The sequence below is a fragment of the Halomonas kalidii genome (genome assembly GCF_030010475.1).
Lineage (GTDB): Bacteria > Pseudomonadota > Gammaproteobacteria > Pseudomonadales > Halomonadaceae > Halomonas > Halomonas heilongjiangensis.
On record NZ_JASCQN010000025.1, the window covers coordinates 225,692 to 336,134 of the forward strand.

104 protein-coding genes, 1 other RNA gene and 1 pseudogene (2 of these 106 cut by a window edge) are annotated in these 110,443 nt (G+C 68.1%); 66 read left to right on the top strand and 40 right to left on the bottom strand.

Annotated features, from left to right (window positions below; translation table 11 throughout):
- Window positions 1-766 carry the 3' portion of a methylenetetrahydrofolate reductase gene (locus QLQ85_RS05695; RefSeq protein WP_282738097.1) on the top strand. Its footprint begins 149 nt before the window's first position, so 766 of the gene's 915 nt are visible here — the last part of the coding sequence; the start codon falls outside the window, past its left edge; it ends in the stop codon at window positions 764-766.
- Window positions 767-999: 233 nt separating this feature from the next.
- A complete protein-coding gene (locus tag QLQ85_RS05700) occupies window positions 1,000-1,581 on the top strand; it encodes a glycine zipper 2TM domain-containing protein (RefSeq protein WP_282723581.1) in 582 nt (193 codons plus the stop codon).
- Between the two features lie 74 nt (window positions 1,582-1,655).
- Here the strand turns inward: QLQ85_RS05700 and QLQ85_RS05705 are convergent, their stop codons facing one another.
- Both QLQ85_RS05705 and QLQ85_RS05710 read right to left on the bottom strand, forming a co-directional pair.
- Entirely contained in the window at window positions 1,656-3,140 is a 1,485-nt protein-coding gene (locus QLQ85_RS05705) for a Na+/H+ antiporter NhaC family protein (RefSeq protein ID WP_282738098.1), read from the bottom strand.
- Between the two features lie 88 nt (window positions 3,141-3,228).
- Window positions 3,229-4,605 (bottom strand): glutamine synthetase family protein, encoded by a 1,377-nt coding sequence (locus QLQ85_RS05710; RefSeq protein ID WP_282738099.1) that lies wholly within the window; start codon window positions 4,603-4,605, stop codon window positions 3,229-3,231.
- A gap of 260 nt (window positions 4,606-4,865) precedes the next feature.
- Between QLQ85_RS05710 and QLQ85_RS05715 the strand changes: the two genes are divergently transcribed.
- Genes QLQ85_RS05715 through QLQ85_RS05725 form a run of 3 tightly spaced genes read left to right on the top strand, consistent with a single transcriptional unit; the run spans window position 4,866 to window position 8,601 of the window.
- A complete protein-coding gene (locus QLQ85_RS05715) occupies window positions 4,866-5,642 on the top strand; it encodes a gamma-glutamyl-gamma-aminobutyrate hydrolase family protein (RefSeq protein ID WP_282738100.1) in 777 nt (258 codons plus the stop codon).
- Between the two features lie 32 nt (window positions 5,643-5,674).
- Entirely contained in the window at window positions 5,675-7,093 is a 1,419-nt protein-coding gene (locus tag QLQ85_RS05720; RefSeq protein WP_282738101.1) for an aspartate aminotransferase family protein, read from the top strand.
- Entirely contained in the window at window positions 7,090-8,601 is a 1,512-nt protein-coding gene (locus QLQ85_RS05725) for an aldehyde dehydrogenase (RefSeq protein ID WP_282738102.1), read from the top strand. The genes QLQ85_RS05720 and QLQ85_RS05725 overlap by 4 nt, the downstream gene beginning before the upstream one ends.
- A gap of 71 nt (window positions 8,602-8,672) precedes the next feature.
- Here the strand turns inward: QLQ85_RS05725 and aguA are convergent, their stop codons facing one another.
- The 3 genes from aguA to QLQ85_RS05740 all read right to left on the bottom strand — a co-directional run bounded on the left by aguA (window position 8,673) and on the right by QLQ85_RS05740 (window position 12,784).
- Complete coding sequence (aguA, locus tag QLQ85_RS05730) at window positions 8,673-9,797, bottom strand: agmatine deiminase (RefSeq protein WP_282738103.1); 1,125 nt, start codon at window positions 9,795-9,797, stop codon at window positions 8,673-8,675.
- An 8-nt stretch (window positions 9,798-9,805) separates the two neighbouring features.
- A complete protein-coding gene (locus QLQ85_RS05735; protein WP_282738104.1) occupies window positions 9,806-11,152 on the bottom strand; it encodes a Na+/H+ antiporter NhaC family protein in 1,347 nt (448 codons plus the stop codon).
- Window positions 11,153-11,359: 207 nt separating this feature from the next.
- Window positions 11,360-12,784, bottom strand: a complete 1,425-nt coding sequence (locus QLQ85_RS05740; RefSeq protein ID WP_282738105.1) for an aminotransferase — start codon at window positions 12,782-12,784, stop codon at window positions 11,360-11,362.
- A 174-nt stretch (window positions 12,785-12,958) separates the two neighbouring features.
- Here QLQ85_RS05740 and QLQ85_RS05745 point away from each other — a divergent pair, with 174 nt between their 5' ends.
- Together QLQ85_RS05745 and QLQ85_RS05750 are read left to right on the top strand one after the other, a co-directional pair.
- A complete protein-coding gene (locus tag QLQ85_RS05745; protein ID WP_282738106.1) occupies window positions 12,959-14,206 on the top strand; it encodes a M20 family metallo-hydrolase in 1,248 nt (415 codons plus the stop codon).
- Window positions 14,203-15,720, top strand: a complete 1,518-nt coding sequence (locus QLQ85_RS05750) for an aldehyde dehydrogenase (protein WP_282738107.1) — start codon at window positions 14,203-14,205, stop codon at window positions 15,718-15,720. The genes QLQ85_RS05745 and QLQ85_RS05750 overlap by 4 nt, the downstream gene beginning before the upstream one ends.
- 157 nt (window positions 15,721-15,877) lie before the next feature.
- Here the strand turns inward: QLQ85_RS05750 and QLQ85_RS05755 are convergent, their stop codons facing one another.
- The 5 genes from QLQ85_RS05755 to QLQ85_RS05775 form a co-directional block, all read right to left on the bottom strand.
- A complete protein-coding gene (locus QLQ85_RS05755) occupies window positions 15,878-16,909 on the bottom strand; it encodes a M29 family metallopeptidase (protein ID WP_282738108.1) in 1,032 nt (343 codons plus the stop codon).
- 188 nt (window positions 16,910-17,097) lie between these two features.
- Window positions 17,098-18,624, bottom strand: coding sequence for a sodium:solute symporter family protein (locus QLQ85_RS05760; protein ID WP_282738109.1), 1,527 nt, complete (start codon window positions 18,622-18,624; stop codon window positions 17,098-17,100).
- The gene (locus QLQ85_RS05765) at window positions 18,617-18,805 is read right to left on the bottom strand and encodes a hypothetical protein (protein WP_282738110.1); all 189 of its coding nucleotides are present in this window, start codon (window positions 18,803-18,805) and stop codon (window positions 18,617-18,619) included. The genes QLQ85_RS05760 and QLQ85_RS05765 overlap by 8 nt, the downstream gene beginning before the upstream one ends.
- A gap of 24 nt (window positions 18,806-18,829) precedes the next feature.
- Window positions 18,830-21,829, bottom strand: coding sequence for a c-type cytochrome (locus tag QLQ85_RS05770; RefSeq protein WP_282738111.1), 3,000 nt, complete (start codon window positions 21,827-21,829; stop codon window positions 18,830-18,832).
- Window positions 21,822-22,316 carry a (2Fe-2S)-binding protein gene (locus QLQ85_RS05775; RefSeq protein ID WP_282738112.1) on the bottom strand — a complete coding sequence of 165 codons (495 nt, stop codon included), beginning with the start codon at window positions 22,314-22,316 and terminating at the stop codon, window positions 21,822-21,824. Before QLQ85_RS05775 ends, QLQ85_RS05770 begins: the two co-directional genes overlap by 8 nt.
- 446 nt (window positions 22,317-22,762) lie before the next feature.
- Between QLQ85_RS05775 and QLQ85_RS05780 the strand changes: the two genes are divergently transcribed.
- Genes QLQ85_RS05780 through QLQ85_RS05795 form a run of 4 tightly spaced genes read left to right on the top strand, consistent with a single transcriptional unit; the run spans window position 22,763 to window position 26,161 of the window.
- Window positions 22,763-23,929, top strand: a complete 1,167-nt coding sequence (locus QLQ85_RS05780; RefSeq protein ID WP_282738113.1) for an FAD-dependent monooxygenase — start codon at window positions 22,763-22,765, stop codon at window positions 23,927-23,929.
- The gene (locus QLQ85_RS05785) at window positions 23,926-24,744 is read left to right on the top strand and encodes an alpha/beta fold hydrolase (RefSeq protein WP_282738114.1); all 819 of its coding nucleotides are present in this window, start codon (window positions 23,926-23,928) and stop codon (window positions 24,742-24,744) included. Before QLQ85_RS05780 ends, QLQ85_RS05785 begins: the two co-directional genes overlap by 4 nt.
- 15 nt (window positions 24,745-24,759) lie before the next feature.
- A complete protein-coding gene (locus tag QLQ85_RS05790; protein ID WP_456070205.1) occupies window positions 24,760-25,512 on the top strand; it encodes a maleate cis-trans isomerase family protein in 753 nt (250 codons plus the stop codon).
- A 10-nt stretch (window positions 25,513-25,522) separates the two neighbouring features.
- A complete protein-coding gene (locus QLQ85_RS05795; protein ID WP_282738115.1) occupies window positions 25,523-26,161 on the top strand; it encodes an N-carbamoylsarcosine amidohydrolase in 639 nt (212 codons plus the stop codon).
- A gap of 33 nt (window positions 26,162-26,194) precedes the next feature.
- Here the strand turns inward: QLQ85_RS05795 and QLQ85_RS05800 are convergent, their stop codons facing one another.
- Window positions 26,195-26,677, bottom strand: coding sequence for a MarR family winged helix-turn-helix transcriptional regulator (locus QLQ85_RS05800; RefSeq protein ID WP_282738116.1), 483 nt, complete (start codon window positions 26,675-26,677; stop codon window positions 26,195-26,197).
- A 436-nt stretch (window positions 26,678-27,113) separates the two neighbouring features.
- Here QLQ85_RS05800 and QLQ85_RS05805 point away from each other — a divergent pair, with 436 nt between their 5' ends.
- Genes QLQ85_RS05805 through QLQ85_RS05815 form a run of 3 tightly spaced genes read left to right on the top strand, consistent with a single transcriptional unit; the run spans window position 27,114 to window position 30,776 of the window.
- A complete protein-coding gene (locus tag QLQ85_RS05805) occupies window positions 27,114-29,207 on the top strand; it encodes a xanthine dehydrogenase family protein molybdopterin-binding subunit (protein ID WP_407650352.1) in 2,094 nt (697 codons plus the stop codon).
- Window positions 29,207-30,184, top strand: coding sequence for an XdhC family protein (locus QLQ85_RS05810; protein ID WP_282738118.1), 978 nt, complete (start codon window positions 29,207-29,209; stop codon window positions 30,182-30,184). The genes QLQ85_RS05805 and QLQ85_RS05810 overlap by 1 nt, the downstream gene beginning before the upstream one ends.
- Window positions 30,174-30,776, top strand: coding sequence for a nucleotidyltransferase family protein (locus QLQ85_RS05815; RefSeq protein ID WP_282738119.1), 603 nt, complete (start codon window positions 30,174-30,176; stop codon window positions 30,774-30,776). Before QLQ85_RS05810 ends, QLQ85_RS05815 begins: the two co-directional genes overlap by 11 nt.
- On the opposite strand, the gene QLQ85_RS05820 is transcribed toward QLQ85_RS05815, so the two are convergent.
- Window positions 30,737-31,045 (bottom strand): formate dehydrogenase subunit delta, encoded by a 309-nt coding sequence (locus tag QLQ85_RS05820; protein ID WP_282738120.1) that lies wholly within the window; start codon window positions 31,043-31,045, stop codon window positions 30,737-30,739. The genes QLQ85_RS05815 and QLQ85_RS05820 overlap by 40 nt on opposite strands.
- A 23-nt stretch (window positions 31,046-31,068) precedes the next feature.
- Here QLQ85_RS05820 and QLQ85_RS05825 point away from each other — a divergent pair.
- A pseudogene (locus QLQ85_RS05825) lies at window positions 31,069-31,540 on the top strand (substrate-binding domain-containing protein); the annotation flags it as partial.
- On the opposite strand, the gene QLQ85_RS05830 reads toward QLQ85_RS05825, so the two are convergent.
- The 6 genes from QLQ85_RS05830 to gatC form a co-directional block, all read right to left on the bottom strand.
- Window positions 31,537-32,385, bottom strand: coding sequence for a helix-turn-helix transcriptional regulator (locus tag QLQ85_RS05830; RefSeq protein ID WP_282738121.1), 849 nt, complete (start codon window positions 32,383-32,385; stop codon window positions 31,537-31,539). The pseudogene QLQ85_RS05825 and the gene QLQ85_RS05830 overlap by 4 nt on opposite strands.
- 145 nt (window positions 32,386-32,530) lie before the next feature.
- On the bottom strand, window positions 32,531-33,007 hold the full coding sequence (locus QLQ85_RS05835; protein WP_282738122.1) for a hypothetical protein: 477 nt from the start codon (window positions 33,005-33,007) through the stop codon (window positions 32,531-32,533).
- Between the two features lie 184 nt (window positions 33,008-33,191).
- Window positions 33,192-33,743: a cupin domain-containing protein gene (locus QLQ85_RS05840; protein WP_102628509.1), complete on the bottom strand. Its 552-nt coding sequence runs from the start codon at window positions 33,741-33,743 to the stop codon at window positions 33,192-33,194.
- A gap of 70 nt (window positions 33,744-33,813) precedes the next feature.
- Window positions 33,814-35,268 (bottom strand): Asp-tRNA(Asn)/Glu-tRNA(Gln) amidotransferase subunit GatB, encoded by a 1,455-nt coding sequence (gatB, locus tag QLQ85_RS05845; RefSeq protein WP_282738123.1) that lies wholly within the window; start codon window positions 35,266-35,268, stop codon window positions 33,814-33,816.
- Window positions 35,268-36,728, bottom strand: coding sequence for an Asp-tRNA(Asn)/Glu-tRNA(Gln) amidotransferase subunit GatA (gene gatA, locus QLQ85_RS05850; protein ID WP_282738124.1), 1,461 nt, complete (start codon window positions 36,726-36,728; stop codon window positions 35,268-35,270). The genes gatB and gatA overlap by 1 nt, the downstream gene beginning before the upstream one ends.
- A 50-nt stretch (window positions 36,729-36,778) precedes the next feature.
- Window positions 36,779-37,066, bottom strand: a complete 288-nt coding sequence (gene gatC, locus QLQ85_RS05855) for an Asp-tRNA(Asn)/Glu-tRNA(Gln) amidotransferase subunit GatC (RefSeq protein WP_102628506.1) — start codon at window positions 37,064-37,066, stop codon at window positions 36,779-36,781.
- A gap of 181 nt (window positions 37,067-37,247) precedes the next feature.
- Here gatC and QLQ85_RS05860 point away from each other — a divergent pair, with 181 nt between their 5' ends.
- From QLQ85_RS05860 to tldD, 7 genes are all read left to right on the top strand, one after another.
- Window positions 37,248-38,285 (top strand): rod shape-determining protein, encoded by a 1,038-nt coding sequence (locus QLQ85_RS05860; protein ID WP_102628505.1) that lies wholly within the window; start codon window positions 37,248-37,250, stop codon window positions 38,283-38,285.
- A gap of 83 nt (window positions 38,286-38,368) precedes the next feature.
- Window positions 38,369-39,253, top strand: coding sequence for a rod shape-determining protein MreC (gene mreC / locus QLQ85_RS05865; protein WP_407650345.1), 885 nt, complete (start codon window positions 38,369-38,371; stop codon window positions 39,251-39,253).
- Window positions 39,253-39,741: a rod shape-determining protein MreD gene (gene mreD, locus QLQ85_RS05870; RefSeq protein ID WP_282723596.1), complete on the top strand. Its 489-nt coding sequence runs from the start codon at window positions 39,253-39,255 to the stop codon at window positions 39,739-39,741. The genes mreC and mreD overlap by 1 nt, the downstream gene beginning before the upstream one ends.
- A 10-nt stretch (window positions 39,742-39,751) precedes the next feature.
- Window positions 39,752-40,351 (top strand): Maf family protein, encoded by a 600-nt coding sequence (locus tag QLQ85_RS05875; RefSeq protein ID WP_282738125.1) that lies wholly within the window; start codon window positions 39,752-39,754, stop codon window positions 40,349-40,351.
- Between the two features lie 33 nt (window positions 40,352-40,384).
- Window positions 40,385-41,848, top strand: a complete 1,464-nt coding sequence (gene rng / locus QLQ85_RS05880; RefSeq protein ID WP_282723598.1) for a ribonuclease G — start codon at window positions 40,385-40,387, stop codon at window positions 41,846-41,848.
- Window positions 41,849-41,852: 4 nt separating this feature from the next.
- The gene (locus QLQ85_RS05885) at window positions 41,853-45,710 is read left to right on the top strand and encodes a YhdP family protein (protein WP_282738126.1); all 3,858 of its coding nucleotides are present in this window, start codon (window positions 41,853-41,855) and stop codon (window positions 45,708-45,710) included.
- On the top strand, window positions 45,707-47,161 hold the full coding sequence (gene tldD / locus QLQ85_RS05890) for a metalloprotease TldD (RefSeq protein WP_282738127.1): 1,455 nt from the start codon (window positions 45,707-45,709) through the stop codon (window positions 47,159-47,161). The genes QLQ85_RS05885 and tldD overlap by 4 nt, the downstream gene beginning before the upstream one ends.
- Window positions 47,162-47,350: 189 nt before the next feature.
- Here tldD and yjgA read toward each other — a convergent pair whose 3' ends face one another.
- Window positions 47,351-47,881: a ribosome biogenesis factor YjgA gene (gene yjgA / locus QLQ85_RS05895; protein WP_282738128.1), complete on the bottom strand. Its 531-nt coding sequence runs from the start codon at window positions 47,879-47,881 to the stop codon at window positions 47,351-47,353.
- A gap of 116 nt (window positions 47,882-47,997) precedes the next feature.
- Here yjgA and pmbA point away from each other — a divergent pair, with 116 nt between their 5' ends.
- Complete coding sequence (gene pmbA, locus QLQ85_RS05900) at window positions 47,998-49,338, top strand: metalloprotease PmbA (protein ID WP_282738129.1); 1,341 nt, start codon at window positions 47,998-48,000, stop codon at window positions 49,336-49,338.
- Here pmbA and QLQ85_RS05905 read toward each other — a convergent pair.
- From QLQ85_RS05905 to QLQ85_RS05955, 11 genes are all read right to left on the bottom strand, one after another.
- Complete coding sequence (locus QLQ85_RS05905; protein ID WP_282738130.1) at window positions 49,335-49,604, bottom strand: HPr family phosphocarrier protein; 270 nt, start codon at window positions 49,602-49,604, stop codon at window positions 49,335-49,337. The genes pmbA and QLQ85_RS05905 overlap by 4 nt on opposite strands.
- 3 nt (window positions 49,605-49,607) lie before the next feature.
- On the bottom strand, window positions 49,608-50,528 hold the full coding sequence (gene rapZ / locus QLQ85_RS05910; RefSeq protein WP_282738131.1) for an RNase adapter RapZ: 921 nt from the start codon (window positions 50,526-50,528) through the stop codon (window positions 49,608-49,610).
- 49 nt (window positions 50,529-50,577) lie between these two features.
- Window positions 50,578-51,048, bottom strand: coding sequence for a PTS IIA-like nitrogen regulatory protein PtsN (ptsN, locus tag QLQ85_RS05915; protein WP_282723605.1), 471 nt, complete (start codon window positions 51,046-51,048; stop codon window positions 50,578-50,580).
- A gap of 6 nt (window positions 51,049-51,054) precedes the next feature.
- Window positions 51,055-51,363, bottom strand: a complete 309-nt coding sequence (hpf, locus tag QLQ85_RS05920) for a ribosome hibernation-promoting factor, HPF/YfiA family (RefSeq protein ID WP_102628493.1) — start codon at window positions 51,361-51,363, stop codon at window positions 51,055-51,057.
- Window positions 51,364-51,464: 101 nt separating this feature from the next.
- On the bottom strand, window positions 51,465-52,880 hold the full coding sequence (locus QLQ85_RS05925) for an RNA polymerase factor sigma-54 (RefSeq protein ID WP_282723606.1): 1,416 nt from the start codon (window positions 52,878-52,880) through the stop codon (window positions 51,465-51,467).
- 150 nt (window positions 52,881-53,030) lie between these two features.
- Entirely contained in the window at window positions 53,031-53,756 is a 726-nt protein-coding gene (lptB, locus tag QLQ85_RS05930; RefSeq protein WP_282738132.1) for an LPS export ABC transporter ATP-binding protein, read from the bottom strand.
- Between the two features lie 8 nt (window positions 53,757-53,764).
- A complete protein-coding gene (lptA, locus tag QLQ85_RS05935; protein ID WP_282738133.1) occupies window positions 53,765-54,292 on the bottom strand; it encodes a lipopolysaccharide transport periplasmic protein LptA in 528 nt (175 codons plus the stop codon).
- Window positions 54,289-54,891, bottom strand: a complete 603-nt coding sequence (lptC, locus tag QLQ85_RS05940; protein ID WP_282738134.1) for an LPS export ABC transporter periplasmic protein LptC — start codon at window positions 54,889-54,891, stop codon at window positions 54,289-54,291. Before lptC ends, lptA begins: the two co-directional genes overlap by 4 nt.
- A 4-nt stretch (window positions 54,892-54,895) precedes the next feature.
- Complete coding sequence (locus QLQ85_RS05945; protein WP_282738135.1) at window positions 54,896-55,453, bottom strand: KdsC family phosphatase; 558 nt, start codon at window positions 55,451-55,453, stop codon at window positions 54,896-54,898.
- Window positions 55,454-55,478: 25 nt separating this feature from the next.
- Window positions 55,479-56,471, bottom strand: a complete 993-nt coding sequence (locus tag QLQ85_RS05950) for a KpsF/GutQ family sugar-phosphate isomerase (RefSeq protein ID WP_282738136.1) — start codon at window positions 56,469-56,471, stop codon at window positions 55,479-55,481.
- Window positions 56,472-56,526: 55 nt separating this feature from the next.
- Window positions 56,527-57,486 carry a calcium/sodium antiporter gene (locus QLQ85_RS05955; RefSeq protein ID WP_282738137.1) on the bottom strand — a complete coding sequence of 320 codons (960 nt, stop codon included), beginning with the start codon at window positions 57,484-57,486 and terminating at the stop codon, window positions 56,527-56,529.
- A gap of 146 nt (window positions 57,487-57,632) precedes the next feature.
- Here QLQ85_RS05955 and QLQ85_RS05960 point away from each other — a divergent pair, with 146 nt between their 5' ends.
- From QLQ85_RS05960 to hisD, 9 genes are all read left to right on the top strand, one after another.
- Entirely contained in the window at window positions 57,633-58,445 is an 813-nt protein-coding gene (locus QLQ85_RS05960) for an ABC transporter ATP-binding protein (protein ID WP_282738138.1), read from the top strand.
- Entirely contained in the window at window positions 58,442-59,224 is a 783-nt protein-coding gene (mlaE, locus tag QLQ85_RS05965; protein WP_282723614.1) for a lipid asymmetry maintenance ABC transporter permease subunit MlaE, read from the top strand. Before QLQ85_RS05960 ends, mlaE begins: the two co-directional genes overlap by 4 nt.
- Window positions 59,225-59,261: 37 nt before the next feature.
- The gene (mlaD, locus tag QLQ85_RS05970) at window positions 59,262-59,726 is read left to right on the top strand and encodes an outer membrane lipid asymmetry maintenance protein MlaD (protein WP_282738139.1); all 465 of its coding nucleotides are present in this window, start codon (window positions 59,262-59,264) and stop codon (window positions 59,724-59,726) included.
- A gap of 47 nt (window positions 59,727-59,773) precedes the next feature.
- Window positions 59,774-60,427, top strand: a complete 654-nt coding sequence (locus QLQ85_RS05975; protein WP_407650346.1) for an MlaC/ttg2D family ABC transporter substrate-binding protein — start codon at window positions 59,774-59,776, stop codon at window positions 60,425-60,427.
- Complete coding sequence (locus QLQ85_RS05980; protein ID WP_282738140.1) at window positions 60,424-60,756, top strand: STAS domain-containing protein; 333 nt, start codon at window positions 60,424-60,426, stop codon at window positions 60,754-60,756. The genes QLQ85_RS05975 and QLQ85_RS05980 overlap by 4 nt, the downstream gene beginning before the upstream one ends.
- Before the next feature lie 146 nt (window positions 60,757-60,902).
- The gene (locus QLQ85_RS05985; RefSeq protein WP_282723617.1) at window positions 60,903-61,157 is read left to right on the top strand and encodes a BolA family protein; all 255 of its coding nucleotides are present in this window, start codon (window positions 60,903-60,905) and stop codon (window positions 61,155-61,157) included.
- A 12-nt stretch (window positions 61,158-61,169) separates the two neighbouring features.
- Complete coding sequence (gene murA, locus QLQ85_RS05990) at window positions 61,170-62,432, top strand: UDP-N-acetylglucosamine 1-carboxyvinyltransferase (RefSeq protein WP_282738141.1); 1,263 nt, start codon at window positions 61,170-61,172, stop codon at window positions 62,430-62,432.
- 21 nt (window positions 62,433-62,453) lie between these two features.
- Complete coding sequence (gene hisG, locus QLQ85_RS05995) at window positions 62,454-63,113, top strand: ATP phosphoribosyltransferase (protein ID WP_282738142.1); 660 nt, start codon at window positions 62,454-62,456, stop codon at window positions 63,111-63,113.
- Between the two features lie 73 nt (window positions 63,114-63,186).
- Entirely contained in the window at window positions 63,187-64,509 is a 1,323-nt protein-coding gene (gene hisD, locus QLQ85_RS06000; RefSeq protein ID WP_282738143.1) for a histidinol dehydrogenase, read from the top strand.
- Window positions 64,510-64,588: 79 nt separating this feature from the next.
- Here hisD and QLQ85_RS06005 read toward each other — a convergent pair whose 3' ends face one another.
- Window positions 64,589-65,818, bottom strand: coding sequence for a Do family serine endopeptidase (locus QLQ85_RS06005; protein ID WP_282738144.1), 1,230 nt, complete (start codon window positions 65,816-65,818; stop codon window positions 64,589-64,591).
- 101 nt (window positions 65,819-65,919) lie between these two features.
- Between QLQ85_RS06005 and QLQ85_RS06010 the strand changes: the two genes are divergently transcribed.
- Window positions 65,920-66,678, top strand: coding sequence for a Nif3-like dinuclear metal center hexameric protein (locus QLQ85_RS06010; RefSeq protein WP_282738145.1), 759 nt, complete (start codon window positions 65,920-65,922; stop codon window positions 66,676-66,678).
- Window positions 66,679-66,724: 46 nt separating this feature from the next.
- Here the strand turns inward: QLQ85_RS06010 and QLQ85_RS06015 are convergent, their stop codons facing one another.
- On the bottom strand, window positions 66,725-67,168 hold the full coding sequence (locus QLQ85_RS06015; protein ID WP_282738146.1) for a YhcB family protein: 444 nt from the start codon (window positions 67,166-67,168) through the stop codon (window positions 66,725-66,727).
- A gap of 209 nt (window positions 67,169-67,377) precedes the next feature.
- On the opposite strand from QLQ85_RS06015, the gene zapE reads away from it, so the two are divergent.
- From zapE to QLQ85_RS06055, 8 genes are all read left to right on the top strand, one after another.
- A complete protein-coding gene (gene zapE, locus QLQ85_RS06020; RefSeq protein ID WP_282738147.1) occupies window positions 67,378-68,544 on the top strand; it encodes a cell division protein ZapE in 1,167 nt (388 codons plus the stop codon).
- A gap of 347 nt (window positions 68,545-68,891) precedes the next feature.
- A complete protein-coding gene (gene rplM / locus QLQ85_RS06025) occupies window positions 68,892-69,320 on the top strand; it encodes a 50S ribosomal protein L13 (protein ID WP_102628472.1) in 429 nt (142 codons plus the stop codon).
- A gap of 13 nt (window positions 69,321-69,333) precedes the next feature.
- Window positions 69,334-69,723, top strand: coding sequence for a 30S ribosomal protein S9 (gene rpsI / locus QLQ85_RS06030; protein WP_102628471.1), 390 nt, complete (start codon window positions 69,334-69,336; stop codon window positions 69,721-69,723).
- 220 nt (window positions 69,724-69,943) lie between these two features.
- Complete coding sequence (petA, locus tag QLQ85_RS06035; protein ID WP_282738148.1) at window positions 69,944-70,543, top strand: ubiquinol-cytochrome c reductase iron-sulfur subunit; 600 nt, start codon at window positions 69,944-69,946, stop codon at window positions 70,541-70,543.
- Window positions 70,543-71,802: a cytochrome b gene (locus tag QLQ85_RS06040; protein WP_282723631.1), complete on the top strand. Its 1,260-nt coding sequence runs from the start codon at window positions 70,543-70,545 to the stop codon at window positions 71,800-71,802. The genes petA and QLQ85_RS06040 overlap by 1 nt, the downstream gene beginning before the upstream one ends.
- A complete protein-coding gene (locus tag QLQ85_RS06045) occupies window positions 71,802-72,569 on the top strand; it encodes a cytochrome c1 (RefSeq protein ID WP_282738149.1) in 768 nt (255 codons plus the stop codon). Before QLQ85_RS06040 ends, QLQ85_RS06045 begins: the two co-directional genes overlap by 1 nt.
- A gap of 166 nt (window positions 72,570-72,735) precedes the next feature.
- Entirely contained in the window at window positions 72,736-73,362 is a 627-nt protein-coding gene (sspA, locus tag QLQ85_RS06050) for a stringent starvation protein SspA (protein WP_282738150.1), read from the top strand.
- Window positions 73,363-73,414: 52 nt separating this feature from the next.
- Window positions 73,415-73,885, top strand: coding sequence for a ClpXP protease specificity-enhancing factor (locus QLQ85_RS06055; protein WP_282738192.1), 471 nt, complete (start codon window positions 73,415-73,417; stop codon window positions 73,883-73,885).
- A 74-nt stretch (window positions 73,886-73,959) separates the two neighbouring features.
- Here QLQ85_RS06055 and QLQ85_RS06060 read toward each other — a convergent pair whose 3' ends face one another.
- From QLQ85_RS06060 to QLQ85_RS06075, 4 genes are read right to left on the bottom strand one after another with little or no spacing between them, the layout of a single operon-like run.
- Window positions 73,960-74,538 (bottom strand): BON domain-containing protein, encoded by a 579-nt coding sequence (locus tag QLQ85_RS06060; protein WP_282738151.1) that lies wholly within the window; start codon window positions 74,536-74,538, stop codon window positions 73,960-73,962.
- 5 nt (window positions 74,539-74,543) lie between these two features.
- The gene (locus QLQ85_RS06065; protein WP_102628465.1) at window positions 74,544-75,137 is read right to left on the bottom strand and encodes a phosphoheptose isomerase; all 594 of its coding nucleotides are present in this window, start codon (window positions 75,135-75,137) and stop codon (window positions 74,544-74,546) included.
- A gap of 51 nt (window positions 75,138-75,188) precedes the next feature.
- Entirely contained in the window at window positions 75,189-75,557 is a 369-nt protein-coding gene (locus tag QLQ85_RS06070; RefSeq protein ID WP_282738152.1) for a YraN family protein, read from the bottom strand.
- Window positions 75,541-77,334, bottom strand: coding sequence for a penicillin-binding protein activator (locus QLQ85_RS06075; protein WP_282738153.1), 1,794 nt, complete (start codon window positions 77,332-77,334; stop codon window positions 75,541-75,543). Before QLQ85_RS06075 ends, QLQ85_RS06070 begins: the two co-directional genes overlap by 17 nt.
- Before the next feature lie 38 nt (window positions 77,335-77,372).
- Between QLQ85_RS06075 and rsmI the strand changes: the two genes are divergently transcribed.
- The 17 genes from rsmI to lpxC all read left to right on the top strand — a co-directional run bounded on the left by rsmI (window position 77,373) and on the right by lpxC (window position 96,233).
- A complete protein-coding gene (rsmI, locus tag QLQ85_RS06080; RefSeq protein ID WP_282723637.1) occupies window positions 77,373-78,230 on the top strand; it encodes a 16S rRNA (cytidine(1402)-2'-O)-methyltransferase in 858 nt (285 codons plus the stop codon).
- A 32-nt stretch (window positions 78,231-78,262) separates the two neighbouring features.
- An RNA gene (gene rnpB, locus QLQ85_RS06085) (RNase P RNA component class A) lies at window positions 78,263-78,628 on the top strand.
- 50 nt (window positions 78,629-78,678) lie between these two features.
- Window positions 78,679-79,635: a 16S rRNA (cytosine(1402)-N(4))-methyltransferase RsmH gene (gene rsmH, locus QLQ85_RS06090; protein WP_282738154.1), complete on the top strand. Its 957-nt coding sequence runs from the start codon at window positions 78,679-78,681 to the stop codon at window positions 79,633-79,635.
- Window positions 79,636-79,644: 9 nt separating this feature from the next.
- A complete protein-coding gene (gene ftsL / locus QLQ85_RS06095) occupies window positions 79,645-79,965 on the top strand; it encodes a cell division protein FtsL (RefSeq protein ID WP_282738155.1) in 321 nt (106 codons plus the stop codon).
- A complete protein-coding gene (locus tag QLQ85_RS06100; protein ID WP_282738156.1) occupies window positions 79,962-81,671 on the top strand; it encodes a peptidoglycan D,D-transpeptidase FtsI family protein in 1,710 nt (569 codons plus the stop codon). The genes ftsL and QLQ85_RS06100 overlap by 4 nt, the downstream gene beginning before the upstream one ends.
- A gap of 37 nt (window positions 81,672-81,708) precedes the next feature.
- A complete protein-coding gene (locus QLQ85_RS06105) occupies window positions 81,709-83,217 on the top strand; it encodes a UDP-N-acetylmuramoyl-L-alanyl-D-glutamate--2,6-diaminopimelate ligase (protein WP_282738157.1) in 1,509 nt (502 codons plus the stop codon).
- Entirely contained in the window at window positions 83,214-84,593 is a 1,380-nt protein-coding gene (locus tag QLQ85_RS06110; RefSeq protein ID WP_282738158.1) for a UDP-N-acetylmuramoyl-tripeptide--D-alanyl-D-alanine ligase, read from the top strand. Before QLQ85_RS06105 ends, QLQ85_RS06110 begins: the two co-directional genes overlap by 4 nt.
- A gap of 9 nt (window positions 84,594-84,602) precedes the next feature.
- Window positions 84,603-85,685, top strand: coding sequence for a phospho-N-acetylmuramoyl-pentapeptide-transferase (mraY, locus tag QLQ85_RS06115; protein WP_282738159.1), 1,083 nt, complete (start codon window positions 84,603-84,605; stop codon window positions 85,683-85,685).
- A gap of 31 nt (window positions 85,686-85,716) precedes the next feature.
- A complete protein-coding gene (murD, locus tag QLQ85_RS06120; protein ID WP_282738160.1) occupies window positions 85,717-87,093 on the top strand; it encodes a UDP-N-acetylmuramoyl-L-alanine--D-glutamate ligase in 1,377 nt (458 codons plus the stop codon).
- On the top strand, window positions 87,090-88,304 hold the full coding sequence (gene ftsW, locus QLQ85_RS06125; protein WP_282738161.1) for a putative lipid II flippase FtsW: 1,215 nt from the start codon (window positions 87,090-87,092) through the stop codon (window positions 88,302-88,304). Before murD ends, ftsW begins: the two co-directional genes overlap by 4 nt.
- Window positions 88,305-88,333: 29 nt before the next feature.
- On the top strand, window positions 88,334-89,389 hold the full coding sequence (gene murG, locus QLQ85_RS06130; protein ID WP_282738193.1) for an undecaprenyldiphospho-muramoylpentapeptide beta-N-acetylglucosaminyltransferase: 1,056 nt from the start codon (window positions 88,334-88,336) through the stop codon (window positions 89,387-89,389).
- A gap of 58 nt (window positions 89,390-89,447) precedes the next feature.
- The gene (gene murC / locus QLQ85_RS06135; protein WP_282738162.1) at window positions 89,448-90,860 is read left to right on the top strand and encodes a UDP-N-acetylmuramate--L-alanine ligase; all 1,413 of its coding nucleotides are present in this window, start codon (window positions 89,448-89,450) and stop codon (window positions 90,858-90,860) included.
- Window positions 90,857-91,786, top strand: a complete 930-nt coding sequence (locus QLQ85_RS06140) for a D-alanine--D-alanine ligase (RefSeq protein WP_282738163.1) — start codon at window positions 90,857-90,859, stop codon at window positions 91,784-91,786. The genes murC and QLQ85_RS06140 overlap by 4 nt, the downstream gene beginning before the upstream one ends.
- Window positions 91,783-92,508: a cell division protein FtsQ/DivIB gene (locus QLQ85_RS06145; RefSeq protein WP_282738164.1), complete on the top strand. Its 726-nt coding sequence runs from the start codon at window positions 91,783-91,785 to the stop codon at window positions 92,506-92,508. Before QLQ85_RS06140 ends, QLQ85_RS06145 begins: the two co-directional genes overlap by 4 nt.
- A gap of 199 nt (window positions 92,509-92,707) precedes the next feature.
- Window positions 92,708-93,997 (top strand): cell division protein FtsA, encoded by a 1,290-nt coding sequence (gene ftsA / locus QLQ85_RS06150; RefSeq protein ID WP_102628451.1) that lies wholly within the window; start codon window positions 92,708-92,710, stop codon window positions 93,995-93,997.
- Between the two features lie 34 nt (window positions 93,998-94,031).
- Window positions 94,032-95,210 carry a cell division protein FtsZ gene (ftsZ, locus tag QLQ85_RS06155; protein ID WP_102628450.1) on the top strand — a complete coding sequence of 393 codons (1,179 nt, stop codon included), beginning with the start codon at window positions 94,032-94,034 and terminating at the stop codon, window positions 95,208-95,210.
- Window positions 95,211-95,321: 111 nt separating this feature from the next.
- The gene (gene lpxC, locus QLQ85_RS06160) at window positions 95,322-96,233 is read left to right on the top strand and encodes a UDP-3-O-acyl-N-acetylglucosamine deacetylase (protein ID WP_282723649.1); all 912 of its coding nucleotides are present in this window, start codon (window positions 95,322-95,324) and stop codon (window positions 96,231-96,233) included.
- A 93-nt stretch (window positions 96,234-96,326) separates the two neighbouring features.
- Here the strand turns inward: lpxC and QLQ85_RS06165 are convergent, their stop codons facing one another.
- Window positions 96,327-96,749, bottom strand: coding sequence for a DUF721 domain-containing protein (locus tag QLQ85_RS06165; protein ID WP_282723650.1), 423 nt, complete (start codon window positions 96,747-96,749; stop codon window positions 96,327-96,329).
- Window positions 96,750-96,893: 144 nt separating this feature from the next.
- Between QLQ85_RS06165 and QLQ85_RS06170 the strand changes: the two genes are divergently transcribed.
- The 4 genes from QLQ85_RS06170 (at window position 96,894) to QLQ85_RS06185 (ending at window position 102,372) form a co-directional block, all read left to right on the top strand.
- Window positions 96,894-97,268 (top strand): hypothetical protein, encoded by a 375-nt coding sequence (locus QLQ85_RS06170; RefSeq protein ID WP_282738165.1) that lies wholly within the window; start codon window positions 96,894-96,896, stop codon window positions 97,266-97,268.
- 64 nt (window positions 97,269-97,332) lie between these two features.
- On the top strand, window positions 97,333-100,077 hold the full coding sequence (gene secA / locus QLQ85_RS06175; protein ID WP_282738166.1) for a preprotein translocase subunit SecA: 2,745 nt from the start codon (window positions 97,333-97,335) through the stop codon (window positions 100,075-100,077).
- 33 nt (window positions 100,078-100,110) lie between these two features.
- A complete protein-coding gene (gene argJ, locus QLQ85_RS06180) occupies window positions 100,111-101,340 on the top strand; it encodes a bifunctional glutamate N-acetyltransferase/amino-acid acetyltransferase ArgJ (RefSeq protein WP_282738167.1) in 1,230 nt (409 codons plus the stop codon).
- An 84-nt stretch (window positions 101,341-101,424) separates the two neighbouring features.
- Window positions 101,425-102,372, top strand: coding sequence for a Nudix family hydrolase (locus QLQ85_RS06185; RefSeq protein WP_282738194.1), 948 nt, complete (start codon window positions 101,425-101,427; stop codon window positions 102,370-102,372).
- Window positions 102,373-102,665: 293 nt separating this feature from the next.
- Here QLQ85_RS06185 and QLQ85_RS06190 read toward each other — a convergent pair whose 3' ends face one another.
- Complete coding sequence (locus QLQ85_RS06190) at window positions 102,666-103,568, bottom strand: carbon-nitrogen hydrolase (RefSeq protein WP_282738168.1); 903 nt, start codon at window positions 103,566-103,568, stop codon at window positions 102,666-102,668.
- Window positions 103,565-104,632, bottom strand: coding sequence for an agmatine deiminase family protein (locus QLQ85_RS06195; RefSeq protein ID WP_282738169.1), 1,068 nt, complete (start codon window positions 104,630-104,632; stop codon window positions 103,565-103,567). The genes QLQ85_RS06190 and QLQ85_RS06195 overlap by 4 nt, the downstream gene beginning before the upstream one ends.
- Window positions 104,633-104,785: 153 nt before the next feature.
- Between QLQ85_RS06195 and QLQ85_RS06200 the strand changes: the two genes are divergently transcribed.
- Both QLQ85_RS06200 and QLQ85_RS06205 read left to right on the top strand, forming a co-directional pair.
- Complete coding sequence (locus tag QLQ85_RS06200; protein ID WP_282738170.1) at window positions 104,786-106,027, top strand: lipoprotein-releasing ABC transporter permease subunit; 1,242 nt, start codon at window positions 104,786-104,788, stop codon at window positions 106,025-106,027.
- Between the two features lie 49 nt (window positions 106,028-106,076).
- Entirely contained in the window at window positions 106,077-106,790 is a 714-nt protein-coding gene (locus QLQ85_RS06205) for an ABC transporter ATP-binding protein (RefSeq protein ID WP_282738171.1), read from the top strand.
- A gap of 96 nt (window positions 106,791-106,886) precedes the next feature.
- On the opposite strand, the gene QLQ85_RS06210 is transcribed toward QLQ85_RS06205, so the two are convergent.
- The gene (locus tag QLQ85_RS06210) at window positions 106,887-107,429 is read right to left on the bottom strand and encodes a DUF2062 domain-containing protein (protein ID WP_282738172.1); all 543 of its coding nucleotides are present in this window, start codon (window positions 107,427-107,429) and stop codon (window positions 106,887-106,889) included.
- Between the two features lie 139 nt (window positions 107,430-107,568).
- Here QLQ85_RS06210 and QLQ85_RS06215 point away from each other — a divergent pair, with 139 nt between their 5' ends.
- Together QLQ85_RS06215 and QLQ85_RS06220 are read left to right on the top strand one after the other, a co-directional pair.
- Window positions 107,569-109,860 (top strand): DNA internalization-related competence protein ComEC/Rec2, encoded by a 2,292-nt coding sequence (locus QLQ85_RS06215; RefSeq protein ID WP_282738173.1) that lies wholly within the window; start codon window positions 107,569-107,571, stop codon window positions 109,858-109,860.
- 36 nt (window positions 109,861-109,896) lie between these two features.
- Window positions 109,897-110,443, top strand: partial view of a MotA/TolQ/ExbB proton channel family protein gene (locus QLQ85_RS06220; RefSeq protein WP_282723660.1) — the 5' portion only. 152 nt of this gene lie beyond the right edge of the window; 547 of the gene's 699 nt are visible here — the first part of the coding sequence; the start codon lies at window positions 109,897-109,899; its stop codon lies beyond the right edge, outside the window.

Here is a 110,443-nt window from a genome sequence, read left to right on the forward strand (position 1 = left end):
CTCGCCGCGGCACGGCCTCGAGCGGACCCTGGAGGCGGCCGAGTGGCTGGTGGGGGCGGGCTTCCAGGCGGTGCCCCACATCGCCGCCCGCCTGGTTCGTGACCCGGCCCACCTGCGACGGTTGGTGGCGCGCCTGCTGGCCGCCGGCATCGACGACTGCTTCGTGGTGGGGGGGGACGCCGAGCGCCCCGCGGGGGACTACGCCGGCGGCGTGGAGCTCCTCGAGGCCATGGCGGCGATGTCGTCACGGCCCTCGCGCCTCGGGGTCCCCGCCTATCCCGAGGGCCATCACCGCTTCGATGACGCCACCCTGCAGCGGGTCCTCGATGCCAAGGCGGCGCTGGCCGACTACGCCGTGACGCAGATGTGCTTCGAGGCCTCGACGGTGCTGGCCTGGCTCGAACGGCAGCGCCGATCCGGCATGACCCTGCCGGTCTATGCCGGGATCCCCGGCGTGCTGGAGCGTACCCGCTTGCTGTCGGTGGCCATGCGCCTCGGGCTCGGCACCTCGACACGGGTGTTGAGTCGCCGTACGGGGCTGGTCGGGCGCCTGCTGCAGCCCGCCGTCTATCGTCCCGACGACCTGCTGCAGGGGCTTCTCCCGGCCGTCGGGGACGGCGGGATCGCCGGCCTGCATGTCTACAGCTTCAACCAGGTGGGCGCCACCCGCGCCTGGCTCGATGCGCATCACGCCGCGCACTGTCGGGGGCTCGGGCTCGAAGCGTTGGCGACGCCCGAGCCCGCTCCCGCCGGGCCGCCCGGCTGACCCGGCCAGGCGAGCATCGGGGCTGTCGTCATCCACCGACAGCTGGTCAGAGAATATGGAAGTCACTGCTGGGCGCTGTCACCGTCCCCCGGTCGGCATATACTCGGGTCATCGCTTCGAGGAGGCGCAGGAAGCGCCACTCGATATCGCAATCCTTCCCGTGTCATGCATCTCCCGGAGCCGATGCCCTCATCATCGCAAGAGGCGCCCGAGCGCCCCCAAGGAGGTGACAGATGAGCAAGTCGATCGTAGTGGGCACGACCCTGGCGGTGTTGGGGCTGGGTGGGCTGGCCTTCGGGGCCTGGCAGGTTCAGCAGCAGGAGAGCGGGCCGCAGTACGCCGAGATCGTCGGCGTCGAGGCGCTGACCCGCACCGTGGAGACGCCCCGCGAGGTGTGCGAGGACGTGGTGGTGAGCCAGGCGGCACCCAGTCAGGCCCCCAGCCGAGACCCCCACCGGATCGTCGGCACCGCCGCCGGGGCCATCGTCGGTGGCCTGCTCGGCAACCAGGTGGGCGGTGGCAGTGGCAAGAAGCTCGCCACCGTGGCCGGTGCCGTGGGCGGTGGCCTGGCCGGACGCGAGGTCCAGGAACGCGTCGAGGCCAATCAACGGGCCCAGGCGGCCCCGATCCAGACCACCCAGCGCCAGTGCCATACGGTGGTGGATACCCATCAGGAGACCGAGGGTTACGAGGTCACTTGGCAGCATGGTGACATGGTGCAGACCAGCCGCCTGGACAACCCGCCCCAGGGCGACCGGGTACTGCTCGAGGAGGGACAGCCGCAGTGGCAGGCGGTGGTCTCGCAGGGCGGCTGACCCCACCCTGCGACAAGTCATGAACGCCAGCGCCCCGGCCAGGAATGGCCGGGGCGCTGGCGTCTGGGGGCGGCTCAGCTCAGCAGGTGGCCCAGGGCCAGGAAGCCCGTCGCGGTGATGCCGGCCCCCAGCAGGGCATAGGGGAACTGGGTCAGGGCGTGCTGCATCGGCTGGCAGCCGCTGCCCTGGGAGGAGAGGACCGAGGAGTCGGAGAAGAAGCAGGCATGGCTGCCGAAGCTTGAGGCGGAGAGCAGTGCACCGACGACCAGGGGCATCGGGGCCCCCATGTGCTGGGCGATGGGGATCACGATGGGGATCGAGATCACGAACACTCCCCAGGAGGAGCCGGTGGCGAACACCACCACGGCCATGGAGAGGAAGACGATGGCCGGCAGCAGGGCGACCGTCAGGTGGGGGGTCAGGGCATCGATCATGAAGGCGGTCATGCCCAACTGCTCGTTGATCTCGCGCAGCACGAAGCCCACCGCGACGATGGCCAATGGCAGCATCATGGTGCGGAAGCCGTCCATGATGGCATCCATCAGGGTGTTGAAGGTGGCCAGGCGCTGGATCAGGTAGAGCAGGATGGTGAACATGATCGCCACGATCACCCCCTTGAGCAGGTCGATCTCGAACCAGGCGCTGGCGCCGATCAGCACCGCCATCGGGGCCAGGAAGTTGAACACGCCGACCCAGGGGCGGGTCCGCGGGGCCTCGTCGTCGCCGAGCGCGACATCGGGTGCACCGTCGGGGATCGGCTGACCGGCCCTGGCGCGGGCCTCGGCGGCCTTCATCGGCCCCAGGTCCGGCACGAGCCCGCCGGCCACCAGCAGCACCAGGCCCAGGGCCACCCAGCCATAGAGCATGAAGGGGATCGACTGGATATACAGCCACATGCCGGAGGTCTCGGTGGCGCCGTTGGTCTCGAGCAGCTCGGCGAAGTAGACCGCCCAGGTGGAGAGCGGCACCAGGATGCAGATCGGTGCCGCGGTGGAGTCGACGATATAGGCCAGCTTCTCCCGGGAGACCCCGAAACGGTCGGTGAGGCGCTTCATGGCCGCCGAGGTGGCGAGGGCATTGAGGTAGTCATCGATGAAGATCAGCACCCCCAGGGCGGCGGTACTCAGCAACGACTGGCGGCGCGTCCTGACCAGGCGGGTCATGAAGTGGCTGAAGCTCAGGGTGCAGCCCGACTTCTCCAGCATGGCGATGAAGCCGCCCATCAGGCCACAGACCAGGATCAGCCAGGCGATGGTCTCGTCCATCATTACCGACAGGGAGATGTCGGCCAGTTCGCCGACGAAATCCTGCGGCTGGAGCAGGATCAGGCCGGCGATCGAGCCGATCGCCAGGGCCTCGAGGGTCCGGTGGGTGGCGATGGCCACCACCAGCACGATCAGCGAGGGGACCAGGCTGATCCAGCCATAGTCGCTGCCGGCGGGGTGCGAGAGGGTCAGGCCGACGACCGTGGCCATGACCAGGCTGAACAGCAGGAGGGTGCGCCCCGAGCCGCGCCGGTCGGGGAGGCTGGGCGAAAAGGGGTGGGCAGAGTGACTCATTCTCGGCTTCCTTGGGGATGTTGTTGTCGGTCACGGGATCCGGGCGGGGGCCGTTGTGCTTGTCGTGGCATGGCCCTGCATCGCCCGCTCAGACGTGGCGCAGGTACCAGGCGTACTCCAGGTGGCTGACCTCCTGCATGGCCTGGGCGCGCTCGGCGCGCCGGTTGGCCACGAACACCCGGAGGAAGTCGTGGCCCAGCGCCTCGCCCAGTACCTCGTCGGCCTCGAGCAGGGCGAGGGCCTGGTGCCAGCTGTTGGTCAGGCTTGGCTCGAACTGCTCATAGGCGTTGCCGCTCACGGCCGGGGGCGGCGACAGGCACTGCTCCAGCCCATGCGCGATCCCCGCCAGCAGCGTGGCCATCAGCAGGTAGGGATTGGCGTCGGCGCCGGCGACGCGATGCTCGATGCGCCGCGCCGCATTGGGGCCCGAGGGAATGCGCAGGGCCACCGAGCGGTTGTCGTAGCCCCACGTCGGCGCCATGGGCACATAGAGCCCGGGCTGGAAACGGCGGAAGGAGTTGAGGTTCGGCGCACAGATCGCCATGGAGGGTGGCATCAGCGCCAGCAGGCCGGCGATCGCCTGACGCAGCCGGGGCGTGCCCAGGGGGGCGCCGTCCTCGGCGGCGAAAACGTTCGCCCCCGACTCATCGAGCAGGCTGATGTGCACATGGGTGCCGTTGCCGGCCTCCAGGCCGTAGGGCTTGGCCATGAAGGTGGCCTCGAAGTCGTGGGTCAGGGCCACGCCCTTGATCAGACGCTTGAGCAGCACGGCGCTGTCGCAGGCCGCCAGGGCATCGTCGCAGTGGACCAGGTTGACCTCGAACTGCCCCGGGGCGCACTCCTTGAGGGCCGTGTCCAGGGGCAGCCCCTGGGCGAGTGCCGCGGCCTGGATGTCCTCGAGGAAGTCGGCGTACTCGTCGAGCTCGAGCATCGAGTAGAGCTGGCTCTGGGTCGCCCGTTCGCCGCTGCCCGGCGAGCACGGCGGCTGGATCAACCCTGCGGCGGTACGGGCCCGGTCGATCAGGTAGAACTCCAGCTCCACGGCGACCACCGGGGTCAGGCCGGCGCGGCGCAGGCGTTGCAGCACCCGGGCGAGCACCTGGCGGGGGTCGGCGAAGAACGGGGTCTCGTCGGCCTCGACCATGGTCATCAGCAGCTGCGCCTGGCGACCCCGCCGCAGCCAGGGGCTCGGCACCAGGGTGCCGGCAATCGGCCGGCAGACCCGGTCGCCGTCGCCGGTGGCGAGCCCCAGGCCGGTCTCCTCGATGGTGTTGCCGTTGATATCCAGCGCGAAGACCGAGGCCGGCAGGTTGACGCCGTCACGACACGCCTTCTCCAGGTTGTCGCGGGGAATGCGCTTGCCGCGCATCACGCCGTTGAGGTCGCTGATCAGAAGGTCGATGCTGTCCACCTCGGGGTGGCGTGAGAGAAAGTCGCGAGCTTCATCGACGGGTAAGGACGACATGGTGTCACCTGTGGAGTCTGGTTCGTTGTTGATGGGGGTATCTTTCCGGCAGAGAACCGGTGTTGTCAAATCCTTTACAACGGCGTCGTTGTGACACGCCGGATTCGCCCCGTGACAATCTTTTTTATTTATCTTTATATCAACTGCTTAACCTCGAAAATATCCGAGCGGGAGCGACGGTGTGTTGGCAAGGGAAATCAACGGCGGTATGTTGAGTAAAGCATAACAAACCGCATCATGAGTGTTTCAAGGAGGCTGCGATGCAGACCCGACCCCTGGTGGGCGTGATCGCCTGTCGCCGTGAGGTGGAGGGGCACCCCGCCCACATGGTCACCGACAAGTACCTGAGTGCCCTGCGCGACTATGGCCTGGCACCGGTGATCCTGCCGGTCTGGGAGGATGCCGTGGAGGGGGACCTGCTGGCCCATCTCGACGGCCTGCTGCTGACCGGCAGTTACAGCAACGTGGCGCCGGGGCGCTACGGCGCCGAGCGTGCCCCCGAGAACACCCGCGACGACCCCCACCGCGATGCCGTGGCGCTGGCGTGCATTCCCGCCGCCCTGGACCTCGGCCTGCCGCTGCTGGGCATCTGCCGCGGCTTCCAGGAGATCAACGTGGCCTTCGGCGGCACCCTGCACCAGGCGGTGCAGGGGGTGCCCGGCCTGCTCGACCATCGCGAGCCGGCGGGCGATCTCGAGGCTCGCTATGCCCCGGCCCACGACCTGACGATCCTTCCCGGGGGCGTCCTCGCGGCGCTCTATTCCCGGCCGGGCGCCCGGGTCAACTCCCTGCATCAGCAGGGCATCGCCGAGCTGGGGCCGGGGCTCGTCGCCGAGGCCACGGCCCCCGACGGCCTGATCGAGGCGGTATCGGTGGCCGGCGCGCCGGCCTTCGCCCTGGCCGTGCAGTGGCACCCGGAGTGGCGACCCCGCGAGCATCCGCTCTACCACGCCCTGTTCGACGCCTTCGCCGGCGCCTGTCGCCAGCGGCAGTCGAGCCGCGCCGCTGCCCCGACCCGCGACCCGCTCTCGGCCTGATGGCCATCGACCCCGTTCCGGAGACTCCATCCATGCAGACCCCTGACGTTCACACCCATGAGTATCAGGCGCTGGACCGCGCCCACCACCTGCACCCCTTCACCGACTTCAAGGCCCTGGGCGAGGAGGGGAGCCGCATCATCACCCGTGCCGAGGGGGTCTATATCCATGACAGCGAGGGGCATCGCATCCTCGACGGCATGGCTGGCCTGTGGTGTGTCAACCTCGGCTATGGCCGCCAGGAACTGGTGGACGCCGCCACCGCCCAACTGCAGGAATTGCCCTACTACAACAACTTCTTCAAGACCACCCACCCCCCGGCGGTCAGGCTGGCCGCGAAGCTGTGTGACCTCGCCCCCGCGCATATCAATCATGTCTTCTTCACCGGCTCGGGGTCTGAGGCCAACGACACCATGCTGCGCATGGTGCGCCGCTACTGGGCGCTGAAGGGCCAGCCGCAGAAGCAGTGGATCATCGCCCGGGAGAACGGCTACCACGGTTCTACCCTGGCCGGCATGAGCCTCGGCGGCATGGCGCCCATGCACGACCAGGGCGGCCCGCCGGTGCCGAAGATCGCCCATGTGCGCCAGCCCTATTGGTTTGGTGAAGGGCGGTTCGCTGAAGGCCGCAACCAGGACCCCGAGGCCTTCGGCCGCGCCTGCGCCGAGGCCCTCGAGGCGCAGATCCTCGAGCTCGGCGAGCAGAACGTCGCCGCCTTCCTCGCCGAACCGGTGCAGGGGGCCGGCGGCGCCATCATTCCGCCGGCCAGCTACTGGCCGGCGGTGAAGGCGGTGCTGGCGAAGTACGATATCCTGTTGGTGGTCGACGAGGTGATCTGCGGCTTCGGCCGGCTGGGCGAGTGGTTCGGCAGCATCCACTACGACCTGAAGCCCGACCTGATGCCCATCGCCAAGGGGCTGTCGTCGGGCTACCTGCCCATCGGCGGGGTGCTGGTGGGCGACCGCGTCGCCGAGACCCTGATCGAGGAGGGCGGCGAGTTCTTCCACGGCTTCACCTACTCCGGCCATCCGGCCTGTGCCGCGGTGGCGTTGAAGAACCTCGAGCTGATGGACGCCGAGGGCATCGTCGAGCGGGTGCGCGATGATCTCGGCCCCTATCTGGCCCGCCGCTGGGCGGAGCTGGCCGACCACCCCATCGTCGGCGAGGCCCGCTCGCTGGGGCTGGTCGGGGCGCTGGAGCTGGTGGCCGACAAGGCCGGCGGCGGGCGTTTCGACAAGTCGCTCGCCGCCGGCAACCTGTGCCGTGACATCTGCTTCGAGCTGGGCCTGGTGATGCGTTCGGTGGGTGATACCATGATCATCTCGCCGCCGCTGGTGATCACCCGTGGCGAGATCGATGAGCTGGTGCGCCTGGCCCGCGCGGCCCTGGACGCGACCGCCGCCCGCCTGGCCGAGCTTCGCCAACCCGTTTCCGAGGAGTCCACCGCATGAGCATCGAGGCCCCCAAGACCCGTGACGACTGGCACGCCCTGGCACAGTCCTTGACACAGCCCCTGACGCTGGAGAGCCGCGCCTTTATCGACGACGCCTTCGTCGACGCGGCAAGCGGCGAGACCTTCGAGACCCTGAATCCCGCCACCGGCGAGACCCTGGCCCGCATCGCCAGCTGCGACGCCGCCGACGCCGAGCTCGCCGTGGGGCATGCCCGGGCGGCCTTCGCGCGTGGCGACTGGTCGCGGCTGGCGCCGGGCAAGCGCAAGAAGGTCATGCTCCGGCTCGCCGAGTTGATGGAGACGCACAGGCACGAGCTGGCGCTGCTCGATACCCTCGACATGGGCAAACCGGTATCGAGTTCGCTGGGCGACACCGCCGGCGCCATCGCCTGCCTGCGCTACAACGCCGAGTCCATCGACAAGCTCTACGGCGAGGTGGCGCCCACCGGCGAGGAGAGCCTGGCGCTGGTGTTGCGCGAGCCGCTGGGGGTGGTGGCCTCCATCGTGCCGTGGAACTTCCCGCTGATGATGACCGCCTGGAAGATCGCCCCGGCGCTGGCCGCCGGCAACAGCGTGATCCTCAAGCCCTCGGAGAAGTCGCCGCTCTCGGCACTGCGGCTGGCGCAGCTGGCCCACGAGGCCGGCATTCCCCGCGGCGTCTTCCAGGTACTGCCCGGCTTCGGCCACACCGTGGGCAAGGCGCTGGCGCTCTCCATGGAGGTCGACTGCCTGGCCTTCACCGGCTCCACCGGCACCGGCAAGCAGCTGATGCAGTACGCCGGCCAGTCGAACCTCAAGCGGGTCTATCTCGAGTGCGGCGGCAAGAGCCCGAACCTGGTCTTCGCCGACTGCAAGGATCTCGACGGGGTCGCCCGCCACGCCGCCGCGGCGATCTTCCACAACCAGGGCGAGGTGTGCATCGCCGGCTCCCGGTTGCTGGTGGAGAACTCGATCCGCGAGGCCTTCGTCGAGCGTGTATTGAAAGCAGCCGAGACCATGCAGCCCGGCGACCCCCTCGACCCGGCCAGTTTCATGGGCGCCATCGTCGACGAGGCCCAGCACCGACGCATCCTCGACTATATCCGCCAGGGGGTGGAGGAGGGCGCCCGGCTGTGCGCCGGTGGCCAGGCCATCGAGGGCCAGGGGCTCTTTATCCCGCCCACGGTGTTCGACGGCGTGACGCCGGCCATGACCATCGGCCGCGAGGAGATCTTCGGCCCGGTGCTCTCGGTATTCGGCTTCGACAGCGAGGAGGAGGCCGTGGCCATGGCCAATGACAGCGTCTACGGCCTGGCGGCGGGGCTGTGGAGCCAGGACATCGACCGCATCCTGCGGGTGACGCGCCGGCTGCAGTCGGGGCAGGTGTTCGTCAACAACTGGGCCGGCGGCGACCAGACGGTGCCCTTCGGCGGGGTCAAGCAGTCGGGCAACGGCCGCGACAAGTCCCACCACTCCCTCGAGGAGTACTCGGAACTCAAGAGCGTCTGGATAGCGCTGTCGACCTGATATCCCGGGTATCGTGAGCAGCACGACGACGCCGGCCCTCGAGGCCGGCGTCGTCGTGCCGGCGGCTCGCCTCAGGGCCGCGGCTGTTGCTGGGTGATGCAGTGGATGTTGCCGCCGCCGAGCAGGATCTCCCGGGCCGGCACGCCGATCACCTGGCGCCCGGGGAAGAGCCCCTGGAGGATCTCCCGGGCCGTCTCGTCATGGGCCGGGTCGAGCAGCGGCATCACCACCACCGAGTTGCCGATGTAGAAGTTGACGTAGGAGCCGGCCATGCGGTCGCCGGGCCGACGCGGGTGCGAGTGGCTGAGGCGGTCGATGCCGCTGGCCTCGTCCTCGGCGATATGCAGCGGCCCCGGCTGGGGCAGCTTGTGCACCCTCAGGCGCCGCCCCTTGGCATCGGTGGCATTCTCCAGCACCGCCAGCGCCTCCCGGGAGATGGCATGCTGGGGGTCGCTCTCGTCGTCGCACCAGGTCAGGGCCACCTCGCCGGGGGCGACGAAGCAGCAGAGGTTGTCCACGTGGCCGTCGGTCTCGTCGAGATGACAGCCCCGAGGCAGCCAGATCACCTTCTCCACCCCCAGGGTGTCGCGCAGGACCCGCTCCATCCCCGCGCGGTCGAGTGAGGGATTGCGGTTGGCGTTGAGCAGGCACTCCTCGGTGGTGATCAGGGTGCCCTCGCCGTCCACATGGAGGGCGCCGCCCTCGAGCACCACCGGCGCCGCGAAGCGCGGAATGCCCAGCATCTCGGCGATCTTGGTGCGGATACGGCGATCCTTGTCCCAGGGGAAGTAGAGCCCACCTTCGAGGCCGCCCCAGGCGTTGAACTCCCAGTCGACCAGGGCCAGGCGGCCGTCGGGGTGGGTGAGGAAGGTGGGCCCCACGTCGCGCATCCAGGCGTCGTTGCTGGAGAGCTCCACCACCCGCACCCGGGGTGGCAGCTGGTGGCGGGCGTTCTCGTACTGGTCGTCGTTGACGCCGACATACACTGTCTCGCTCTCGGCGATGGCGTTGGCCACCGCCACGAAGGCCTGCTGGGCCGGCTTGGCCCCAAGGCGCCAGGTGTCGGGCCGCTGGGGCCACAGCATCCAGCAGGCGTCGTGGGGAGCGAACTCGGCGGGCATGGCGAAGCCCAGGGCCGCGGGGGTGGGTGTCCCGTTCGGCGTGGCGACGTTATCGGTCTCGAGGGGATGTGTCATGGTCGTTCTCACAGGTGGCCCACCATCAGGAAGACGGCGGCGGCGATAGTCGCGGCGATCAGCACATAGGGGAGCTGGGTCAGGGCATGGGCCATGGGGGTGCAGCCGCTGCCCTGGGCGGAGAGCACGGTGGAGTCGCCGTAGAAGCAGGCGTGGCTGCCGAAGGCGCTGGCCGAGATCAGGGCGCCGATCACCAGCGGCATATGGCTGTCCATGCTCGCCGCCAGCGGCAGCACGATGGGCATGGCCACGGCGAACAGCCCCCAGAAGGAGCCGGTGGCGAAGGCCAGGAAGGCCATGGTGACGAACACCACCGCCGGCAGCATCCCGGGCGTCATCAGTGGCTGCACCGTGGCGATCACGTAGCCGGTGAGCCCCAGCACGTCGTTGACCTCCTTGAGGGTGAAGCCGGCCACCAGGGTCCCCAGCGGCATGATCATCGCCTTGAAGCCCTCCAGCGCCGTGTCGAAGGTGTCGTGGAAGCTCAACAGCCGCTGGCCGAAGATCAGCACCAGGGTCACCGCCAGCGCCACGATCACCCCGCGCAGGATGTCGATCTCGAAGTACCAGGTGAAGCCGATCAGGGTGGCGATGGGCAGCAGGAAGTTGAGCAGGTGCGGCCGCTTGCCGCCGGTGTCCTCGACCTCCAGGGCGTTGTCGTCGACGCCTTCCGGCATCAGCCGGCCGGCGGCGGCGCGGGCCTCGGCGGCCTTCATCGGGCCGAGATCGGGGATCACGCCGATAGCGACGAGCGGCACGATGGCGGCGGCCACCCAGGCGTAGAACATGAAGGGGATCGCCTCGATATAGAGGCCCATGCCGTTGCCGGCGACGTCGTTGTCCTCCAGCAGGCCGGCGAAGAACACCGCCCAGGTGGAGAAGGGCACCAGGATGCAGATCGGCGCGGCGGTGGAGTCCACCACGTAGGCCAGCTTCTCGCGCGAGATATTGAAGCGGTCGGTGATCTTCTTCATCGAGGCGCTGATGGTCAGCGCATTGAGGTAGTCGTCGACGAAGATCACCAGGCCGAGCAGCCAGGTGGCCAGCAGGCTCTGGCGGCGACCATGGATGCGCCGGGTGATCGCATCGCCGAAGCTCAGCACGCCGCCGGTCTTGACCAGCAGGGCGATCAGGCTGCCGAACAGGCCGCAGACCAGGATGATCCAGGTCACGGTGTCGTTGCCCAGCACCTCGAGCAGGATATCGGAGCCCTGGCTCACGACCCGGGTGGGCTCGACCATCAGCAGGCCCACCAGGGCACCGGCCAGCAGCGACTCGATGGTGCGGCGGGTGATGATGGCCATGCCCAGCACCACGGCGGTGGGGAGCAGGCTCCAGGCACCAAAACTTTCCATACAAGACTCTCTATTATCGTTGTGGTCGTTGTCTCAAGTGCCGGTCAGCCGGCCTTGGGGCAGAGAGATGAGCGCCGGGGGCAAGACGAAGCGAGGGTCTTTTGCCAGGGACGGCAAAAGTAGCGCCCATGGACGGGTTCACAGCGCCCTCGCACAGACTTGTCGCCGGCAAAGCTCATCTCCTTCGCTGGGTGGTGAAAGCCGCTCTTAGAGGAAGCCGTCGGCGCGTAGAGAGGCCGTGGTGGCGGCGAAGGCCTCGTCGAGGATCGCCACCACCCGGTCGACCACCTCGCGGTCCCAGATCAGCGGCGGCGAGATAATGTTGAGGTGGCCCACCGGACGGATGATCAGGCCGCGCTGCTGGGCCTCGGCGGCGACCCGGTCGCCGACCCGCGCCTCCACGGGCAGCAGTGCCTTGGTGGCCTTGTCGGCGACGTTCTCGATGGCCAGCATGAAGTGGCTCCCCCGCACGTCTCCTACAGTGGCGTGACCCGCCAGGGTCTTGAGCTGCCGCTCCAGATAAGGCCCCACCTCGCGCACGTTCGCGCAGATCCCCTCGCGCTCCATGATCTCGATGTTCGCGAGCGCCGCCGCACAGCTCACCGGGTGACCGGAGTAGGTGAAGCCGGTGCTCAGTACGCCGCCCTTGCGCTGGGGAGTGCCCAGCACCTCGAAGAGGTCATCGGAGATCAGGGTGGCGCCCAGGGGCGCATAGCCCGACGACAGCCCCTTGGCGCAGTTGATGATATCCGGCCGGGTGTCGAAGACCGCCTCGGAGGCGAAGAAGTGGCCCAGGCGGCCGAAGCCGGTGACCACCTCGTCGGCGATAAAGAGGATGTCGTTGGCGCGACACACCGCCTGCATGCGGGCGTGGTAGCCCTTCGGCGCCATCAGCACGCCGCCGGCGCCCATGATCGGCTCGGCGATAAAGGCGGCAATGTTATCCGCACCAAGGCGCTCGATGGTCTCTTCCAGCTCGGCCACCAGCTGGTCGCAGTAGTCCGCCTCGCTCATGTCCTCGGGGCGGCGGTAGAGGTTGGCTTCGCTGAGATGGGTGACCAGGTGGTCGAGGGTGTCGAAGTCCCAGTTGTTGCTCTCGATGCCTGTCAGGCTGGCGGCCAGGTAGGTGGTGCCGTGGTAGGCGTTACGGCGTGACAGGATGCGCTTCTTGTTCGGCTTGCCCAGGCGGTTGAAGTAGTAGTGCACCAGGCGGATGGTGGCGTCGTTGGCCGCCGAGCCGCCGCAGCTGTAGAACACGTGGTTGAGGTGGGCCGGGGCCAGCTCGGCGAGCTTGGCCGCCAGCTCCGTCGCCGGGGCATTGGAGAGGTTGTTGAAGGTGGAGAAGTAGGCCATGCGGGTGGCCTGGTCGGCCATGGCCTGGCCGATCTCGGCGCGGCCGTGGCCCACGTTGACGCACCACAGGCCGGCGATGCCGTCGATGAAACGGTTGCCGTGGGCATCCGAGACGTAGATGCCGTCGCTGTCGGTGATCAGGTCGCAGCCCTTGTCGTGGAAGACGCTGAAGTCGGTGAAGGGGTGGATGAAATGATCCTTGTCCTTCTGCCATAGCGCCTGGGCGTCGTAGTGCCGCGTCGGCTGGGTGGGGCGGGCGGGGGTCGCTGTCGTTGTCATGAGGGGCTCCTCTCTCGGTGTCTCGTGGTGACCGACAGGGCCAGCCTAAGCAGGGCGAGGGTGCCGCCTGTATATCCTGATTGGGGTATATCGGCGCGCTCGGGGGGCCGCCTAAGGTGTAGCCATTCCGCAGCAAGCAACAAGCACCATTCACAAGAACGGGGGAGGCACCTTATGACGGTTTCCATCGACGGCCAGCGGCTCTGGTCGAGCCTGATGGCCATGGCCGAGATCGGCCCCACCGCGAACGGCGGCAGCTGCCGCCTGGCGCTCACCGAGGAGGACGCCGCCGGGCGGCGCCTGCTGATCGAGTGGTGCGAGGCGATCGGCTGCAGCCTGCGGGTCGACCGGGTCGGCAACCTCTTTATCCGCCGCCCCGGCAAGCGCGACGATCTCGACCCGGTAGCCACCGGCAGCCACCTGGATACCCAGCCCAGGGGCGGGCGCTTCGACGGCATCCTCGGGGTGCTGGCGGGCCTGGAGGTGTTCCGCACCCTGCACGACCAGGGCATCGTCACCGAGCGGCCGCTGGAACTGGTGGTGTGGACCAACGAGGAGGGCAGTCGCTTCGCCCCGGCCATGGTGGCCTCCGGTGCCTTCGCCGGCGAGTTCAGTGAGGAGTACACCCTGTCGCGGGCGGATCGTGACGGCGTGACCCTGGGCCAGGCCCTGGAGGCCAGCGGCTTCGCCGGCGAGATGCCCCTCGGCGAGCCGCGCCTGGCGAGCTTCTTCGAGCTGCATATCGAGCAGGGCCCGGTGCTGGAGGAGGAGGGCGAGGCCATCGGCGTGGTCACCGGGGTGCAGGGCATGCGCTGGTTCGACGTGACCCTGCGCGGCCAGCCGGCCCATGCCGGCCCCACCCCCATGGCCTATCGTCGCGATGCCCTGGCCGCGTGCGCCCGATTGATCGACCGCTTGCAGGGCCATGCGCTGGCGGATACCAGTGGCGGCACCAAGGTCACCTTCGGCTGCCTGGAGATCGACAGCCCGTCGCGTAACGTGATTCCCGGCGAGGTGCGCCTGACCGTGGATCTGCGCCACGTCGACGAAGCCGAGCTGGACGCCCTGGAGGCGCGCTTCGACCGGGAGCTGGCCGCCCTCACCGAGGCCTTCGGCATCGAGACCGCGAGCGAGCGCCTCTGGGCCTCGCCGGTGGTGGTCTTCGATGCCGGCTGCATCGAGGCCGTGGAGCGGGCCGCCCGGGCCCAGGGCGTGCCCTGGCGCCGCATGATGAGCGGCGCCGGCCACGACGCCGTCTATGTCTCCCGGGTCGCCCCCACGTCGATGATCTTCATCCCCTGCCGCGACGGCATCAGCCATAACGAGGCGGAGTACGCCACCCCGGAGCACTGCGCCCTGGGCGCCCAGGTGCTCCTGGACGCCATGCTGGAACGCGCAAACACCCTGGAGGCGAGCCAATGAGTGCCATCGAGTCCGTTCAGTCTCCCACCACCAAGGCCGACTGGCAGGCCCTGGCCGACGCCGTGATCTCGAGCCTGGAGACCCGCGCCTTTATCGACGACGCCTTCGTCGAGGCCGTGAGCGGCACGACCCTGGCCACCCTCAACCCGGCCAGCGGCGAGACCCTGGCGCAGGTTGCCAGCTGCTACGCCGCCGACGCCGAGCTCGCGGTGGCCGCGGCCCGCAGTGCCCATGCCCGGGGCGACTGGTCGCGGCTGGCGCCGGCCGAGCGCAAGCGGGTGCTGCTGCGGCTCGCCGAGCTGATGGAGGCGCATCAACATGAATTGGCGCTGCTCGATACCCTGGACATGGGCAAGCCGGTGTCGAGCTCGCTGGGCGATATCGCCGGGGCCATTGGCTGCCTGCGCTATACCGCCGAGGGCATCGACAAGGTCTACGGTGAGGTGGCCCCCACCGGCGACGACAGCCTGGGCCTGGTGCTGCGCGAGCCGCTGGGGGTGGTGGCGGCCATCGTGCCCTGGAACTTCCCGCTGATGATGACCGCCTGGAAGATCGCCCCGGCGCTGGCCGCCGGCAACTGCGTGATCCTCAAGCCCTCGGAGAAGTCGCCGCTCTCGGCGCTGCGCCTGGCCCAACTGGCCAAGGAGGCGGGCCTGCCGCGGGGCGTCTTCCAGGTGCTGCCGGGCTACGGCCATACCGTGGGCAAGGCCCTGGCGCTGTCCATGGAGGTCGACTGCCTGGCCTTTACCGGCTCCACCCAGGTGGGCAAGCAACTGATGCAGTATGCCGGCCAGTCCAACCTCAAGCGGGTCTACCTGGAGTGCGGCGGCAAGAGCCCCAACCTGGTATTCGCCGACTGCAGGAACCTGGACCAGGTGGCCCAGCACGCCGCCGCGGCCATCTTCCACAACCAGGGCGAGGTGTGTATCGCCGGCTCGCGGCTCTTGGTGGAGAACTCGATCCGCGAGGCCTTCGTCGACCAGGTGATCGAGGCCGCCAGGGGCATGCAGCCCGGCGATCCGCTCGACCCCGCAAGTTTTATGGGTGCGATGGTGGACGAGACCCAGTATCGCCGGGTGCTCGACTATATCGCCAAGGGCCGCGAGGAGGGCGCCCGGCTGCGTGCCGGCGGCAAGGCCCTCGACGGCCCCGGCTACTTTATTCCGCCGACCGTCTTCGACGGCGTGACGCCGGCCATGACCATCGGCCGCGAGGAGATCTTCGGCCCGGTGCTCGCGGTGTTCGGCTTCGACAACGAGGACGAGGCCGTGGCCATGGCCAACGACAGCGACTACGGCCTGGCCGCGGGGCTATGGAGCCAGGATATCGACCGCGTCATGCGCCTCTCCCGCAAGCTCCAGTCCGGTCAGGTCTTCGTCAACAACTGGGCCGACCCGGACATGACGGTGCCCTTCGGCGGCGTCAAGCAGTCCGGCAACGGCCGCGACAAGTCCCTGCACTCCCTGGCGGAGTACACCGAACTCAAGACCGTATGGATGGCGCTGACGCCCTGAGCCGTCTTCCCGTGCGCTGATGGGGGCTGCCCTCGTAGTTTGCCGGCTCCTGTGCCTCCAGTGCCGGCTTATTAATCTGCTGAGTTGGCAAATCCCCCTTGCCTATTGGCATCCCTCATAAGCCACTCTGTATTCGATACCTGCAGGTACAGGGTGGCTACCTTCTTGGGATGCTGATCTCCTTGTCTACGATATCGCCGTCGATGACAATGGGGTTGTCATCGAGGAATAGAGAACAGTTCCTCATGGGAATGTCCAAGTGACAGGCCGTATCGTTTTTTCCGCCAAGCTCATTGTTTGGACCTGTTGAAAACATGACATTCCCATAAAAGCTTCTGGGTTCCATGCCCATGCCGCCGGGGAATTCTCCTGGAACCATTCTATGCCATTTGGCATCTCGGTTCATTCCCCAGCCGACGTGACTCATACCAAAGCCACGTTCATCATTGAAATCTTTCATATACGATTTAACGATATCGGCATCAAGTCCTCCTCGAATATCTGTAATCCACCCTTTTTCTATCGTGTAGGTAATCGGCTCGCGGACATAGATATTTTGGGGCAGCAGGACGTCACCGGGAGCAACGACGATCTGACCATCAACGCCGTCGTCGTCCCCGCCTGTAAAAACAAACCCTGACGGCCAATGATCCCATCGTCCCGGCTCGTCTGTACAGGCGTACTCTGTGACGGTAGGGTAAGTGTTTAGTTTGTATGTGACATCCGTGCCATGAGCTGAAGTGATACGCATCACCTTTGCTTTTGAAAGAAGTTCGCCGGCTATCTCGACCTTCTCCTTTAGCTCTTGGTTAGGAAGCATTTTGGCCAGAAGTTCCGGGGGCTCTACGACAGTGAGTATGCGCGTCCCCGCTGCCTGTATGGCCATTTGCTCTGGTGAAAAAAGCAGAAAAATACAGTCTATCAGCATGTCGCATTGTTTCAATGCGTCAACTGCCTCAGGCATGCTTGATAAGCTGTTGATGCCGACATTCCAGCCTCCAGAAGGTAGTGGAGCTGGCAAGCGCATGTGATACATTTTGGCTCCAATCCTCTGTCCTGCCGCCATGAATGCGTCAGCGTAGTCTATTCTTTCATTTCCCTGTGTTAGAACGATCACTTTTTCGCCTTCGTGAACGCCCGACATTTTTAGCTGATGAAGGCAAATTTCTGAAAAGCTCGCCTGGTCCATAATGTTCTCCGCTTCAGGTAGGTGGTTGAGGTTCAAGGCTTGGGATACGTCGTGCGAATCTGGCTTGAATGAGAGTTGATTGTTGGCATGCCGCCTTTGGTAGTTGAGCGCTCTAGGACAGGGGGCGATTTCGCCCCCCTGTCGAGCGCTACTTACGCTATTGGTTTGTGTGCAGTGTGTCCGTGTTGCTACTGGACTTTACTCTGAAGTGATGGAGGAAATTCTGTCTCGCTTTCCTTGGGTTTCTGTGACTTTTTTGAAAGCTCTTCCTTGATAGCTTCCATAAAATTATCGGCAGAAGTTTGGCATGGTTGGGTAGCAAGGCTTACGCCAACGAATAGTACGCTGGAGGCGATGATTCCCCAGATCCCAGCGGGGAGTCCCAGGAAGGAGTTGCCGATGGCGTAGACGAACAGTACGAAGGCGCCGGTGCCCAGCACGCTCACCAGAGCGCCGGCGGCAGTACCGCGTTTCCAATAGAAGGCACCGATGATCGCCGGCACCATGGCCACCAACCCGGAGGAGGCCGCCACCGACAGTACCGCGATCAGGTCGAGCTGTAGCTCGGCGAAGCCCAGCGCCATGAGCGCGATTACCGGAATGACGATCTTGCCGACCAGCAGCTGACGCTTCTCGCTGGCACCCGGTTTGACATTGGCATAGACGTCACGCGCCAGCATCGAGGAGAGGGTCAGCATGATCGAGTCGATGGTGGAGACCGCCGCGGCCATGATGCCGATCATCACGATGACGCCCAGCACCGGCGGCACGAACTCGGACGCCAGCAGCGATGGTGTGGCCAGGTCGGCGCTTTCCAGGCCCGGGAAGGCGGCCAGGGCCGAGAAGCCCCAGAGGACCGACACCAGGGTGTAGATGAAGCCGAAGACCAGGAAGCCGATCAGCATCTGCCGCATGGAGCGCAGCGAGGAAGGCATGAACAGCCGCTGGCTGACCTGGGGATTGGACAGGCTGAAGAAGAACCAGGGGATGGTCAGGCCGAGGAAGGTGATGAAGCTGAACAGGCCGGAGCCCGGTACCGTCAGCGACTGGGGGTGCTCGGTGGCCAGGGCATCGAACAGAGCGGCGAAGCCACCCAGTCCCTGGATGACCAGGAAGGCGACCAGTGTCGAGGCGACGATCATCATGATCGCCTGCAGCGAGTCGGTCCACATGACCGAGCGAATGCCTGCCACATAGGAGAAGAAGATCGCGATCGCCGTGGCCAGCATCACCCCGGTGGTGAAGGGAATAGCGCCGTTGGTGGTGCCTTGCAGCAGGTAGCCGACCCCCGCCAGTTGCACTGCCGCATAGGGAATCAGGAAGATGCAGCTGGCGACCGACACCGCCATGGCGACCCGCTTGCTGTTGTAGCGGTGCCCCAGCATCTCGCTCGGGGTCACGAAGTTGAACTTCTTGCCGACGGCCCAGAACTTCGGCCCGAAGATGGCCACCAGCGAGACACCCGCGAAGTAGATGATCTCGAAGCCCAGGGCGCCGACGCCACCGGCGTAGGTGAGCCCGGCGAGCCCCACCATCATGAAGGCACTGTAGGTCGTCGCACTATAGCTCAACGCCGACACGAAGCCGTTCATCTGCCGGTTACCCAGGAAGTAGCCCGACATGCTCTCCGACTTGCCTTGGCGCGATAGGATGGCGATGCCGATGGCAATCAAGAGGTAGATGGCGATCGACCACCAGATCAGTGACTCAGTCATTGCTGTGCTCCTCGAAGTCCTTGGTGATGAAGAGGTTCAGAGCGATGACCGCGAGACCGGCAATCGTCCAGAACAGGAAGCTGCCATACCATGCCTGCACATCGGTCAACAGCGTGTAGGGAACCAGGTAGCAGAGCAGGACCACTGCCCAGACCAGCCATATCCACTTGCTTCTTTTCATGATCAACCTCGTCTTGTTGTTGCGTCAGGGGTGGGGGGAAGGACTGTTGTTATGCTGGCGAATCGTCGTCACGCGCGACTCGATGTTTCGCCAGGGGGCTTGGTCGGGCGCAAAACGCGCCCGTAGATAGGCCGTCAGGGTGACGACCTGGGAGTCGCTGAAACTGTCGGCGAAACCGGGCATATTGCCGAGACCGGGTACATGGTCGGCATGCACGCCACCCAGGATCGACTGGATGACGTTGTCGGGATGCTGGCTATGTAGGTTGGTGTTCAATGCCAGCGCGGTCTGGGCGCTGGTGAAGGAAGGCGCGCCACTATCCATATGGCAGCTGGCGCAGGCCCCTCCGAACAGGCGCTCTCCCTCCTCCATGCCAACGGGGCCGCTTTGAGCCGTGGCGATGCGCGCCGCGGCGTCGGCTCGTACGGTCTCGCTATCGCCCGCCGGTGCGCCCATCTGAACCGCCACATAGTGAGCCAGGGCGCGTACGTCATACTCGGGCAGCTTGCCCAGGCCGGCCACCACCGGTGCCATGGGGCCCGAGGCCGCTCCATGCAGTGACGACGCGCCGTGGCGCAGGTAATCGTAGAGGGAGGCCTCGCTCCAGGGAATCGGCGAGCTTGATAACCGATTGAGCGGCGGGGCCTCCCAGCCGTCCACCATGGCACCGGCCAGGCTGTGCTCTCCCTTCCGCTCGGCCCCCATGGCGTTGCGCGGCGTGTGACAGGCGCTGCAGTGCCCCAGGCCCTCGGCGAGGTAGGCGCCGCGGTTGTAGAGATCGCTCTGGCCAGGATCGGCCTCGAAGGGGCTGGGGTCGTGGTAGAGAGCGTTCCAGCCGGCCATCAATGGTCGGAAGTTGAACGGAAAGCTCAGCGCATTGGCCGGTGTCTCGGCGCTCACCGCGGGCTGCGCCATCAGGTAGGCATACAGCGCCTGCATGTCGGCATCGCTGATCTTGGCGAAGGCCGGGTAAGGGAAGGCCGGATAAAGATGCTTGCCATCGCGGCTGATGCCGTGACGCATGGCGCGTTCGAAGGCCGCATAGGACCACTGGCCAATCCCGGTCCCCTCGTCGGGCGTCAGGTTGGTGCTGTAGAGGGTCCCGAAGGGCGTCTCGAAGGCGCGCCCACCGGCATTCTCCCGACCTCCCTCGGCGGTATGGCAGGCCGCACAGTCGCCGGCCGCGGCCACCAGGCGTCCGCGTTCGATGGTCTCGGCGGAATAGAGGTTGGCCGCGGGGCGGTTGATCGGTGCAATCGCTCCCTTCCAGGGCCAGGCCATGACCGCCGTGCCGGCCACCGCGGTCAGGGCCGCCGCCTTGAGCCAGCGGCGTCCGGGGCGCCGGGTCGGTCTGCCGGGTGCCTCTTCCTGCAAGGGATTGGCCTGGTCCTGGAGAGCCTGACGTACGCGGCCGGCGGTGAAGGGTGGCTGGCGGAAGCGCACGCCGGTGGCATCGAACAGCGCATTGGCGATCACCGCCACGCCGGGTGCAAGATTCACGTCGTCGAGCGGCTGCGGCAGCGAGGTCGTCGCCTCGCCGTCTGCGCTCTCCTTGGTTGGCATGTCGGTGCGGGTCGCCAGCGCACCGACAGGCGTCGGGTCGACATTCCGAGCGTCCTCGCTGCCATCGCCCCATTCGTCGAAGGCCGGGTCGCGTCCCAGCAGCGGGCGAGCGCTACCCAGCACCCGGGTCTGCAGTGTCTGCTGCAGGCGATCCGTATCTACCTCGGGGCCGGCGTCCTGGCCGACCACCAGCCGAGTCAAGGTCACGTCGCCGGTGATACCGTTGACCTCCACGTCGGCGATCCAGGCCGAGCGCACGCCTTCCGGGATTCGTTGATGGCGGTTGGGCAACTGGGCATAGGCGAAGCCGCGACCGCGCAGCCGATCCGGCGATGTGGAGGCAGCGGACGACAGCGCTTCGCCCCACCGGGCACGCTGCGACACCGAGGCGATCAGCTCGACGCCACGGGCATTGTCGAGGTGACGTAGCCGCAGCGCCAGGGGGTCCTGACCACTGTCGTGGGCCACTTCATCCAGAAAGGATTCCCGGGCAAAGGCCTGCTGAATCTCGGCGAGGCTCTCGCTGTGCCGACCGGCACCATGATCGTCGCGGCGGGTGGTCAGTTGGGCGCTACTGAAGGCATAGGGCGAGAAGGGCGGTGTTCCGCCGGCTTCGGTCCGCCGGATGGGCGGCCTGCCGCAGAGCCACAGGCCCACGGCGGCGATATCGCCCGAGGCATGGGCCTGATGGTAGCGGTAGTCGGCGATATCGCCGCTCTCCGCCAAGTCGGCGCTCAGGGTGATGCGCTGTGCCTGGCCCAGGGCATGCACATCACGGGTGTAGGCGGCATCCAGCCATACCGCCACGGGGCAGCCCAGTTGCCGGGACATCACTGCGGCATCCGCGGCGGCGTCGTCACCGCAGTGGCGACCCAGGCCGGAGACCCGCGCCGGGGTGTTCCCGTAGAGTTCGATCCGCTCGGCCGGCAGACCGGTGAGGGTCACCAGGTCGTGGATCAAGGCCTCCGGCGTGACGGTCTCTCCCCACAGCATCAGGCGTTGATCGGAGCAATCGGCCACCACCCAGCCGGGGGTATCGCCCCAGCGCAGGCGGCTCGGCCAGCCATAGTCATGGCGATGGGCCGAGGTCACCTCGTCATGTTCAGCCGCCAGCTCCCGGGACGCCGCCCCGGTTGCCATGGGAAGCGGGGCGGCGCCACCTTGACCTGCGCCGGAGGGCGCCCGCCATTCGAGCCGCAGGCGACGCGCGGCGTCTTGCGCTGCGGCCAGACTGTCGGCCACCACGCCCACGAAATCGCCCTCGGTGACGACTTCAACCCGGCCCGGCAGGCCCGCCACGCTGGTCCGATCCACGGCTACCAGTCGATCGCTGACGAAGTGCTCGCCGTTCCAGGCATAGTGGGGCGGCCTTACCGCTACGCCAAAGCGCTTGGGCGACGCCAGCGGAGCGGGGAGCTCATTGGGTTCAGCCCGGGGGGTGGGGGGCTGCCGATCACTCATGGGGCGCCTCCGGCGACTCTGCGGCGTTGATTGCCACGGCGCGATTCGCCGCCTCGAGGATCTCCACGTGGGTGCCGCAGCGACAGAGGTTGTACTCCAGAGCGTCCCGCAATTGGGCCGATGAGGGCCGAGGAGTGTGATTGAGCAGGGCGCGCACGCTGATGATCATGCCATTGAGGCAGTAGCCGCATTGGGCGGCCTGGGCATCGATGAAGGCGCGCTGGACGGGGTCGAGGCGGCCTTCGCTGGCCAGGCCCTCGAGGGTAAGGATCTCATGCCCGACCGCGACCGAAACCGGCAGCACACAGGCCCGGGCGGCCATGCCGTCGATCAGCACACTGCAGGCACCGCACTCGCCCAGGCCGCAGCCGTACTTGGGGCCATTGAGCTCCAGGTCATTGCGCAGGACGGTCAACAGGGGAGTGTCCGGCGGTATTGCCAGCTCGTACGAGCGGCCATTAACAGTCAGGGAGATCGCTTCGGTCATAGGGACTCGTCGTTATTCTTGGCGTTATCCACATTTTCGACTCCTGAGGGAGCCAATTCAGGCATCACCCTGCGCCTCCTTTGAGGATCCGGATGTGCTGATTGATTGCAGTGTATACGCTGTTAATTTCAGGTTTCTACACATATAGCACCTTGAGTCCTATTTCTGCAAGCTGTGATCTTCGTCATGCTTTCCCTTCGAAAATTCACCGTTTCATGGGCGTTGATCAAGTTTTTCCTCTTTTGGTCCTGGTTTGGGTGTTCGGCGCGACGATCGAATAAACGGTGCTTGACGTAAAAAAAAATGGTGTATACGTTGTAATTGAGCCTCGTGTCACCCCCGGCGCGTGCCACATGCTGGAGCGCCCCCGACGAAGAGTTGCTCTGCGCATGCCCTCTGCCCATTGGGCATCGAGGAAGATCAATAAAATCAAATAGGTGGAGTAAATGACCAAGAATCGAAGAATTGCTGTCATCGGTGCAGGTCTCGGAGGCGCTGCAGCGGGTGCGCTCCTGCAGCAGGCTGGCTACGACACAAGGGTCTACGAGCAGGCACCAGCCTTTTCACGGCTGGGCGCCGGTATTCACCTCGGCCCCAACGTCATGAAGGTGATGCGTCGCATCGGCATCGAGGACAAGCTCAACGCCATGGGCTCCCACCCGACGCACTGGTTCAGTCGCGATGGCAGGAGCGGCGAGTACCTGTCGCGCATCCCGCTCGGCGATTTCGCCCGCGAAGAGTACGGTGCGGCCTATATCACCGTGCACCGCGGCGACCTGCATGAGTTGATGGTCAGCACCCTGGATCAGGAGCGGCTCTACTTCGACAAGCGGTTGGTGAACGTCGACGACAGCGGCGACAAGGTGATCATGACCTTCGCCGATGGCACTACCGACGAGGCCGACCTGGTGATCGGCGCCGATGGAGTCAATTCACGCATCCGCGAGAAGCTGCTGGGGCCCGAGGCGCCCACCTACAGTGGCTGGGTCGCCCATCGCGCGATCATCTCGGCGGAGAAGCTCAAGGCCTATGACCTCGACTTCGAGGCGTGCGTGAAGTGGTGGTCGGAGGATCGCCACATGATGGTCTACTTCGTGACCGGCGATGAGAAGCAGTACTACTACGTCACCGGGGTGCCCGAGCCGGAGTGGAATCACGGTACCTCCTTCGTGGACAGCTCTCGTGAAGAGATGCGCAAGGCCTTCGAGGGTTATCACCCCACGGTCCAGGCACTGATCGACTGCACCGAGACGGTCACCAAGTGGCCGCTGCTCGAGCGCAACCCCTTGCCACTGTGGCATGACAACCGCCTGGTGTTGCTTGGCGATGCTTGCCATCCGATGAAGCCGCACATGGCCCAGGGCGCCGCCATGGCCATCGAGGATGCCGCCATGCTGGTGCGCTGCCTGGATGAGGTCGGCGCCGACCGTTATCAGGACGCCTTCGAGCTGTATCGTACCAACCGCTTCGAGCGCGCCTCCCGCGTGCAGAAGGTCTCCCACGACAACACCTGGTTGCGTCAGGACGAAGACCCGGCCTGGGTGTTCGGCTATGACGTCTACGAGGTGCCGCTCAAGCAGCTGCAGCACACCGACGAGGAGAGTCCGGCATGAGCAGCACCTTCCTGTACGGCGCTAACGTCCAGGCCAATGGCATTCGCCAGCACTACCTGCGCTATGGCGGCGAGGCATCGGCCACCCGCCAGCCGCTGGTGCTGATCCCCGGTATCACCAGCCCGGCCGTGACCTGGGGCTTCGTGGCCGAGCGCCTCGGTCGACACTTCGATACCTATGTGCTCGACGTGCGCGGTCGCGGCCTCTCCTCCAGCGGTCCCAAGCTCGCCTACGACACCGATACCTGTGCCGATGACGTGAGCGCGTTCATCGCGGCGCTGGGGCTGGAGCGTGTCATTCTTGCCGGCCACTCCATGGGCGCCCGCTTCGCATTGCGTGCCCTGTCCCGGGGCGCTCGAGACATCGACAAGCTGGTGCTGATCGATCCGCCGGTCTCCGGACCGGGGCGCCGCGAGTACCCCAGCAAGCTGCCCTGGTACGTGGATTCGATCCGCGACTGCATCCGGGGTGCTGATCTCGAGACCATGCGTCGGTACTGCCCGACCTGGAGCGAGGATCAGCTGCGCCTGCGCGCCGAGTGGCTGCATACCTGCTACGAGCCAGCCATCGTCCAGGCCTTCGAGGAGTTCCACAGCGTGGATATTCACCAGGACCTCCCCGGTGTGGCGGTACCGACGCTGTTGATCTGCGCCGGCAAGGGCGGGGTGATTCAGGATCAAGATCGTGCCGAGATCCGCGACCTGCTGCCATCGATTCGCATCACCACCGCCGAGCGGGCGGGACACATGATTCCCTGGGACGACTACGAGGGCTTCTTCGCCGCCTTCGAGGACTTCCTGGGCACTGAACTCTGAGGGAGGCCTTGCGCCATGACCAAGACATACCGTATCGGCCAGATCGTACCCAGTTCCAACATCACCATGGAGACGGAAATTCCCGCCATGCTGGCTGCGAGGCAGCTGATTCGCCCCGAGCGTTTCACTTTCCACTCCAGCCGCATGCGCATGAAGACCGTGAGCAAGGATGAGCTGGCTGCCATGGATGCCGAGTCCGACCGCTGTGCGCTGGAGCTCTCCGACGCGGCAGTGGACGTGATGGGCTATGCCTGCCTGGTGGCGATCATGTCCATGGGACCGGGATACCACCGCGAATCCCAGCGGCGCCTGCGCAGCCGCACCGAGGAGAACGGTTGCGATACCCCGGTGGTGACCAGCGCCGGCGCCCTGGTGGATGCCCTGGGCGTCATGGGGGCCAAGCGCGTCGTGGTGGTGGCCCCCTACATGAAGCCACTCACCGAGATGGTGGTGGATTATATCCGTGAGGAGGGCGTCGAGGTGGTCGACTACCGCGCGCTAGAGATTCCCAACAACCTCGACGTGGCTCGCCACAATCCTGCCAATTTGCCGGAGATTGTCGCCGGACTCGACTACAGCGATGTGGATGCCATCGTGCTCTCTGCTTGTGTGCAGATGCCCTCGCTGGCCGCCGTCTCCAAGGTTGAAGCGATCACTGGCAAGCCGGTGGTCACCGCGGCCATCGCCACTACCTATGCCATGCTCAAGGCCCTCGATCTCGAACCGGTGGTGCCGGGAGCCGGCGCTCTGCTGTCGGGCGCCTACTGAGGAGACCGTCATGACGCAACATGCTCAGGAAGCCAGTGACAACTACAAGGGCGTCTGGGATGGCCGGATCGGTTTCGGTGACAAGGCCGCTCTGTTGGTTGTCGACTTCATGCATGGGTACACCACGCCTGGCTCGCCGCTATACGCTCCGGGTGTGGTAGAGGCAGTGGCCAGGATGCCGCGGCTGTTGGCGGCGGCGCGCGAGGCCCGCGTGCCGGTTATCCATACCAATATCCTTTACCAGGCGCCGGACCAATGTGACGGCGGCATCTGGGTCAAGAAAGCACCGGTAATGCGCACCATGGTGCCGGGCAACCCCTATGCAACATTCTGCGAGGAGGTGATCCCGTCTGACGATGAGTTGGTGATCACCAAGCAGTACGCCAGCGCCTTCTTTGGCACCTCGCTGGCCTCGACGCTGGTGGCCATGGGGGTGGATACCCTGATCCTGACCGGCTGCTCGACCAGCGGCTGCATTCGTGCCACCGCCGTGGACGGCCTGCAGCATGGCTTCCGCGTGATGGTGGTGCGCGATTGCGTAGGTGATCGCCACCCCGCCCCCCACGAGGCCAACCTGTTCGATATCGACAGCAAGTACGGCGACGTGGTCTCCCTCGACGAGACGCTGGACCACTTGCGGGCTGACTGACCCGACCCGGCCGACAGCGGCCGGGCAGCCACCTCAGGCGTCGGTGTTCATCTTCTCCAGCAGATGCATCAGGGCGATGCGCTCGGCGGGATTGAGGTTGCTCATGGTCTGATCGCTGATCTGCTTGGCGATGGGCACCATGGTCTCGACCAGGGTCTCACCCGCCTCGGTGATGACCACCATCACCTTGCGCTGGTCGCTGGGATCGGTGGTCAGAGTGATCCACTCTCGCGCCTTGAGCCGCTTGATCACACCGCGGATCGTGGCGGGGTCAATGGCGGTGGCATTGACGATCTCGGTGAGCGAGCTTGGTCCACGCTCCATGACCGTGCACAGGGTGACGAACTGGATCGCGGTCAGCTGTTTGTCACAACTGTGGCGCTGGAAGATCGCCGTATGGCGCTGGTAGGCCTTGCGCAGCAGGTGACCGACCTGTTCGGAGAAGTCATAACCCTGCTCGGCGGGGGTTCGGTGGTCGCTGGACATGGCGGCGTGAGCTGGCGTTTCTGTAGTCATGAAGCATCCTTGGTGTGCTGCCGACAACCTATGGTTGTCGCGGTCTCACCGCCCAGTATGGCTCTGGTGGGGCAGAGCGGCCGCGAGTGTCAACGCGGGCGAGACATAGGCTTGCAGGCGATGGGAAAGCTGTGCTTATTTATGGTGTATACACTATAACTAAATGACGGGAAGGGCAAGCTGGTCTCCCCCTTCCATGCGATGCCGGTGTCACCAACGTATCGCGCTCCTGGCCACCGATAACAGCATTGAGGCTTGAATGGCGTCCACAACACTGCCGGATCGACACGCGCTCCTCCACGGGACCGACCTACTGGTGGTCTACCGAGAGCCTGTGGTTCCGCCCAAGCCGGCGCCGGGCCAACCGGGCACACACTCTGACTTTATACCCACGGAACCCGAGTTCTTCATCGCCGTGCTCGCGGATGGTCGGGTGATGGCCTTCAACGGCCACGTGGATCTGGGTACCGGCATTCGCACGGCCCTGTCCCAGATCGTCGCTGAGGAGCTGGAGGTCGCCTTCGAACGGGTCACTATGGTGCTGGGCCATCCCTTCGAGGTACCCAACCAGGGGCCGACCATCGCCAGCGCTACCATCCAGATCACCGCCGAGCCGTTGCGGCGTGCGGCGGCCCAGGCTCGCGAATACTTGCTGGATCTGGCGACTAGCCACTTTGGCGTAGAGCGGGGCGGCCTGCGTTGTGTAGAGGGAACCATCCTGCCGCTCGAGGGTGATCGACCCGCCGTGAGTTACGGTGAACTTCTCCACGGCGAGCGTCATGCCTTGAAGCTCGCCGATGAGGTACCGCTCAAGCCGGCCGGCGACTATCGGCTGGTAGGGCGGGCGGCGCCGCGGGTGGACATTCCCGACAAGGCCGTCGGCAAGCTGACTTTCGTGCATGACCTGCGCCTGCCCGGCATGCTGCACGGTCGAGTGATCCGCCCGCCCTATACCGGCCATGATCGCGGCGACTTCATCGGCACCAGCCTGGTGGCGGTGGATGAGGCCTCGGTGGCCGGCATGCCTGGGCTGATCCAGGTGGTGGTGATCGGCGATTTCGTGGGCGTAGTCGCCGAGCGTGAGGAGCAGGCCGCGGCGGCGGCCAGGCGGCTCAAGGTCACCTGGCGCGAGCCGGAGGGCTTACCCCGGCTCGACGATCTGGAACAGGCCCTGCGAGAGTTGCCGGCCCAACGGCGCCCCTTGCTGGAGGAGGGCGACGTGGAGGGAGCGCTGGCCCGGGCTGCGCATCGTGTATCTCGCACCTATGTCTGGCCGTTTCAACTGCACGGCTCCATCGGCCCCTCCTGCTCGGTGGCCGACTTTCGTGACGACCGGCTGCAGGTGTGGTCCGGCACCCAGAATCCCCACAGCCTGCGCGCAGACCTGTCGCGGCTGATGGGGCTCGACGAGGGCGTGATCACCATCACTCGCATGGAAGCCGCCGGCTGTTACGGTCGCAACTGTGCCGACGATGTGGGGGCCGATGCTGCGCTACTGTCTCGCGCGGTGGGGCGGCCGGTGCGGGTACAGCTGACCCGGAAGCAGGAGCATGGCTGGGAGCCCAAGGGCGCGGCCCAGTTGATGGAGGTCCAGGGGGGCCTGAACGCCGATGGCAGCCCCGCCGCCTATCGCTTCGTTGCCCGCTATCCCTCGAACAATGCCCCGACCCTGGCCCTGCTGCTGACCGGCATCGTCAAACCCAGCGATATCCCCTTCGAGATGGGGGATCGTACCTCGGTCCCGCCTTATCGCTACCCGCATCGGCAGATCGCCTGCGATGACGTGCCGACCCTGGTGCGCGCCTCCTGGTTGCGCGGCGTCTCGGCCATGCCCAACACCTTCGCGCATGAGAGCCATATCGACGAACTGGCCCAGCTGGCCGGCGAGGATCCGGTGGCCTATCGGCTGCGCTACCTGGCCGACCCGCGCGCGGTGGATCTGACCGAGGCCGTGGCAGCGCGAGCGGGCTGGCAGCCCCGGGTCGCCCATTCCGCGCCCCGGATGGTCGAGGGTTGGCACCATGGGCGAGGGGTGGCCTACGCCCAGTACGTGCACAGCCAGTTTCCCGGCTTTGGCGCGGCCCTGGCGGCCTGGGTGGTGGAGCTGAAGGTGCACCCCGAGAGCGGACGCATCGTCATCGAGCGGCTGGTCGTGGGCCAGGACGCCGGTCTCATGGTCAATCCGGCCGGCGTGCGTCACCAGGTGCATGGCAATGTCATCCAGACGCTGAGCCGGACCCTCAAGGAGCGGGTCGCCTTCGAGGACGGCCTGCCGGTGAGCCGGGAGTGGGGCGGCTATCCGATCCTGCGGTTCTCCGAGCTGCCCGAGATCGACGTCATGCTCCTCGAGCGCCCCGAGGCACCGCCGCTGGGGGTCGGAGAATCCACGTCACTGCCCGGCGCTCCGGCCATCGCCAACGCCCTGTACGATGCCACCGGGGTGCGCTTCACCCGCCCCCCCTTCACACCGGAGGTGGTGCGCCGCACCCTGGCCGCTGCTCGGTCGGCGCCGGTTGAGGCGATCGGCTGATGCAGCATCTCGACTTGCAGGTCATCGAGCGCGCCCTGCAGTGGGCCAACCGGGGCCATCGTCTGTGGCTGTGCACGGTGCTGGCCACCTTCGGCTCGTCCCCCCGGGAGCCCGGCGCCATGCTGGTGGCACGCCAGGATGGTGAGCACCTGGGGTCGCTGTCCGGTGGCTGCGTGGAGGAGGACTTTCTCGAGCGGCTGCACCAGGGGGAATTCAGCGAGCCGGTGCAACGGGTGCGGTATGGCGGCCAGGGGAATGCACCGGGGTCGAGCCGTGTGCGGTTGCCCTGTGGGGGCAGCCTGGAGGTGCTGGTAGAGCGGCTGGAGCCCGACGCGGCCACCCTGACCCACCTGGAGGTGGTGCATGCCACCCTGCTCGGCCGACGAGCCCTGATTCGGCGTGTACCGCTGGATGGTCGCGGGGCGCATTTCGTGCTGGCCGAGGCGCCGGGGCCCGCCATTCTGCGGGAGGAGGGCATCATCGGCGTGCGCCTCGGCCCGGCACTGCGCCTGATCATCGCGGGTATCTCACCGGTCTCCCAGGCCTGTGCCAGCTTCGCCAGTACCCTGGGCTTCGAGGTCATCGTCTGCGATCCCCGGGAGGAGGCGCGCCGGGGGTTTGCGGTACCGGGGGTGGAGGTGCAGGCGGTGATGCCCTCGACCTTCATCGCTTCGGGCGGCTGCCATGCCGCCACCGCCGTGGTGGCCCTGACCCATGATCCGCGCATCGACGATCTGGCGATGATCGAGGCCGTGCGCACCGAGGCCTTCTATATCGGCGTCATGGGCTCGCGGCAGACCTCGCGCCAGCGCGAGGCGCGGCTGCGCCGTTCGGGGGGGCTCGGCCCCGAGCAGATCGCCCGGATCACGATGCCCATTGGCCTTGGTCTCGGCAGCAAGACGCCGGCCGAAATCGCCTTGGCGGTCATGGCCGATATCGTTCGGGTCCATCGGGGCAAGGCGCGAGATGCGCTCTAGGCACTCATTGGCCCTGATCATGGCGGCGGGGCACTCCCGGCGCTTCGGCAGTGACAAGCGACTGGCGCGGCTCGCCGATGGTCGCACGCTGCTCGCCACCACCCTGGCCGCCGCCATGGACGCCTTCGAGCAGGTAAGGGTGGTGGTGAATGCCCAGGTGGCACCCGCCGATCTGGGGATTCCCGAGGCCATGGCGCTGGTCATCCGTCCCGCGGCCCCGGTGGGGCTTGGAGGCAGCATCGCCCATGCCTTCCGGGAACTCGACCAGCCGTTGTCGCGCTGTGATGTCGACAGCGTCGCCATCTGGCTGGGCGATATGCCCTGGGTGAGGCCCGAAACCTGCCAGCGGTTGGATCGACGAGCCGCGGCCAACACCATCGTCAGACCTCTCTACGGCGAGACTCCCGGACATCCGGTCTTCTTCGGTCGTGACTTCTGGCCTGCCCTGGCCGCCAACCTGGATGATCTGGGGGCCAGGCCGGTTCTCGCCCGGTTCGCCGACAGGGTGATTGCCGTGCCGGTAGCGGATCCGGGGGTGATCCGCGATATCGACTACCCGAGTGCAAATCCGGGATCGGAGTCGGCGTCCTGAGTCGTGGCGGAGACTTGACCGGTCGCCTGGAGTTTCCGCTCCGCCAGCCGTACGGCCAGCTGCCGTGCGGCGCGCCGCGCCAGTGGCACCAGCTCGGTATTCTCCTCCTCCAGGCAGGCGATCAGGCGCCGCTTCATGGGCCGGGCCCAGAAGGTCTCCAGGTGGTGGCAGATGCCCGCCACGGCTTCGTCCTCGCGCCGGCCGCCGCTCAGGTTGGCGGCGATCTGGTTGGCCATGCGCACCAGGTGCGCGTCGTTGTGTAACGACATCTTCGCTTCCTCAGCCATGGGCCCGGGGGCGGAGGGCGCGGCTCTCGCCGCTGGGCGAGAAGCTGCTGTGGGCCGAGCAGCGGGTGATCGCCCGCCTGGGCCCGCAGCTGGAGAGCCTGGGCTCGGACTCAACCTGGCCATCCAGCAGCAGCTGGAGGGGGTACCGCCGGTGCTGCGCCTGCATGCCAGTCACGGCTTCGCCGTGGAGCTGCTGCCTATGTGGCCGCCGGCATGGCCGATGCGGGCTTCGGGGTGGAGGCGGCGGCGCGGCGCTTCGGGCTCGACTTCGTGCCCCTGGCCACCGAGGACTACCTGCTGGTCTGCCATCAGCGCAGCCTGGCGGAACCGCGCTTCGCCTCCCTGCTCGAGGTGCTGCGCGGTGCTACCTTCCACGAGGACATCGCGGCCCTGCCGGGGTATGTCCCGCACCGCTGTGGTGAGGTGACGACGGTCGAGGGACTGTTCGAGGAGGCGTGGCGCGCCGGGACGAGCTAACCGCCACGCTGGCGCGAGACCAGCGCCACGTGGTCGAGGAACAGCCGGAACAGCTGCGACTGGCTGGAGACCTCGAGGCGCTGGTAGATGTGCTTGCGGTGGACCTTGACGGTGCCGTCGCTGATGGCGAGCTCCCGGGCGGCCGACTTGGTGGAGTGGCCGGCGAGCAGCAGGCGCACGATCTCCTGCTCGCGGGCGGTCAGCACGCCGGCACCGAAGCTGGCGAAGGCGGCCTCCACCGGGGCCTGTGCCTCCAGATGCTGCTGGAACTGCCCGCCCTGCCATTTCCAGTAGTCGATCAGCAGGGCCTCGATGACCGGCGAGACGTTGCGTAGCGCCTGCAGCGCCCGCCGCTTGAGCGGCATGTCCGTCCGGAAGCCCAGCGACACCACGATCACCACGTCTTCCGTCACCCGGGCGAAGAGCCCGACCTCGTCCACCAGCCCCAGGGCACGGTAGTAGTGGGCATAGTAGTCGCTCGACTCGAAGCGGTCCGGCGCCAGCTCCCGCAGCCGGTGGGCGCCCCGGTCGAGGCCCTCGCGCACCGCGGTGAAGAAGGGGTCGAGCAGGTAGGCCTCGCTGAGATAGCGGTCGATGCCCTGTGCGCGACTCTCCGCCGGGTAGTCGTCGTGGATCAGCAGCGGTCGCTGGCGGCCGTGGTAGGTGTTGATCAGGATGGTGTCGAAGGGAACCAGCGCTCTCAGGGTCTGCTCCAGCCGGGCGGGGAGGTCCCGGCTGGCTGCCGCCTGGATCAGGCCGGCCAGGTGCCGGTGCCAGCCGGCACTGCCGCGGCCGGCAAGGAAGTCGCGGTCAAGCTCGCCGGTGGGCGGCGGGGGGTGTTTCATGGGTTACTCGTGACGGGAGGCGGTCGCCAGACGATACCTTACGGGATGGCGATGACCAAGCCGGCGTCCGAGTCGCGATAGCGGAAACGACAAGGCCGGCTCCCGGGAGCCGGCCTTGTCGTGGCTAAGGGACGTGCGCAGGCGATCAGTTGCGGCCGCCGCCGGCACCACCGGCACCACCGGCACCACCGGCACCACCACCGCCGCCGGCACCACCGGCACCACCACCGCCGCCGGCACCACCGCCGCCGCCGCCGGCACCACCACCGCCGCCGGTGTTACCGCTGCCCATGCCGCCGGCACTGCTGCGGCCATCGGAGGCGGTAGCGCCCATGCTGCCGGCCCCGTCGCGGGCCTCGGTGCTGCGGCCGTCGCTGGCGGTGTCGCTGACGGCCTGGCCGTCGACGCCGCCCTCAGTGACCGCCTCGCGAGCCGTCTCCAGGCCGAAGACGGCGGCATCCGGGTTCTGCTCGATGGCGGTATCGAGATTCTCCTGGGCCTGCCCGGTGGCGGCGGGCTCGCTCTCCTCCACGACCACCTCGCCATCGGCGTCCTGGGCCATCACGGCCAGGGGCAGCAGCCCGATGGCCAGGGCCAGGGGAATCAGGGTGCGAGTCTTCATGTCATGTCCTCCTTCGGTAAGGCAGCGCATCCGCTGCGATGGGCATGAGTCCGCCCTCGACAACGTCTCTCCCTTCGGACACCTGCAGCCGGCCTCTTGTCGATCGGGCCCTGGTGGCAGGATGCGGCACAACCGGGCGGCCGGCAAGTGCCCGCTCTGCGCGCCAGGAGGCTGGAGCAGGGCGTCAGAACGCCCTGGCGGGGGTCGCGCAGCTGACCAGGCGGCAGGGGGCCTCGCCGGGGTTGCGGAAGCGATGGGGAACGTTGGTCTCGAAGTAGTAGGCCTCGCCGGGGCCGAGCCGCCGGGTGTCGGCGCCGATGGTGATCTCGATCTCGCCCTCCAGCACCACCCCGGCTTCCTCGCCCTGGTGGGTGATCATCTCGCGGCCGGTGTCGGCGCCGGCCGGGTAGGTCTCGATCATGAACGACAGGGCGCGGTCGTGGCGGTTGGCGCCCACCAGCTTGTAGATGACGTCGCCGCTGCCGACGTCGGCCAGTTCGTCGGCCGAGTAGAACACCTGCCGGCGGCTCTCCAGGTCCATGGTGAAGAAGTCCCCGACGCTCATGGGAATGGCGTCGAGGATCTTCTTCAGCGAGCTGACCGAGGGGCTGACCTTGCCCTGCTCGATCAGCGACAGGCTGGAGTGGGTGACGCCACAACGCTTGGCGAGCTCGCGCTGGGAGATCCCGCGCAGGGTGCGCAGGGCGCGCAAGCGGGCGCCCACATCGTCCGACATCCGAATGTCCTCTTGTTCCGGCGGTGGCCGTCGCCCGGCAGCGTCCGGGCGACACTTCTCCCGTCGCGTCTCAGCAGAGCGCGTCGAGCTTCTCCTTGAGAAGCGCGTTGACCTGCTGCGGGTTGGCGGTGCCGCGCGAGGCCTTCATCACCTGGCCGACGAAGTAGCCGATCATCTTGCCGCGCTTGTCGGGCTCGGCATCACGGTACTGGGCCACCTGGGCGGGACTCTCCGCGATCACCCGGTCGATCATCGCCTCGATGGCGCCGCTGTCGGTGACCTGCTTGAGGCCCTTGGCCGCGATCACCTCGTCGGCGCTGGCGCCCTCGCCGTTCCACAACGCCTGGAAGACCTGCTTGGCGGCCTTGCCGTTGATGGTGTCGTCGATCACCCGGGCCACCAGCTCGCCGAGTCGGTCGGCGGAGACGGGACTGTGCTGGATCGGCAGGCCCTCGCGGTTCAGGGCGCCTGAGAGTTCGCCCTGCACCCAGTTGGCGGCCTGCTTGGCGTCGCCGCAGACCTCCTTGACCCGCTCGAAGTACTCGGCCATCTCGCGGCTCGCCGAGAGCACCCCGGCATCGTAGGCGGAGAGGCCCAGCTCGCTCTCGAAGCGGGCGCGCTTGTCGGCGGGCAGTTCCGGCAGGGTCTCGCGCAGGTGGTCGACATAGGCCCGGTCGAGCACCACCGGCAGCAGGTCGGGGCAGGGGAAGTAACGGTAGTCGTTGGCCTCCTCCTTGGTGCGCATGCTGCGGGTCTCGTCGCGCTCGGGATCGAACAGGCGAGTCTCCTGGATCACCTGGCCGCCGTCCTCGAGGAGCTCGACCTGGCGCTCCACCTCGAAGGCGATGGCGCGTTCGACGAAGCGGAAGGAGTTGACGTTCTTGATCTCGGCGCGGGTGCCGAAGGCCTCCTGGCCGACCGGGCGCACCGAGACGTTGACGTCGCAGCGCATCGACCCCTCGGCCATGTTGCCGTCGGAAATCCCCAGATAGGTGACGATCGAATGGATCGCCTTGAGGTAGGCGGCGGCCTCCTTCGCCGAGCGCAGGTCCGGCTCGGAGACGATCTCCAGCAGCGGGGTGCCGGCGCGGTTGAGGTCGACCCCGGTCATGCCGTGGAAGTCCTCGTGCAGCGACTTGCCGGCGTCCTCCTCGAGGTGGGCGTGATGCACCCGGACGCGCTTGGTGCTGCCGTCGTCGAGGGTGATCTCCACCTCGCCGGCGCCGACGATGGGGTGGTACATCTGGCTGGTCTGGTAGCCCTTGGGCAGGTCGGGATAGAAGTAGTTCTTGCGATCGAACACCGAGACCTCGGGGATCTCGGCGTGGATCGCCAGGCCGAACTGCACCGCCATGGCGACCGCGGCCTCGTTGAGCACCGGCAGCACGCCGGGCAGCCCCAGGTCGACGGCGCAGGCCTGGGTGTTGGGCTCGGCGCCGAAGGCGGTGGAGGCGCCGGAGAAGATCTTGGAGCGGGTGGCGAGCTGGACGTGCACCTCCAGCCCGATCACGGTTTCCCATTGCATCAGACGGTCTCCTCGGCGATGGCCGGACGGCGGCGGTGCCAGTCGGTGGCCTGCTGGAAGCGGTGCGCGACGTTGAGCAGGCGCGCCTCGGCGAAGTGGGTGCCGAGGATCTGCAGCCCCACCGGGCGACGCCCCGCGAAGCCGGCCGGCACGCTGATGCCGGGGATGCCGGCCAGGTTGACGGCGATGGTGTAGATGTCCTGCAGGTACATCGACACCGGATCCTTGTTGGCGCCCAGGTCGAAGGCCGGAGTCGGCGAGGCCGGCCCCATCAGCACGTCGACCTCCTCGAAGGCGTCGAGGAAGTCCTGGCGGATCAACCGGCGGACCTGCTGGGCCTTCTTGTAGTAGGCGTCGAAGAAGCCCTCGGAGAGAGTGTGGGTGCCGATCAGGATGCGTCGCTTGACCTCCTCGCCGAAGCCCTCGGCCCGCGACCGCTTGTAGAGGTCGATCAGGTCCTGCGGGTTGTCGCAGCGATGCCCGAAGCGCACCCCGTCGTAGCGCGACAGGTTGGAGGAGGCCTCGGCCGGGGCGATCACGTAGTAGGCCGGTATCGCGTAGTGGGTATGCGGCAGGCTGACCTCGCGCACGCTGGCCCCCAGCGACTCGTAGACCTTCACCGCCTCGCGCACCGCGGCCTCCACCACGGGGTCGAGGCCGTCGCCGAAGTATTCGCGCGGCAGGCCGATCTTCAGGCCGGTCAGGGGGGCCTCGAGCTCCCCGGTGTAGTCGGGCACCCCGCGGGCCACGCTGGTGGAGTCGCGCAGGTCATGGCCGGCAATGGCGCCGAGCAGCCGGGCGCAGTCCTCGGCCGTGCGCGCCATGGGGCCGGCCTGGTCGAGGCTCGAGGCGTAGGCGATGATGCCGTAGCGCGAGACCCGGCCGTAGGTGGGCTTGAGGCCGGTGATGCCGCAGAAGGCCGCCGGCTGGCGGATCGAGCCGCCGGTGTCGGTGCCCATGGCGGCGGGTACCAGGCCGGCGGCCACCGCGGCGGCGCTGCCGCCGGAGGAGCCGCCGGGCACCGCGGCGGGGTCCCAGGGGTTCTTCACCGGGCCGTAGTAGCTGTTCTCGTTGGAGGAGCCCATGGCGAACTCGTCCATGTTGGTCTTGCCCAGGCTCACGGTGCCGGCGACGGCGAGCTTCTCGACCACGGTGGCGTCATAGGGGGCGACGAAGTTGTCGAGCATCCTCGAGCCGGCACTGGTCTTGACGCCCTCGGTGCAGAAGATGTCCTTGAGCGCCAGGGGCACGCCGGTCAGCGGGCCGGCCTTGCCCGCCGCGCGGGCGGTATCGGCCCGATCCGCCGCCTCCAGCGCGGTTTCCGGTGTAATGGTGATAAAGCTGTTGAGGTCGTCGTCGAAGCGGGCGATGCGGGCGAGCAGGTGCGCCGTCAACTCGCGGCTCGAGAACTCGCCGGCCTCGAGGGCGGTGGCGAGTTCGGTGAGTGTCTTGTCATGCATGGGCCAAGGGCTCCGTCAAAGCTTGCCGGGAACGGAAGGTGCCGGGAGAGTCATTCCACTACCCGGGGGACCAGGTAGAGGCCCTTCTCGACCGCGGGAGCGCAGCGCTGGAAATCGTCGCGGCGGTTTGGCTCGGTGACCTCGTCGGCGCGCAGGCGCTGGGTGGCGTCCAGTGGGTGGGCGAGGGGGGCGACGTCGGCGGTATCCAGGCTCTGCAACTGGTCGACCATCGCGAGGATGCGGCCGAGGTCGTCCACGTAGCGGGCTGCCTCGTCGTCGTTCAGGCCGAGCCGGGCGAGATGGGCGGCCCGCATCACCTCTGCGTGTTCAAGCGCCATGATCAGGGTTCCTCGAACGGGGTGGGTCATGGAAATGACCGCAAAAGGTACCACATCCGGCGCCCCGCTGGCAGGTCCGGCGGGCGTCCCATGCCGGGGGCTTTCGCTTGCTGCTGGGGGGCCGCGGTGATACCGTTTGCATCCGCATAGGGTTCCCGGACTGCACTAGGTAACGACTTCCATGTTCAAACGCTTGAGGGGGCTGTTTTCCAGCGATCTGTCGATCGACCTGGGCACGGCCAATACGCTGATTTACGTGCGCGGTCGCGGCATCGTGCTCGATGAGCCATCGGTCGTGGCGATCCGCCAGTCCGGCAACATGCGCAGCGTGGCCGCGGTCGGTTCCGACGCCAAGCGCATGCTGGGCCGTACCCCCGGCAACATCACCGCCATCCGCCCGATGAAGGACGGGGTGATCGCCGACTTCACCGTCACCGAGCAGATGCTCCAGCACTTCATCCGCAAGGTGCACCAGAGCACCTTCCTGACGCCGAGCCCGCGGGTGCTGGTCTGCGTGCCCTGCATGTCGACCCAGGTCGAGCGTCGTGCCATCAAGGAGTCGGCCGAAGGCGCCGGGGCACGTGAGGTGTTCCTGATCGAGGAGCCCATGGCGGCGGCCATCGGTGCCGGCCTGCCCGTCGAGGAGGCCCAGGGCTCGATGGTGGTGGACATCGGCGGCGGTACCAGCGAGATCGCCATCATCTCGCTCAATGGCATCGTCTACTCCGAGTCGATCCGTGTCGGCGGCGACCGCTTCGACGAGGCGATCACCGCCTACGTGCGACGCCACTACGGTAGCCTGATCGGCGAAGCCACCGCCGAGCGCATCAAGGAGGAGATCGGCTGTGCCTATCCGGGCGGCGAGCTGCGCGAGATCGATGTGCGCGGCCGCAACCTGGCGGAGGGCATCCCGCGGAGCTTCACCCTCAACTCCCACGAGATCCTCGATGCATTGCAGGAGACGCTGGCCTCCATCGTCTCGGCGGTGAAGAACGCCCTCGAGCAGTCACCCCCCGAGCTCGCCTCCGACATCGCCGAGCGCGGCCTGGTGCTGACCGGTGGCGGCGCGCTGCTGCGCGACCTGGACAAGCTGATCGCCGAGGAGACCGGGCTGCCGGTGATCGTCGCCGAGGATCCGCTGACCTGTGTGGCACGGGGGGGCGGCAAGGCCCTGGAGATGATCGACCAGCATACCTTCGAACTGCTGTCCAGCGACTGACGCTCTGAGCAGGACGCAGGCCTGGTGCGGGGGGATCGACTATTAAACCGCTGTTCTCGCACGGACCGCTGCCCGTCTATCGCATGCTGCTGTGCGCGTTGGCGGCATCCGTGCTGATGTTCGTCGACACACGATTCACGCGCATGGAGGCCGTCCGTGCCCAGCTCTCCACCCTGGTGGCCCCTATCCAGTGGGTAGTCAGCGTCCCGAGTGACGTCCTCAACTGGGGCTCGCTGGCACTCTCCGACCAGCGGGCACTGGTGGACGAGAATCGTCGACTGCGCGAACAGATCCTGACGCTCTCGCATCGGGTGCAGCGCATGGCCAGCCTGACCGCCGAGAACGTGCGCCTGCGCGAGCTGTTGGCGGCCGCCGGTCAGAACGACGTGCCCTTCATCACCGGCGAGCTGCTGTCGCTGGATTCCGATCCCTTCTCCTACCAGATGGTGATCGACCGGGGGCGACGCAACGGCGCCTATGTGGGACAGCCGGTGATGGACGCCTCGGGGCTGGTCGGCCAGGTCACGGCGGTATCGGCCTACTCCAGCCGCGTGCTGTTGCTGGCCGATGCCAGCCATGCGCTGCCGGTGCAGGTCAATCGCAACGGCCTGCGCTTCATCGTCCAGGGCACCGGCAACTACCAGGGCCTGAACGTGTTGCATGTCCCCGACACCGCCGACATCCGCGAGGGCGACCTGCTGGTCACCTCGGGCCTGGCTGGCCGCTTTCCCGCCGGTTATCCGGTGGCGCGGGTCGCCGAGGTGGTCCACGACCCCGGTCAGCCCTTCGCCCGCGTCACGGCCACTCCGGTGGCCCAGCTGCAGCGCTCGCGTCACTTCATGCTGCTCTTTCCACCGCCCGCGGCCCCGGTGCCGGACGAGGACGGCTGGGAGCTGGAGCTCTCCGTGGAGGCGAGGGAGGCGGCCCGCCGGCTCGTTGGCCTACCCGACGCCAAGGAGGAGCCCTGATGCCCACCTCGTCGTCTGCCAGCCTGCTCTGGATCTGGCTGACCCTGCTGCTGGCGCTCTGCCTGCAGGTGATGCCGCTGGCCGATGGCTGGCAGATCTGGCGCCCGGACTGGCTCGGCCTGATGCTGATCTACTGGTGTATGAAGGCACCGCTGCGGGTCGGCGTGCTGCACGGCTTCGCGCTGGGCATTCTGCTCGACCTGATCGAAGGCGTCACGCTAGGGCAGAACGCGCTGATCCTGTCGCTGCTGGCCTTCCTCTGTGCGCTGGTCTACCCGCGCTTCCGAGCCTATTCGCAGCTCCAGCAGGCGGTGCTGATCTTCGTCCTGCTCGGTACCGTGCAGCTCGCCGAACAGTGGCTGCGCACCCTGCTGGGTCCCTTCTCCATTCATCTGTCGTTCCTGCTGCCCTCGCTGATCGGCGCGGCACTCTGGCCCTGGCTGACCACGCTGTTCGAGGCCCTGGGCCGCCGGCTGGCGAGGGAGTGATGGAGGCGCCATGACCGCTCACCTCTGCCTCGCCTCCGCCTCGCCCCGCCGCCGCGAACTGCTGGATTCGATCGGCGTGCCGGTCGAGGTGTGCCCGGTGGACGTCGACGAGACGCCGCTGCCCGGAGAGGCGCCCGCCGACTACGTGGCCCGTCTGGCACGGGCCAAGGCCCAGGCCGGGGCGCGGCACTCGCCGCTACCGACGCTCGGCGCCGATACCGCCGTGGTGCGCGACGGGGAGATCCTCGGCAAGCCCCGCGACCGGGAGCACGCCGCCGCCATGCTGCGTTCGCTGTCGGGGCGTGACCACGAGGTGCTCACCGCGGCGGCGGTAACCGGACCCGCGGGGCTGCTCGAGGCCTGTGTCTCGTCCCGCGTCGTCATGCGCGCGATCGGCGCTGCCGAGATCGACGCCTACTGGGACTCCGGAGAGCCCGCGGACAAGGCGGGAGGGTACGCCATCCAGGGGTTCGCGGCGGTGTTCGTCGCGTGCATCGAGGGCAGCCATTCGGCGGTGGTGGGGCTGCCGCTGTTCGAGGTCGCGGCCATGCTGGCGCGCCAGGGCGTGCCGATCTGGGGCGGGGCCTTCCGGGACGGGGCTATGTCATAATGTTTTCAGAGACCTCTGGACAAGGATTTCCGCATGAGCGGTGAAGTACTCATCAACCTGACGCCGATGGAAACCCGAGTGGCCGTGGTGGAGAACGGCGTGCTGCAGGAGGCCTTCATCGAGCGCTCGCGACGCCGGGGCATCGTCGGCAATATCTACAAGGGGCGGGTGGTGCGCGTGTTGCCGGGGATGCAGGCGGCCTTCGTCGACATCGGCCTGGACCGGGCGGCCTTCATCCATGCTCACGAGGTGATGCCGCCGGGTACCCCTGCCGAGGAGCAGGTCGCCATCGGGGCGTTGCTCCACGAAGGACAGGCACTGGTGGTGCAGGTGACCAAGGATCCCATCGGTTCCAAGGGCGCGCGGCTGACCACCCATCTCTCGGTGCCCTCCCGCTACCTGGTCTACATGCCCGACTCGCCCCATCACGGGGTCTCCCAGCGCATCGAGGACGAGCGCGAGCGCGAACGGCTACGCGGAGCGCTCGAGGAGGCCCAGTCCGGACAGCAACTGGAGGTCACCGGGGGCTTCATCGTGCGCACCGCCGCCGAGGGGGTCGGTGAGGAGGAGCTCACCAGCGACATGCACTTCCTGCTGCGATTGTGGCGCAAGGTGAGCGAACGCAAGGTCACCGCCCCGGCGCCCAGCGTGATCTACGATGACCTGCCACTGTTCATGCGTACCCTGCGCGACGTGATGCGCGACGAGATCGAGAAGGTGCGCATCGACTCCCGGGAGAACTACGTCAAGCTGATCGAGTTCGCCGAGGAATTCATGCCCGATTCGGTGGGGCGCATCGAGCACTATGCCGGCGAGCGCCCGATCTTCGACCTCTATAGCGTCGAGGACGAGATCCAGAAGGCGCTGGGGCGCAAGGTACAGCTGAAGTCGGGAGGGTATCTGGTCATCGATCCCACCGAGGCGATGACCACCATCGATGTCAATACCGGCGGCTACGTGGGGCATCGCAACCTCGAGGAGACGATCTTCAAGACCAACCTCGAGGCGGCCACGGCCATCGCCCGGCAGCTGCGCCTGCGCAACCTGGGCGGCATCATCATCATCGACTTCATCGACATGGAGGACCCGGAGCACCAGCGTCAGGTGCTGCGGGTGCTGGAGAAGGCGTTGGAGCGGGATCACGCCAAGACCAAGTGCACCGGAGTGACCGAGCTGGGGCTGGTCCAGTTGACCCGCAAGCGTACCCGCGAGAGCCTCGAGCAGACGCTCTGCGAACCCTGCGCCACCTGCCATGGTCGCGGCACCCTGAAGACCCCGGAGACGGTCTGCTACGAGATATTCCGCGAGATCCTCCGCGAGGAGCGTGCCTACGGTCCCGAGACCTATATGGTGCTGGCATCGCAATCGGTGGTCGATCGACTGCTCGACGAGGAGTCGGCGGCGGTGGCCGACCTGGAGGCCTTCATCGCCAAGACCATTCGCTTCCAGGTCGAGATCCACTATTCCCAGGAGCAGTACGACATCGTGCTGATGTAAGCCCATGCCTCGGATTCGCCTGCTGTCGCGCTGGGTTCTGACGCTGGCGGCGTTGCTGCTGGCGATGGTGGCCCTCGTGCTGGTCCTGTTGCGGTTGGCCCTCGGCCTGGCCGAGGACGCCACGCCGAGACTCGAGGCGATGCTCTCGTCGCGCTTCGGTGCCGTGGTGCAGATCCGTGAGCTCGACACTCGCCTGGCAAGAGTCGACCCCATGCTGGAACTCTCCGGCCTGATCGTCCGTTCCCGGGAGGGGCTCGGTCACACGCCCTTGATCGAGGTCGAGGGCGGCCGGTTGCGGCTGGATACCCTGGCCAGCCTACGCGAGGGCGTACCGGTGGTGGCGGATGCCCGCCTGCAGGGTGTGACGCTGCACCTCTACCAGGATCGACAGGGGCGTTGGCACTGGCCCGATCCGGCCCGACTTCCCCCCGAGTTCAAGCCCGACGTGGAGTTCGACCTGGATCGTCTCGATTTCTGGGTCGGGCTGCTGCTGCGTCAGCGCGCCTGGGTCGAGGATCTCCGCCTGGTGCTGCACGGCCAGGAGACGCGCGAGGTGCTGCATGCGCCGCAGCTGCTGATGACCGGGGATGCCCGCCACGCCCACCTGGAGGGCGAGGTGCGGCTCGAGGACCGGGAGCAGATCCGGGAGCAGGTCGCCATGCAGGTGGCGCTGGATATCTTCCCCGGCCCTTCGGGGCTGCGCGACTTCAGTGCCGCCCTGCAGGCCGACGTGACCCTCGACAGCCTGCTGGGGCTGGCCGAGGTGCTGGGTCGCAACGACCCCATGCGCCTCGAGACGGCCAACGGCGATGCGCGGCTGTGGGGTCGTTGGCACCGCGGCAGGCTTGCCGATGCCCGCCTCGACCTGGACGCGCCACTGCTGGCCATGAGTCACCACGACAGCGTCGGTGAGCTGCGGACCATCGTGCTCGAGAGCGTCGCCGCCCGCGGCCAGTGGCTGCGGGGCGACGACGGCTGGGAGGCCTGGCTCGAGACAGACGCCGGCAGTGCCGACTGGGACGCGCCGGTGGAGCTGGCCGAGACGGAGGGGCCGGCCCTGCCGTCCTACTGGCACCTGCGCGGCAACGACGACGGGTGGTGGCTCAATACCAGCGAATTCGAACTCGGCTCGCTGGCTGCCTGGCGCGATCGCCTGCCGCTGCCGGAAGCGCTGTCCCGGGCGGTGGCCAGCCTGGCCCCCCGCGGCCGGGTGGCCGGTCTGGGAGTGGGGCGCGAGAATGGGCACTGGTTGGCCCGGGCGGGGGTCCATGGCGTGGCGGTCTCGCCCTGGGAGCAGGCCCCCGGCGGGGGGCCGTTCGACGTGTGGGTCGAGGCCCGGGACCTGAATGGCCGGGTGAGCTTCGTCGGCAACGATGGCGTCGAGCTGTACTTTCCCGAGGTCTTTGGCACCCCCATGGCACTCGCCCACGCCAGTGGCGAGGTGCTCTGGACCTACGACGGGCCACGCAGCTTCGTCAGCGGCCGGAACCTCAGGGCGGGCTGGAACGGCGCCGAGGCGCGGGGGGGCTTCGGCCTCTCGGTGGGGGGCGGGCAACGGGGTGGGTTCGGGCTGACGCTGGGCTTTCGCGACGTGGACGCCATCGATACCCCGCTGCTCGACTGGCTGCCGGTCGGGATCATGGGCGAGGAGCTCACCGAGTGGCTGGGCGCAGGCGTAGCCGGGCGTGTGCCCGAGGGCTCGTTGCGGCTGCACCTGCCGCTGGCCGGCGGCGCGGCCAGGGTCGCCCCCTCCTTCGGCCTGGAGCTCGCCATCGAGGAGGGACGGTTGCCCTTCGCGCCGGAGTGGCCGGCCCTGGAGGCGCTGGAGGGGCGCCTGACCCTGCAGGACACCACCCTCGAGGCGACCGTCGAGCGGGCCGAGAGCCTCGGCGTCGAAGCCCGCGACGGCCGGGTCTCGCTGGTCGACGAGCACCTCGACGTGAGCGGCGAGCTCGAGGCCTCGGCCGAGGCGCTGCGTCGCTACCTGCTGGCGATGCCGGTGGAGGGCATCGAGGCGGTCGAGGCGTGGCAGGGCGAGGGCACTGCCTCGGGTCGGCTGTCGCTGTCGCTGCCGCTCGATGAGCCCGGGGCGCTGGCGCTCGACATCGACACCGACGTGGCTTTCGGTCGGCTGGAGTACCTCCCGCTGGCACTGGCCTTCAGCGAGCTCGATGGTCCGCTGGCCTGGCATCAGCGCGGTGAGGAGGGGGGGCTCGAGGGGCGCGTCGAGGGCCGGTTGCTCGATGGGCCGGTGCGCGCCGAGATCGATACTCTGGCCGGTGGGCTCGACCTGAGCGGTACCGTGACCGCCGCCGGTCTGGCCCGCTGGACCGGAGCGGCGGCGCTCGATGACCTGCTCGAAGGGCAGTTCCCCTGGCAAGGGCGTCTGGCGATCGGCGAGCAGGCCAGCACCCTGAGCCTCTCGAGCTCGCTCGAGGGGCTGGGCATTGCCTTGCCGGCACCGCTGGGCAAGACACCGGATCAGCACGAGCCGCTGCGACTCGACATGGGCCTGGCGGATGGCCGGCTCGAAGGCCGGCTGGGCGAGCAGGTGCACATGCGCTGGCGGGAACTCGCCGACTCCGAGATCGGCCAGGGCCAGGTCTGGATCGGCCGCGCTCCGGTCACCCCCTGGCCGGAGAGCGAGGGCTGGTGGGTGGAAGCCTATCGGCCGAGGCTCGATCTCGCCGCCTGGGGCGAGGCGCTCTCGGCGCTGGACGTCGACCAGGGAGGCGGGGCCGGTGATGGGGTGGCCGAGACCCTGGGGGGCATCGGGCTCGAGACCAACTGCCTGGAACACGACGGGCGCTGCCTGGGTTCGCTGTATCTCGACGGACGGCCCCGGCCCGGCGGGGGCTGGCGGGTGGCGCTGGACGGTAGCCTGGTCGAAGGGCAGCTCGACTATCGTCCCGGGCTGGAGGATTCCCTGGACATCGCGCTGATGCGCCTGACCCTGGACGGCCTGATGCCTCAGGCCGGTGACGGTGGGTCGCTGATGGACGAAGTCGCCACGCCGCCGGAGCCGGCACCGCTGCCGGACTGGGCCGGACGGCTGCCCGACGGCCGCCTGCGCGTCGCCGACATCGAGTACCAGGGGCGGCGCTTCGGCCCGCTCACGACCCGCTGGCGGTCGACGCCCGAGGGCTTGACCATCGCGCCCCTGGGGCTGACCCTGGGCGAGGTCTCGGCGCGGGGGGAGCTGGTCTGGGAAGCCGCTGGCCCCGCCGACAGCCTGAGTCGGGCACGGCTCGACCTGGACGGCCGCGACCTCGGCACCGCGCTGGAGCAGCTCGGGCAGCCGGTGTCGATCCGCAACCGCGAGACCCGGGTCTCCAGCCAGCTCGCCTGGCAAGGAGCGCCCTGGCAATTCGCCCTGGAGCGCTCCCGCGGCAGCATCGAGGTGCTGCTGCGCGACGGGCGTTTCGTCAACATCGAGTCGCCCTCGGCGCGCCTGGTGGGGCTGCTCAACGTCGACAATCTGGTGCGTCGCCTGCGGCTCGATTTCTCCGATGTCACCGGCCAGGGCACCGCCTTCGACAGTGTCACCGGCGCCGCGACCCTGTATGGTGGGATTCTGGAGACACGAGGGCCGGTGGAGGTCGAGGGGCCGGCCACCTTCTTCACCCTGGAGGGCACGGTGGACCTGGCGCGGCGGGAACTCGACCAGCGCCTGGGCGTCACAGTGCCGGTGAGCCGCAACCTGCCGCTGGCCGCCGTGATCGCCGGTGCGCCGGTGATCGGCGGTGCCCTGTTCCTCGCCGACCGCCTGTTCGGTGACGCCATCGACCGGGTGACCCGAGTCCATTACCGCGTGCGGGGTCCCTGGACCTCGCCCCAGATATCCGTGGAAAGCGCCGAATGACATCACGCCATCACTCCCTGCTCGAAGACGCCGCCGAGATCCTGCTCACCCCGGGCGGGCTCGATCTCGGCGCCCTGGACGCGGGCCTGGGGCATGCCCTGGGCCCCGGTATCGACTACGCCGACCTCTACTTCCAGCGCAGTTGGCACGAGGGCTGGGTACTCGAGGACGGTGAGGTCAAGGAGGCCAGCTACAACATCGACGGCGGCGTCGGGGTGCGCTCCCTGGCCGGCGAGAAGACCGGTTTCGCCTACTCCAACCAGATCACCCGCGAGGCACTGGCCGAGACCGGGCGTACCGCGTCGGGCATCGTGCGCCACGGCACCCGCCTCGCGGTCTCCCCCAGGGTGGTGGTGCAGGGAGACAGCCGTTACGGCGGCGTGGACCCGCTCTCCGGCCTGTCCGCCGAGGAGAAGATCGCCATGCTCAAGCAGGCCGACCGGGTGGCCCGGGCGGCCGACCCCTCGGTGGCCCAGGTCAGCGCCTCGCTCACCGGGGTGCACGAGGTGGTGCTGGTGTGGGCCAGCGATGGGACCCTGGCGGCGGACATCCGCCCGCTGGTGCGCTTCAATGTCAGCGTCATCGCGGTCAGGAACGGGCGCCGCGAGCGTGGCAGCGCCGGGGGTGGCGGGCGCTACTCCATGGCGCGGCTGCGTGACGAGCACGTCGCCGAGCGCTACGCCCGGGAGGCGGTACGCCAGGCGCTGGTCAACCTGGAGGCGGTCGACGCCCCGGCCGGCCAGTTGCCGGTGGTACTGGGGCCGGGCTGGCCGGGCATCCTGCTCCACGAGGCGGTGGGGCATGGCCTGGAGGGCGACTTCAACCGCAAGGGCAGCTCGGCCTTCGCCGGCCGCATGGGGCAGCGAGTCGCCTCGCCGGGCGTGACCGTGGTCGACGACGCCACCCTGGCCGATCGGCGCGGCTCCATGAGCGTCGACGACGAAGGCACGCCGGGGCAGTGCACTACCCTGATCGAGGACGGCATCCTCACCGGCTACATGCAGGACAAGCTCAACGCCCGGCTGATGGGCATGGCCCCCACCGGCAACGCTCGGCGCGAGTCCTTCGCCCACCTGCCGATGCCGCGCATGACCAATACCTACATGCTGGCGGGGCAGGACGACCCGGAGGAGATCCTGCGCAGCGTGAAGCGTGGCCTCTACGCGGTGAGCTTCGGTGGTGGCCAGGTCGACATCACCTCGGGCAAGTTCGTCTTCTCGGCGAGCGAGGCCTACCTGATCGAGGACGGCCGCATCACCGCGCCGGTCAAGGGGGCGACCCTGATCGGCAACGGCCCGGAGGCCATGGGCCGGGTGTCGATGATCGGCCACGACCTGGAACTGGACACCGGTATCGGGGTCTGCGGCAAGGAGGGGCAGGGCGTGCCGGTGGGCGTCGGCCAGCCGACGCTGAAGCTCGATGAGCTGACGGTCGGCGGCACACAGTCGTAAGGCGCTGTAGTAGGGCCGCCGACGTCGGCGGTCCCTATGGGGTCAGACCCCGGCGGGCGCTGGTTCGGCAAGAGAGGAGCGCCACGACAGGCATGATGGTTTGGCTGGGGTCTGACCCCATAGGGGCCATGCCGTCAACATAGGCAGCGTGGGGGGCACAAGCGCCATGCGCTCGGGCAGGTGCCAGGCCTACAGCCCCGCGGTATCGCGGATCAGGCGGAACAGCCGGCGGGCATTGGTCGGCGGCTTGCCTAGCTCGCGTTCGCGGCGGGCGTTGCGGATCAGCTGGCGCAGGGCCTGGCGGTCGACGGCGGGGAACTCCGCGATGAAGGGCTCGACGGCATCGTCACCCTCCTCGATGAGCCGGTCGCGCCACTTCTCGAGGCGGTGGAAGGCGTGGTCGCGGCGGAGCTTCTCCTGCTCGACCTCCTCGTACACCGTCTGGATCGCGGCGAGGTTCTCGCGACGCATGACCTTGCCGACGTACTGCATGTGCCGCCGGCGTCCCTCGTGGGAGCGGATCCGCGAGGTCTCCTCCACGGCGGCCAGCATGTCATCGGAGAGGGGGAAGCGGGCGCGTTCGGCGGGCGTCATGGCGATGATCGCCTCGCCCAGTGCCTGAAGCGCATGCATCTCGCGCTTGAGCTGGGACTTGCTGACGGGCTCGTCATCCGACTGGGTGATCTGCGCGAGCAGCTCACGGGGAGATTCCTGGGACATGCCGCTTCCATCGGTTGAGGTCGGGATGGACGATAGTATATCAGCCCGCAGCGACGGGCTGTGCAACGCATCATGAGTGAACCGGCCCCGCGGGGCCGGTCGACGAGGAGAATCGCATGACACAGGCTTTCGATGCCGCTGCCCAGCAGTCACTGCTGGAAACCCGCGCCGAGGCGGCGCTCGAGCTGGCCGGGCGGCTGGGGGCCGACGCCTGCGAGGTCGGGGCCAGCGTCGACCAGGGGGTCGGCATCAGCGTGCGCGAGGGCGAAGTGGAGACCGTCGAGCTCTCCCGTGACCAGGGCATCGCGGTGACCGTCTACGTCGGGTCGCGCAAGGGCAGTGCCTCGTCCAGCGATGCCGGCGAGGCCTCGATCCGCGCCGTGGTCGAGAAGGCCCTGGCCATTGCGCGCCATACCGGCGAGGACCCGGCCTCGGGTCTGGCCGATGCCGGGCTGATGGCGCGCGAGCTGCCGGATCTCGACGTCCACCACCCCTGGGACCTGACCACCGAGCAGGCCATCGAGCTGGCGCTTGCCTGCGAGGCCGCCGGTCGTGGCATGGCGGGGATCCGCAGCTCCGACGGCGCTTCGCTCTCCAGCGGCGAGGGCGTGCGGGTCTACGCCAACAGCCATGGCTTTCTCGGCAGCCAGCGGGGCAGTCGCCACTCGCTGTCCTGCATGCTGATCGCCGAGGATGAGGGGGGCATGCAGCGGGACTACGACTATACCAGTGCCCGCCATCCCCGGGACCTGATGGCGCCCGAGGCGGTGGGCGAGAGCGCGGCGCGGCGGACCCTGCGCCGGCTCGGCGCGCGGCGCCCGGCCACCGGACGCCTGCCGGTACTGTTCGACCCGACCGTGGCCGGCGGGCTGGTGGGGCACCTGATGAGTGCCATCGCCGGCGGGGCCCTCTATCGCCAGGCCTCCTTCCTCTGCGACCGTCTGGGCGAGCCGCTCTTTCCCGAGTGGTTCAGCCTCGGCGAGAAGCCCATGGAGCGTGGCGCCATGGCCAGCAGTCCCTTCGACAACGACGGGGTCCAGACCCGTGACAACGTCTTCGTCGATCGTGGGCGGCTGGCCAGCTACATGCTCTCGGCCTACAGTGCGAGGCGCCTCGGCCTGCAGACCACCGGCAACGCCGGCGGCGCACGCAACCTGCGCATCACGGCGCCGCTGGCGTCCCGCGAGGCATTGCTGGCCCGCATGGGGCGCGGCGTGCTGGTCACCGAGCTGATGGGGCAGGGGGTCAACGGCGTGACCGGCGACTACTCCCGCGGCGCCGCCGGCTTCTGGGTCGAGGATGGCGAGATACGACACCCGGTGGAGGAGTTCACCATCGCCGGCAACCTCGAGGGAATGTTCAAGGGGCTGGCGGGAGTCGGCGACGACCTCGATACCCGCGGCAGCATCCATACCGGCAGCTGGCTGGTCGACGAGATGATGGTGGCGGGCGGTTAGGCGTCCTCGTCGAAGCGGGCCTCGAAGAGTGCCTCGAGGGCGTCGAGCACCGCCTCGGCGTCCTCGCCTTCGGTACTGATCGTCAGCTCGGTGCCGCAGGGGGCGGCCAGCATCAGCAGCGACATGATGTTGGCGGCGTCGGCATCGCGGCCGCCGTGGCTCACGATGACCCTGGCCTGGAAGGGCTGGCAGCACTGGACCAGCTTGGTGGCGGCGCGGGCGTGCAGGCCACGCCGATTGTTCAGGGTAAGCTTGCGTTGCGGCACGCCTCAGGTTCCTTCGTCATCGTTCTCGGCCGGTGGTGGCTCCGACGGGCGGGGGAGGATGTTGTGAATGCCCAGTTCGCGATGGCGTAGCCGCACACTGGGACAATGCCCGGCGAGGTGCCGGGCCAGTCGTTCGGCCAGGTGGACCGAGCGGTGCTGGCCGCCGGTGCAGCCGATGGCCACGGTCAGGTAGCTGCGATGGCTGGCCTGGTAGGCGGGCAGCCAGCGCTCCACCCAGGCCAGGATATCGTCATGCATCTCGCCGACGATGGGGTAGCCGTCGAGGAACTCGATGACCGCGGCGTCGCGGCCGGTGTACGGCCGCAGTCGGGGGTCCCAATAGGGGTTCGGCAGGCAGCGGGCGTCGAAGACGATGTCGGCATCGAGCGGCACGCCGCGCTTGAAGCCGAAGGACTCCACCGTCAGGGTCAACTGGTCGGTCCGGTGGTTGGCCACCTGGTCGCTGATTCGCCGACGCAACTCGTGCACCGAGAGTCGCGAGGTATCGATCACCAGGTCGGCCAGGTCGCGAATCTCGGCGAGCGCCGTCTCCTCGGAATCGATGGCCTCGGCCAGGGTCATGTCGCTGTCCCGTGTCAGCGGGTGACGGCGGCGGGTGGCCGAGTAGCGCTCGAGCAGGATGCGGGCATCGGTGGTGAGGTAGATCACCTGGCCGTCGATTCCGCGCGCGCGCACTTCCTCCAGCAGGGTGGGAAAGCGCTCCAGTGCATGGGGCAGGTTGCGCGCATCGATGCTCACCGCGATCGAGGTGTGGGGCGAGTGATCGCTGCTGAGTTCGTCCACCAGCGGGCCGAGCAGCATGGCCGGCAGGTTGTCGATGGCGTAGTAGCCGAGGTCCTCGAGGGCCTGCAGTGCGATCGACTTGCCGGAGCCGGATCGGCCGCTGATGATCACGAGCTGCATGGCGGGTCTCCTGGTCGTGTGACTGGCCGGGTGGCCCGGTGAGCGACGATCAGCCCGAGGACTGTCGTCGGATCGCCTCGATGAGTCGCTCATGGAGCTCGCGCTGGCTCGCGCTCTTGCGCAGCCGGCCGCGGGTCTCGGCATCGTTCATCACGCCCGCGACCTGGGCCAGCAGCGCGAGGTGGGCATCGTCGGCCTCTTCCGGTACCAGCAGCACGAAGATCAGGTCAACCGGCTCGCCATCGATGGCGTCGAAGTCGATCGGCTCGGCCAGCTTCAGGAAGCCGGCAAGGGGAGCCTTGCAGTGCGGGTCGCGGGCATGGGGAATGGCGACGCCGTTGCCGATACCCGTGCTGCCCAGCCGCTCACGGCCGATCAGGCGGCCGAAGACTTCCTGGCTGTCGAGGCTCGGTGTGTTCTGTGCGATGAAGGTGCTGAAGAATTCCAGTACCCGCTTCTTGCTTCCCCCGGGCACGCCGAACAGGGTGCGCTCGGGGGGCAGGATGGCTTCGAGTGTCATGATGGATCAGCGGGCACCGGCGCCCTGGGCGCGGGCCTGGACCTTCTCCTTGTGCTTGACCAACTGGCGGTCCAGCTTGTCGGCGAGCGCATCGATGGCGGCGTACATGTCACCGTCCATGGCCTCGGCGTGCAGATCGGCACCGGCGGCATGCAGGGTGCAGGCGGCCTGCTGGCGTTCCTTCTCGACGGAGAGCGTTACCTGCACGGTGGTGATGTTGTCGTAGTGGCGTTCCACGCGAGTGAGCTTTTCGTTCACATAGTCACGCAGGGCGTCGGTCAGTTCCACATGATGGCCGGTGATGTTGACTTGCATGACACGCTCCTTCGTCCTTCGATTGGTGCCTCGATTGTAACCCTTTTTCCTGCCCTGCAAACCCCCTGCTGAGGGCGATGCCAGCGGCGACTGGCGCTCACTCACCTTAGCCGCTTGCGCTCGCTGGAGGAGGCGATGCCCATGGCCTCCCGATACTTGGCCACGGTCCGCCGCGCGACGCTGATGCCGGCCTCCTCGAGCAGCGTCACCAGCTTGCTGTCGGAGAGCGGCTTGCGTGGCGGCTCCTCCTGGATCAGCTTGCGGATGCGGGCGCGGATCGCGGTGCTCGAGTGAGCGTCGCCATCCCCGTTGCCGACCTGGCTGGAGAAGAAATACTTCAGCTCGAAGACGCCGCGGGGGGTGTGGATGAACTTCTGGGTGGTGACTCGCGAGATGGTCGATTCGTGCATCTCCACGGCCTGGGCGATATCGGCCAGTATCAATGGCCGCATCGCCTCCTCGCCCTGCTCGAGGAAGTCGAGCTGGCGCGCCATGATCTCGCGTCCTACCCGCAGCAGGGTGTCGTTGCGGCTGGAGAGGCTCTTCATCAACCAGCGGGCCTCCTGCAGGTGATTCTTGAGGAACTGGTTGTCCTGGCTCTTGTCGGCGCGGCGAATCAGTGCCGCATAGTCGGGTTGGATGCGTAGCCGTGGCAGGGCCTCGGGGTTGAGCTCCACCTGCCAGCCGCGGTTGTCGTGACGGGCGACCAGGTCGGGAATGACGTAGTCGTTGTCGGATTCCGAATAGCGACTGCCCGGCCTCGGGTCCAGTGAGCGCACCAGGGCGATCACCTCGTCGAGGGCATCGTCATCGAGGCCGAGTCGGCGCTTGAGCAGGCGGCGGTCGTCACCGGCCAGCGCTTCGAGAAACTGGCGCACCAGGCGCCGGGCCTGGGGCAGCAACGGGGTGTCGTCGGGCAGGGCGGCGAGTTGCAGCATCAGGCATTCGCGCAGGTCCCGGGCGAAGATGCCGGTCGGCTCGAACTGCTGCAGGCGCAGCAATACCTGCTCCACCTCGCGACTCTTGAGTCCCTCGAGCCCCTGGTTCTTGAGCCCGTCACGCAATTCGTCGAGCGGCTGGGCCAGGTAGCCGGCGCCGTTCACGGCATCGATCAGGCTCTCGGCGATGTGTCGCTGACGTTCGTCCAGGTCGGTCATGGCCAACTGCCAGGCGAGGTGGTCCTGCAGGCTCTGGCCCGAGGCCTGGCGCTCGAAGTCTGGGCCCTCGCCGCTGCCGGCGGGAGAGGCGCCCAGATCCTGGTAGGTGTCCGACCAGTCGCTGTCGACCGAGAGTTCGCTGGGGATCTCGCTGGCCCAGTCGTCATCGGCAGGCTCGCTCGCTGCCTGTTCGCCGAAGCCGTCATCGAGCTCCAGCATGGGGTTCGACTCCAGGGCCTGCTGAATCTCCTGGCGCAGGTCCAGGGTGGAGAGCTGCAGCAGGGCGATGGCCTGCTGCAGTTGAGGCGTCATGGTCAGCTGGGTGCCGACACGCAGTTGCAGGGATGCTTTCATGGCCATGAGAGGTGTGTGCTCATTCGCCGAAAACCCCCACCCTAGTCCGCTGCCCGGCGCGTTGCAAGTCTTTTATTAGCAATAAGCATGCCATCGGCAATTTTCATGCCGCCATGCTGCAATAGCCTTTATATCAGTAAGTTGCGGTAGATGTGGTCAGAGGCGGAAGTCTTCGCCGAGGTACACTTCACGCACCCGCTGGTTGGCCAGGATCGCCTCGGCATCGCCCTCGGCGATGATCTGGCCGTCGCCGACGATGTAGGCGGTATCGCAGATATCGAGGGTCTCGCGCACGTTGTGGTCGGTGATCAGGACGCCGATATCACGGGCCTTGAGCTGACGGATGATGGCCTTGATCTCGCCCACCGAGATGGGGTCGACCCCGGCGAAGGGTTCGTCGAGGAGGATGAAGGCGGGTTCCGTGGCCAGCGCCCTGGCGATCTCCACCCGGCGCCGCTCGCCGCCGGAGAGGCTCATGCCGAGGTTGTCGCGGATATGGGTGACATGGAAGTCCTCGAGCAACTGCTCGAGCCGTGCCCTGCGCCCTGTGCGGTCGAGGTCCTGGCGGGTCTCGAGGATCGCCATGATGTTGTCGGCCACCGAGAGCTTGCGGAAGATCGAGGCTTCCTGGGGCAGATACCCGATACCGGCCCGGGCTCGTTCGTGCATGGCGGCCTTCGTCAGGTCGAGGTCGTCGATGTGGACCTCGCCGGCATCGGCGCGAACCAGCCCGACGATCATGTAGAAGGAGGTGGTCTTGCCGGCCCCATTGGGGCCGAGCAGGCCGACGATGCTGCCTTGGCCGATGGCCAGGCTGATGTCCTGCACCACGCGGCGGCGCTTGTAGCTCTTGGCCAGATGGCTGGCGCGGAGTGTCTTCATGTCGTCCCTTATTGCTCGGGCTGCAGGGTCATGCGTATGCGCTGGCGCTCTTCGACGCCCTCGGCCTCCGAGCGGGCCTGGACCACGCGCCGATCGAGGAAATACTCGAGATAGCCGCCGTCGAAGGTGTCGCCGCCCTGGTGCAGCTCGGCGCGATCGATCAGTTCCACCCGCCGCTCGGCGACGTAATAGACGATGGTGCGTCCCCAGCCGCGCACGAGTGGCTCGTCAGGTGCCGGCAGCTGCTCGATGTAGGCGCGTTCGCCGGTGGCGATGGCGTGAGAGAGTTCGCCCGACGCGTTGCGGCGGATCTCGACCCGGTCACCGGTCAGTTGCATGCTGCCCTGGCGGATGTCCACGTCGCCGGTATAGACGGCGGTGCCGGCGCGGTCGTCGAGATCGAGCTGGTTCGCCTCCACCTCGATGGGAGCGCTGGCGTCGCCCTCCAGGGCCTGCGCCGAGGGAGCGACCAGGACCGTGAGGGCCAACCCGAGCAGTGCCGGGGCCAGCAGGGAGGCAGGGGGCTGTCGCGTCATGGCTCGGGGTCCTCGTCGGTGGGGGATAGCGTCTCGGGCGGATGGTGACCGCGGACATTGTCGGTCAGGCGGGCGCGATTGTCATGGATCCAGGCGTCGAAGCGCTCACCGCGCATGCGCTGGGGCGGTTGGCGCAGCAGCGCCGGGGCTTCGCTCCAGGCGTGGCCGGTGTCGGCATCGAAGTGCAGGATATCGGTGTCGAGTTGCCAGTGCTCCTCGGGAGCGTGCAGGCGGGCGTCGCCGGAGAGGGTGAGGGGATTGCCGCCGGCGCCCAGGGTGCCGACCTTGCCCTGGCTGAACCAGATGCGCCCCGAGCTGTCGATCAATCGCGCCTCCGGTGTCTGCATGCGCGTGACGTCGTCGTGGGGGGTGTGCACCAGGCGCGGGGTGTCCAGGCGCTGGTGAGCCTGGCCCTCGGCGTCGAAGCGGGTCAGGCGAACGCCCTCGAGGTAGTAGTCCGGTTCGCCGGCCTCGTGGCGGGGCACCGGCCCGGGCTCCCGGGGGCTGCGCTGGTCGAGCAGGGCGAGCACGCCACCGAGGGCCAGCAGCAGCAGGAACAGCCAGACCCGAAATGACGGGCGCGGCAGGCGCAGTGCCATGGCCTCAGTCGGCTCCGTGCAGGTAGGTGTCGATCACGGCGTCCCAGTGTCCCTGGGCCTGGAGCAGGGCGTCGCAGATCTCTCGCACCGCGCCATGGCCGGCGGCGCTCTCGGTGACCCAGTCGGCGTGCTTGCGGATGTAGGAGGGGGCGCCGGGGACGCTGATGCCGACGCCGGCGCGCTTGATGGCGCCGACGTCCGGCATGTCGTCGCCGCAGTAGGCGACCTGGTCCAGTTCGAGGCCGAGGCGGCTGCACAGTTCGCGCAACATGGGTAGCTTCTTCTCCACCCCCTGGTAGACGTGCTTGATGCCGAGGGCGGCGGCGCGCCGGCTGACCATCGGCGAATCGCGGCCGGTGATCAGCGCCACCTCGAGTCCGGCACGCTTGAGCAGCTTGATGCCGTGGCCGTCGTGGGTGTGGAAGGCCTTGATCTCGATACCGTCGGCCTGGAAGTAGAGCCGGCCGTCGGTGAGGACGCCATCCACGTCCAGCGCCAGCAGGCGCACGCGGCGCAGCCGGTCCACCAGTTGGGTGTCGAGCAGGGGAGAGTCGAGGGTCATGGGAACTCCTTGGGGAAACGGGGCATCAGATCACGCCGCTGGCGAGCAGGTCGTGCATGTGCAGGGCGCCGACCGGGCGACCGTCATCGTCGACCACGGCCAGGGCGGTGATGCGGTTGTCTTCCATGATGCGGACTGCCTCGGCGGCCAGGATCTCGGCGTTGACCCGCTTGCCCGGTCGGGTCATGACGTCATCGACCTTGAGGTCGGAGAGGTTGCTGTGCTGGTCCAGGGTGCGGCGCAGGTCGCCATCGGTGTAGACCCCGGACAGGCGGCCGTCGTCGTCGACCACGCAGGTGAAACCCAGCCCCTGGCGGGTGATCTCGAGCAGGGCGTCGCGCAGCGGGCTACCGAGCGGCACCGAGGGCAGTCGGCTGCCCTGGTGCATCAGGTCGGCGACCCGCAGCAGCAGCCGCTTGCCGAGGCTGCCGCCGGGGTGCGAGCGGGCGAAGTCCTCGGCGGTGAAGCCCCGGGACTCGAGCAGTGCCACCGCCAGGGCGTCGCCCAGGGCCAGCGCCGCGGTGGTCGAGGAGGTGGGGGCCAGGTCCAGCGGGCAGGCCTCGCGTTCGACGCCGGCATCGAGGTGGGCGTCGGCATGGCGGGCCAGGGTCGAGCCGGGGCGCCCGGTCATGCTGATCAGCGGCGTGCCCATGCGTTTGAGCAGCGGCAGCAGGGCAGTGACCTCGGCGGTCTCGCCGGAGTTGGAGAGGGCCAGCACCACGTCGCCGGGGGTGATCATGCCCAGGTCGCCGTGGCTGGCCTCGCCGGGGTGTACGAAGAAGGCCGGGGTGCCGGTGCTCGCCAGGGTGGCGGCGACCTTGCCGGCGACGTGCCCGGACTTGCCCATGCCGGTCACCACGACGCGTCCCCGGCAGGCGAGGATCAGTTCGCAGGCGCGGTCGAAGCCGCCGTCGAGGCGTTCGATCAGGGCGGCGATGGCCTGCTGTTCCAGCTGCAGGGTGCGTCGGGCGCTGTCGCGCAGCGGTGAGCTGCCGGTAGGGGGGGTATCGGTGGTCATGGCGGTGATTGTTGCCCGTTGCGGTGTTTCACTCAAGTTCGTGGCGACCACCCGTTCAGGTGGCCGGCACCTCAGTGGCGAAGCTGGCGGCGCCGAGCCAGGCCAGATAGCCGACATAACTCAGCGCCAGCAGGCCACCGGCCAGCCGGCCCAGCCGGCCGTGTCGCTGCCACAGCAGCAGCATGCCCAGCGCCAGGGTCAGGGCCAGCATGACGCGATAGTCGCGTTCTCCCGCCGCCGGGTCGATGGGGCCGGGGGCCAGCATGCCCGGGATCGGCAGCACGGCGAGCATGTTGAACAGGTTGGAGCCGATGACGTTGCCGATGGCGATGTCGTGGTGGCGCTTGAGCGCGCTGGCCACGCAGGCGGCCAGCTCCGGCAGGCTGGTGCCGATGGCGACGATGGTCAGTCCGATGGCCAGCTCACTGACACCGAGGCCGCGCGCCAGTTCGCTGCCGCCCCACACCAGGGCCCGCGAGCCGACGCCCATGACCGCCAGGGTCAGCACCAGCCAGGGCAGGGCACGCCTCAGCGGCATGTCGGGGATCTCGCCTGCCGGGGCCTCGTCGGGGCTATCGGCGCGGAACAGCCACCACAGGCTGAATACCAGCAGCAGCAGCAGGAACAGGGCATCGAAGCGGCCGAGGATGCCGTTGGCCAGCACGTAGCCGGCCAGGCCGGTGGCAGCGAGCAGCAGTGGCAGCTCACGGCGGACGATGGAGAAGCGCACCGGGATGGGCACCACCAGGGCCGTGACGCCCAGCACCAGGCCGATGTTGGCGATGTTCGAGCCGAGCGCATTGCCGGTGGCGAGATCAGGGATGCCGTCCAGCGAGGCCATCACCGAGACCACGATCTCCGGCGCCGAGGTGCCGAGTGCAACGATGGTCATGCCCACCAGCAGGGTGCTCATGCCGGCGCGCCTGGCCGTGGCGGCGGCGGCACCGACGAAGCGCTCGGCACTCCACAGCAGGGCGATGAAGCCGAGCAGTACGGCAATGAGGGGAACGAGCATGGCAGACACGGTCCTGGCCAGGAGCGGGAGGGCGCCCATTAAACGTTCTCGACCGGCGCGGTGCAAGCCGGATGGCGCCGATGGTGGCGCAACGAGGCAAGGTTAGGATACGATGTTCGATAATTTTTTCGAGGGACGACGAGCCAATGAGCGACACTCCCTTCGTGGCGGTGGAGGGGCTGCATTTCTCGCGGGGCGACAAGGAGATCTTCCGCGGCGTCGACCTGCAGATTCCCCGCGGCAAGATCACCGCCATCATGGGGCCCAGCGGTACCGGCAAGACCACCCTGCTCAAGCTGATCGGTGGCCAGCTGACCCCCGATGCGGGGCGCGTGCTGATCGACGGCGAGGACGTCCATCGCCAGTCGCGCAAGGCACTGTTCGCCATGCGCCGGCGCATGGGCATGCTGTTCCAGAGCGGGGCACTGTTCTCCGACCTCGACGTGTTCGAGAACGTGGCCTTCCCGCTACGGGTCCACACCGACCTGCCGCAGTCGATGATCCGCGACCTGGTGCTGATGAAGCTCGAGGCCGTCGGGCTGCGTGGTGCCCGCGAACTGATGCCGGCCGAACTCTCCGGTGGCATGGCGCGGCGGGTGGCGCTGGCCCGTGCCATCGCCCTGGACCCTGAGCTGATCCTCTACGACGAGCCCTTCGTCGGCCAGGATCCGATCTCCATGGGGGTGCTGGTGCAGCTGACCAAGCGGCTCAACGAGGCGCTCGGGCTGACTTCCGTCGTGGTCTCCCACGACATCAAGGAGACGCTGACCATCGCCGACTACGTCTACGTGATTTCCGACGGCCAGGTGATGGCCCAGGGCACTCCGCAGGGGCTCGATGCCGACCAGGATCCCCGGGTCAGCCAGTTCGTTCATGGCGAGCCGGACGGGCCGGTGCCCTTCCACTATCCTGCGGTGGACTTCTTCACCGACATCCTCAGCACCGGGGGGCGGCGATGATCGAGCGAGTCGCCACCCTGGGGCGCCGGAGCTGCGAACTGCTCGAGGCGCTGGGCCGGGCGGGGATCTTCCTCTTCCTCTCCGCGGTCGGCATACCCTCCCGCGAGGGCTGGTACCTATGGCTGCGCCAGATGCATTTCGTCGGCGTGCTGTCGCTGGCCATCGTGCTGGTCTCGGGGCTGTTCATCGGCATGGTGCTGGCGCTGCAGGGCTATACCCTGCTGGTCGATTTCGGTGCCGAACAGGCGCTGGGCCAGATGGTGGCCTTGTCGCTGCTGCGTGAGCTGGCCCCGGTGGTGGCGGCACTGTTGTTCGCCGGTCGAGCGGGCTCGGCGCTGACCGCCGAGATCGGCCTGATGAAGGCCACCGAACAGCTCACCAGCATGGAGATGATCGGTGTCGATCCGCTGCGCCGGGTGGTGGCGCCGCGCCTGTGGGCCGGCTTCGTCGCCCTGCCGCTGCTGACCATCGGCTTCAGCGTGGTGGGGGTGTACGGCGGTCACCTGGTCGGCGTCGAGTGGCTCGGTGTCTTCGAGGGCTCCTATTGGGGCAACATGCAGGCCAGCGTCGACTTCATCGGCGACGTCGGCAACGGCATCGTCAAGAGCCTGGTCTTCGCCCTGGTGGTGACCTGGATCGCGGTCTTCCAGGGCTATGACCTGATACCCACCTCGGAGGGCATCTCGCGGGCGACCACTCGTACCGTGGTCTACTCCTCCCTGGCGGTACTCGGCCTCGATTTCGTGCTGACCGCGGTGATGTTCGGAGGGGTTAACTGATGGGTCGGAGTACAGAGTTGATGTTCGGAGAGACGGCATGAAACGCAGCAAGATGATGGAACTGGGGGTCGGGCTGTTCATGCTGGCCGGCGTCCTGGGGCTGGTGTTCCTCGGCCTGCGGGTCAGTGGCCTGACCTTTACCGCCCCTGCCGACACCTTCCGCCTCGAGGCCAACTTCGCCAACATCGGCAGCCTCAAGCCGCGGGCGCGGGTCACCATGGCCGGGGTCACGGTGGGCCAGGTCTCGGCCATCGAGCTGGATACCGACTGGTATGACGCCCGGGTGGTACTGGAGCTCGACTCGGAGCTCGAGGGCAGGTTGTCCCGGGATACCACGGCGTCGATCCTCACCGCCGGCCTGCTCGGGGAGCAGTACATCGGGCTGTCGGTGGGGGGGGACCCCGAGACCCTGGCCGACGGCGACGCCATTCGCGACACCCAGTCGGCGGTGGTGCTCGAAGAACTCATCCAGCAATTCGTGTCCAACATGGTCAGCGACTGAGCCGCACCGCGCGCTGGTCGTTGACGGCACTCTTTCCAGGAGATTCGATGATGCCTTTCCTGCCTGCTTCCTTCCGCCTGGTGCTCGCTTTGTGCCTGGCGCTCGCCGCCCTGTCGGCCCAGGCGGCCCCCGAACCTGGGCCCGAGGAGATGATCCGCGACAGTATCGACGACCTGATGGGGCAGATCGAGGGCCGCCGTGACTATTTCGCCGACAACGTCGACGAGCTCAAGGGGGTGGTCGACGACAGCCTCGACGACATCGCCGACTTCCGTTACATCGGGGCGAGCGTCATGGGGCGCTACTTCCAGAATGCCACTCCTCAGCAGCGTTCGCGTTTCATCAATACCTTTCGCCAGACGCTGATCGATACCTACACCAAGGGGCTGGTGACCTTCGACTATCGCGAGCTGCGGGTGCTGGACAGCCAGCAGCGGCAGCGCCACGAGGACCAGGCCAGCGTGGCCATGGAGGTGGTGGCCATCGACGGGACCGTCTATCCGGTCAGCTATTCGCTGCGCCTGAGCGACGGCCAGTGGAAGGTGGTCAATGTCATCGTCAATGGCATCAACCTCGGGCTGACCTTCCGCAACCAGTTCGACCAGGCCATGCGCGATCACGGCCGCGACTACGACGCCGTGATCGAGAGCTGGGCCCCGGACATCGCCGTCGAGGAGCTGGAAGAGGGCGGCAGCGCATGAGCCTGCTGCTCGATCGGTCGGGCGTTCGCCTGGCGGCCGGTGCCGAGGGGCTGGCGGTGAGCGGGGTGGTCGGCTTCGACGTGGCCGCGGCGCTGGCCGCCACGGGCAGCGACTGGCTCGCGACCCAGCCGGCCGGTACCCGGGTCGACTTCGACCTGGGCGGCGTCGCGGGCGTCAGCAGCGCGGCGCTCAGCGTACTGCTGGAGTGGACCCGTCGCGCCCGCGCCGCCGGTCTCGAGGTCCGCGCCGTGCACCTCTCGGCGCCGTTGATCCGCCTGACTCGGCTGGCCGGTCTCGACCGCCTGCTGCCGCTGGACGAGGTCGCCTGACGCTCGGGGTTTCCCGGGGCGGCGAGCACCGCCGGCATCGCCAAGTGCGCCGCTTTTCTTTACCATGTCGGAATTCCCGATCCATGCCACCGGCCGTCTCGCGGCCGGTGGTCCCACATTCTCATGCATCACAGGAGTTCCGGCTCATGCAACCCAGTGAGGTCAAGGCGCTGCTCGAGGCCCGCATCGACGACTGCGAGTTCCATATCCAGGGGGAAGGCTGCAACTTTCAGGTGGTGGCCGTGGGTGAGGTGTTCGATGGCCTGTCGCCGGTCAAGCGCCAGCAGTTGATCTATGGTGCCCTCTCCGCGGAGATCGCCTCGGGTGCCCTGCATGCGGTGAGCATCAAGACCTATACCCCGGCGCAGTGGCAGAGCGCGCCGGAAAACGCCAGCGCCTGACGGGCGAGCCTCATGGACAAACTGATCATTACCGGCAACGGTCCCGCCAACGGCGAGGTCTGGGCCAGCGGTGCCAAGAACGCCGCCCTGCCGATTCTCTGCGCTACCCTGCTGGCCGACGAGCCGGTGACCATCGGCAACCTGCCGCACCTGCAGGACATCACCACCACCCTGGAGCTGCTCGGCCACCTCGGCCTCGAGCCGGTGATGGGCGAGAAGATGACCATCCAGCTCGACGGCGCCCAGGTGCGCCATTGCGATGCGCCCTACGAACTGGTCAAGAAGATGCGCGCCTCGATCCTGGTGCTGGGGCCGCTGCTGGCCCATTTCGGTCACGCCGATGTCTCGCTGCCCGGCGGCTGCGCCATCGGTTCGCGGCCGGTGGATCTGCACATCCGCGGCCTCGAGGCGATGGGCGCCGAGATCCGTGTCGAGGGGGGCTACATCCGCGCCCGGGTCGATGGCCGTCTCAAGGGCGCCACCATCTTCTTCGATACCGTGACCGTCACCGGTACCGAGAACCTGCTGATGGCCGCGACGTTGGCCGAGGGCACCACGGTACTGGAGAACGCGGCCCGGGAACCCGAGGTGGTGGATCTGGCCGAGTGTCTGATCGCCATGGGGGCGAAGATCCGCGGCCATGGCAGCGATACCATCACCATCGAGGGGGTCACGCGGTTGCATGGCTGCTACCACGACGTCATGCCCGATCGCATCGAGACCGGCACCTTCCTGGTGGCCGCGGCGGTGACCCGGGGGCGGGTCAGGGTGCGCCGTACCCGGGCCGACATCCTCGAGGCGGTGCTGGCCAAGCTGGAGGAGGCGGGGGCCACCATCACCACCGGTGACGACTGGATCGAGGCGGACATGGAGGGGCGGCGGCCGCGGGCGGTGAATGTCCGTACCGCGCCCTATCCCGCCTTTCCCACCGACATGCAGGCCCAGTTCGTGGCGCTCAATGCGGTGGCCGAGGGGACGGCCCGGGTGGTGGAGACCATCTTCGAGAACCGCTTCATGCACGTCCAGGAACTCAACCGCATGGGGGCGCAGATCGCCCTCGAGGGCAACACCGCGGTGGTCACCGGCGTCGAACGTCTCTCCGGCGCCCCGGTGATGGCCACCGATCTGCGCGCTTCCGCCTCACTGGTGGTGGCGGCGATGATGGCCGACGGCGAGACCCTGGTCGACCGCATCTACCATATCGATCGAGGCTACGAGTGCATCGAGGAGAAGCTGCAACTGCTGGGTGCCAATATCCGTCGCATTCCCGGCTAGCTTCCCAAGACAGGCGAGAGCATGAGCAAACAACTGATTCTGGCCCTCTCCAAGGGTCGCATTCTTGACGAGACGCTGCCGCTGCTGGCCGATGCCGGCATCACCCCGGCCGAGGACCTGGGCGCCAGTCGCAAGCTGCTGTTCGACACCAACCTGCCGGACGTCAAGCTGGTGATCCTGCGTGCCACGGATGTGCCCACCTACGTACAGCTCGGGGCCGCCGACCTCGGTGTGGCCGGCAAGGACGTGCTCCTCGAGCATGGCGCCGAGGGGCTCTACGAGCCGCTGGATCTCGAGATCGCCCGGTGCCGGCTGATGACCGCCGGTATCGACGGTGCCGAGCCGGCCAGGGCCCGGCGCCGCGTGGCCACCAAGTTCGTCAATGTCGCGCGCCGCTACTATGCCGAGCAGGGCATCCAGGCCGAGGTGATCAAGCTCTACGGGGCCATGGAGCTGGCGCCGCTGATGAACCTGGCCGACGAGATCGTCGATATCGTCGACACCGGCAACACCCTGCGTGCCAACGGCATGGCGCCGCGTGAGCTGATCGCTCCGATCAGTACCCGACTGGTGGTCAACAAGGCGGCCATGACCATGAAGCATACCCGGCTCAAGCCGCTGATCGAGCGCCTCGGCGATGCCGTGGCGGCCCGTCGCGATAGCCGCGCCACCTCAGCCTGACAGCGACTGACGCCATGGCCCGGCCCTGGCGTCAGGCCCAGACAAGACCCGACAGCCACGGGAGCCGCATTCCATGACCAAGACCCTCGCGTCCGCTACCGGCATCGCCAGACTCGCCACCGGTGATGCCGACTTCGATGACCGCCTGGATGCCCTGCTGGCCTGGGAGGGGGTTTCCGATGCCGAGATCCAGGGGCGCGTCGACGAGATCATCGCCGAGGTGAAGGCCCGTGGCGACGCGGCGCTGGTCGAGTACAGCAACCGCTTCGACCGGTTGTCGGTCGCCTCCATGGCCGAACTGACCCTGGGGCCGGCGCGCCTCGAGCAGGCCTACCGGGGATTGCCCGCCGCGCAGCGTGACGCCCTGGCCGCCGCCGCCGAGCGCATTCGTCTCTACCACGCGCGCCAGAAACCCGAGTCCTGGCACTACACCGAGGCCGACGGGACCGTGCTCGGACAGCAGGTCGTGCCGCTCGACCGCGCCGGGATCTATGTGCCCGGCGGCAAGGCGACCTATCCCTCCTCGGTGCTGATGAACGCGATTCCCGCCCACGTGGCCGGCGTTCGCGAGATCGTCATGGTGGTGCCGATGCCGGACGGCGTGCTCAACGAGCTGGTCCTGGCGGCGGCCCACCTGGCCGGCGTCGACCATGTCTTCACCATCGGCGGGGCCCAGGCGGTGGCGGCACTGGCCCATGGCACCGAGACGGTGCCGCGGGTGGACAAGATCGTCGGGCCCGGCAACATCTACGTGGCCACGGCCAAGCGGGCGGTGTTCGGCCGGGTGGGCATCGACATGATTGCCGGCCCGTCCGAGATCCTGGTGGTCTCCGACGCCGGCACCCCAGCCGACTGGCTGGCCATGGACCTGTTCTCCCAGGCCGAGCACGACGAGGATGCCCAGGCGATCCTGGTCAGCTGGGATGGGGCCCATCTCGATGCTGTCGAGGCGGCCATCGAGCGCCTGCTGCCGACCCTGGAGCGGGAGGCGATCGTGCGCGAGTCCCTGGCGGGGCGAGGCGCGCTGATCCACTGCCACAACCGCGCCGAGGCCGTCGAGCTGATCAACCGCATCGCCCCCGAACACCTGGAGCTCTCGGTTGCCGATCCGGAGAGCTGGTTGTCCGAGGTGCGCCATGCCGGGGCCATCTTCATGGGGCGCTACACCGCCGAGGCGCTGGGTGACTACTGCGCCGGCCCCAACCATGTGCTGCCGACATCGGGCACGGCACGTTTCTCCTCGCCGCTGGGGGTCTACGATTTCCAGAAGCGCTCGTCGATCATCCACTGCTCGTCCCGGGGCGCTTCCGAGCTCGGCAAGATCGCCTCGGTGCTGGCCCGTGGGGAGTCGCTGACCGCCCATGCACGCAGCGCCGAGTACCGTATCAAGCCCTGAGGCGTCACCACTCGGACGCAGCATCGCGACGAAGGCCCCGCCATGGCGGGGCCTTCGTCGTCCAGGCAGGGTGTGTCCTTCACTCGGGGCGACGCAGCTCCGGTGTCGGGCGTTCGCCCACTTCCAGGGTGACCTCCAGCGCTTCGCCGCCACGGATCACCGTCAGCGGCAGCTCGGCCCCGGGCTCGATGGCGGCGATGTCGCTCATCGCCACCCGGGCGTCGAGGATCGGGCGTCCGTCGACCGCGAGCAGGACGTCGCCCGGCTGCAGGCCGGCCTGGGCGGCGGGGCCGCCGGGGACCACCGCGGCGATCACCACGCCGCGAGGGGCCTGGAGGCCGAAGGAGGCGGCCAGTTCCTGGTTCAGCTCCTGGGCCTCGATGCCGAGCCAGCCACGGATCACCCGCCCTTGTGTGACCAGTTCCTCGAGGATGTTGCGGGCGAGATTGGCGGGGATCGCGAAGCCGATGCCCTGGGAGCCGCCGGAGCGCGAGAAGATGGCGGTGTTGATGCCCACCAGGGCGCCCTCGGCGTTGATCAGGGCGCCACCCGAGTTGCCCGGGTTGATCGCTGCGTCGGTCTGGATGAAGTCCTCGTAGGCATTGAGCCCCAGATGGCTGCGGCCGGTGGCGCTGATGATGCCCATGGTCACCGTCTGCCCGACGCCGAAGGGGTTGCCGATGGCCAGCGAGACGTCGCCCACCGCGACGTCGCCGGAGTCGGCGAGTTCGATCACCGGCAGGCCGTCCAGGTCGATGCGCAGCACCGCCAGGTCGCTCTCCGGGTCGGTGCCGACCACCTCGGCCAGCGTCTCGCGCCCATCGCGCAGCGCCACCTGGATCTGGTCGGCGCCACCGATGACATGATGATTGGTCAGTACGTAGCCGTCGTCGCTGACGATCACGCCGGAGCCCAGGCTCGACAGCATGCGCTGGCGAGCGGGCATGTCGTCGCCGAAGAACTGGCGGAAGAAGGGGTCCGACATCAGCGGATGCTGCTCGCGCTCGACCACCCGCGAGGAGTAGATGTTGACCACCGCCGGCGCGGCGCGGTCCACCGCCTCCGAGTAGCTGACCGGGCCCTGCTGGCGTGCCATGGGGTCAGCCTGGCGCAGTTCGGGGGAGGGACGCGACGTCTCCTCGGAGGGTGCCTCTACCAGGGTCGGTGCGACCGGTTCCTCCGGGGGCTGTGGGGCGAGCGCCGGTGCCTCGGGGCGGCCCAGCAGCTGCGGGAAGGCATTGAGCAGCACGATGGCCAGCAGCACGCCGATGATGACGGGCCAGACGTACGGCAACAGGTTGCGTCGCATGCGGGGTATTTCCTTCTCGCGGTGCTGTCGCGACCCGGGGCCGCGGTCGATACAATGGCGACAGTGTAACATTGCCGATTCCCCGATGCGCGGAGGTGCGAATGAATCGCGATGAACTGGTCGCCGCCTGCGACCGCCTGCTCGATGCCGGCCGCTTCAGGGACTACACCGTCAACGGCCTCCAGGTGGCCGGGCGCGATCGGGTGGTCCGGGCGATGTCCGGCGTCACCGCCTGCCAGGCACTGCTCGACGAGGCGGTGACCTGGGGCGCCGACCTGCTGCTGGTGCACCACGGCTACTTCTGGAAGAACGAGCCGGTGGCGATCACCGGCATGAAACAGCGCCGCATCCGTACCCTGCTGCTCAACGACATCAACCTGCTGGCCTACCACCTGCCGCTCGATGCCCATCCGGAGCTGGGCAACAATGCCGAGCTGGCCAGGCGCCTGGATTTCAGCGTCGAGGGCTGTGCCGACGGCGAGCCGGGGGAGGGGCTGCTGTGGCTGGGGTCGCCGCCGCCCGGGCTGGATGCCCCGGGGCTCGCCCGCCATGTGGGCGCGCGGCTGGCGCGCGAGCCACTGCTGATCGAGGCGGCGAATGGCGGCGAGATTCGCCGCATCGCCTGGTGCACCGGCGGCGCCCAGGACATGATCACCGCCGCCTGGGAGGCCGGCGCCGATGCCTTCCTCTCGGGGGAGATCTCCGAGCGCACGACCCATCTGGCCCGCGAGCTGGGGATCCACTATCTGGCGGCGGGCCACCATGCCACGGAGCGTTACGGGGTCCAGGCGCTGGGCGAGTGGCTGGCAAGCGAGTTCGGGCTCGAGCATCGCTTCGTCGATATCGACAACCCGGCCTGAAGGCACCGGGTCGTCTCGCCGTCTCGAAAGCGGCGGGGTGGGGCGGTCAGTAGCGGGGGGGCTGGGGAGCGTTGCTCTCGTTCGACTTCAGGCCGAAATCCTCCGAGAGGGTGCCGCCGGAGCCGTCGGCGTAGTCGCGTGGGGCGGCATACTCCTCGTTGGCTGCCTTCTCCTCGGCCGCCAGGGCCACCTCCAGGCCACGTTGGGCGGGCACACGATTGCCCAGGGTCGCCGCGCCTTCCTCGAGCCGCTGCGCCAGGGCCTCGCTGTCGCGCTGGAGATTCTCGACCAGCGCCGTCACCTCGGTGAAATGGTCGCCGATGCCGTCCTTCAGTGCGGTCAACTCGCGGTCGCGCTCCGCGAGTCGCTGGCGTAGCGTCTGCAGGTGACTGGCGCCGGCGTTGAGCAGATGATAGCCCAGTGCGCCGATGCCGATGCCGGCCAGCAGGCTGGCGATGGCCAGCACCCAGTTGATGTTGCTTTCGTCCACATTCGTCTCCCTGCGGCTATCGGACGATCCGGTGCGCGAGGCGGGTCCGGTGTCGAGGGCGGGTTGCCCGGTGGCCCCATTATAGGGCCGAGGCCGCGCGTCGGGTCAACGCGGCGGCAGCGGTGCGCAGCGTCGACCGGAAGCGTATAATGCCGTCCTCATCGAAGCCGCGAGCAGGTCATAGACTTTCCATGAGTGCATCGCCAACCATGTCAGCATCCCGTGACGCGAGCCGCCACGCCACGCCGATGGCTCGCTACCGCGCCGATCTCGAGCGAGACGACTTCCAGTACGATCCGGCCCAGGAGCGTGCGGTGGAGCACCTGCAGCGGCTCTTCGATGAGCTGGTGGAGCGGCCGCGTGTCCGGCCCCGGGCGGTTCCCGCTGGCAAGCGGCTGAAATCGCGCATGGCGGGGCTCTTCGGCCGTCGCGAGGAGGCCTCCGAGCCGGCGCTGCCGACGGTCACCGGCCTCTACTTCTGGGGGGGCGTGGGGCGTGGCAAGACCTATCTGGTCGATACCTTCCACGAGGCCTTGCCCTTCCCCGACAAGATGCGTACCCATTTCCACCGCTTCATGCAGCGGGTGCACAACGAGCTCGAGCACTACAAGGGCGAGAAGAACCCGCTCAGGCTGATCGCCGCCAAGTTCGCCAGCGAGGCTCGGGTGATCTGCTTCGACGAGTTCTTCGTCAAGGACATCACCGATGCCATGATCCTGGCCAACCTGCTCGAGGCGCTCTTCGAGCACGGCGTGGTGCTGGTGGCGACCTCCAACATCGTGCCCGACGACCTCTACAGGGATGGCCTGCAGCGGGCCCGCTTCCTGCCGGCGATCGACCTGCTTAACCGCCACTGCGAGGTGGTCAATGTCGATTCCGGCATCGACTATCGCCTGCGTGCCCTGGAGCGCGCCGAGATCTTCCATGCCCCGCTCGACGCCGGTGCCGAACGGGAACTCGCCCGCAGCTTTCGCGAGATCGCCGGCCATGAGGGCGAGGCGGGGGTGCCCATCGAGATCAACCATCGGGTGTTGCACGCTCGACGGCTGCATGACGACGTGGTGTGGTTCGAGTTTGGCGAGCTGTGCGACGGACCGCGTAGTCAGAACGACTACATCGAGCTGGCTCGGGAGTATCACACGGTGCTGATCTCCGGCGTGACCCGCATGAGCGGCGCCACCGACGACCAGGCGCGGCGCTTTATCAACATGGTCGACGAGTTCTATGATCGCGGTGTCAAGCTGTTGATGTCCGCCGAGGTGCCGGCCGAGCGGCTCTACGCCGACGGCCGCCTGGAGTTCGAGTTCCAGCGTACCTTGTCGCGGCTCCAGGAGATGCAGTCCCACGAGTACCTGACGCTACCCCACAAGCCGTGACCCGGCCCGGCGAAGCCGGGCCGGGAGCCATAAGCTGGAAGAGCGGCGCTTCGCGCCTGGAAGCTGGAAGAAAAGCCCCGGCGCTAGCTGTAGTGGCAATATCCTGTCTTCCAGCTTCCAGCTTCCAGCTTCCAGCTTCCAGCTTCCAGCTTCCAGCTTCCAGCTTCCAGCTTCCAGCTTCCAGCTTGCGTACGGCATTGCCTTGGCGTCGCTGGCTCGTGTAGAATGCGCGCTCGCTCGACCGTTGTGCCGTCCTTCGCGAGGCGGGGCAACCAAGAAGAATAGGGATGGTCCCATGCCGGGCGCTCCGGCGGCAGGACCCAATACATCGATCTGGTGATTCATCCATGAAGACGTTCACTGCCAAACCGCAGTCCGTCCAGCGCGACTGGTACGTCGTCGACGCCACGGACAAGACGCTCGGCCGTCTGGCCACCGAAATCGCTCGTCGCCTGCGCGGCAAGCACAAGCCGGAATTCACCCCGCATGTCGATACCGGCGACTACATCGTCGTGATCAATGCCGAGAAGGTGAAGGTCACCGGCAACAAGGCCAAGGCCAAGACCTATTATCGCCATACCGGTTATCCGGGTGGCCTGCGCTCCATGACCTTCGACAAGCTGGTCGAGCACGCGCCGGAGCGCATCATCGAGTCCGCCGTGAAGGGCATGCTGCCGAAGGGTCCCCTGGGTCGTGCCATGTATTCCAAGCTCAAGGTCTATGCCGGCACCGAGCATCCGCATGCTGCCCAGCAGCCGCAAGAACTGAACATCTGAGGGAGTCTTCGCCATGACACAGCAGTATTACGGTACCGGGCGCCGCAAGACCTCTACCGCCCGCGTCTTCCTGAAGCCGGGCACCGGCAAGATCATCGTCAACAGCCGTGAGCTGGACCAGTACTTCGGTCGCGTCACCGGCCGCATGGTGGTCCGCCAGCCCCTGGAACTGACCGACACCCTGAACCAGTTCGACGTCTTCGTCACCGTCAAGGGCGGCGGTGGTTCGTCCCAGGCCGGTGCCATCCGTCACGGCATTACCCGTGCCCTGATGGTGTACAACGAGGAGTTCCGCAAGTCGCTGCGCGAAGCCGGCTACGTCACCCGTGACGCCCGCCAGGTCGAGCGCAAGAAGGTCGGCCTGCGCAAGGCGCGTCGCCGTCCGCAGTTCTCCAAGCGTTAAGCGGTCGCTGCGGCGAGAAAAGGCGCCCGGGTCCCATGACCTGGGCGTTTTTTTGTTCCTGATCAATAAATTGTTGCCGACTTTCCACCTTGGTCAAGGGTGCTTGTCCTTGTGTGGGGCGTCACGATTTTTTACCATAGTGCGCATTTGGTATCCGTGGTCGCGGGATGCGTTCCTGCCCGTGATGGAACGACGGGTAAGCTGATGGGAGAAACCTGAAATGGCAGACAACGGCGTGAACAAGGGTCGGCGCCGTTTCCTCGTGGGTGCCACCACCGTTGTGGGTGCGGTGGGTGCCGTCGGGGTAGCGGTCCCCTTTGTGGCTTCCTGGCAGCCCAGTGCCAGAGCAAGGGCGGCGGGTGCGCCGGTACGAGCCGATATCTCCAAGCTCGAACCGGGTCAGCGCATGACCGTGGAGTGGCGGGGCAAGCCGGTATGGGTCATCAATCGCACGCCTGAGATGATCGAGTTGACCGAGGGGCTGGAGGCCTCGCGACTGGCTGATCCGGATTCCGACGTCCCGCAGCAGCCCGGATATGTCACCGGTGCGTTGCGCTCCATCAAGCCCGAGATCGGCGTGATCATCGGTATCTGCACCCACCTGGGCTGCTCTCCGCTCTTTCGTCCCGAGCCGGATGCCGAAGGCGTCGGTGTCGATGATTGGCCGGGCGGCTTCTTCTGCCCCTGTCATGGCTCCCGCTTCGATCTGGCGGGGCGGGTGTTTCGCAACGTGCCGGCCCCGACCAACCTGGAGGTGCCGCCGTATCGCTTCGAGAGTGACGAGATCATCGTCGTCGGCGAAGATGAGGAGACTGCCTGATGGGTAATCCGAACAAGGCCAAGGCGGAGCGCGGGTTCATGCGCTGGGTCGATGACCGCTTTCCCGCCACCCAGATGTGGCAGGAGCACCTGTCCAAGTACTACGCCCCGAAGAACTTCAACTTCTGGTACTTCTTTGGCTCCCTGGCGCTGCTGGTGCTGGTCAACCAGATCCTCACCGGCGTGTGGCTGACCATGAGCTTCAATCCCTCCGCCGAGGGGGCCTTCGCCTCGGTCGAGTACATCATGCGCGACGTGGAGTGGGGGTGGCTGATCCGCTACATGCACTCCACCGGCGCCTCGGCCTTCTTCGTCGTGGTCTACCTGCACATGTTCCGCGGCCTGCTCTATGGCTCCTACAAGGCGCCCCGTGAGCTGGTATGGATCTTCGGCATGGCGATCTACCTGGCGCTGATGGCCGAGGCCTTCATGGGCTATCTGCTGCCCTGGGGGCAGATGTCCTACTGGGGGGCCCAGGTGATCATCTCGCTGTTCTCGGCGATCCCGGCCATCGGTCCGGATCTGGCGCAGTGGGTGCGCGGTGACTTCCTGATCTCGGGCATCACCCTGAACCGCTTCTTCGCCCTGCACGTGGTGGCACTGCCCATCGTGATCCTGGCGCTGGTGGTGCTGCATATCATCGCCCTGCATGAAGTCGGCTCCAACAACCCGGACGGCATCGACATCAAGGCCAAGAAGGACGAGACCGGCAAGCCGCTCGACGGTATCCCGTTTCATCCCTACTACTCGGTCAAGGACCTGGTCGGCGTGGCCGTGTTCCTGTTCGTCTTCGCGGTGGTGATCTTCTACTTCCCGGAAGGCGGCGGCTACTTCATCGAGAAGCCCAACTTCGAGCCGGCCAACCCGTTGAAGACGCCCGACCATATTGCGCCGGTGTGGTACTTCACGCCCTTCTACGCGATCCTGCGCGCGATCACCTTCTCGTTGTTCGGTCTCGACGCCAAGTTCCTGGGCGTGGTGTGCATGGGGGCGGCCATCGCGGTGCTCTTCGTGCTGCCCTGGCTCGACCGCAGCCCGGTGCGCTCGATGCGCTACAAGGGCTGGATGTCCAAGGTGATGCTGGCCCTGTTCGCGGTCAGCTTCGTGATCCTCGGCGTGCTGGGCGTACTGCCGGCAACGGAAGGCCGCACCCTGCTGGCTCAGGTGTGCACCGCCATCTATTTCGCCTTCTTCCTGCTGATGCCGTTCTATACCCGGCTGGAGAAGACCAAACCCGTTCCGGAGAGGGTGACTGGCTAATGAAAAAGCAACTGTTCGCACTGCTCTTCGCGCTAGTGCCCTTCACGGCCATGGCCGCGGGCGGGGAGAGCGTGCCGTATTCGATGACCCCCGACCTCAAGGACGAGGCGTCGCTGCAGCGCGGCATGCAGCTCTACGTCAACTACTGCATGGGGTGTCACTCCCTCGAGCACCAGCGGTTCGCCCGTGCCGCCGAGGACCTGGGCATGCCCCAGGATCTGGTCGAGGAGAACCTGATCTTCTCCTCGTCACTGGCCTTCAACGATCAGATGCACATCGCCATGGATCGCGGCGATGCCGAGAACTGGTTCGGGGCGCCGCCCCCGGATCTGACCCTCGAGGCGCGTCTGCGCGGGACCGACTGGATCTACTCCTACCTGCTGAGCTTCTATCGGGATCCGGAGCGTGCCACCGGGGTCAACAACGCCGTGTTCGATCTGGTGGCGATGCCCAACGTGCTCGAGCCGCTGCAGGGCGTGCAGGAGAAGGTCTGTGCCGAGACCGATCACCCCGTCGAGGGGGCCGAACCCGACCCCCTGACCGGCAAGTACCAGTCCTGCGAGGTCCTGCAGGTGACACAGCCGGGGTCCATGGAGCCCGACGAGTTCGAGGAAGCGGTCTATGACCTGACCAACTTCCTCGCCTACGTCGGGGAGCCGTCCAAGCTGCAGGCTCAGGCCCTGGCGCCCAAGGTGCTGATCTTCATCTTCATCTTCGGTGCCATCGCCTACCTGTTGAAGCGCGAGTACTGGCGCGACATCCACTGATTCGTCACCGGTGGACGTGAGGGGGCGTATGGCCGATGGCCATGCGCCCCCTGTGGTCTATAGACGATGGCCTGTTCCCGGTCCCGAGGGGCCGGCGCTCGATGGCCCCTCAAGGCGGGGGCTGTCGTGTTATCATTCCGGTTCGAACTGATGCGAGGATTGTTTCATGGGTGTAGTGGCCAAGCGGTCGTCGATGATCTTCTACTCCGGGGGCGATGACCACTTCAGTCATCGTGTACGCATCGTGCTCGCCGAGAAGGGCGTGGCGGTGGATATCGTCGAGGTCACCGACGAGCAGCACCCCGAGGAGCTCGCCGATCTCAACCCCTACAACAGCGTTCCCACGCTGCTGGACCGGGACCTGGTGCTCTACGAGTCGAAGGTGATGATGGAGTACCTGGACGAGCGCTTCCCGCATCCGCCGTTGTTGCCGGTCTATCCGGTGGCCCGGGCCCAGAGCCGCCTGTGGATGCATCGTATCGAGCGCGAATGGTGCCCGCTGGTCGACCAGATCCTCGGCGCCCCCCGGAAGGAGGCGGAGAAGGCCCGCAAGGAGTTGCGGGAGAGCCTGATCGGTATCTCGCCGATCTTCGAAGACATGCCGTTCTTCATGAGCGAGGAGTTCACCCTGGTCGACTGCTGCCTGGCCCCGATCCTGTGGCGCCTGCCGGTGCTGGGTATCGAGTTGCCGGAGCCGCAGATCAAGCCGCTGACCGGGTATATGGAGCGGCTGTTCGACCGCGAGGGCTTCAAGGCCGCGCTGAGCGAAAGCGAACGCGAGATGCGTCCCTGAACCCGAGCCCCGGCCCCTTGGCCCGGGCTCCCCAATGCAGGAGGGCAAGATGATGCAATCGAGCCGCCCCTATCTCGCCAGAGCCCTGTACCAGTGGTTGCTGGACAACGAGCTCACCCCCTATATCGTCGTCGATGCCGAGCAACCCGGCGTCGAGGTGCCGCGCCAGTTCGTGCAGAACGGCCAGATCGTGCTCAACATGGCGCCCACCGCGGTGCGAGATCTCTTCATGGAGAACGAGGCGCTGGGGTTCAGTGCCCGCTTCGGCGGCCAGCCGATGCGCATCATGGTGCCGATCGCGGCACTGGTGGCGATCTATGCGCGCGAGAACGGCGTGGGCATGGTGTTCGGCCACGAGCCAGTGATGCCGGAGACGGCCGAGGCCGATGAGCCGGTGCTTTCCAGTGTCGATGCCGAGGCGCCGGGCGACGACCCGGGGGCCGAGGAGTCGGGGCCGGAGGAGGAGGCCGACGGCGAGGCCCGGCCTCGCAAGGGGCGCCCCTCGCTGCGGGTCATCAAGTGAGCGGGTAGCAGGGGCGAGCGAACGAGAGACGGCAGGCCGGATGGCCTGCCGTCTCTCGTTCGGCAGGCGGGGGATCAGTCGATGTAGTCGAATACCTTGACGATGCGCTGCACGCCGCCGATCCGCGAGACCGCCTCGACGATGCGATCCGCTTCGGCGCGGCTGACGATGCCCATCAGGTAGACGCTGGCGTTCTCGGTGATCACACGGATGCGTCCCGAGTCGATCGACTCGTTGCCGGCCAGGCTGGTGCGGATGCGGGTATTCACCCAGGTATCCGAGAGACGCTGGCTGGCGGGCAGGTTGCCGGCCACGGTCAGTTCGTTGTGCACCTCGCGCACGTTGCGTACCTCGCCGGCGATCTCGGCTGCCATGCCCTTCAGCTCTTCGCTGGGCACCTGACCGGTGAGCAGCACCACGCCGTTGTAGGCGTCGACGTTGATGCGTGCGTCGCCCAGACGGGCGTCGGTACGACGCAGGTTGTGACGGATCTTGGTCTCGATGCTCTCATCCTCGACCTGGGTGCCGAGGGTGCGTCTGCCGTAGTTCTCGTCGAGGGTGCCGGGGTTGGTGACGCCGGTAACCGCGGTGCAGCCGGCGATGCCGAGTGCCAGGGTCAGCAGCAGGGGGGTGCACAGGGACTTCTTGGTCATGGGAGCTACTCGCTTGCGCCGAAGAGTTGTTCGTCGATCAGGTCGCACAGGCAGTGGATCACCAGCAGGTGAACCTCCTGGATGCGGGCGGTGGAAGTGGCCGGCACGCGGACCTCGCAGTCGTCCTGGCCGAGCAGAGAGGCCATGTTGCCGCCATCGCGGCCGGTGAGGGCCACCACCGTCATGTCGCGGTCGTGGGCCGCCTGGATCGCCTGGATCACGTTGGCCGAGTTGCCGCTGGTGGAGATGGCCAGCAGGATGTCGCCGGGTTGTCCCAGGGCACGCACCTGCTTGGAGAAGACCTCGTTGTAGCTGTAGTCGTTGGCGATGGAGGTCAGCGTCGAGGTGTCGGTGGTCAGGGCCAGGGCGGGCAGGCTCGGGCGTTCGCGCTCGAAGCGGTTGAGCAGCTCGGAAGAGAAGTGCTGGCTGTCGCCGGCGCTGCCGCCGTTGCCGCAGGCGAGGATCTTTCCTTCATTGACCAGGCACTGCACCATCATCTGGCTGGCCACCTCGATGAAGGGCGGCAGCACTTCACTGGCGTAGGTCTTGGTGTCGATGCTGGCATTGAAGTGGCCGAGAATTCGCTGCTGGAAATCCATGCTGGGTTCCTGGTCCTGGTTCTTGCCTGTGGGGCAGTTTGGCTTGGCCGATCAGAACGCGTCGAAGGCACCCTGCACCCACAGGAAGTCGAGGGCCGGGGCCTGGCCGGTCACGGCCAGCACGTCGAAGCGGCAGGGACATGATAGCCCGTTGCGCTGGAGATAAAAACGCGCCGCCCGGATCAGGCGGCGCTGCTTGGAGGCGGTGACGGTCTCGAGCGGGTGGCCGTGGCGGGTATCGGCGCGGTGCCGAACCTCGACGAACACCAGTACCTCGCCGTCGCGCATCACCAGGTCGATCTCGCCGCCCTTGGCGTGCTGGTTGCTCGCCTCGAGAGCGAGGCCCCGGTCGGCCAGCCAGGCCGCGGCGAGGCGCTCGACGGCGCCGCCGCGGGCCCGGGCATCACGGGGATTCGCCATCGCCATTCGAGCCAAGGTCGAAGAGCCCGGGGATCAGGATGGGCTGTGGCACCCCATTCACGAAGCGCGCCCAGGGCAGCTGGCGCTGGATGCGGCCATCGTCCCCCGGGCGCAGGGTGCCGGTGGCGCCGAACAGCTCGCTGTCCGGTATGGCCTGGAACTGCGGCAGGCGGCGCGCGAGCTCATAGGCGTCGACCCCCATGGCCATCAGCCGGAACAGGGCGGGGTCGGACTCCTCGCGCAACTGGCGGTAGCTGGTCGTGAAGGGCAGGGCGTCCTCGCCGCCGACCGCGGCATCGGGAATCTGCCAGGGGATGTCGATGAACTGAACATCATCGAGGTCGTGGTCCAGCCGCGGCTGCAGGCGGCCCTCGAAGAGGTGCGAGGTGGCGTAGATCGGCAGCTCGCCGGCGTAGTAGTAGTCCAGGGTCGGGGGGACCTGGCGGGCGTACTCGGGCAGGGCGAGCAGGAACAGCATGTCGATGTCGCCGAGCCGTGCGCGTTCGCCGCTCACGCGCAGCGCCGGGCGCACCGCGTTGGCGACGCTACCCTCCGGGTCGTAGCGCACGGCATTGGTGACCTCGCCGCCGCGCTCGCTCCACTCGCTCCAGAAGGCTTCACCGACGCGACGCCCCCAATCGTTGTCCGGCACCATCAGGACCGCCCGGCGGTGGCCGTCCTGCCAGGCGCGGCGCGCCGACTGGCGGGCCTCGTCCTCGGCGGAGAGGCCGTACTGGAAGAGCCCCCGGGCCTGGTTGCGTTCGCCATGGCCATAGTTGAGCGCCAGGGTCGGCAGCGGCACGCTGTCGAGGTTCTCGAGCTCGGTGACCTGATCCTTGTCGAGCGGGCCGATCACCACCTGGGCGCCGCGATTCTCGGCCTCGCGATAGAGCGCTGCGAGGTCACTGTTGCTGGCGTCGATGAAGCTCAGGCGGGCGCTGCTGCCGCCGTCGGCGGCGTTGAGGTGGTGGGCGCGCATGCCCTCGCGAATGGCGCCGGCGACGCCCGACAACGGGCCCGATTCGGGCAGGAAGACGGCGATGTGGTCGACCTCCATCCCGCGCAGGTCGCGCAGGGCCAGCAGATCGGAGGGTACCCGCCGTGCGGCGGGGTGCCGGGGGTGGCGCTCACGCCAGTCGTCGAGGCGGCCGAACAGTCGCTCCAGGTCACCGGCGCTGTTGCGGGCCAGCTCGGCCAGGTCCAGCCAGCCTTGGGTGAGGTCGTCGGCGCCGTCGCGCAGCGCCGAGAGTTCGCGTCCATCGAGACGCGAGAGGGCCTTCCAGATCGGGTCGTTGAGGGCCTCCTGGCCGGAGTCGGCCTGGGCGCGAAGCAGTGCCTCGGCGGCGGCGCCAGGCTCGTCGACCTCGAGCAGGGCCAGCCCCAGGCGCTGGCGCAGGGTGTCGGCCTGATCGCGGGAGAGATCGAGGGCGTCGATGTCCTGTCCGGCCTGAATCACCGCCCAGGGGTCGTCAAGCTCCTCACCCAGCCCGGAGAGCAGCAGTGCCCAGCGTGCCCTGGCCCGGCCGGGGAGCAGGCCGTCGTCGATGTCGCCGGCGATCTCCAGTGCCTGGGTGCGCTGCCCCTGGCGTGCTAGGATGTCGGCCGCTTCGAGCCGGGTGAGGGCGGCCTGTTCGGGGGCTTGCTGCTGGGCCTGCTCGAGCAGGCGGCCGGGATCGTCGTCGGGTATGCGCTCGACGATACCGGGTTGATAGGCGCAGCCGACGAGCAGCAGTGCCAGGAGCGCGGCGGCCATCGGGCCGCGGGGCATTTTCCGCATGAATCCATCCTTGTCCTGAGGGCGCCAGGGGAGCCGACATGTCTGACTCGAGTATGGGCACATTGTACGTGGTCGCCACGCCGATTGGGAATCTGGAGGACCTGAGCCCCCGCGCCGCCAGGGTGCTGGGTGGGGTGGCGTTGATCGCCGCCGAGGACACTCGGCACAGTGCCCGGCTGTTGCGGCACCTCGGGCTCTCGGTGCCGATGCTCTCGCTGCACGAGCACAACGAGGCGGCCCGGGTCGCCCAGCTCGATGCGCGGCTCGCCGCCGGTGAGTCGATCGCCCTGGTCAGCGACGCCGGCACGCCGCTGATCAGCGACCCGGGCTTCGTGCTGGTGCGCGAGCTGCGTGCTCGCGGCCGGCGTATCGTGCCGCTGCCAGGCCCCTGTGCCCTGGTGGCGGCGCTCTCCGCGGCGGGCCTGCCCACCGACCGCTTCCTGTTCAGCGGCTTCCTGCCGGCGAAGGGGAGTGGTCGTCGCGGCCGCCTGGAGGCGCTGGCGAGGCGCGAGGAGACCCTGGTCTTCTATGAGTCCCCCCATCGTATCCGCGACACCCTGGCCGACCTCGACGCCTGCCTGGGCGGTCGTCGCCTGGTGCTGGCGCGGGAGCTGACCAAGGCCTTCGAGACCTTCCTCGACGGCACGGCGGCCGAGCTGCTCGAGCGCATGGCGACCGACCCCGATCAGGCCCGCGGCGAGTTCGTGATCATGGTCGCCGGTGCCACGCCCCGCGAAGACGAGGAGGCCGCCGCGGTGGACGCCGACGCCCTCCTCTCGGCAATGCTGGTCGAGGGGGTGGGGGTCAAGCAGGCCGCGGCGGTGGCGGCCCGGGTGCTCGGCGGCGGCAAGAAGGCCTGGTACGCCAGGGCGCAGGCGCTCAAGGACGGGGATTGAGGGGCGCGCGAGGCGCTGGTATGCTTGCCGCGGGAGTTGGCCAGGCAGTCGCCGCTGGTCCCGGTTCTCGGATCGGGCCAGGGGAGGAAAGTCCGGGCTCCACAGGGCAGAGTGCCAGGTAATGCCTGGGCGGCGTGAGCCGACGGAAAGTGCAGCAGAGAGCAGACCGCCTACGTCTCCTTCGGGAGGCCGGCAAGGGTGAAAGGGTGCGGTAAGAGCGCACCGCGCGCCTGGTAACAGTGCGTGGCAAGGTAAACCCCACTCGGAGCAAGACCAAATAGGAACCCCATGGCGTGGCCCGCGTCGGGTTCGGGTAGGTTGCTCGAGGGCCGTGGTGACGCGGCCCCTAGATGAATGACTGTCCACGACAGAACCCGGCTTATCGGCTGACTCCCACTCGCGAATCTTGTCGTCGCGTCCGCCCCCCCAGCTTGTCATCGAGAAGCGCATGCCGTCACCCGCCCCTGAACACGCCTCCCGCGGCTTTCGCCATGCCAGCGTGCTGCTCGATGGCGCCGTCGCCGCCCTGGTCCACGATCCGCGCGGCGCTTACCTGGATGGCACCTTCGGGCGCGGCGGCCACTCCCGTGAGATCCTCGGCCGGCTGGCTCCCGAAGGGCGCCTGCTGGCCATCGATCGCGATCCCCAGGCGATCGCCGAGGCGGCCGCCATCACGGATCCCCGCTTTGCCATCGAGCAGGGCGAGTTCGCCCGGCTCGACGAGATCGCCGAGCGCCATGGCCTGCATGGTCGACTGGCCGGCATCCTGCTCGACGTCGGCGTCTCCTCGCCCCAGCTCGACGATCCCGAGCGCGGTTTCAGCTTCCTGCGCGACGGCCCGCTGGACATGCGCATGGATCCGACCCGCGGCGAGAGTGCGGCGGACTTCATTGGCCGGGCCAAGGAGACGGAGATCGCCCGGGTCTTCAAGACCTACGGCGAGGAGCGCTTCGCCCGGCGTCTGGCCCGGGCCATCGTCGCGCGTCGCACCGAGCGGCCCTTCACCCGCACCAGTGATCTCGCCGACGTCGTCAAGACCGCCCACCCCGCCTGGGAGAAAGGCAAGCATCCGGCGACCCGCGTCTTCCAGGCGCTGCGCATCCAGGTCAACGGCGAGCTCGAGCAGCTCGATGCGGCCCTGGAGGCAGCCCTGGAGGCCCTGGCCCCGGGCGGTCATCTGGTGGTGATCAGCTTCCACTCCCTGGAGGACCGCCGGGTCAAGCGCTTCATTCGCCGGCATGTGCGAGGCGACACCCACCTGCCGCGCGGCATTCCGATCCGTGACGACCAGCTCGAGCGGCGGCTGGAAGCCCTGGGCAAGGCGCAGCGCCCGACGGCCGCCGAGGTCGAGGACAACCCCCGTGCCCGCAGCGCGGTGATGCGCGTGGCACGCAAGCGGCATTGAGGAGGCGTCATGGTCCAGGGACGACCCGCGACGGCATCCGCCTTCGGCTGGCTGAGGGGCCGGGCGAGCCTGCTACTGGTCACCACCCTGCTGGTGGTGGCCTGCCTGGTCAGTGCCCTGGCGGTGATCACCGCCAGTCACCTGACCCGCGAGCAGTATGGCCGCCTGCAGCAGCTCGAGCGTGAGCAGAACCAGTTGCAGACCGAGTGGGGCCAGCTGCTGCTCGAGGAGAGCGCCTGGTCGTCGCCGGCCCGTATCGAACGCCTCGCCGTCGAACGCCTGGAGATGCGCCTGCCCGATGTCAACGAGGTCGAGGTGATCCGGCCATGACTACCGAGGTACGCAGCCGGGTGACGCCGCGCCGACCGCCACCCATGGCGCCCATGGGTGGGTTGCGCTACGGCCTGGTGTTGCTGCTGGTGGTGATCGGTCTCGGTCTGCTGGGCGGTCGTATCGCCATCCTGCACGTGATCGACCGCCCCTTCCTGCAGGGACAGGGCGATGCCCGCACCTTGCGCACCGACACCATTCCCGCCCACCGGGGGATGATCACCGACCGCAACGGCGAACCGCTGGCGATTTCCACGCCGGTGGTGACGCTGTGGGCCAACCCTCAGGACCTGCCCGCCGATGACATCCAGCGACTGATGCTGGCCCGGGCGCTGGGGGTGGAACTCGAGGCCCTCAACGAGCGCCTCGGGCGCTACGGCGAGCGCGAGTTCATGTACCTGCGGCGACAGATGACCCCGGAGGCGGCCCAGCGGATCCTCGACCTGCGGATTCCCGGTGTCTACGCCCAGAACGAATACAAGCGCTACTACCCGGCCGGCGAGGTCACCGCCCAACTGCTGGGGGTGACGAACGTCGACGATGCCGGCCAGGAGGGCCTCGAGCTCGCCTACCAGCCCCACCTCGCCGGGACCCCCGGGCAGCGACGGGTGCTCAAGGATCGTCGCGGCCGCCTGGTGCGTGACCTGCAACTGCTGCGCGAGGCGCGGCCCGGCGGCGACCTCACGCTGTCGATCGACCAGCGGCTGCAGTACATGGCCTATCGTGAGCTCAAGGCCGCGGTGACCGAGCACGAGGCCGACGGCGGGGTGGTGGTGATGATGGATGCCCGCAGCGGCGAGGTGCTGGCCATGGCCAACCAGCCCTCCTACAACCCCAACAATCGTGCCGGCATCGACCCGCGGGGGCTGCGCAACCAGGCCATCGTCGACGTCTTCGAGCCCGGCTCGGTGATGAAGCCCCTGGCCATGGCCGCGATCATGGAGAGCGGCCGGTTCGACCGCGACACCGTGGTCGACACCTCGCCAGGCTGGATGCGCATCGATCGCTTCACCATCCGCGATATCCGCAACTACGGCGAGCTGGACATGGCCGGAATCCTCGAGAAATCCTCCAACATCGGCATGTCGAAGCTGGTACTCGAGCTCGATGATCCCGTGGTGCCGGATCTCTATCGGCGGCTCGGCTTCGGCCAGAGCCCGGAAACCGGGTTCCCCGGCGAGTCCACCGGCAGCCTGCCGGCGCCGGTGCGCTGGTCGCGCAGCCAGTGGGCGGCGATCTCCTATGGCTATGGCCTCTCCGTTTCGGCGTTGCAATTGGCCAGCGCCTATACTGCCATCGCCAATGACGGGGTCAGGATGCCGCCGTCGCTGCTCAGGCTGTCGGAGCCGTCATCGGGCATGCCGGTGATCGAACCCGACGTGGCCCATGACCTGTTGCGGATCATGGAGGAATCGGTCCAGCCGGGTACCGGTGGGCGCCGTGCCGGCGTGGCCGGCTATCGCGTGGCCGGCAAGTCCGGCACGGTGCGCAAGACCTCGGCCAGCGGTTACCAGCAGAACGTCTACCGCAGCCTGTTCGCGGGCATCGCGCCGGTGTCGGACCCGCGCATCGTCACCGTGGTGATGATCGACCATCCCCGGGGCGAGGAGTATTACGGTGGCGCCGTGGCGGCGCCGGTGTTCTCGCGGGTCACCGGCAACGCCCTGCGGCTGCTCGATGTGCCGCCCGACCAGCGGGTTCGCTGAAACCGATCATGTATCCGAGCGAGGGGAGACGCAGTTCATGCAGGTGAGTGCAGCGCGGTTGACGGCCATCCTGAGGCGGGACTGGCCCGGGGTCGAGCTGCCCCGGCTCGACGAGCGTCCGGTGCGCCTGGTGATGGACAGCCGTCGCCTGACGGCGGGCGATGTCTTCGTCGCCGTGCCGGGCGTGGCCAGCGACGGTCGCGACTTCATCGATGCGGCCCTCGCGGCCGGCGCCAATCTGGTGCTCGCCCATCGGGAGCCCGATGGGCCGCCGGCCGCCCCGGCCGATCCGCGGGTGGTGCGTCTCGAGGGGTTGCGCGGGCGTCTCGGCGAGCTGGGCCGCGAACTCTTCGCTGTGCCTGCCGAGCTGGAACTGATCGGCGTGACCGGCACCAACGGCAAGAGCTCGGTGACCCACTACCTGGCCGAGCTGAGTCGGGCACTCGGCGTCGATACCGGCCTGGTCGGTACCCTCGGACACGGCCGCCCCGGCGCCCTGATCGATGCCGGCCTGACCACGCCGGGGCCGCTGGCCCTGCAGGCGACGCTTGGCGAACTCGCCGCGAGCGGGGTCCGACGCGTGGCCATGGAGGTCTCCTCCCATGCCCTGGAACAGGGTCGCCTGGAGGGGGGGCGGATCACCGCCGCGCTGTTCACCAACCTGACCCGCGACCATCTCGACTACCACGGCAGCATGATCGCCTATGCCGCCGCCAAGGCGCGGCTGTTCCGCCGGCCGGAGCTCGAGCTCGCCGTGGTCAATGCCGACGATCCGCTGGCCCGCTTGATGCTGGCGGGTGTGGCCCCCGGTGTGCGGGTCCTGGCAACCGGCGAGGACGAGGCGGTGACCCTGAGGGTCGTGGACTGGCGGCCCCATGAGACCGGACAGCGGGCGCTGATCGCCACCCCCGAGGGCGAACGAGTGCTCGAGCTGCCGCTACTGGGCCGCTTCAACCTCGACAATGTGCTGCTGGCCATGGCGACTCTCCACGGGCTCGGTCATGGACTGGAGGCGCTGTTCGCCGCCGCCGGGACGCTGACGCCGGTACCGGGGCGCATGCAGGCCCTCGTGCGCCCGGGAGCCCCTACGGTGGTGATCGACTACGCCCATACCCCGGATGCCCTGGAGAGCGCGCTCACGGCGCTCGCGGCGCACCTGCCGGGCAGCGGTCGGCTGTGGTGCCTGTTCGGCTGCGGCGGCGATCGCGACGCCGGCAAGCGCCCGCTCATGGCGGCCGCCGCCGAGCGCCACGCCGACCGCCTGGTGGTCACCGATGACAACCCGCGCGGTGAGGCGCCCGCGGCGATCCGCGGGCAGATGCTCGCCGGGTTGTCCGATGACGGCCGGGAGCGGGCCTGGAACCTGGGCGGGCGCGCCGAAGCGATCGCCCGGGTACTCGCCGAGGCCGGTGTCGACGATGTGGTGCTGATCGCCGGCAAGGGGCACGAGACCTATCAGGACGTGGCCGGCGTGCGTCACCCCTTCTCGGATGTCGACGAGGCCGAGCGGGCCCTGGTGGCCCGGGCCGGGGAGGGCGCGCCATGAGCCAGGCAGGCCTTGCGACCCTCGCCGAGGTCGCCGCGGCCCTGGGCCTGCCGGCACCGGCCGAGGACCTCGCGATCAACGCCATCGTCACCGATACCCGCCGGCTCGTGCCCGGCAGCCTGTTCGTGGCCCTGCGCGGCGAGCGCTTCGATGCCCACGACTTCATCGGCCAGGCCCGGGAGGCCGGGGCGGTGGCGGCCGTGGTCGAGGCAGAAGCGGAGCAACCGGCGGACACCCCGCTGCCGCAACTGGTGGTGGCCGATACCCGGCTGGCCCTGGGGCTGCTCGGTCGGGCACGGCGTCGCGCCTGGGGCGGCCCGCTGGTGGCGGTGACCGGCAACAGCGGCAAGACCACGGTGAAGGAGCTGCTCGCGGCGCTGCTGTCCCGCCGCGGAGCGACGCTCTCGACCCGCGGCAATCTCAACAACGACATCGGTGTCCCCCTGACCCTGCTCGGGCTCGAGCCGGGGCATCGCCAGGCGGTGGTGGAGCTCGGCGCCAACCACCTCGGCGAGATCGCCTGGACCACGACGCTGGCCGAGCCGCGGGTGGCGGTGATCACCAACGTCACCGGCGCCCATGTGGGCGAGTTCGGCGGTCCGGGCCGCATCGCCCAGGCCAAGGCGGAGATCCTCGCTGGGCTCGCCGCCGACGGCGTGGCGGTGCTCAACCGCGACGACGCCTACTTCGCCACCTGGGCGCGGCTGGCGGCACCCCGCGAGGTGCTCGACTTCGGCCTGGAGGGACGGGCCCGGGTCACGGCCTCCGCGCTGGCCTGCGACGCTCTCGGGCGCTATGCTTTCACGCTTGTCGTGGACGGGCGTGAACTCGGCCGCGTGCAGCTCGCCCTGCTGGGACGTCACAACGTCGCCAACGCCCTGGCCGCGGCTGCGGCCGCGCTGGCCATGGGCCTCGACGAGGCCGACGTGCTCGCCGGCCTCGCCGCGGTGGCGCCGATGCCCGGGCGCTTGAGCGTCGTGGAGGGGATCAACGCCACACGACTGCTGGATGATACGTATAATGCCAACCCCGGTGCGGTGAAGGCAGCGCTCGACCTGCTGGTGGCGCTGCCCGGGCCGCGCTGGTGCCTGCTGGGCGCCATGGGCGAACTGGGGGAGGCGTCCGACCGGTTGCACGCCGAGATCGGGCGCCACGCGCGGGAACTGGGGATCGACTTCCTCGGCACCTTCGGCGAGCCGGCACGGGCGGCGAGCCGTGCCTTCGGCGAGAAGGGGTGCCACTTCGACGATCGGGAGGCGCTGACGCGCCACGTCCTCAACCATCTGCCGCCAGGGGCCAGCGTGCTGGTCAAGGGGTCGCGCAGTGCCGGCATGGAAAGGGTGGTTGCCGCACTGCGCTCGGATGCATCAAGGTGAACGCGATACATGCTGCTTTATCTGGCCAACCTACTGGCGCAATTCTTCAGCGCCTTCAACGTCTTCAACTACCTGACCCTGCGCATGATCCTGGGGACCCTCACCGCCCTGGTGCTCTGCCTGTGGCTCGGGCCGGTGATGATTCGTCGCCTGGTGGAGGGCCAGATCGGCCAGGCGGTACGTGACGACGGCCCCCAGTCGCATCTCTCCAAGGCCGGTACCCCGACCATGGGCGGGGCGATGATCCTGATGGCCATTGCCGTCAGTACCCTGCTGTGGGGCGACCTCGCCAATCACTATGTGTGGATCGTGCTGGCGGTGACCCTGGGCTTCGGTGCCATCGGCTGGGTCGACGACTACCGCAAGGTGGTGGAGAAGAATCCGCGCGGCCTGCCGGCACGCTGGAAGTACTTCTGGCAGTCGGTGATCGGCCTGGCGGCGGCGGGCGTGCTCTACGCCACCGCCGTCGAGCCGGCGGAGACCAGCCTGATCGTGCCGATGTTCAAGGACATCGTACTGCCGCTCGGCGTGTTCTATCTGGTACTCACCTACCTGGTGATCGTCGGCAGCTCCAATGCAGTCAACCTCACCGATGGCCTCGATGGCCTGGCGATCATGCCCACCGTGCTGGTGGCCATGGGGCTGGCGGTGTTCGCCTACGCCAGCGGCAACGCGGTGTTCGCCAACTACCTGCAGATTCCCAACATCGTCGGTGCCGGTGAACTGGCGGTGTTCTGTGCCACCATCGCTGGCGCCGGCCTGGGCTTCCTGTGGTTCAATACCTACCCGGCCCAGGTGTTCATGGGCGATGTGGGGGCCCTGGCGCTCGGGGCGGCGCTGGGCGTGGTGGCGGTGATCGTGCGCCAGGAGATCGTGCTGTTCATCATGGGCGGCATCTTCGTCATGGAGACCGTCTCGGTGATTCTTCAGGTGGGCTCCTACAAGCTCACCGGGCGGCGCATCTTCCGCATGGCGCCGCTGCATCACCACTACGAGCTCAAGGGCTGGCCGGAGCCGCGGGTCATCGTGCGCTTCTGGATCATCACCGTGGTCCTGGTGCTGATCGGCCTGGCCACGCTCAAGGTTCGCTGATCCCCGGTGCGTCATCGGCAAGGAGCTGTGCATGGTCAAGGTGCCCAAGGGCGTCACGCTGGTGGTCGGGCTCGGCGTCTCGGGGCGCGCCATCTGTCGCCACCTGAGCCGGCTGGGTCGGCCCTTCATGGTCGCCGACACCCGGGCCGTACCGCCCGGCATGGATGACTTCCACGCCGCCCATCCGGGGGTCGAGGTCCACTGCGGGCCGCCGAGTGACCTGGACCTTTCCGAGGTCGAGGAGGTGGTGGTCAGCCCCGGCGTCGACCCGCGCGCCCCGGGACTGGCCGAACTCGCCGACCGTACCCGCGAAGCCACCGGCGAGCCGCTGCTGGTGGGGGAGATCGCGCTCTTCGTGCGCGCCTGTCGTGCGCCCATCGTTGCCATCACCGGCTCCAACGCCAAGTCCACCGTCACCACCCTGATCGGCGAGATGGCCCGGGAAGCCGGCCGCCGCGTCGCGGTGGGCGGCAACCTGGGCACCCCGGCCCTGGACCTGCTGGCCGAGGCTCCCGAGGCCGAGTTGTACGTGCTGGAACTGTCCAGTTTCCAGCTCGAGATCACGCCGCGCCTCGGCGCCGAGAGCGCGGTCTTCCTCAACCTCTCCGAGGACCACCTGGATCGCCACGGAGACATGGCCGGCTACCGGGCCGCCAAGCAGGGGATCTTCCGTGGCGCTCGCCATGGGGTGATCAACGCCGAGGAACCCATGACCTGGCCCGAGACCCGCCTGCCGGCCCAGGATCGCTTCACCACCGGCGCTCCCGCGGCCGGTGAGTGGGGCATCGGCCACCGTGAGGGGCGCGCCTGGCTGATGCATGGTGACGAGCCGCTGATGCCGGCCGACGAGGTGCGCCTGCCGGGGCGCCACAACCAGGCCAATGCCCTGGCAGCGCTGGCCGTGGGGCGCCGCCTCGACCTGCCGCTGGACGCCATGTGCCGCGTGCTGCGCCGCTTTCCCGGGTTGCCGCACCGTGGCGAACTGGTCGCCGAGGTCGAGGGGGTGCGCTGGATCAACGACTCCAAGGGCACCAACGTGGGGGCCACCCTGGCCGCCATCGCCGGCCTCGGCCCGACCCTCGAGGGACGGCTCGTGCTGCTCGCCGGCGGGGTGGGCAAGGGTGCCGACTTTCGACCACTGGCCGAGCCCCTGGCCCGCTACGGCCGCGAGGCGATCCTCTTCGGCCTGGATGCCGATCGCCTGGCGACCGCGCTCGACGGGTCGGTGCCGCTGAGCCGGGTCGCGGACCTGGCGGCGGCCATGGCCCGGGCCGCCGAGATCGCCGAGCCCGGCGACTGCGTGCTGCTCTCGCCGGCCTGTGCCAGCCTCGATCAGTTTGCCAACTACCAGGAGCGGGGCGAGGCGTTCCGTCGCCGGGTGCAGCGCCTGGCAGGGAGGACACCATGAAACGCCTGGCCCGCTGGCGGGAACGCTTCTCTACCCGCGATCAGCCCTTCGATGGCTGGTTGCTGCTGGCGGCCCTGTCGCTGATGCTGATCGGCTGGGTGATGGTCACCTCGGCCTCCACCGAGGTGGCCTCGAGCCTCACCGGCAACGCCTACTACTTCAGCATCCGCCACGGCACCTTCCTGGTGGTCGCGCTGCTCGTCGCGGCCCTGGCTCTGCGGGTGCCGCTGCTGTGGTGGAAGGCCAACGGGCCGCTGCTGCTGCTGGTGGGCATCGCCCTGCTGGTGCTGGTGCTGCTGGTGGGGCGCGAGATCAACGGCAGCAAACGCTGGCTCTCGGTCCCCGGGGTGCCCTTCAACCTCCAGGCCTCGGAGGTCGCCAAGCTCTGCCTGATCGCCTACATGGCGGGCTACCTGGAGCGCTTCCTGCCCCAGGTGAGGCGGCAGTGGGGCGCCTTCCTGCGCCCCCTGCTGGTGATGGCGCTGATCGCCCTGTTGTTGATCCTCGAGCCCGACTACGGTGCCGTGGTGGTGATGACCGGCTGCGTGATGGGCATGCTGCTGCTCGCCGGCGCCCCCTGGGGGCGTTTCGTGCTGCTGCTGGGCCTGGTGGGGCTGGCCGGTTTCTACGTGGCGATCGCCGAACCCTATCGCCTGGCGCGCCTGACCAGCTTCGCCGACCCCTGGGCCGATCAGTTCGCCAGCGGTTACCAGTTGACCCAGGCCCTGATCGCCTATGGCCGCGGCCACTGGCTGGGCATGGGGCTCGGCAACAGCGTGCAGAAGCTCTTCTATCTGCCCGAGGCCCACACCGACTTCGTCTTCGCTGTGCTGGCCGAGGAGCTCGGCCTGTTCGGCGCCATCGGGGTGGTGGGCCTCTTCGCGCTGCTGATCTGGCGCGCCTTGGCGGTGGGGCGGCGCGCGGAACTCGCCAGGCTGCCGTTCGCCGCTTACCTGAGCTATGGCATTGCCCTGGTGGTCGGCGCCCAGGCCTTCATCAACATCGCGGTGAGTACCGGCATGCTGCCCACCAAGGGGTTGACGCTGCCGCTGCTCAGCTACGGTGGGTCGAGCCTGCTGGTCAGCACCGTGATGATGGCGTTGCTGCTGCGCGCCGACATCGAGACCCGCCAGGCGGTGCGTCGGGCCAGCCCGGCCGCCCCGCGGCAGGGCCAGGGGCCCCGTCTCGACAAGCGAGGAGCCGTCCAGTGAGCAAGCGGCCGGGACGTCGTGCCCTGATCATGGCCGGGGGCACCGGTGGCCATGTGATTCCGGCCCTGTCGCTGGCTCGCGGCTTGGCAGCCGAGGGGGTCGAGGTCGAGTGGCTGGGCAGCCCGCGGGGCATCGAGAACCGCCTGGTGCCCGAGGCCGACATCCCCCTGCACCGCATCGCGGTGGCCGGGCTGCGCGGCAACGGCCTGGGTGGTTGGCTGATGACGCCGTTCAACCTCACCCGCGCGGTGTGGCAGGCGTGGCGTATCATCCGCGCCTACGACCCCCAGCTGGTGGTGGGGCTGGGCGGCTTCGCCAGCGGGCCCGGCGGGCTCGCCGCCTGGCTGGCGCGCCGGCCCCTGGTGATCCACGAGCAGAACGCCGTGGCGGGACTGACCAACAGGGCCCTGGCGCGCCTGGCGCGGCGAGTCTATGCCGCCTTTCCCCAGGCCTTTCCCGGCCGCGGCGAAGTGATCGGCAACCCGGTGCGACCCGAGATCGCGTCGCTGGGTGAACGACCACGCCCGGCCGAGGCGATGCACGGCCGGTCCCTGCGGCTGCTGGTGGTGGGGGGCTCACTGGGGGCCCGGGCACTCAACGAGACGTTGCCCGGAGCGCTGGCCGAACTGCCCGAGGCCCGGCGGCCCGAGGTGCGCCACCAGGCCGGCCGCGACAAGGAGGCGGCGACCCGGGAGGCCTATGCCGCCCAGGCGGTGACCGCCGACGTGACCGCCTTTATCGACGACATGGCCGGGGCCTACGACTGGGCCGACCTGGTGGTCTGTCGGGCCGGAGCGCTCACCGTGGCGGAGCTGGCGGCGGCGGCCAAGCCGGCGCTCTTCGTGCCCTTCCCCCACGCGGTGGACGATCACCAGACCGCCAACGCCCGGGCGCTGGTCGAGCGGGGAGCCGCCCGTCTGGTGCCCGAGCAGGAGATGAGTGCGGCGTCGCTGGCCGAGGAGCTGGCGACGCTGCTGGATCCCGATACTCTCGCCACCATGGGCGCGCACGCACGCGGTTGTGCGCACCTCGACGCCGTCGAGCGCCTGGTGGCCGGCTGCATGGAGACAGGCTTTGAGCGATAGCATACCGAGGCCGGCGACCGGCCCATTCGATCCCCCGAGCCATGGCCGGGGCCTGGGCATGCGCCGTATCCGGCACATCCATTTCGTCGGCATCGGCGGAGCCGGCATGTGCGGCATCGCCGAGGTGCTGGCCAACCAGGGCTACCGCGTCAGCGGCAGCGACCTGAAGGCGTCGCCGGTGGTGACGCGGCTGCGCCACTGTGGCATCCGCGTGGCCATCGGCCACGGCGCCGACAATGTCGCCGGCGCCGACGTGGTGGTGGTCTCCACCGCTGTGGACGAGGCCAATCCCGAGATCCGCTGGGCCCACGACAATCGGGTGCCGGTGGTGCGGCGCGCCGAGATGCTCGCCGAGCTGATGCGTTTCCGTCATGGCATCGCCGTGGCCGGCACCCACGGCAAGACCACCACGACGAGCCTGACCGCCACCCTGCTCGGTGAGGGGGGGCTCGACCCCACCTTCGTCATCGGCGGCCGACTGACCAGCGCCGGCGCCAATGCGCGACTGGGGGAAGGCGACTACCTGGTCGCCGAGGCCGACGAATCCGACGCCTCCTTCCTGCATCTGCAGCCGATGGTCTCGATCGTCACCAATATCGATGCCGATCACATGGCCACCTACGGTGGCGATTTCGAGCGCCTCAAGGGCACCTTCATCGAGTTCCTGCACAACCTGCCGTTCTACGGGCTCGCCGTGCTCTGCATCGACGATGCCAATGTGCGCGGCCTGCTCGATCGGGTGAGCCGCCAGTTCGTCACCTACGGCTTCAGCGAGGATGCCGACTACCGCATCGAGGACTTCGAACAGCAGGCCGGCGAGGTGCGCTTCACCGCCCGCCGGCCCGGCGGCCTGGCGCCACTCGAGGTGCGGCTGGCGATGCCCGGTCGCCATAATGCCCTCAATGCCATGGCGGCGATCGTGGTGGCCACCGATGCTGGCGTCGGCGACGCGGCGATCCTGGCTGGCCTGGCCGGCTTCGCCGGCGTGGGGCGGCGCTTCCAGGTCCATGGCCACTTCCCTGCGCCGGAAGGCGAGGGCGAGGTGATGCTGGTGGACGACTACGGCCATCATCCCCGCGAGGTGGAGATGGTGATCCGGGCGGTGCGTGCCGGCTGGCCCGAGCGGCGCCTGGTGATGGTCTACCAGCCCCATCGCTATTCCCGCACCCGCGACCTCTACGAGGACTTCGTGCGCGTGCTGGCCGAGGTCGACACCCTGCTGCTGCTGGATGTCTACAGCGCCGGCGAGGCGCCGATCCCGGGTGCCGACGGGCGCACCCTGGCCGGGTCGATCCGCCAGCGCGGCGAGGTCGACCCGATCTTCGTCCAGGAGAAGGGCGAGCTGCCCGGCCTGCTGGCCAGGGTGCTGCGCCCCGGCGATATCCTGATCACCCAGGGGGCGGGCGACGTGGGTGGCATCGCCCTGCGCCTGGCCGAGAGACAGCTGAACTTCGATGAGGTCGAACTATGAGCGCAGGCAGCAGCGATCCGGGACGCGTGGTGGTGCTCTACGGCGGTGATTCCGCCGAGCGGGAGGTGTCGCTCAAGAGCGGCGCCGCCGTGCTGGCCGCCCTGCGCCGCGCCGGGGTCGATGCCATCGGCTACGATCCCGCCGAGGGAGGGCTGGCCGGCCTTGAAGCCCTGGCACCGGACCGGGTCTTTATCGCCCTGCACGGCCGTGGTGGCGAGGACGGTACCCTGCAGGGCGCGCTCGAACTGCTCGGCATTGCCTATACCGGCAGCGGCGTACTGGCCTCGGCGCTGGGCATGGACAAGCAGCGCACCAAGCTGATCTGGCAGGCACTGGGCCTGCCCACCCCGGCGTCGGTGATGCTCGGCCCCGATGCCGACTGGGCGGCGGTGGTCGAACGGCTCGGTCTGCCGCTGATCGTCAAGCCGGTGCACGAGGGCTCGACGCTCGGCATCAGCATCGTCGATAGCCCCGCGTCGCTGGAAGCGGCCTATCGCGAGGCGGCGCGCTTTGACGCCCGGGTAATGGCCGAACGCTTCGTGCAGGGCGACGAGTACACGGTATCGCTGCTCGATGACGAGGCATTGCCGGCGATTCGGGTCGAGGTGCCCGGCGGTTTCTACGACTATGACGCCAAGTACCTCTCCAACGATACCCTCTATCACCTGCCTTGCGGCCTTTCCCGGGTGGAGGAGGAGGAGCTGGCCGGCCTCTGTCGCGAGGCCTTCGAAGCGGTCGGCGGCGAAGGCTGGGGACGAGTGGACGTGATGCGTGACGGCGAAGGGCGTTTCTGGCTGATCGAGGTCAACACCTCGCCGGGCATGACCGACCATAGCCTGGTGCCCCAGGCGGCGGCCCATGCCGGCATCGACTTCGAGGCGCTGGTGCTGCGCATTCTCGCCAGTGCAGGGTGTGGCCGGGCATGACCCGCCGGGGTGGTCTGGTGGGCGTGTTGCTGCTGGTACTGCTGATCGGTGCCGGCGGCCGCGCCCTGTGGCTCTGGCTCGACCGGCCCATCGAGCGGGTCTCGATCCGTGGCGAGCTCCATCATGTCAGTGCCGACTACCTGCGCAGCCGGCTGGCGCCCCTGATCCAGGGCCAGACCTGGCTCTCGGTGGACCTCGGCGACCTGCGTGAGCGTGCCCTGGAGATCGACTGGCTGGCCGAGGTCAGCCTCAGCCGCGAATGGCCCAATGCGCTGACCTTCGAGCTCGTCGAGCAGGTGCCGGTGGCGCGCTGGAACGACGATTATCTGCTCAATTCGGAGGGCGAGCCCTTCGCCTTCGGTCCGGTGTCGCCGCCCGGCGACCTGCCCGACCTGGCCGGGCCGGCGGGTAGTGGTGCCGAGGTGCTCGCCTATCACCGGCGGCTGGCATCGCGCTTCGCCGATCTGGGGCTCGGGCTGACCCAGCTGCGCCTCGAGCCGCGCGGCGCCTGGCGTTTCCAGCTCGATGACGCGGTCTGGGTGATGCTGGGACGCAACGATCGCGAGGCGCGCCTGGCACGCCTGGCCGCGGCCTGGCAGCGGCAGCTCGGTTCCCAGGCGTCGCATATCCGCTACATCGACCTGCGATATCCCAATGGCGTTGCCGTGGCCTGGCATGGTGAAACCGAGCCCGTCGGGGAGGACGAAGCCGAGGGGAGTTGAGGTCTTTTTTTGCTGAAGAGGCACGCGCTGCAGGGGATCGAGGTGTTTCTTTTACGGCAAAATCGCCGTATCGTGAAGTTTGATTTTCGTAATGGGCTGGTGGATCAACCGTAGTTGTTCCTATAATTGCTCCAGACTTGTTTTTCAGGATTAAACGCCCCCTTATTTGTGGGCTAAGTTCGAGGAGACTTCCCGACTCATGGCAGGTCCATCCAATGCGTCCAATATGGTAGTCGGGCTGGATATCGGAACGTCCAAGGTCGTGGCGATCGTGGGGCAGCCCACCGACGATGGCGGGATCGAGATCGCCGGTATCGGCTCACACCCCTCACGGGGTATGAAGAAGGGCGTGGTGATCAACATCGAGTCCACGGTGCAGTCGATACAGCGTGCCGTGGAGGAAGCCGAGCTGATGGCCGGCTGCGATATCCACTCCGTCTATGTCGGGGTGGCCGGCAGCCACATCAGTTCGATGAATTCCGATGGGGTGGTGGCGATCAAGGAGCGCGAGGTGACGCCCTCCGATATCGACCGTGTCATCGACTCGGCCCGCGCCCGGGCGATTTCCGAGGGGCAGCGGGTGCTGCACGTGCTGCCCCAGGAGTTCGCCATCGACACCCAGGGCGGCATCCGTGAGCCGCTGGGCATGTCGGGCGTACGGCTCGAGGCGCGGGTGCACCTGGTCACCGCGGCGCTCAATGCGGTCCAGAACATCGAGAAGTGCGTGAGGCGCTGCGGCCTCGAGGTCGACGCCATCATCCTCGAGCAGCTGGCCTCCAGCCATGCGGTGCTCACCGAGGACGAGCGCGAGCTCGGCGTCTGCATGGTCGACATCGGCGGCGGTACCACGGATATCGCGGTATTCACCGAGGGGGCCATTCGCCACACGGCGGTGATCCCCATCGCCGGCGATCAGGTCACCAACGACATCGCCATGGCGCTGCGCACGCCGACCCAGTATGCCGAGGAGATCAAGGTCAAGTATGCCTGTGCCCTGACCCAGCTGGCGGCCAGCGACGAGATGATCAAGGTGCCGAGCGTCGGCGACCGGCCGGCGCGGGATCTCTCCCGCCAGTCCCTGGCCGAAGTGGTCGAGCCGCGCTACGAGGAGCTCTTCACCCTGATCCGTGACGAACTCCGGCGCAGCGGCTACGAGGACCTGGTGGCGGCCGGCGTGGTGCTGACCGGCGGCACATCGCGCATGGAAGGAGTGGTGGAACTGGCGGAGGAGATCTTCCACATGCCGGTACGCATCGCCTGCCCTCAGAACGTGAGAGGACTCGCCGATGTGGTACGCAACCCGATTTATTCGACCGGGGTCGGTTTGCTACATTACGCCTTGCGGGAGGTCCGTCAGGGGCTGAGTCGACAGGCACCAGGTGGCGTGATCCCGGTGCAACCGAGGCGCGAAGACGCCTCCCGACGGGGATTGAGGGAAGGGATTCCGGCGCTGGAAAGGCTGAAGGGCTGGTTGAAAGGAAATTTCTGACAGGGCCGCCGACGCGGTCCAGGAGACGGGGCATATGTTCGAACTGGTAGATAGCGCACCCTCAAGCAGTGCGGTCATCAAGGTGATCGGTGTCGGCGGTGGTGGCGGCAATGCCGTGAATCACATGGTCGAGAGCAACATCGAGGGCGTGGAGTTCATCTGCGCCAACACCGACGCCCAGGCCCTGAAACGGGTCGCGGCGAAGACCGTCCTTCAGCTCGGCAGCGAGATCACCAAGGGGCTCGGCGCCGGGGCCAATCCAGATGTCGGCCGCCAGGCCGCCATGGAGGACCGAGAGCGTATCGCCGAGTTGCTCGGCGGCGCCGACATGGTGTTCATCACCGCCGGGATGGGGGGCGGTACCGGCACCGGGGGGGCTCCGGTGGTGGCACAGGTGGCCAAGGAACTCGGCATCCTGACCGTTGCCGTGGTGACCCGCCCCTTCCCCTTCGAGGGCCCCAAGCGCATGCGTGCCGCCGAGGAGGGCATGAAGGAGCTCTCCGAGCATGTCGACTCCCTGATCACCATCCCCAACGAGAAGCTGCTCTCGGTGCTGGGCAAGAGCGCCAGCCTGCTGACTGCCTTCAGCGCCGCCAACGACGTGCTGCTCGGCGCCGTGCAGGGCATCGCCGAGTTGATCACCAGCCCGGGCATCATCAACGTCGACTTTGCCGACGTGCGCACGGTGATGTCCGAGATGGGCATGGCGATGATGGGGACCGGCGGCGCCACCGGCGAGAATCGTGCCCGCGAGGCCGCCGAGAAGGCGATCAGGAGCCCACTGCTCGAGGACATCGATCTGCACGGTGCCCGCGGCATCCTGGTCAACATCACTGCTGGCCCGGATCTCTCCATCGGTGAATTCAACGACGTCGGTGCCACCGTCCAGGAGTTCGCTTCCCAGGACGCCACCATTGTGGTCGGCACCTCCATCGACATGGAGATGACCGACGAGCTGCGGGTCACCGTGGTGGCGGCCGGCCTCGATGGTCGTCAGGCCCAGCAGAAAGCCGCGCCGGCCCGCGAGACTGCGCGGCGGGCCGAGGGGGGCGACTATCGCCAGCGCCAGCAGCCGGCGGCGATGCGCCAGCAGGCCACCGCCAGGGCGGCCGAGCCCGAGCAGGCCGCCAAGCCTCGTCCGGAGAAGCGCAAGTCCCAGGAGCTCGATGATTACCTCGATATCCCGGCCTTCCTGCGCCGTCAGGCCGATTGAGGTGCGCTATCGGCTGCATGGGCAGGGTCGGGTGATGTTTTTTTGTTGAAACACTCGTTCGGTGTTATAGTGAACGGTGTTTGATAATCAACAACTGCCTGGCCACTGCCCATGATCAGACAACGTACCCTGAAGAACGTCATCCGCGCCACCGGCGTCGGCCTGCATTCCGGCAAGAAGGTCTATCTGACCCTGCGGCCGGCACCGGTCGATACCGGTATCGTGTTCGTGCGCACCGACCTGGATCCCGAGGTGCGGATTCCGGCGCGTGCCGAGAACGTCACCGATACCACCCTGTGCACCGCGCTCTCCGCGGGAGGGGCCAAGGTTGCCACCGTCGAGCACCTGATGTCGGCCCTGGCCGGTCTGGGCATCGACAACGCCTATGTGGATGTCAGCGCCCCCGAGGTGCCGATCATGGACGGCAGCGCCGGCCCCTTCGTGTTCCTGATCCAGTCGGCGGGCATCGCCGAGCAGGGCGCGGCGAAGAAGTTCATCCGCATCAAGCGCGAGATCGCGGTGCGCGAGGACGACAAGGAGGCGACCTTCCTGCCCCACCGGGGCTTCAAGGTCTCCTTTGCCATCGATTTCGACCACCCGGTGTTCGAGGACCAGAAGCAGACCGCCATGGTCGACTTCTCCACCACCTCCTTCGTCAAGGAGGTCTCCCGGGCGCGCACCTTCGGTTTCATGCGCGACCTCGAGTACCTGCGCTCCAACAACCTCGCGCTGGGCGGTAGCCTCGACAACGCCATCGTGGTCGACGACTATCGCATCGTGAACGAGGGTGGGCTGCGCTACGACGATGAATTCGTCAAGCACAAGGTGCTCGATGCCATCGGGGACCTCTATCAGCTCGGCTACAGCCTGATCGGCGAGTTCCGCGGCGTGAAGTCGGGCCATGCCCTCAACAACCAGCTCTGTCGCGCACTGATGGCTCAGCCCGATGCCTACGAGCTGGTGACCTTCGAGGACGAGGCCGAGATCGCTCCGATCTCCTATGCGGCGCCGGCCATGGCCTGATTCGCATTCCCTCCTCAGGCAGTCAGGCAGGCAAGACGCCGCCACCCGATCGGGTGGCGGCGTCGTTCGTTTCGTGGGCCCGATGCGGGGGAATCAGGGCTTCTCGGCGTGGGAGGCCAGGCGTTCCAGGGCGCGCCTCAGGCGAGGGTCCTCCACGTCGGCGGCACAGCTGGAGAGCTCGTCGGCGGCCCGGGCAGGAAGCTGGCGGACCTGGCGGGGGGGCGTGCTGGCCGGCCGTACCGGGCGTACCTTGAACTGGAAGCCGGTCACGGCCTCGAAGCCGGGCAACTGGTGCAGCAGCGACAGCAGGCGGCGCTGTTCGTAGCGCAGCCAGGTCAACCAGACGGCTCGGTCGGTGATCAGGGTGAGGTGCCCCTCGCGATAGCCGCCCACGTAGAGGTGCTCGCGAACCTCCTCGGGAAGGTGGTCGCGCAGATGCTGCTGGGCCCGCTCGATCAGGCGGGCCGTGCGCATCAGTGAGCCGAACTCGCCGCCGCCCTCCAGCAACCGGGACATGGGCTGTGCTCTGGGACGCTTAACCTTTATACTCATGGGCTTGTTTCTCGGGGCCTTCCCCTGTTCTGCGCATCCGGCCGCGTCATGGGAGCCGGCAACCGGTCAACAGCAAGAGCCTAGCACGCTCGGGAGTTCATCGACAGCATGCCGCCCGTCCAGTCCGCTGCCTGTAACGCTGCCGCCCGCGGTCATCGCCCCGCGCTGGCGCGCCGTCCGGCGCGCTGGTGGCTGGCCGGCCTGCTGGTGGGTTGCCTGCTGCCGGCCGGGCTGGCGCAGGTCGAGAGCCTGCGTCATGCCGAGCGGATCGCGCAGATCTGCATCCTGGCACCGGCCCTGATTCGCGCCAGTTCGCGACTCCAGGCCCGTCGCCGTGCGCTGACGCGCTGGCCGACCCTGCGCGACCCTGCGCGGCCGAAGCCTCGTCTCGGCCTGCGCCCCCTGTCATCGCCAAGCCGGCGCCTCACCGCCGCCCACGACGTCCTGACACGTCGAGGTCCGCCTGCTGCGTGGGCACGCTGAAAACCCTATCGAATGGCCGGCCCCGGTGGCCGGCACGCTGCCACACGCAGATATTGGACCCTTCATGATCAATTCCCTGTTACGCAAGGTCGTCGGCTCGAAGAACGACCGTGAAGTCAAGCGCATGTCCCGCCAGGTCGTGCAGATCACCGCCCTGGAGCAGGAATTCGAGACGCTGGACGATGCGGCGCTCAAGGCGCGCACCGGAGAATTCCGCCAGCGCCTGGAGGCCGGCGAGAGCCTCGACGCCTTGCTGCCCGAGGCCTTCGCCACGGTGCGCGAGGCGAGCAAGCGGGTCATGGGCATGCGCCATTTCGATGTGCAGATGATCGGTGGCATGACCCTGCACCGCGGCCGCATCGCCGAGATGAAGACCGGCGAGGGCAAGACCCTGGTGGCGACCCTGGCCGTCTATCTCAATGCCCTGCCGGCCGATGGCGTGCACGTGGTCACGGTCAATGACTACCTGGCCCGCCGCGATGCCGAGTGGATGCGTCCGCTCTACGAGTTCCTGGGCCTGTCGGTGGGGACCATCTACGCCGGACAGACCGCCGAGGAGAAGCGTGCCGCCTACGCCTGCGACATCACCTACGGCACCAACAACGAGTTCGGCTTCGACTACCTGCGCGACAACATGGCCTTCTCGCTGGAGGACAAGGTGCAGCGCGGGCTCCATTACGCCATCGTTGACGAGGTGGACTCGATCCTGATCGACGAAGCGAGAACACCCTTGATCATCTCCGGGGCGGTGGACGAGAACACCGAGCTCTACAAGGTGGTCGACCGCCTGGCGGTGAACCTGGTCAAGGGAGAGGCCTCGGAGGATCAGGACGCGCCGGTGAGCGGCGACTTCCTGCTCGACGAGAAGCAGAAGCAAGTGGAAGTCACCGAGGAGGGGCACAACAAGATCGAGGAACTGATGCGGGCCGAGGGGCTGCTCGGCGCCGAGGACTCCCTCTATGCCGCCCAGAACCTCAACCTGCTGCAGCACATGCACTCGGCGCTGCGGGCGCGCCACCTCTACCACCGCGACGTCGACTACATCGTCAAGGACGGCCAGGTGGTGATCGTCGACGAGCACACCGGCCGTACCATGCCCGGCCGGCGCTGGTCCGAGGGGCTGCACCAGGCGGTGGAGGCCAAGGAGGGGGTGGCCGTGCAGCGCGAGAGCCAGACGCTCGCCTCCACCACCTTCCAGAACTATTTCCGTCTCTACGACAAGCTGTCCGGGATGACCGGCACCGCCGACACCGAAGCCTTCGAGTTTCGCCAGATCTATGGCCTGGACGTGGTGGTGATTCCCACCAACCGGCCGCTGGTGCGCGAGGACCTCAACGATCTGGTCTATCTCAGTGCCGAGGAGAAGTTCGAGGCGATCATCGAAGACGTCAAGGTACAGACCGAGGCCGGGCGTCCGGTGCTGGTGGGTACCGCTTCCATCGAGACCTCGGAGTACCTGGCCGGTCTGATGAAGCAGGCCGGCCTCGCGTTCAACGTGCTCAACGCCAAGCAGCACCAGAGTGAGGCGGAGATCATCGCCCAGGCCGGCCGCCCCGGGGCCATCACCATTGCCACCAACATGGCCGGCCGCGGTACCGACATCGTGCTGGGCGGCAACTGGGAGGCCGAGGCGGCCAAGCTCGAGAACCCCAGCGAGGCACAGATCGAGGCGCTAAAGGCCGAATGGCAGGCTCGTCACGAGGCGGTGCTGGCCGCCGGGGGGCTGCACGTGGTCGGCTCCGAGCGTCACGAGTCGCGTCGCATCGACAACCAGTTGCGAGGCCGTGCCGGCCGCCAGGGCGACCCGGGCTCGACCCGCTTCTTCCTGTCGCTGGAAGACAACCTGATGCGCCTGTTCGGCTCCGAGCGGGTGCAGCGCCTCATGCAGGCGCTGGGCCTGGAACGCGGCGAGGCGATCGAGCACAAGATGGTCTCCAATGCCGTGGAACGGGCCCAGAAGAAGGTCGAGAGCCGCAACTTCGACATTCGCAAGCAGCTGCTCGAGTATGACGACGTGGCCAACGACCAGCGTCGGGTGATCTACGAGCAGCGTAACGAGATACTGGGGTCCGACGACGTCTCCGACGCGGTCAGCGGAATCCGCGAGGAGGTGCTGGATCTCGCCGTCAACGAGTTCGTGCCACCCCAGAGCCTGCCCGAGCAGTGGGACCTGCCGGGGTTGCAGGACCACCTCAAGAGCGAGTTCAACCTCGAGGCCCCGGTGGTCGAGTGGGCCGAGCAGGACGACCGCTTCCACGAGGAGCAACTCCGCGAACGCCTCCAGGCGATGCATCGCGACGCCTACCAGGCCAAGGTCGAGGAGGCTGGTGCCGAACTGATGCGCCGCTTCGAGAAGCAGGTCATGCTGCAGGTGCTCGACACCCGCTGGAAGGAGCACCTGCAATCGATGGATCACCTGCGCCGCGGCATCCACCTGCGCGGCTATGCCCAGAAGAATCCCAAGCAGGAGTACAAGCGCGAGTCCTTCGAGCTGTTCCAGACCCTGCTGAGCAACATCAAGGCCGACGTGACCCGCATCCTCAGCCACGTGAAGGTGCGTCGTCCCGAGGAGGTCGAGGAGCTGGAGCGCCAGCGTCGCGCCGCCCTGGAGCGGGAGAAGGCTACCGCCGACAGCCGTCACGACGTGCCGGTGGCGGCGACCGCCGACGGCGAGGACGAGGACGAGGCCCCGCGGCCGGGCGCCGATGGACGGCCGCTGCGCCGTGAAGGGCCCAAGGTCGGGCGCAACGACCCCTGTCCCTGCGGGTCCGGCAAGAAGTACAAGCAGTGCTGCGGCAAGCTGAGCTGATGACGAGTACGGACTCAACCAGGAGACGAGACGATGGCAGTGGGTGAAGCACGCTTTCCGGAGATGCCGGTGATCGAGGGCCTGCGCCTGGGGACGACCATGGCGGGCATCAAGAAGCCCGGCCGTCGTGACCTGGTGGTGATCGAGATCCCCGAGGGGGCCGGGGTCGCCGGGACGTTCACCCGGAACGCCTTCTGTGCCGCGCCGGTGATCGTGGCCAGAGAGCACCTGGCGACCTGCGTCGCCCGCGGCGAGGGGCCACGCTTCCTGCTGATCAACACCGGCAATGCCAATGCCGGCACCGGCGAGGCCGGCTTGCGTGATGCCCGCACCAGCTGTGCCGATCTGGCGCGACTGAGCGGGGTGGCCGAAGAGCGCGTGCTGCCGTTCTCCACCGGGGTGATCGGCGAACCGCTGCCGATGGACCGGTTGCTCGGTGGCCTGCCGGGGGCGCTCGGAGCACTCGACGAGGGGAGCGCGGCCTGGCGCGAGGCGGGCGAGGGCATCCTCACCACCGATACCCGCGCCAAGGGGGCCAGCGTGACCCTGGAGCTGGGCGACAGTCGCGTGACCATCAACGGTATCAGCAAGGGCTCGGGCATGATCCAGCCCAACATGGCCACCATGCTGGGCTTCGTGGCCACCGATGCCGCCATCGAACAGCCGCTGCTGGAGTCGCTGCTGCGCGAGACCGTGGATCGCTCCTTCAATTGCATCACGGTGGACAGTGATACCTCCACCAACGATGCCTGCGTGCTGATCGCGACCGGCCGAGGGGCCGCCGTCGCCAGCGAGGAGCAGATCGCGGTGTTCCGCAACGGCCTGCAGCGGGTGATGACCGAGCTGGCCCAGGCGATCATCCGCGATGGCGAGGGAGCCACCAAGTTCGTCACCCTGCAGGTCGACTCGGCAGCGAGCCGGCGGGAGGCCCTGGGCGTGGCCTTCACCGTGGCCCATTCGCCCCTGGTCAAGACCGCCCTCTACGCCTCGGACGCCAACTGGGGGCGGATCCTGGCCGCGGTGGGGCGAGCGCCGGTGGAGGACTTCGACGTGGCACGGGTGACCATCGACCTGGGCGAGGTCCGGTTGGTGGAGAACGGCGGCCGTGCCGCCGGCTATACCGAGGCAGCGGGCAGCGCCGTGATGGCCCGGGAGGAGATCGTCATCCGCATCGACCTGGGGCGCGGCGGGGAGAGCGCCACGGTCTGGACCTCGGACCTCTCCCATGACTACGTGACGATCAACGCCGACTACCGCAGCTGACCGGCAGCGATGGTGGGCCATCGCCAGACAAGAGACCTTTGCGCTTTGCCAGGCGCGAACCAGTTGGAAGAGTGAATGAACGCAATGGTGAAGAGAAGGGTGCACGTGGCGGCCGCCGCCATCATCAGCACCGATGGTCGGGAGGTGCTGCTCGCCCGCCGGCCGTCCAACGTCGATCATGGTGGCCTATGGGAGTTTCCGGGCGGCAAGCTGGCGCCCTACGAAACCGGGCTCGAGGGGCTCAAGCGGGAGCTGCACGAGGAGCTGGGGGTGGAGATCCAGCGTGCCCAGCCGCTGATCCGCATCCACCACGAGTACTCCGACAAGCACATCCTGCTGGATGTGTGGCAGGTGCATGAGTTCTCCGGCGAGCCCTTCGGCCGCGAAGGGCAGGCGGTCCGTTGGGTGCCCATGGCGGAGCTGGTCAACTACCCGTTCCCGGCGGCCAACCTGCCGATCCTCAAGGCGGTGATGTTGCCCACCGAGTACCTGATCACCGCCGAGGAGGAGGACGAGGCGCTCTTCCTCGAGCGCCTCGAGCGGGCGCTGGTCGAGGACGGGGTGCGCCTGGTGCAGCTGAGGGCCAAGACCCTGGACGAATCGGCCTACCTGGCCCGCGCCGAGCAGGCGCTGGCGCTGTGTCGCCGTTTCGAGGCACGACTGCTGCTCAACGGTGCTCCGGAGCTGCTGTCGCGCCTCGACGCCGATGGCATCCATCTGACCAGCGAACGGCTGATGTTACTGGAGCGCCGGCCCATCGCCGAGGGCAAGTGGCTCTCCGCCTCCACCCACGACCGTAGCCAACTGGTCCAGGCCGGCCGACTCGGCTGCGATTTCGTGACTCTCTCGCCGCTGCGCACCACGCCGTCGCATCCGGAGGTGGCGCCGATGGGCTGGCACGACTTCCAGCAGCTCGTCGAGCGCGCCGCCATGCCGGTCTTCGCGCTGGGCGGCATGACCCGCTTCGACGCCAACCATGCCCGTGCGGTGGGCGCCCAGGGCATCGCCTCGATCCGCGATTTCTGGAAATAGAGTTTCAAGCCGTAAGCTTGAAGCTGGAAGAAGAACACCCCCGTCGGCCGAGCCGGCGGGGGTGTCTTCACAAGCATTGATGAGAAATCAGCTGGTTGGGTCGTCTCCGTGGCGGGCAGCCAGCGCTGGGAGGCCCTAGGGGGTCAGACCCCGGCGGCGTCGAATCCGCTCGCAAGGTGCACTATGACAGCCCAGGTAACTCGGCCGGGGTCTGACCCCATTGGGGCGGCCTCGGCGTCTTTATCGGCGAACGTGCCGCCACTGTCGAGCTACTGCTCGTGGGGCCCGACCGCTCAGTCTCGGTAGCGTCGTGTGAGATCGCCGTAGGCATCGATCCGGCGATCGCGGAGGTACGGCCACATGCGTCGTACCTCCTCGCAACGGGTCATGTCCAGGGTCACCAGCAGCCGCTCGGCCTGGACGCCGGCGTGGGCCAGCAGCTCCCCCTGGGGGCCGCAGATGAAGCTGCCGCCCCAGAAGTCGATGCCGGGGCTCACCCCGGAGTGGTCGGGCTCGTGGCCGACCCGGTTGGCGACGACCACCGGGAGCCCGTTGGCCACGCCGTGGCTGCGCTGGATCAGGGTCCAGGCGTCCTTCTGGCGGTGCTTCTCGGCGTCGTCGTCGGGCGGATGCCAGCCGATGGCGGTGGGGTAGAGCAACAGCTCGGCACCAGCCAGCGCCATCAGCCTGGCCGCCTCCGGGTACCACTGGTCCCAGCACACCAGCAGGCCGAGCCGACCCACCGAGGTATCGATGGGCGCAAAGCCCTGGCCGCGTACGTCGTCGACATCGCCGGGGGTGAAGTAGAACTTCTCATAGAAGCCCGGGTCGTCCGGAATGTGCATCTTGCGGTAGTGGCCCACCCGGCCGAGCTTGCGGTCGTAGACCGCGGCGGTGTTGTGGTAGAGCCCCGGGGCGCGGCGTTCGAACAGCGAGCCCACCAGCACGATATCGAGCTCGGCGGCAAGGGCCGCCAGCCGGCTGCCGGTGGGGCCGTCCAGTGGCTCGGCCAGGTCGAAGAGCTCGGCGTCCTCGTACTGGCAGAAGTAGTGGCTGGCGTGGAGTTCCTGCAGCATCACCAGCTCGGCGCCGGCGGCGGCCAGTTCACGCACACCGGCCTCGCTCTCGGCCAGGCTGCGCGCCTTGTCGGGCCAGGCGGGCTGCTGGACCAGGCCGACTTTCAGGTGGCGGGTCATGGGGTTTCTCCTCTGTCGCTGCCGGCGGGACGGGCCAGGGTCCCGGCCGGAAGCTGCATGGTTAGGCAGTGCAGGCTGCCGTGCTGGCGGATCACGCTCAGGCAGTCGATGGGCACGATGTCGCGGTCGGGGAAGGCGCCGGCCAGGGCGGTCAGCGCCCGGGTGTCGGCGGCGTCGCCGTAGACCGGCACCAGCACGGCACCGTTGATGATCAGGAAGTTGGCATAGGTCGCCGGCAGTCGGTGGCCGTCCACCGGGTCGAAGCAGGGGCGCGGCCAGGGCAGCGGGATCAGCCGATAGGGCTCGCCGTCGATGCGACGGAAGGCCTTCAGTTCGGCCTCCATGGCGGCCAGCGCCGGGTAGTGGGGGTCGCTCTCGTCGTCGCAGCGCACATAGGCGATGGTGCCGGGGTCGCAGAAGCGTGCCAGGGTGTCCACGTGGCTGTCGGTGTCGTCGCCCTCGAGATGGCCGTTGGACAGCCACAGCACCCGAGAGATCCCGCAGTCTGCGTGCAGCCTGGCCTCCATGGCGGTGCGGTCGAGGGTCGGGTTGCGGTTGGGGTTGAGCAGACAGGCCTCGGTGGTCAGCAGGGTGCCCTGGCCATCGGTGTCGAGGGCGCCGCCCTCGAGCACCAGGTCGTGGCTGACCACCGGGCAGGCGAAGACCCCGGCCTCGGCCAGGCGCCGTGTCAGGGTGTTGTCCCGGGTGGCTTCATACTTGCCGCCCCAGCCGGTGAAGCGATAGTCGAGCAGTTGCGGAGCCCCGTGGCGCTCCACGGCGATCGGGCCATGGTCCCGGGCCCAGCTGTCGTCGGCCGCGGCGACCGCCAGGTGCAGGCGTGAGGCATCCACGCCGAGGCGGGCGAAGCGCCGCTCGAGGTGGGTGCGGGTGGCGGCGTCGGGTAGGCAGATCAGCACGGCCTGGTAACGGGTGATGGCCACCACCATGGCTTCCAGGGTGGCCTCGATGCGCTCGAGCAGGGGCGCCCAGTCGCTGTCGGGACCGGGCCAGGTGAGGTGTACGGCATCCTGGGGATGCCATTCGGGAAGCAGGCGGACGGCCATGGGGCTGGGCTCTCGTCGAATGGATGATCTCGGGGCCGGCGAAATGTAGGCGCAGTGCGAAAATGATGCAAGCACCGCGCAATCTCTCCTTGCCCCGATGCAGCGCGCTGCAAAAAACCGTACCATGAGCCCCCGCTGACAAGGAACGACACCATGCTCGACCGCCTGCCTTTCCTGATCGGGTTGCGCTATGTGCGCGCCAAGCGCCGCAACCACTTCATCTCCTTCATCTCGCTGACCTCCATGCTGGGCCTGATGCTGGGCGTGGCAGTGCTGATCCTGGTGCTCTCCGTGATGAACGGTTTCGATTACGAGCTGCGCACCCGGATCCTCGGCATGGTGCCACACTCCAAGATCGAGTCGCCCTCGGGGCTCACCGAGTGGCGGTCGCTGGCCGAGCGGTTGATGGAACGCGAACGGGTGATCGGCGCCGCGCCCTATGTGGAGCAACAGGGCATGTTCTCGGTGGGCGGTCGCAACGAGGGCGCCATGGTCAATGGCGTCGATCCCGAGTGGGAGGATCGCGTCTCGATCATCGGCCGCCACATGCGCCAGGGCAGCCTCGAGGATCTCGAGCCCGGCGAGTGGAACGTCGTGCTCGGCTCGATCCTGGCCCGGCGCCTGGGGGTGGGGGTGGGCGACCGGGTCACCCTGCTGGTGCCCGAGGCCTCGATCACTCCCGCCGGGGTCTTCCCGCGGCTCAAGCGCTTCACCGTGAGTGGCATCTTCAGCGTCGGTGCCGATCTCGATGCCGGCCTGGCCTACGCTCATATCGAGGACATGCAGACCCTGGCTCGGATGGGCGATGCCGTGGGCGGGCTGCGCCTGGAGCTGGACGATCTCTTCCTGGCCGGTAGCGAGACCCGTGCCATCATCGACGAGCTCGGGTCGGGCTACCGCGGCCTCGACTGGACCTTCTCCCATGGCAATCTCTTCCAGGCGATCCAGATGGAAAAGCGCATGATCGCGCTGCTGCTCACGGTGATCATCGCCGTGGCGGCCTTCAACATCGTCTCGACCCTGGTGATGGTGGTCACCGACAAGCATGCCGACATCGCCATCCTGCGTACCATCGGCGCTACACCGCGCTCGATCATGGGCATCTTCATCGTCCAGGGGCTGGCCATCGGCACGATCGGGATCCTCGTCGGGGTGGGGCTCGGCGTGCTGCTGGCGCTGACCATCGCGGATCTCATCGGCTGGGTCGAAGCGACGCTGGGCATCCAGTTCCTCGATGCCGGGGTCTACTTCATCAGCGACCTGCCGTCCCGACTCCACTGGGCCGACGTGCGCGACATCGTCGCCGCCGCCCTGGTCCTGACCTTCCTGTCGACCCTCTATCCCGCCTGGCGCGCGGCCCGGGTCCAGCCGGCCGAGGTGCTGCGCTATGAATGAGTCGAGCCTCCACCCGCGTACCCATCAGGACCCGAACAAGGAGACAACGATGCCCGCCGCGCCGAGCGCTGCCTCCGCCCAGCCGATGCTGGAGTGCCACGACCTGACCCGGGTCTACCGGGAGGGCCCCCAGGATGTCACCGTGCTCGATGGCCTGGAGCTGCGGGTCCACGCCGGCGAGCGGGTGGCCATCGTCGGCAGCTCCGGCTCCGGCAAGACCACGCTGCTCAACCTGCTGGGTGGGCTCGATAGTCCCAGCCGGGGCGAGGTGCACATCGCCGGCGAGTCGCTGCACAACCTCGGCGACGCCGACCTGGGGCGCTTCCGCAACCGGCGCATCGGCTTCGTCTACCAGTTCCACCACCTGCTGGCGGAGTTCACGGCGCTGGAGAACGCCGCCCTGCCGCTGATCGTGCGGGGGCAGCGCAAGAAGGCTGCCGAGGCCCGGGCCCTGGAGATCCTCGCCCGGGTGGGCATGGCGGCGCGTGCCGATCACAAGCCGGGGGAGCTCTCCGGCGGTGAACGCCAGCGGGTCGCCATCGCCCGGGCCCTGGTCACCGACCCGAGCCTGGTGCTGATGGACGAGCCCACCGGCAACCTGGACCAGACCACGGCGGCGAGCATCCTGGCGTTGATGGACGAGCTGGCGCGCACCTCCGCCTGCGCCTTCGTGGTGGTGACCCACGATCCGGCACTGGCGGCCCACCAGGATCGCGTGCTCAGGCTCGACGGCGGACGTCTCGCCGAGGAGCCTCGAACCTGAGTCTCCCGTTACGGTTCATCAGATGCACCGCGGCCGGCGCCAAGGCGCCGGCCGCGGTGTTTCCATGGCCTGGCATGAACGCCTGGCTGGCCCGGGTCAGGGGTCCTGTTCCCGGCCCCGGCGCCTGTGCCGGCGCCGGGAACGCTGCCTCCAGCTGCGCGAGACCTGCCAGCGCCAGACGAGACGAATCGCCACGTTGCCGAGGAACGCGATGACGAGCGCCGAGACCACCGAACCCACCGCCAGCGCGGGCAGGAGCTCGGCCAGCTGCTCGGCGACCCAGCGTGTCGATAGCCGGCTCGGTGCCTGCCGGGCGGGGATATCCATCAGCCAGGCGCCGAGGCGATAGTTGCCGTAGAAGATCAGCGGCATGGTCAGCGGGTTGGTGATCCACACCAGACCCACCGACAGCGGCAGGTTGCAGCGCGTCAGCCAGGCGCCGAAGGCGGCCACGACCATCTGGAAAGGGACCGGCAGCATGGCGCTGAACAGGCCTACGGAGAAGGCGTTGGCGACGCTGCGCCGCGACAGCACCCACAGCGAGGGGTTGCCGATCAGGTGGCCCATGAAGCGCAGCGAGCGCTGACGCCTGAGCGTGTCGGGGTGGGGCATGTAGCGCTGCAGGAATCGGCGCGGCATGTCGTCGGGCTCGCTGCTTCGGGACCCGAGCTATTATCCATACAAGCCAGGAGCCTCGCCATGCCGGCCACCCAACGGTTGCCCGGCAGGGCGCTGCCGTCTTGCGATCTTCGGCGGCAGTCGACGCAGGAGCAAGGGAATGCCGTTTGGACTCGCCATCCCCCTGGCGCTCGCCGCGCTCGGCGGCGTGCTGCTGGGGCACCATGCGCCGCCAGGCCTGGTCGAGGCGCTGGGCCTGGCGCTGCTGCTGGCCGGGACCCGTCGCCGCCTGGCCGTGCTGCTGCCGGTGGTGGCGATGACCGGTGTCGCCATCGCCCTGCTGCTGGCGCGAGGCGCCGAGCTGCCGGCCGGCCTGACCCGCGAGGACCTCGCCGTGGAGGCCCGGGTGCTGTCGGTGGCGCGGGAGGCGCGGTTGACACGGCTGGTGGTCGCCGTCGAGGCCTGCCGCCCCGTCGCCGACGGTCGGCTGCCCTGTGACGACCTTCGCCGGCTGCGGCTCAGCGCCTTCGCCGCTCCGGCGTTCCGGCCCGGCGAGCGCTGGGCCTTCACGGTGCGCCTGCGGCCCCCGACCGGCTTCGCCAATCCCCATGCCTTCGACTACCGCGGCTGGCTGTGGCGCGAGGGCATCCAGGCCACCGGTTATGTGCGCGGTGAGCCGGCCCCCCGTCGGCTCGAGGCGGCAGGGCCCTCGCTGCGGCGCCGGGCATTGGCGCATCTCGACGCCCGGGCGCTGGACCCCCGGGCGTCGCGCTGGCTGGCGGCCCTGAGCCTGGGGGCAGGCGAGCGACTGCAGCAGGCGGACTGGGAACTGCTCAATGCCAGCGGCACCACCCACCTGATGGTGATCTCGGGGCTGCATGTCGGGCTGGTGGCGGCCTTCGTTCTGCTGATGGCCCGTGGCGTGGCTCGCCTGGCCACGCCGGGACGCTGGCGGCTGGCCGTCTGGCCCTGGTGGCTGGCCGGGGGCGCGGCGGTCGGTTACGCCTGGGTGGCCGGGCTCGAGCCGCCGGCCCTGCGGGCCATGGTGATGGCCCTGGTAGGGCTCTGGGTGGCCAGTGGCCGCCATGCGCCTGGCACCTGGCAGGCCTGGTGGCTGGCCCTGGGGCTGGTGGTGCTGCTGGATCCCCGCTCCGCCTGGCGTCCCGGGTTATGGTTGTCGTTTGCCGCCGTGGCGCTGCTGATCCTGATCTGGCAGGGGCGGCCCCGGCCACGGGGCGTGCGCGGCTGGCTATGGGTGCTGATCCGTACCCAACTGTTGCTGGCGCCGCTGATGGCGGCCGCCGTACTGCTGGCCTTCGCCCGCCTGGCCCCGGCCGCACCGCTGGTCAATCTGGTCGCCGTGCCGCTGGTCAGCAGCCTGCTGGTGCCACTCGGACTGCTAGGCTGGCTGCTGGCCTGGCTGCCGCCGCTCTCGCATCTCTGCTGGTGGCTGTTCGGTCACCTGGTCGAGGGGCTCGTGTGGCTGCTCGAGCTGGCGGTGGCCTGGCTGCCGTTGTGGCTGCCCGGCCCGTCGCTGGTGACGCCGCTGGCCCTGGCCCTGGTGGTGGTGACGCTGCTCTGGGCGTTGCCCGGTCTGGCCCGGTCGCTGCGGCTGGTGGCGAGCCTGGTGCTTGCCCTGGTGCCGCTGACCCCGTCGTCCGAGTCGTCGCTGCCGGGCCAGCTGCGGGTCCGGGTGCACGATGTGGGGCAGGGCCAACTCGTCGAGCTGCGCACCGCCGGCTATCGGGCACTCTATGATGCCGGGCCGCGGTTCGCTTCGGGCTTCACGCCGCTGGCCTCGTTGTGGCCGCCGGGCCAGCGTTTCGATGCCGTCATCGTCAGCCACGACGACCTCGACCATGCGGGCGGCGTGCCGCTGCTGGCCGCCGAGCATCAGGTGGCGCGCTTCATCGCGCCCCCCGGGGAGATGGTCGGCGTGCCCGTCGCCCCCTGCCGGGCGGGTGATGCCTGGGAGCGCGATGGGGTACGCTTCCGCTTCCTCTGGCCCCCGCCCGAGACCGGCGAGCTCTCCAGCAACGACCGCTCCTGTGTCCTCGAGGTCACGGCCGGTGATCATCGCCTGCTGATCACCGGTGACGTGGGACGCGCGGTGGAGCGAACCCTGTTGCTCGAGACTCGAACGCCGGTGACGGTGCTGGTCGCCGGCCACCATGGCAGCCGCACCAGTTCCGGGCCCCAACTGGTGCAGAGCCTGTCGCCGCGCCACGCCATCTTCAGTGCCGGGCGTGACAACCCCTTCGGTCATCCCGATGATGCGGTGGTCCGGCGCTTTCGCCGCACCGGTAGCTGCCTGTGGAGCACCGCCCACGACGGCGCCGTGACCCTCTGGCTGGGCGAGGCCGTGTACGACGACGTGGTGAGCGAGCGCCCGGTGGCCGGGCGGCGCAGCGGTGTCGGAGGCGACTGCCTTGCGTTAGAATCGCCCGAGTGACGGGCGTGTGATTCCAGGGCACTTGAGGGGGACGGCATGGACATGATGGAGGCCCTGATCGCCGGGGGCTGGCTGATGCTGCCGTTGCTCGGCTGCTCCCTGCTGGCCACGGTGATCATCATCGAGCGGTTGTGGACGCTGCGGGCGAGTCGCATCGCGCCGCTGGGGCTGGGGCAGGAGGTCTGCTCGCTGGTGGCCCGCGGCCAGGTCAACCTCTACTGGCTGGAGAGTCACTCGCCCCTGGGCGGGGTCCTGGCCGCGGGGCTGCGCAACGCGCGCCTCGGTCACGAGCAGGTGCGGTCGCGGCTGCAGGAGGCCGCCACCGCGGTGATCCACGACATGGAGCGCTTCCTGAGCCCGCTCGGCACCATCGCCGCCATCACCCCGCTGATCGGCCTGCTGGGGACCGTGGTGGGCATGATCGAGGTGTTCTCGGTGATCGTCGCCGGCGATGGCGCCAGCCGCACCGCTGACCTGGCCGGTGGCATCTCCCGGGCCCTGGTCACCACGGCGGCGGGCCTCACGGTGGCGATTCCGGCGCTGATGTTCCACCGCTACTTCCAGCGCCGGGTCGAGGACATCA

What these genes read in the sequence shown, in the direction of transcription:
- QLQ85_RS05700 (WP_282723581.1), top strand. Translation starts at nt 1,000, where the DNA reads ATGAGCAAGTCGATCGTAGTGGGCACGACCCTGGCGGTGTTGGGGCTG.
- QLQ85_RS05705 (WP_282738098.1), bottom strand. Translation starts at nt 3,140, where the DNA reads ATGAGTCACTCTGCCCACCCCTTTTCGCCCAGCCTCCCCGACCGGCGC.
- QLQ85_RS05710 (WP_282738099.1), bottom strand. Translation starts at nt 4,605, where the DNA reads ATGTCGTCCTTACCCGTCGATGAAGCTCGCGACTTTCTCTCACGCCAC.
- QLQ85_RS05715 (WP_282738100.1), top strand. Translation starts at nt 4,866, where the DNA reads ATGCAGACCCGACCCCTGGTGGGCGTGATCGCCTGTCGCCGTGAGGTG.
- QLQ85_RS05720 (WP_282738101.1), top strand. Translation starts at nt 5,675, where the DNA reads ATGCAGACCCCTGACGTTCACACCCATGAGTATCAGGCGCTGGACCGC.
- QLQ85_RS05725 (WP_282738102.1), top strand. Translation starts at nt 7,090, where the DNA reads ATGAGCATCGAGGCCCCCAAGACCCGTGACGACTGGCACGCCCTGGCA.
- aguA (WP_282738103.1), bottom strand. Translation starts at nt 9,797, where the DNA reads ATGACACATCCCCTCGAGACCGATAACGTCGCCACGCCGAACGGGACA.
- QLQ85_RS05735 (WP_282738104.1), bottom strand. Translation starts at nt 11,152, where the DNA reads ATGGAAAGTTTTGGTGCCTGGAGCCTGCTCCCCACCGCCGTGGTGCTG.
- QLQ85_RS05740 (WP_282738105.1), bottom strand. Translation starts at nt 12,784, where the DNA reads ATGACAACGACAGCGACCCCCGCCCGCCCCACCCAGCCGACGCGGCAC.
- QLQ85_RS05745 (WP_282738106.1), top strand. Translation starts at nt 12,959, where the DNA reads ATGACGGTTTCCATCGACGGCCAGCGGCTCTGGTCGAGCCTGATGGCC.
- QLQ85_RS05750 (WP_282738107.1), top strand. Translation starts at nt 14,203, where the DNA reads ATGAGTGCCATCGAGTCCGTTCAGTCTCCCACCACCAAGGCCGACTGG.
- QLQ85_RS05755 (WP_282738108.1), bottom strand. Translation starts at nt 16,909, where the DNA reads ATGGACCAGGCGAGCTTTTCAGAAATTTGCCTTCATCAGCTAAAAATG.
- QLQ85_RS05760 (WP_282738109.1), bottom strand. Translation starts at nt 18,624, where the DNA reads ATGACTGAGTCACTGATCTGGTGGTCGATCGCCATCTACCTCTTGATT.
- QLQ85_RS05765 (WP_282738110.1), bottom strand. Translation starts at nt 18,805, where the DNA reads ATGAAAAGAAGCAAGTGGATATGGCTGGTCTGGGCAGTGGTCCTGCTC.
- QLQ85_RS05770 (WP_282738111.1), bottom strand. Translation starts at nt 21,829, where the DNA reads ATGAGTGATCGGCAGCCCCCCACCCCCCGGGCTGAACCCAATGAGCTC.
- QLQ85_RS05775 (WP_282738112.1), bottom strand. Translation starts at nt 22,316, where the DNA reads ATGACCGAAGCGATCTCCCTGACTGTTAATGGCCGCTCGTACGAGCTG.
- QLQ85_RS05780 (WP_282738113.1), top strand. Translation starts at nt 22,763, where the DNA reads ATGACCAAGAATCGAAGAATTGCTGTCATCGGTGCAGGTCTCGGAGGC.
- QLQ85_RS05785 (WP_282738114.1), top strand. Translation starts at nt 23,926, where the DNA reads ATGAGCAGCACCTTCCTGTACGGCGCTAACGTCCAGGCCAATGGCATT.
- QLQ85_RS05790 (WP_456070205.1), top strand. Translation starts at nt 24,760, where the DNA reads ATGACCAAGACATACCGTATCGGCCAGATCGTACCCAGTTCCAACATC.
- QLQ85_RS05795 (WP_282738115.1), top strand. Translation starts at nt 25,523, where the DNA reads ATGACGCAACATGCTCAGGAAGCCAGTGACAACTACAAGGGCGTCTGG.
- QLQ85_RS05800 (WP_282738116.1), bottom strand. Translation starts at nt 26,677, where the DNA reads ATGACTACAGAAACGCCAGCTCACGCCGCCATGTCCAGCGACCACCGA.
- QLQ85_RS05805 (WP_407650352.1), top strand. Translation starts at nt 27,114, where the DNA reads ATGGCCTTCAACGGCCACGTGGATCTGGGTACCGGCATTCGCACGGCC.
- QLQ85_RS05810 (WP_282738118.1), top strand. Translation starts at nt 29,207, where the DNA reads ATGCAGCATCTCGACTTGCAGGTCATCGAGCGCGCCCTGCAGTGGGCC.
- QLQ85_RS05815 (WP_282738119.1), top strand. Translation starts at nt 30,174, where the DNA reads ATGCGCTCTAGGCACTCATTGGCCCTGATCATGGCGGCGGGGCACTCC.
- QLQ85_RS05820 (WP_282738120.1), bottom strand. Translation starts at nt 31,045, where the DNA reads ATGTCGTTACACAACGACGCGCACCTGGTGCGCATGGCCAACCAGATC.
- QLQ85_RS05830 (WP_282738121.1), bottom strand. Translation starts at nt 32,385, where the DNA reads ATGAAACACCCCCCGCCGCCCACCGGCGAGCTTGACCGCGACTTCCTT.
- QLQ85_RS05835 (WP_282738122.1), bottom strand. Translation starts at nt 33,007, where the DNA reads ATGAAGACTCGCACCCTGATTCCCCTGGCCCTGGCCATCGGGCTGCTG.
- QLQ85_RS05840 (WP_102628509.1), bottom strand. Translation starts at nt 33,743, where the DNA reads ATGTCGGACGATGTGGGCGCCCGCTTGCGCGCCCTGCGCACCCTGCGC.
- gatB (WP_282738123.1), bottom strand. Translation starts at nt 35,268, where the DNA reads ATGCAATGGGAAACCGTGATCGGGCTGGAGGTGCACGTCCAGCTCGCC.
- gatA (WP_282738124.1), bottom strand. Translation starts at nt 36,728, where the DNA reads ATGCATGACAAGACACTCACCGAACTCGCCACCGCCCTCGAGGCCGGC.
- gatC (WP_102628506.1), bottom strand. Translation starts at nt 37,066, where the DNA reads ATGGCGCTTGAACACGCAGAGGTGATGCGGGCCGCCCATCTCGCCCGG.
- QLQ85_RS05860 (WP_102628505.1), top strand. Translation starts at nt 37,248, where the DNA reads ATGTTCAAACGCTTGAGGGGGCTGTTTTCCAGCGATCTGTCGATCGAC.
- mreC (WP_407650345.1), top strand. Translation starts at nt 38,369, where the DNA reads ATGCTGCTGTGCGCGTTGGCGGCATCCGTGCTGATGTTCGTCGACACA.
- mreD (WP_282723596.1), top strand. Translation starts at nt 39,253, where the DNA reads ATGCCCACCTCGTCGTCTGCCAGCCTGCTCTGGATCTGGCTGACCCTG.
- QLQ85_RS05875 (WP_282738125.1), top strand. Translation starts at nt 39,752, where the DNA reads ATGACCGCTCACCTCTGCCTCGCCTCCGCCTCGCCCCGCCGCCGCGAA.
- rng (WP_282723598.1), top strand. Translation starts at nt 40,385, where the DNA reads ATGAGCGGTGAAGTACTCATCAACCTGACGCCGATGGAAACCCGAGTG.
- QLQ85_RS05885 (WP_282738126.1), top strand. Translation starts at nt 41,853, where the DNA reads ATGCCTCGGATTCGCCTGCTGTCGCGCTGGGTTCTGACGCTGGCGGCG.
- tldD (WP_282738127.1), top strand. Translation starts at nt 45,707, where the DNA reads ATGACATCACGCCATCACTCCCTGCTCGAAGACGCCGCCGAGATCCTG.
- yjgA (WP_282738128.1), bottom strand. Translation starts at nt 47,881, where the DNA reads ATGTCCCAGGAATCTCCCCGTGAGCTGCTCGCGCAGATCACCCAGTCG.
- pmbA (WP_282738129.1), top strand. Translation starts at nt 47,998, where the DNA reads ATGACACAGGCTTTCGATGCCGCTGCCCAGCAGTCACTGCTGGAAACC.
- rapZ (WP_282738131.1), bottom strand. Translation starts at nt 50,528, where the DNA reads ATGCAGCTCGTGATCATCAGCGGCCGATCCGGCTCCGGCAAGTCGATC.
- ptsN (WP_282723605.1), bottom strand. Translation starts at nt 51,048, where the DNA reads ATGACACTCGAAGCCATCCTGCCCCCCGAGCGCACCCTGTTCGGCGTG.
- hpf (WP_102628493.1), bottom strand. Translation starts at nt 51,363, where the DNA reads ATGCAAGTCAACATCACCGGCCATCATGTGGAACTGACCGACGCCCTG.
- QLQ85_RS05925 (WP_282723606.1), bottom strand. Translation starts at nt 52,880, where the DNA reads ATGGCCATGAAAGCATCCCTGCAACTGCGTGTCGGCACCCAGCTGACC.
- lptB (WP_282738132.1), bottom strand. Translation starts at nt 53,756, where the DNA reads ATGAAGACACTCCGCGCCAGCCATCTGGCCAAGAGCTACAAGCGCCGC.
- lptA (WP_282738133.1), bottom strand. Translation starts at nt 54,292, where the DNA reads ATGACGCGACAGCCCCCTGCCTCCCTGCTGGCCCCGGCACTGCTCGGG.
- lptC (WP_282738134.1), bottom strand. Translation starts at nt 54,891, where the DNA reads ATGGCACTGCGCCTGCCGCGCCCGTCATTTCGGGTCTGGCTGTTCCTG.
- QLQ85_RS05945 (WP_282738135.1), bottom strand. Translation starts at nt 55,453, where the DNA reads ATGACCCTCGACTCTCCCCTGCTCGACACCCAACTGGTGGACCGGCTG.
- QLQ85_RS05950 (WP_282738136.1), bottom strand. Translation starts at nt 56,471, where the DNA reads ATGACCACCGATACCCCCCCTACCGGCAGCTCACCGCTGCGCGACAGC.
- QLQ85_RS05955 (WP_282738137.1), bottom strand. Translation starts at nt 57,486, where the DNA reads ATGCTCGTTCCCCTCATTGCCGTACTGCTCGGCTTCATCGCCCTGCTG.
- QLQ85_RS05960 (WP_282738138.1), top strand. Translation starts at nt 57,633, where the DNA reads ATGAGCGACACTCCCTTCGTGGCGGTGGAGGGGCTGCATTTCTCGCGG.
- mlaE (WP_282723614.1), top strand. Translation starts at nt 58,442, where the DNA reads ATGATCGAGCGAGTCGCCACCCTGGGGCGCCGGAGCTGCGAACTGCTC.
- mlaD (WP_282738139.1), top strand. Translation starts at nt 59,262, where the DNA reads ATGAAACGCAGCAAGATGATGGAACTGGGGGTCGGGCTGTTCATGCTG.
- QLQ85_RS05975 (WP_407650346.1), top strand. Translation starts at nt 59,774, where the DNA reads ATGATGCCTTTCCTGCCTGCTTCCTTCCGCCTGGTGCTCGCTTTGTGC.
- QLQ85_RS05980 (WP_282738140.1), top strand. Translation starts at nt 60,424, where the DNA reads ATGAGCCTGCTGCTCGATCGGTCGGGCGTTCGCCTGGCGGCCGGTGCC.
- QLQ85_RS05985 (WP_282723617.1), top strand. Translation starts at nt 60,903, where the DNA reads ATGCAACCCAGTGAGGTCAAGGCGCTGCTCGAGGCCCGCATCGACGAC.
- murA (WP_282738141.1), top strand. Translation starts at nt 61,170, where the DNA reads ATGGACAAACTGATCATTACCGGCAACGGTCCCGCCAACGGCGAGGTC.
- hisG (WP_282738142.1), top strand. Translation starts at nt 62,454, where the DNA reads ATGAGCAAACAACTGATTCTGGCCCTCTCCAAGGGTCGCATTCTTGAC.
- hisD (WP_282738143.1), top strand. Translation starts at nt 63,187, where the DNA reads ATGACCAAGACCCTCGCGTCCGCTACCGGCATCGCCAGACTCGCCACC.
- QLQ85_RS06005 (WP_282738144.1), bottom strand. Translation starts at nt 65,818, where the DNA reads ATGCGACGCAACCTGTTGCCGTACGTCTGGCCCGTCATCATCGGCGTG.
- QLQ85_RS06010 (WP_282738145.1), top strand. Translation starts at nt 65,920, where the DNA reads ATGAATCGCGATGAACTGGTCGCCGCCTGCGACCGCCTGCTCGATGCC.
- zapE (WP_282738147.1), top strand. Translation starts at nt 67,378, where the DNA reads ATGTCAGCATCCCGTGACGCGAGCCGCCACGCCACGCCGATGGCTCGC.
- rplM (WP_102628472.1), top strand. Translation starts at nt 68,892, where the DNA reads ATGAAGACGTTCACTGCCAAACCGCAGTCCGTCCAGCGCGACTGGTAC.
- rpsI (WP_102628471.1), top strand. Translation starts at nt 69,334, where the DNA reads ATGACACAGCAGTATTACGGTACCGGGCGCCGCAAGACCTCTACCGCC.
- petA (WP_282738148.1), top strand. Translation starts at nt 69,944, where the DNA reads ATGGCAGACAACGGCGTGAACAAGGGTCGGCGCCGTTTCCTCGTGGGT.
- QLQ85_RS06040 (WP_282723631.1), top strand. Translation starts at nt 70,543, where the DNA reads ATGGGTAATCCGAACAAGGCCAAGGCGGAGCGCGGGTTCATGCGCTGG.
- QLQ85_RS06045 (WP_282738149.1), top strand. Translation starts at nt 71,802, where the DNA reads ATGAAAAAGCAACTGTTCGCACTGCTCTTCGCGCTAGTGCCCTTCACG.
- sspA (WP_282738150.1), top strand. Translation starts at nt 72,736, where the DNA reads ATGGGTGTAGTGGCCAAGCGGTCGTCGATGATCTTCTACTCCGGGGGC.
- QLQ85_RS06055 (WP_282738192.1), top strand. Translation starts at nt 73,415, where the DNA reads ATGCAATCGAGCCGCCCCTATCTCGCCAGAGCCCTGTACCAGTGGTTG.
- QLQ85_RS06060 (WP_282738151.1), bottom strand. Translation starts at nt 74,538, where the DNA reads ATGACCAAGAAGTCCCTGTGCACCCCCCTGCTGCTGACCCTGGCACTC.
- QLQ85_RS06065 (WP_102628465.1), bottom strand. Translation starts at nt 75,137, where the DNA reads ATGGATTTCCAGCAGCGAATTCTCGGCCACTTCAATGCCAGCATCGAC.
- QLQ85_RS06070 (WP_282738152.1), bottom strand. Translation starts at nt 75,557, where the DNA reads ATGGCGAATCCCCGTGATGCCCGGGCCCGCGGCGGCGCCGTCGAGCGC.
- QLQ85_RS06075 (WP_282738153.1), bottom strand. Translation starts at nt 77,334, where the DNA reads ATGCGGAAAATGCCCCGCGGCCCGATGGCCGCCGCGCTCCTGGCACTG.
- rsmI (WP_282723637.1), top strand. Translation starts at nt 77,373, where the DNA reads ATGTCTGACTCGAGTATGGGCACATTGTACGTGGTCGCCACGCCGATT.
- rsmH (WP_282738154.1), top strand. Translation starts at nt 78,679, where the DNA reads ATGCCGTCACCCGCCCCTGAACACGCCTCCCGCGGCTTTCGCCATGCC.
- ftsL (WP_282738155.1), top strand. Translation starts at nt 79,645, where the DNA reads ATGGTCCAGGGACGACCCGCGACGGCATCCGCCTTCGGCTGGCTGAGG.
- QLQ85_RS06100 (WP_282738156.1), top strand. Translation starts at nt 79,962, where the DNA reads ATGACTACCGAGGTACGCAGCCGGGTGACGCCGCGCCGACCGCCACCC.
- QLQ85_RS06105 (WP_282738157.1), top strand. Translation starts at nt 81,709, where the DNA reads ATGCAGGTGAGTGCAGCGCGGTTGACGGCCATCCTGAGGCGGGACTGG.
- QLQ85_RS06110 (WP_282738158.1), top strand. Translation starts at nt 83,214, where the DNA reads ATGAGCCAGGCAGGCCTTGCGACCCTCGCCGAGGTCGCCGCGGCCCTG.
- mraY (WP_282738159.1), top strand. Translation starts at nt 84,603, where the DNA reads ATGCTGCTTTATCTGGCCAACCTACTGGCGCAATTCTTCAGCGCCTTC.
- murD (WP_282738160.1), top strand. Translation starts at nt 85,717, where the DNA reads ATGGTCAAGGTGCCCAAGGGCGTCACGCTGGTGGTCGGGCTCGGCGTC.
- ftsW (WP_282738161.1), top strand. Translation starts at nt 87,090, where the DNA reads ATGAAACGCCTGGCCCGCTGGCGGGAACGCTTCTCTACCCGCGATCAG.
- murG (WP_282738193.1), top strand. Translation starts at nt 88,334, where the DNA reads ATGGCCGGGGGCACCGGTGGCCATGTGATTCCGGCCCTGTCGCTGGCT.
- murC (WP_282738162.1), top strand. Translation starts at nt 89,448, where the DNA reads ATGCGCCGTATCCGGCACATCCATTTCGTCGGCATCGGCGGAGCCGGC.
- QLQ85_RS06140 (WP_282738163.1), top strand. Translation starts at nt 90,857, where the DNA reads ATGAGCGCAGGCAGCAGCGATCCGGGACGCGTGGTGGTGCTCTACGGC.
- QLQ85_RS06145 (WP_282738164.1), top strand. Translation starts at nt 91,783, where the DNA reads ATGACCCGCCGGGGTGGTCTGGTGGGCGTGTTGCTGCTGGTACTGCTG.
- ftsA (WP_102628451.1), top strand. Translation starts at nt 92,708, where the DNA reads ATGGCAGGTCCATCCAATGCGTCCAATATGGTAGTCGGGCTGGATATC.
- ftsZ (WP_102628450.1), top strand. Translation starts at nt 94,032, where the DNA reads ATGTTCGAACTGGTAGATAGCGCACCCTCAAGCAGTGCGGTCATCAAG.
- lpxC (WP_282723649.1), top strand. Translation starts at nt 95,322, where the DNA reads ATGATCAGACAACGTACCCTGAAGAACGTCATCCGCGCCACCGGCGTC.
- QLQ85_RS06165 (WP_282723650.1), bottom strand. Translation starts at nt 96,749, where the DNA reads ATGTCCCGGTTGCTGGAGGGCGGCGGCGAGTTCGGCTCACTGATGCGC.
- QLQ85_RS06170 (WP_282738165.1), top strand. Translation starts at nt 96,894, where the DNA reads ATGCCGCCCGTCCAGTCCGCTGCCTGTAACGCTGCCGCCCGCGGTCAT.
- secA (WP_282738166.1), top strand. Translation starts at nt 97,333, where the DNA reads ATGATCAATTCCCTGTTACGCAAGGTCGTCGGCTCGAAGAACGACCGT.
- argJ (WP_282738167.1), top strand. Translation starts at nt 100,111, where the DNA reads ATGGCAGTGGGTGAAGCACGCTTTCCGGAGATGCCGGTGATCGAGGGC.
- QLQ85_RS06185 (WP_282738194.1), top strand. Translation starts at nt 101,425, where the DNA reads ATGGTGAAGAGAAGGGTGCACGTGGCGGCCGCCGCCATCATCAGCACC.
- QLQ85_RS06190 (WP_282738168.1), bottom strand. Translation starts at nt 103,568, where the DNA reads ATGACCCGCCACCTGAAAGTCGGCCTGGTCCAGCAGCCCGCCTGGCCC.
- QLQ85_RS06195 (WP_282738169.1), bottom strand. Translation starts at nt 104,632, where the DNA reads ATGGCCGTCCGCCTGCTTCCCGAATGGCATCCCCAGGATGCCGTACAC.
- QLQ85_RS06200 (WP_282738170.1), top strand. Translation starts at nt 104,786, where the DNA reads ATGCTCGACCGCCTGCCTTTCCTGATCGGGTTGCGCTATGTGCGCGCC.
- QLQ85_RS06205 (WP_282738171.1), top strand. Translation starts at nt 106,077, where the DNA reads ATGCCCGCCGCGCCGAGCGCTGCCTCCGCCCAGCCGATGCTGGAGTGC.
- QLQ85_RS06210 (WP_282738172.1), bottom strand. Translation starts at nt 107,429, where the DNA reads ATGCCGCGCCGATTCCTGCAGCGCTACATGCCCCACCCCGACACGCTC.
- QLQ85_RS06215 (WP_282738173.1), top strand. Translation starts at nt 107,569, where the DNA reads ATGCCGTTTGGACTCGCCATCCCCCTGGCGCTCGCCGCGCTCGGCGGC.